General features: G+C 32.4%; 96 protein-coding genes, 1 tRNA gene and 14 pseudogenes (2 of these 111 cut by a window edge). 68 read left to right on the top strand and 43 right to left on the bottom strand.

Annotated features, from left to right (window positions below; all coding sequences use genetic code 11):
• Positions 1 to 46: the start of a hypothetical protein gene (locus AC0L5U_RS10840; RefSeq protein ID WP_473416434.1), read on the bottom strand. It extends 122 nt beyond the left edge of the window; the window shows 46 of its 168 coding nt (coding positions 1-46); its start codon is at positions 44 to 46; its stop codon lies beyond the left edge, outside the window.
• 14 nt (positions 47 to 60) lie between these two features.
• On the bottom strand, positions 61 to 1,092 hold the full coding sequence (locus AC0L5U_RS10835) for a phage integrase SAM-like domain-containing protein (protein ID WP_473416433.1): 1,032 nt from the start codon (positions 1,090 to 1,092) through the stop codon (positions 61 to 63).
• A 753-nt stretch (positions 1,093 to 1,845) separates the two neighbouring features.
• On the opposite strand from AC0L5U_RS10835, the gene AC0L5U_RS10830 reads away from it, so the two are divergent.
• The 3 genes and pseudogenes from AC0L5U_RS10830 to AC0L5U_RS10820 all read left to right on the top strand — a co-directional run bounded on the left by AC0L5U_RS10830 (position 1,846) and on the right by AC0L5U_RS10820 (position 6,020).
• Positions 1,846 to 3,618, top strand: a complete 1,773-nt coding sequence (locus AC0L5U_RS10830; protein ID WP_473416432.1) for a ligand-binding sensor domain-containing protein — start codon at positions 1,846 to 1,848, stop codon at positions 3,616 to 3,618.
• A pseudogene (locus AC0L5U_RS10825) lies at positions 3,603 to 3,674 on the top strand (hypothetical protein); the annotation flags it as partial. The gene AC0L5U_RS10830 and the pseudogene AC0L5U_RS10825, both read left to right, overlap by 16 nt.
• Before the next feature lie 60 nt (positions 3,675 to 3,734).
• Positions 3,735 to 6,020, top strand: coding sequence for a hybrid sensor histidine kinase/response regulator transcription factor (locus tag AC0L5U_RS10820; RefSeq protein ID WP_473416431.1), 2,286 nt, complete (start codon positions 3,735 to 3,737; stop codon positions 6,018 to 6,020).
• 197 nt (positions 6,021 to 6,217) lie between these two features.
• Here AC0L5U_RS10820 and AC0L5U_RS10815 read toward each other — a convergent pair whose 3' ends face one another.
• On the bottom strand, positions 6,218 to 7,054 hold the full coding sequence (locus AC0L5U_RS10815) for a T9SS type A sorting domain-containing protein (protein ID WP_473416430.1): 837 nt from the start codon (positions 7,052 to 7,054) through the stop codon (positions 6,218 to 6,220).
• A gap of 307 nt (positions 7,055 to 7,361) precedes the next feature.
• Between AC0L5U_RS10815 and AC0L5U_RS10810 the strand changes: the two genes are divergently transcribed.
• Entirely contained in the window at positions 7,362 to 9,515 is a 2,154-nt protein-coding gene (locus AC0L5U_RS10810; RefSeq protein WP_473416429.1) for a T9SS type A sorting domain-containing protein, read from the top strand.
• A 375-nt stretch (positions 9,516 to 9,890) separates the two neighbouring features.
• The gene (locus tag AC0L5U_RS10805; protein WP_473416428.1) at positions 9,891 to 12,263 is read left to right on the top strand and encodes a GAF domain-containing protein; all 2,373 of its coding nucleotides are present in this window, start codon (positions 9,891 to 9,893) and stop codon (positions 12,261 to 12,263) included.
• On the opposite strand, the gene AC0L5U_RS10800 is transcribed toward AC0L5U_RS10805, so the two are convergent.
• A complete protein-coding gene (locus AC0L5U_RS10800; protein WP_473416427.1) occupies positions 12,260 to 13,462 on the bottom strand; it encodes a Pycsar system effector family protein in 1,203 nt (400 codons plus the stop codon). The two genes, AC0L5U_RS10805 and AC0L5U_RS10800, sit on opposite strands and share 4 nt — an antisense overlap.
• Positions 13,463 to 13,665: 203 nt before the next feature.
• Here AC0L5U_RS10800 and msrB point away from each other — a divergent pair, with 203 nt between their 5' ends.
• From msrB to trxA, 11 genes and pseudogenes are all read left to right on the top strand, one after another.
• Positions 13,666 to 14,112: a peptide-methionine (R)-S-oxide reductase MsrB gene (gene msrB / locus AC0L5U_RS10795; protein WP_473416426.1), complete on the top strand. Its 447-nt coding sequence runs from the start codon at positions 13,666 to 13,668 to the stop codon at positions 14,110 to 14,112.
• Positions 14,113 to 14,152: 40 nt separating this feature from the next.
• On the top strand, positions 14,153 to 14,641 hold the full coding sequence (locus AC0L5U_RS10790) for a peroxiredoxin family protein (RefSeq protein WP_473416425.1): 489 nt from the start codon (positions 14,153 to 14,155) through the stop codon (positions 14,639 to 14,641).
• Positions 14,642 to 14,645: 4 nt separating this feature from the next.
• The gene (locus AC0L5U_RS10785) at positions 14,646 to 14,894 is read left to right on the top strand and encodes a glutaredoxin family protein (RefSeq protein ID WP_473416424.1); all 249 of its coding nucleotides are present in this window, start codon (positions 14,646 to 14,648) and stop codon (positions 14,892 to 14,894) included.
• Positions 14,891 to 16,453 (top strand): annotated as a pseudogene (locus tag AC0L5U_RS10780) (protein adenylyltransferase SelO). Before AC0L5U_RS10785 ends, AC0L5U_RS10780 begins: the two are co-directional and overlap by 4 nt.
• A 24-nt stretch (positions 16,454 to 16,477) precedes the next feature.
• A pseudogene (gene msrA / locus AC0L5U_RS10775) lies at positions 16,478 to 16,970 on the top strand (peptide-methionine (S)-S-oxide reductase MsrA).
• Between the two features lie 30 nt (positions 16,971 to 17,000).
• A complete protein-coding gene (locus AC0L5U_RS10770) occupies positions 17,001 to 17,543 on the top strand; it encodes a peptide-methionine (S)-S-oxide reductase (protein WP_473416423.1) in 543 nt (180 codons plus the stop codon).
• A complete protein-coding gene (locus AC0L5U_RS10765; RefSeq protein WP_473416422.1) occupies positions 17,512 to 18,732 on the top strand; it encodes a bifunctional alpha/beta hydrolase/OsmC family protein in 1,221 nt (406 codons plus the stop codon). Before AC0L5U_RS10770 ends, AC0L5U_RS10765 begins: the two co-directional genes overlap by 32 nt.
• Before the next feature lie 25 nt (positions 18,733 to 18,757).
• Positions 18,758 to 19,693 carry an aldo/keto reductase gene (locus AC0L5U_RS10760; protein WP_473416421.1) on the top strand — a complete coding sequence of 312 codons (936 nt, stop codon included), beginning with the start codon at positions 18,758 to 18,760 and terminating at the stop codon, positions 19,691 to 19,693.
• Between the two features lie 37 nt (positions 19,694 to 19,730).
• Positions 19,731 to 22,730, top strand: a complete 3,000-nt coding sequence (locus AC0L5U_RS10755) for a metallophosphoesterase family protein (RefSeq protein ID WP_473416420.1) — start codon at positions 19,731 to 19,733, stop codon at positions 22,728 to 22,730.
• On the top strand, positions 22,715 to 23,422 hold the full coding sequence (locus AC0L5U_RS10750; protein ID WP_473416419.1) for a ShlB/FhaC/HecB family hemolysin secretion/activation protein: 708 nt from the start codon (positions 22,715 to 22,717) through the stop codon (positions 23,420 to 23,422). Before AC0L5U_RS10755 ends, AC0L5U_RS10750 begins: the two co-directional genes overlap by 16 nt.
• A 95-nt stretch (positions 23,423 to 23,517) precedes the next feature.
• A pseudogene (gene trxA / locus AC0L5U_RS10745) lies at positions 23,518 to 23,828 on the top strand (thioredoxin).
• On the opposite strand, the gene AC0L5U_RS10740 reads toward trxA, so the two are convergent.
• The gene (locus tag AC0L5U_RS10740; RefSeq protein WP_473416418.1) at positions 23,825 to 24,619 is read right to left on the bottom strand and encodes a hypothetical protein; all 795 of its coding nucleotides are present in this window, start codon (positions 24,617 to 24,619) and stop codon (positions 23,825 to 23,827) included. The pseudogene trxA and the gene AC0L5U_RS10740 sit on opposite strands and share 4 nt — an antisense overlap.
• A 118-nt stretch (positions 24,620 to 24,737) precedes the next feature.
• On the opposite strand from AC0L5U_RS10740, the gene AC0L5U_RS10735 reads away from it, so the two are divergent.
• The 13 genes from AC0L5U_RS10735 to AC0L5U_RS10675 all read left to right on the top strand — a co-directional run bounded on the left by AC0L5U_RS10735 (position 24,738) and on the right by AC0L5U_RS10675 (position 34,312).
• Positions 24,738 to 25,199: an acyl-CoA thioesterase gene (locus AC0L5U_RS10735; protein ID WP_473416417.1), complete on the top strand. Its 462-nt coding sequence runs from the start codon at positions 24,738 to 24,740 to the stop codon at positions 25,197 to 25,199.
• Positions 25,133 to 25,600, top strand: coding sequence for a hypothetical protein (locus AC0L5U_RS10730; RefSeq protein WP_473416416.1), 468 nt, complete (start codon positions 25,133 to 25,135; stop codon positions 25,598 to 25,600). The genes AC0L5U_RS10735 and AC0L5U_RS10730 overlap by 67 nt, the downstream gene beginning before the upstream one ends.
• A gap of 6 nt (positions 25,601 to 25,606) precedes the next feature.
• The gene (locus AC0L5U_RS10725; RefSeq protein WP_473416415.1) at positions 25,607 to 26,290 is read left to right on the top strand and encodes a glycerophosphodiester phosphodiesterase; all 684 of its coding nucleotides are present in this window, start codon (positions 25,607 to 25,609) and stop codon (positions 26,288 to 26,290) included.
• Complete coding sequence (locus AC0L5U_RS10720; protein WP_473416414.1) at positions 26,287 to 27,498, top strand: BaiN/RdsA family NAD(P)/FAD-dependent oxidoreductase; 1,212 nt, start codon at positions 26,287 to 26,289, stop codon at positions 27,496 to 27,498. Before AC0L5U_RS10725 ends, AC0L5U_RS10720 begins: the two co-directional genes overlap by 4 nt.
• A complete protein-coding gene (locus AC0L5U_RS10715) occupies positions 27,499 to 28,032 on the top strand; it encodes a DUF1697 domain-containing protein (protein WP_473416413.1) in 534 nt (177 codons plus the stop codon).
• A gap of 5 nt (positions 28,033 to 28,037) precedes the next feature.
• A complete protein-coding gene (gene mvaD / locus AC0L5U_RS10710) occupies positions 28,038 to 29,117 on the top strand; it encodes a diphosphomevalonate decarboxylase (protein WP_473416412.1) in 1,080 nt (359 codons plus the stop codon).
• A 28-nt stretch (positions 29,118 to 29,145) separates the two neighbouring features.
• Entirely contained in the window at positions 29,146 to 30,075 is a 930-nt protein-coding gene (locus tag AC0L5U_RS10705; protein WP_473416411.1) for a mevalonate kinase family protein, read from the top strand.
• Between the two features lie 54 nt (positions 30,076 to 30,129).
• Entirely contained in the window at positions 30,130 to 31,032 is a 903-nt protein-coding gene (locus tag AC0L5U_RS10700) for a geranylgeranylglycerol-phosphate geranylgeranyltransferase (RefSeq protein WP_473416410.1), read from the top strand.
• Positions 31,033 to 31,983 (top strand): carbon-nitrogen hydrolase family protein, encoded by a 951-nt coding sequence (locus AC0L5U_RS10695; RefSeq protein ID WP_473416409.1) that lies wholly within the window; start codon positions 31,033 to 31,035, stop codon positions 31,981 to 31,983.
• A gap of 51 nt (positions 31,984 to 32,034) precedes the next feature.
• Positions 32,035 to 32,877 carry a pseudouridine synthase gene (locus AC0L5U_RS10690; RefSeq protein ID WP_473416408.1) on the top strand — a complete coding sequence of 281 codons (843 nt, stop codon included), beginning with the start codon at positions 32,035 to 32,037 and terminating at the stop codon, positions 32,875 to 32,877.
• A 386-nt stretch (positions 32,878 to 33,263) separates the two neighbouring features.
• Positions 33,264 to 33,566 (top strand): hypothetical protein, encoded by a 303-nt coding sequence (locus tag AC0L5U_RS10685; RefSeq protein ID WP_473416407.1) that lies wholly within the window; start codon positions 33,264 to 33,266, stop codon positions 33,564 to 33,566.
• Between the two features lie 17 nt (positions 33,567 to 33,583).
• Complete coding sequence (locus AC0L5U_RS10680) at positions 33,584 to 33,805, top strand: hypothetical protein (RefSeq protein ID WP_473416406.1); 222 nt, start codon at positions 33,584 to 33,586, stop codon at positions 33,803 to 33,805.
• 150 nt (positions 33,806 to 33,955) lie between these two features.
• Positions 33,956 to 34,312, top strand: a complete 357-nt coding sequence (locus tag AC0L5U_RS10675) for a hypothetical protein (RefSeq protein WP_473416405.1) — start codon at positions 33,956 to 33,958, stop codon at positions 34,310 to 34,312.
• A 27-nt stretch (positions 34,313 to 34,339) separates the two neighbouring features.
• On the opposite strand, the gene AC0L5U_RS10670 is transcribed toward AC0L5U_RS10675, so the two are convergent.
• Complete coding sequence (locus tag AC0L5U_RS10670) at positions 34,340 to 35,734, bottom strand: MptA/MptB family glycosyltransferase (protein ID WP_473418269.1); 1,395 nt, start codon at positions 35,732 to 35,734, stop codon at positions 34,340 to 34,342.
• Positions 35,735 to 35,851: 117 nt separating this feature from the next.
• Between AC0L5U_RS10670 and AC0L5U_RS10665 the strand changes: the two genes are divergently transcribed.
• Positions 35,852 to 36,991, top strand: a complete 1,140-nt coding sequence (locus tag AC0L5U_RS10665) for a putative porin (protein ID WP_473416404.1) — start codon at positions 35,852 to 35,854, stop codon at positions 36,989 to 36,991.
• Between the two features lie 140 nt (positions 36,992 to 37,131).
• Here the strand turns inward: AC0L5U_RS10665 and AC0L5U_RS10660 are convergent, their stop codons facing one another.
• The 5 genes from AC0L5U_RS10660 to AC0L5U_RS10640 are packed head-to-tail and all read right to left on the bottom strand — an operon-like array spanning position 37,132 to position 42,802.
• Complete coding sequence (locus AC0L5U_RS10660; RefSeq protein WP_473416403.1) at positions 37,132 to 38,622, bottom strand: cellulose synthase family protein; 1,491 nt, start codon at positions 38,620 to 38,622, stop codon at positions 37,132 to 37,134.
• Entirely contained in the window at positions 38,622 to 39,311 is a 690-nt protein-coding gene (locus tag AC0L5U_RS10655; RefSeq protein ID WP_473416402.1) for a glycosyltransferase family 2 protein, read from the bottom strand. Before AC0L5U_RS10655 ends, AC0L5U_RS10660 begins: the two co-directional genes overlap by 1 nt.
• The gene (locus AC0L5U_RS10650) at positions 39,308 to 39,784 is read right to left on the bottom strand and encodes a toxin-antitoxin system YwqK family antitoxin (RefSeq protein ID WP_473416401.1); all 477 of its coding nucleotides are present in this window, start codon (positions 39,782 to 39,784) and stop codon (positions 39,308 to 39,310) included. Before AC0L5U_RS10650 ends, AC0L5U_RS10655 begins: the two co-directional genes overlap by 4 nt.
• Before the next feature lie 44 nt (positions 39,785 to 39,828).
• On the bottom strand, positions 39,829 to 41,451 hold the full coding sequence (locus AC0L5U_RS10645) for a 4Fe-4S binding protein (protein ID WP_473416400.1): 1,623 nt from the start codon (positions 41,449 to 41,451) through the stop codon (positions 39,829 to 39,831).
• A 10-nt stretch (positions 41,452 to 41,461) separates the two neighbouring features.
• Complete coding sequence (locus AC0L5U_RS10640) at positions 41,462 to 42,802, bottom strand: NAD(P)/FAD-dependent oxidoreductase (protein ID WP_473416399.1); 1,341 nt, start codon at positions 42,800 to 42,802, stop codon at positions 41,462 to 41,464.
• Between the two features lie 203 nt (positions 42,803 to 43,005).
• On the opposite strand from AC0L5U_RS10640, the gene AC0L5U_RS10635 reads away from it, so the two are divergent.
• The 7 genes from AC0L5U_RS10635 (at position 43,006) to AC0L5U_RS10605 (ending at position 48,498) form a co-directional block, all read left to right on the top strand.
• Positions 43,006 to 43,719: a DUF547 domain-containing protein gene (locus tag AC0L5U_RS10635; protein WP_473416398.1), complete on the top strand. Its 714-nt coding sequence runs from the start codon at positions 43,006 to 43,008 to the stop codon at positions 43,717 to 43,719.
• A 38-nt stretch (positions 43,720 to 43,757) separates the two neighbouring features.
• Positions 43,758 to 44,663 (top strand): hypothetical protein, encoded by a 906-nt coding sequence (locus AC0L5U_RS10630; RefSeq protein WP_473416397.1) that lies wholly within the window; start codon positions 43,758 to 43,760, stop codon positions 44,661 to 44,663.
• 80 nt (positions 44,664 to 44,743) lie between these two features.
• On the top strand, positions 44,744 to 45,724 hold the full coding sequence (locus AC0L5U_RS10625; RefSeq protein WP_473416396.1) for a glycoside hydrolase family 113: 981 nt from the start codon (positions 44,744 to 44,746) through the stop codon (positions 45,722 to 45,724).
• Positions 45,717 to 46,445: a hypothetical protein gene (locus AC0L5U_RS10620; RefSeq protein ID WP_473416395.1), complete on the top strand. Its 729-nt coding sequence runs from the start codon at positions 45,717 to 45,719 to the stop codon at positions 46,443 to 46,445. The genes AC0L5U_RS10625 and AC0L5U_RS10620 overlap by 8 nt, the downstream gene beginning before the upstream one ends.
• Positions 46,442 to 46,873 carry a POTRA domain-containing protein gene (locus AC0L5U_RS10615; protein WP_473416394.1) on the top strand — a complete coding sequence of 144 codons (432 nt, stop codon included), beginning with the start codon at positions 46,442 to 46,444 and terminating at the stop codon, positions 46,871 to 46,873. Before AC0L5U_RS10620 ends, AC0L5U_RS10615 begins: the two co-directional genes overlap by 4 nt.
• A 17-nt stretch (positions 46,874 to 46,890) precedes the next feature.
• Positions 46,891 to 47,700, top strand: coding sequence for a hypothetical protein (locus AC0L5U_RS10610; protein WP_473416393.1), 810 nt, complete (start codon positions 46,891 to 46,893; stop codon positions 47,698 to 47,700).
• 66 nt (positions 47,701 to 47,766) lie between these two features.
• A complete protein-coding gene (locus tag AC0L5U_RS10605) occupies positions 47,767 to 48,498 on the top strand; it encodes a metallophosphoesterase family protein (protein WP_473416392.1) in 732 nt (243 codons plus the stop codon).
• On the opposite strand, the gene AC0L5U_RS10600 is transcribed toward AC0L5U_RS10605, so the two are convergent.
• From AC0L5U_RS10600 to AC0L5U_RS10555, 10 genes and pseudogenes are all read right to left on the bottom strand, one after another.
• Positions 48,495 to 49,193 carry a TIGR04283 family arsenosugar biosynthesis glycosyltransferase gene (locus AC0L5U_RS10600; RefSeq protein ID WP_473416391.1) on the bottom strand — a complete coding sequence of 233 codons (699 nt, stop codon included), beginning with the start codon at positions 49,191 to 49,193 and terminating at the stop codon, positions 48,495 to 48,497. The genes AC0L5U_RS10605 and AC0L5U_RS10600 overlap by 4 nt on opposite strands.
• The gene (locus AC0L5U_RS10595) at positions 49,186 to 49,521 is read right to left on the bottom strand and encodes a DUF547 domain-containing protein (protein ID WP_473418268.1); all 336 of its coding nucleotides are present in this window, start codon (positions 49,519 to 49,521) and stop codon (positions 49,186 to 49,188) included. The genes AC0L5U_RS10600 and AC0L5U_RS10595 overlap by 8 nt, the downstream gene beginning before the upstream one ends.
• Positions 49,522 to 49,531: 10 nt before the next feature.
• Entirely contained in the window at positions 49,532 to 50,137 is a 606-nt protein-coding gene (locus AC0L5U_RS10590; RefSeq protein ID WP_473416390.1) for a hypothetical protein, read from the bottom strand.
• A 27-nt stretch (positions 50,138 to 50,164) separates the two neighbouring features.
• Positions 50,165 to 51,136 carry an arsenosugar biosynthesis arsenite methyltransferase ArsM gene (arsM, locus tag AC0L5U_RS10585; RefSeq protein WP_473416389.1) on the bottom strand — a complete coding sequence of 324 codons (972 nt, stop codon included), beginning with the start codon at positions 51,134 to 51,136 and terminating at the stop codon, positions 50,165 to 50,167.
• A gap of 17 nt (positions 51,137 to 51,153) precedes the next feature.
• Positions 51,154 to 51,965: pseudogene (locus AC0L5U_RS10580) on the bottom strand (purine-nucleoside phosphorylase).
• Positions 51,966 to 51,970: 5 nt separating this feature from the next.
• Entirely contained in the window at positions 51,971 to 52,705 is a 735-nt protein-coding gene (locus AC0L5U_RS10575) for a T9SS type A sorting domain-containing protein (RefSeq protein WP_473416388.1), read from the bottom strand.
• 58 nt (positions 52,706 to 52,763) lie between these two features.
• Positions 52,764 to 53,393 (bottom strand): TIGR04282 family arsenosugar biosynthesis glycosyltransferase, encoded by a 630-nt coding sequence (locus AC0L5U_RS10570; protein ID WP_473416387.1) that lies wholly within the window; start codon positions 53,391 to 53,393, stop codon positions 52,764 to 52,766.
• Positions 53,386 to 53,808, bottom strand: coding sequence for a rhodanese-like domain-containing protein (locus AC0L5U_RS10565; protein WP_473416386.1), 423 nt, complete (start codon positions 53,806 to 53,808; stop codon positions 53,386 to 53,388). Before AC0L5U_RS10565 ends, AC0L5U_RS10570 begins: the two co-directional genes overlap by 8 nt.
• 81 nt (positions 53,809 to 53,889) lie before the next feature.
• Entirely contained in the window at positions 53,890 to 54,954 is a 1,065-nt protein-coding gene (gene arsS / locus AC0L5U_RS10560; RefSeq protein ID WP_473416385.1) for an arsenosugar biosynthesis radical SAM (seleno)protein ArsS, read from the bottom strand.
• A 128-nt stretch (positions 54,955 to 55,082) separates the two neighbouring features.
• Complete coding sequence (locus AC0L5U_RS10555) at positions 55,083 to 55,418, bottom strand: arsenosugar biosynthesis-associated peroxidase-like protein (protein WP_473416384.1); 336 nt, start codon at positions 55,416 to 55,418, stop codon at positions 55,083 to 55,085.
• Between the two features lie 191 nt (positions 55,419 to 55,609).
• On the opposite strand from AC0L5U_RS10555, the gene AC0L5U_RS10550 reads away from it, so the two are divergent.
• The 8 genes and pseudogenes from AC0L5U_RS10550 to AC0L5U_RS10515 all read left to right on the top strand — a co-directional run bounded on the left by AC0L5U_RS10550 (position 55,610) and on the right by AC0L5U_RS10515 (position 68,555).
• Positions 55,610 to 57,091: a xylulokinase gene (locus tag AC0L5U_RS10550; RefSeq protein WP_473416383.1), complete on the top strand. Its 1,482-nt coding sequence runs from the start codon at positions 55,610 to 55,612 to the stop codon at positions 57,089 to 57,091.
• Positions 57,092 to 57,240: 149 nt separating this feature from the next.
• Positions 57,241 to 58,565 (top strand): annotated as a pseudogene (gene xylA / locus AC0L5U_RS10545) (xylose isomerase).
• 3 nt (positions 58,566 to 58,568) lie between these two features.
• Positions 58,569 to 59,951, top strand: coding sequence for a D-xylose transporter XylE (gene xylE / locus AC0L5U_RS10540; protein WP_473416382.1), 1,383 nt, complete (start codon positions 58,569 to 58,571; stop codon positions 59,949 to 59,951).
• A 320-nt stretch (positions 59,952 to 60,271) separates the two neighbouring features.
• On the top strand, positions 60,272 to 63,874 hold the full coding sequence (locus tag AC0L5U_RS10535; protein WP_473416381.1) for a DUF1592 domain-containing protein: 3,603 nt from the start codon (positions 60,272 to 60,274) through the stop codon (positions 63,872 to 63,874).
• Positions 63,874 to 65,220, top strand: a complete 1,347-nt coding sequence (locus tag AC0L5U_RS10530; protein WP_473416380.1) for a DUF1552 domain-containing protein — start codon at positions 63,874 to 63,876, stop codon at positions 65,218 to 65,220. Before AC0L5U_RS10535 ends, AC0L5U_RS10530 begins: the two co-directional genes overlap by 1 nt.
• Positions 65,221 to 65,329: 109 nt before the next feature.
• Positions 65,330 to 66,634 carry an L-fucose:H+ symporter permease gene (gene fucP, locus AC0L5U_RS10525; RefSeq protein ID WP_473418267.1) on the top strand — a complete coding sequence of 435 codons (1,305 nt, stop codon included), beginning with the start codon at positions 65,330 to 65,332 and terminating at the stop codon, positions 66,632 to 66,634.
• Between the two features lie 11 nt (positions 66,635 to 66,645).
• The gene (locus AC0L5U_RS10520; protein ID WP_473416379.1) at positions 66,646 to 66,918 is read left to right on the top strand and encodes a hypothetical protein; all 273 of its coding nucleotides are present in this window, start codon (positions 66,646 to 66,648) and stop codon (positions 66,916 to 66,918) included.
• Positions 66,852 to 68,555, top strand: a complete 1,704-nt coding sequence (locus AC0L5U_RS10515; protein ID WP_473416378.1) for an outer membrane protein assembly factor BamB family protein — start codon at positions 66,852 to 66,854, stop codon at positions 68,553 to 68,555. The genes AC0L5U_RS10520 and AC0L5U_RS10515 overlap by 67 nt, the downstream gene beginning before the upstream one ends.
• 42 nt (positions 68,556 to 68,597) lie before the next feature.
• On the opposite strand, the gene AC0L5U_RS10510 is transcribed toward AC0L5U_RS10515, so the two are convergent.
• The 10 genes and pseudogenes from AC0L5U_RS10510 to AC0L5U_RS10465 form a co-directional block, all read right to left on the bottom strand.
• Positions 68,598 to 69,116, bottom strand: a complete 519-nt coding sequence (locus AC0L5U_RS10510) for a porin family protein (RefSeq protein WP_473416377.1) — start codon at positions 69,114 to 69,116, stop codon at positions 68,598 to 68,600.
• Positions 69,117 to 69,166: 50 nt separating this feature from the next.
• Positions 69,167 to 69,832, bottom strand: a complete 666-nt coding sequence (locus AC0L5U_RS10505; protein WP_473416376.1) for a hypothetical protein — start codon at positions 69,830 to 69,832, stop codon at positions 69,167 to 69,169.
• A 121-nt stretch (positions 69,833 to 69,953) separates the two neighbouring features.
• Complete coding sequence (locus AC0L5U_RS10500) at positions 69,954 to 70,976, bottom strand: LacI family DNA-binding transcriptional regulator (protein ID WP_473416375.1); 1,023 nt, start codon at positions 70,974 to 70,976, stop codon at positions 69,954 to 69,956.
• Positions 70,977 to 70,989: 13 nt separating this feature from the next.
• The gene (locus AC0L5U_RS10495) at positions 70,990 to 72,264 is read right to left on the bottom strand and encodes a TRAP transporter large permease (protein WP_473416374.1); all 1,275 of its coding nucleotides are present in this window, start codon (positions 72,262 to 72,264) and stop codon (positions 70,990 to 70,992) included.
• Positions 72,261 to 72,650: a TRAP transporter small permease gene (locus tag AC0L5U_RS10490; protein ID WP_473418266.1), complete on the bottom strand. Its 390-nt coding sequence runs from the start codon at positions 72,648 to 72,650 to the stop codon at positions 72,261 to 72,263. The genes AC0L5U_RS10495 and AC0L5U_RS10490 overlap by 4 nt, the downstream gene beginning before the upstream one ends.
• A 77-nt stretch (positions 72,651 to 72,727) precedes the next feature.
• A pseudogene (locus tag AC0L5U_RS10485) lies at positions 72,728 to 73,644 on the bottom strand (TRAP transporter substrate-binding protein).
• Positions 73,645 to 73,744: 100 nt separating this feature from the next.
• Complete coding sequence (locus AC0L5U_RS10480; RefSeq protein ID WP_473418265.1) at positions 73,745 to 74,158, bottom strand: c-type cytochrome; 414 nt, start codon at positions 74,156 to 74,158, stop codon at positions 73,745 to 73,747.
• Positions 74,125 to 74,529: a hypothetical protein gene (locus tag AC0L5U_RS10475; protein WP_473416372.1), complete on the bottom strand. Its 405-nt coding sequence runs from the start codon at positions 74,527 to 74,529 to the stop codon at positions 74,125 to 74,127. Before AC0L5U_RS10475 ends, AC0L5U_RS10480 begins: the two co-directional genes overlap by 34 nt.
• A gap of 92 nt (positions 74,530 to 74,621) precedes the next feature.
• Positions 74,622 to 77,150, bottom strand: coding sequence for a HEAT repeat domain-containing protein (locus tag AC0L5U_RS10470; RefSeq protein WP_473416369.1), 2,529 nt, complete (start codon positions 77,148 to 77,150; stop codon positions 74,622 to 74,624).
• Between the two features lie 216 nt (positions 77,151 to 77,366).
• A tRNA-Phe gene (locus AC0L5U_RS10465) sits at positions 77,367 to 77,439 on the bottom strand.
• Positions 77,440 to 77,587: 148 nt separating this feature from the next.
• Between AC0L5U_RS10465 and AC0L5U_RS10460 the strand changes: the two genes are divergently transcribed.
• The 7 genes from AC0L5U_RS10460 to AC0L5U_RS10430 all read left to right on the top strand — a co-directional run bounded on the left by AC0L5U_RS10460 (position 77,588) and on the right by AC0L5U_RS10430 (position 85,460).
• Positions 77,588 to 78,316: a type III pantothenate kinase gene (locus AC0L5U_RS10460; protein ID WP_473416364.1), complete on the top strand. Its 729-nt coding sequence runs from the start codon at positions 77,588 to 77,590 to the stop codon at positions 78,314 to 78,316.
• Complete coding sequence (locus tag AC0L5U_RS10455; RefSeq protein ID WP_473416361.1) at positions 78,316 to 79,617, top strand: outer membrane protein transport protein; 1,302 nt, start codon at positions 78,316 to 78,318, stop codon at positions 79,615 to 79,617. Before AC0L5U_RS10460 ends, AC0L5U_RS10455 begins: the two co-directional genes overlap by 1 nt.
• Positions 79,618 to 79,635: 18 nt before the next feature.
• Complete coding sequence (locus tag AC0L5U_RS10450) at positions 79,636 to 80,022, top strand: hypothetical protein (protein ID WP_473416360.1); 387 nt, start codon at positions 79,636 to 79,638, stop codon at positions 80,020 to 80,022.
• 101 nt (positions 80,023 to 80,123) lie between these two features.
• On the top strand, positions 80,124 to 81,581 hold the full coding sequence (gene lptC / locus AC0L5U_RS10445) for an LPS export ABC transporter periplasmic protein LptC (protein WP_473416357.1): 1,458 nt from the start codon (positions 80,124 to 80,126) through the stop codon (positions 81,579 to 81,581).
• Between the two features lie 70 nt (positions 81,582 to 81,651).
• On the top strand, positions 81,652 to 81,840 hold the full coding sequence (locus tag AC0L5U_RS10440) for a hypothetical protein (RefSeq protein ID WP_473416355.1): 189 nt from the start codon (positions 81,652 to 81,654) through the stop codon (positions 81,838 to 81,840).
• Positions 81,841 to 83,130 carry a hemolysin family protein gene (locus AC0L5U_RS10435; protein ID WP_473416354.1) on the top strand — a complete coding sequence of 430 codons (1,290 nt, stop codon included), beginning with the start codon at positions 81,841 to 81,843 and terminating at the stop codon, positions 83,128 to 83,130.
• Between the two features lie 194 nt (positions 83,131 to 83,324).
• A complete protein-coding gene (locus AC0L5U_RS10430) occupies positions 83,325 to 85,460 on the top strand; it encodes a peptidylprolyl isomerase (protein ID WP_473416352.1) in 2,136 nt (711 codons plus the stop codon).
• A gap of 49 nt (positions 85,461 to 85,509) precedes the next feature.
• Here the strand turns inward: AC0L5U_RS10430 and AC0L5U_RS10425 are convergent, their stop codons facing one another.
• Both AC0L5U_RS10425 and AC0L5U_RS10420 read right to left on the bottom strand, forming a co-directional pair.
• Complete coding sequence (locus tag AC0L5U_RS10425) at positions 85,510 to 86,418, bottom strand: GYDIA family GHMP kinase (RefSeq protein ID WP_473416351.1); 909 nt, start codon at positions 86,416 to 86,418, stop codon at positions 85,510 to 85,512.
• Between the two features lie 59 nt (positions 86,419 to 86,477).
• The gene (locus AC0L5U_RS10420; protein ID WP_473416349.1) at positions 86,478 to 87,794 is read right to left on the bottom strand and encodes a hydroxymethylglutaryl-CoA reductase, degradative; all 1,317 of its coding nucleotides are present in this window, start codon (positions 87,792 to 87,794) and stop codon (positions 86,478 to 86,480) included.
• Positions 87,795 to 88,033: 239 nt separating this feature from the next.
• Between AC0L5U_RS10420 and AC0L5U_RS10415 the strand changes: the two are divergent.
• From AC0L5U_RS10415 to AC0L5U_RS10400, 4 pseudogenes are all read left to right on the top strand, one after another.
• Positions 88,034 to 90,264: pseudogene (locus AC0L5U_RS10415) on the top strand (S9 family peptidase).
• Positions 90,265 to 90,284: 20 nt separating this feature from the next.
• A pseudogene (locus AC0L5U_RS10410) lies at positions 90,285 to 91,671 on the top strand (peptide MFS transporter).
• Positions 91,672 to 91,738: 67 nt separating this feature from the next.
• Positions 91,739 to 93,512 (top strand): annotated as a pseudogene (locus tag AC0L5U_RS10405) (peptide MFS transporter).
• 87 nt (positions 93,513 to 93,599) lie between these two features.
• A pseudogene (locus AC0L5U_RS10400) lies at positions 93,600 to 94,146 on the top strand (thioredoxin family protein).
• 2 nt (positions 94,147 to 94,148) lie between these two features.
• Here the strand turns inward: AC0L5U_RS10400 and AC0L5U_RS10395 are convergent.
• The 6 genes from AC0L5U_RS10395 to surE all read right to left on the bottom strand — a co-directional run bounded on the left by AC0L5U_RS10395 (position 94,149) and on the right by surE (position 99,368).
• Positions 94,149 to 94,700, bottom strand: coding sequence for a hypothetical protein (locus AC0L5U_RS10395; RefSeq protein WP_473416348.1), 552 nt, complete (start codon positions 94,698 to 94,700; stop codon positions 94,149 to 94,151).
• Between the two features lie 5 nt (positions 94,701 to 94,705).
• Positions 94,706 to 96,187 (bottom strand): ComEC/Rec2 family competence protein, encoded by a 1,482-nt coding sequence (locus tag AC0L5U_RS10390; protein ID WP_473416346.1) that lies wholly within the window; start codon positions 96,185 to 96,187, stop codon positions 94,706 to 94,708.
• A gap of 22 nt (positions 96,188 to 96,209) precedes the next feature.
• Positions 96,210 to 96,755: a C40 family peptidase gene (locus AC0L5U_RS10385; protein WP_473416345.1), complete on the bottom strand. Its 546-nt coding sequence runs from the start codon at positions 96,753 to 96,755 to the stop codon at positions 96,210 to 96,212.
• Between the two features lie 398 nt (positions 96,756 to 97,153).
• On the bottom strand, positions 97,154 to 98,281 hold the full coding sequence (gene lpxB / locus AC0L5U_RS10380) for a lipid-A-disaccharide synthase (RefSeq protein ID WP_473416344.1): 1,128 nt from the start codon (positions 98,279 to 98,281) through the stop codon (positions 97,154 to 97,156).
• 97 nt (positions 98,282 to 98,378) lie between these two features.
• Positions 98,379 to 98,573 carry a hypothetical protein gene (locus AC0L5U_RS10375; protein ID WP_473416343.1) on the bottom strand — a complete coding sequence of 65 codons (195 nt, stop codon included), beginning with the start codon at positions 98,571 to 98,573 and terminating at the stop codon, positions 98,379 to 98,381.
• Positions 98,574 to 99,368 carry a 5'/3'-nucleotidase SurE gene (surE, locus tag AC0L5U_RS10370; protein ID WP_473416342.1) on the bottom strand — a complete coding sequence of 265 codons (795 nt, stop codon included), beginning with the start codon at positions 99,366 to 99,368 and terminating at the stop codon, positions 98,574 to 98,576.
• A 144-nt stretch (positions 99,369 to 99,512) separates the two neighbouring features.
• Here surE and AC0L5U_RS10365 point away from each other — a divergent pair, with 144 nt between their 5' ends.
• Genes AC0L5U_RS10365 through AC0L5U_RS10355 form a run of 3 tightly spaced genes read left to right on the top strand, consistent with a single transcriptional unit; the run spans position 99,513 to position 102,806 of the window.
• Complete coding sequence (locus AC0L5U_RS10365; protein WP_473416340.1) at positions 99,513 to 101,210, top strand: S41 family peptidase; 1,698 nt, start codon at positions 99,513 to 99,515, stop codon at positions 101,208 to 101,210.
• Positions 101,174 to 101,677 (top strand): carboxy terminal-processing peptidase, encoded by a 504-nt coding sequence (locus AC0L5U_RS10360; RefSeq protein WP_473416339.1) that lies wholly within the window; start codon positions 101,174 to 101,176, stop codon positions 101,675 to 101,677. Before AC0L5U_RS10365 ends, AC0L5U_RS10360 begins: the two co-directional genes overlap by 37 nt.
• Positions 101,678 to 101,711: 34 nt before the next feature.
• The gene (locus AC0L5U_RS10355; RefSeq protein WP_473416338.1) at positions 101,712 to 102,806 is read left to right on the top strand and encodes an ABC transporter permease; all 1,095 of its coding nucleotides are present in this window, start codon (positions 101,712 to 101,714) and stop codon (positions 102,804 to 102,806) included.
• 8 nt (positions 102,807 to 102,814) lie between these two features.
• Here the strand turns inward: AC0L5U_RS10355 and AC0L5U_RS10350 are convergent, their stop codons facing one another.
• The 4 genes from AC0L5U_RS10350 to AC0L5U_RS10335 all read right to left on the bottom strand — a co-directional run bounded on the left by AC0L5U_RS10350 (position 102,815) and on the right by AC0L5U_RS10335 (position 105,599).
• A complete protein-coding gene (locus AC0L5U_RS10350; protein ID WP_473416336.1) occupies positions 102,815 to 104,044 on the bottom strand; it encodes a porin family protein in 1,230 nt (409 codons plus the stop codon).
• Between the two features lie 156 nt (positions 104,045 to 104,200).
• The gene (gene yihA / locus AC0L5U_RS10345) at positions 104,201 to 104,800 is read right to left on the bottom strand and encodes a ribosome biogenesis GTP-binding protein YihA/YsxC (RefSeq protein WP_473416334.1); all 600 of its coding nucleotides are present in this window, start codon (positions 104,798 to 104,800) and stop codon (positions 104,201 to 104,203) included.
• Positions 104,801 to 104,835: 35 nt separating this feature from the next.
• The gene (locus tag AC0L5U_RS10340; protein WP_473416333.1) at positions 104,836 to 105,006 is read right to left on the bottom strand and encodes an alpha/beta fold hydrolase; all 171 of its coding nucleotides are present in this window, start codon (positions 105,004 to 105,006) and stop codon (positions 104,836 to 104,838) included.
• Positions 104,985 to 105,599 carry an alpha/beta fold hydrolase gene (locus AC0L5U_RS10335; RefSeq protein ID WP_473416332.1) on the bottom strand — a complete coding sequence of 205 codons (615 nt, stop codon included), beginning with the start codon at positions 105,597 to 105,599 and terminating at the stop codon, positions 104,985 to 104,987. The genes AC0L5U_RS10340 and AC0L5U_RS10335 overlap by 22 nt, the downstream gene beginning before the upstream one ends.
• A gap of 302 nt (positions 105,600 to 105,901) precedes the next feature.
• Here AC0L5U_RS10335 and mraZ point away from each other — a divergent pair, with 302 nt between their 5' ends.
• The 9 genes and pseudogenes from mraZ to murG all read left to right on the top strand — a co-directional run.
• Positions 105,902 to 106,369, top strand: a complete 468-nt coding sequence (mraZ, locus tag AC0L5U_RS10330; protein ID WP_473416329.1) for a division/cell wall cluster transcriptional repressor MraZ — start codon at positions 105,902 to 105,904, stop codon at positions 106,367 to 106,369.
• Positions 106,350 to 107,252, top strand: a complete 903-nt coding sequence (rsmH, locus tag AC0L5U_RS10325) for a 16S rRNA (cytosine(1402)-N(4))-methyltransferase RsmH (protein ID WP_473418264.1) — start codon at positions 106,350 to 106,352, stop codon at positions 107,250 to 107,252. The genes mraZ and rsmH overlap by 20 nt, the downstream gene beginning before the upstream one ends.
• Before the next feature lie 17 nt (positions 107,253 to 107,269).
• On the top strand, positions 107,270 to 107,632 hold the full coding sequence (locus tag AC0L5U_RS10320; protein WP_473416328.1) for an FtsL-like putative cell division protein: 363 nt from the start codon (positions 107,270 to 107,272) through the stop codon (positions 107,630 to 107,632).
• A gap of 17 nt (positions 107,633 to 107,649) precedes the next feature.
• Positions 107,650 to 109,655: pseudogene (locus AC0L5U_RS10315) on the top strand (penicillin-binding protein).
• Positions 109,652 to 111,114 (top strand): annotated as a pseudogene (locus AC0L5U_RS10310) (UDP-N-acetylmuramoyl-L-alanyl-D-glutamate--2,6-diaminopimelate ligase). Before AC0L5U_RS10315 ends, AC0L5U_RS10310 begins: the two co-directional pseudogenes overlap by 4 nt.
• A gap of 1 nt (position 111,115) precedes the next feature.
• Positions 111,116 to 112,349 (top strand): annotated as a pseudogene (mraY, locus tag AC0L5U_RS10305) (phospho-N-acetylmuramoyl-pentapeptide-transferase).
• 1 nt (position 112,350) lies between these two features.
• Entirely contained in the window at positions 112,351 to 113,682 is a 1,332-nt protein-coding gene (gene murD / locus AC0L5U_RS10300) for a UDP-N-acetylmuramoyl-L-alanine--D-glutamate ligase (RefSeq protein ID WP_473416327.1), read from the top strand.
• 20 nt (positions 113,683 to 113,702) lie between these two features.
• On the top strand, positions 113,703 to 114,896 hold the full coding sequence (locus AC0L5U_RS10295) for an FtsW/RodA/SpoVE family cell cycle protein (RefSeq protein WP_473416326.1): 1,194 nt from the start codon (positions 113,703 to 113,705) through the stop codon (positions 114,894 to 114,896).
• Position 114,897: 1 nt separating this feature from the next.
• On the top strand, positions 114,898 to 115,343 hold the beginning of the coding sequence (gene murG, locus AC0L5U_RS10290; RefSeq protein ID WP_473416324.1) for an undecaprenyldiphospho-muramoylpentapeptide beta-N-acetylglucosaminyltransferase. It continues 658 nt past the right edge of the window; the window shows 446 of its 1,104 coding nt (coding positions 1-446); the start codon lies at positions 114,898 to 114,900; the stop codon falls past the right edge of the window.

Below are 115,343 nucleotides of genomic sequence, written 5' to 3'. Positions count from 1 at the left end.
TTTTATCTCCGGCTATATTCCCAAAAGAATGACGTGCTATGTGCATGGTGACCTTTTTCCTTATGCAGTTTTTAACTGCAATTTTTTTAGACTATCGTTAAATTTTTTAGTTGCTGTTTTTAGTTTATTAAATACGTCTTTGGCATTACTTAAGTCGGCTTTTTTCATTTCAGGGAAAACAAAGTCATTTTCATGATTTTTATCGCCTAGGTATTGTTTCAAAATTTTATCCACTTTTGAAGGTATTTTAAGGGAAAGTAGTTTTCCATTCTTGCCCATTCTATAATGTAACCTTCCATCGTAGATTTGTGACCATCTTGTAAGTAAAACGTCAGATACTCTCATGCCTGCAAAATAGAAACTATATAACCAAATATTCAATGAATGTCTTTCACGTGATGATAATTTTTTTGTGTTTTCAAGAATCATCAGTTCATGTTCTGATAGCCCTATTTTTATGGTTTCTGGAAATTTTATTTTGAATTTATCTCCTCCAAAAGGATATAGTTCCTTGCTTACAACTTTATCCTTAATAGCCCGATTGAAAAGAAGTCTTATTAGAACAAAAACATTCATAACCGTAGTTTCTGAAAGTGACTGCTTAATTTTTAAATGTGTTTTTAAGTTTTTGAGGAAGCGTTCATCTATTTCTTGGAAGGAAAGTTGTTTGGACTTACAGTATTGATGAATGTAACTAATCCATGCGCTATCCGCAGATAGTCGGTTCAATTTTTCTTCAGATTCGAGTGTTTCTAAATGTTCTTTTGCAAAGTCAAAAAAAGTTAGACTTGAAGTTGGGCTATAAATTTCCTTTTTTATTTGGTAGGCGGAGGCATCTTTATTTTTAGTTTGTAGTATAATTAATCCCTTTTTAGTTTCAGATAGCTTTGAATATAAAAGGTTGTTTAAATCTTCAGCATTAGGGTGTGATCTCTTTATTTGGCTGTTTCTTTCATCCCATTCCTCTATCTCAATGTAATGACCTATCAGTTTGTACGAGGAACGACGATTTTTGGTAATTCTTATGGCGAGTGGATACAGCCCTTTTGCATTAGGCTTTTTACGTAAAACTATATTCGCGCTTGCAGACATTATTGACCAGTTTTGGTACGAAAGTCAAATCAGGTGCAATATTTGTTTAAATCCGTTATAAAGATAAGTAATTCTTACGGTTTCTGGGTACAACATAGGTACAACAAATATTGATTTTAACTGATACTAAATGACTTCAATGAAAATCACAAAACAAATAAATCATTGAAAATGAATTGTTTTGTGTTTCTTTGGTCAAATATACGCTAGACTTAGGATCTAGTGCCGCGAGGTGTGGGAGTTCGAGTCTCCCCGCCCGCACAGTAAAGGAAAAGCCTTTTGTTTTGCAAGAGGCTTTTTTGTTTTAATACTTGTCAATCTATATCTAAATATAGTATTCTGATTCTTTACTGAATTCTAAGCGATATGTTTTAGTCAAAAGCCATTAGCTTTCTGTAATCTGATTCGTAAAGTTGAAGAGATAATGAGTTCAATCAATAATCATTGAATTAGTAATTTGTTGAAAAAATAAAATTACTATCTATAGTTTTTTAATAGAAAGTAGCTTATTTTATATATGAACACATCCTTCACGTTATGATAGCAATATTAAAATTTTTTAAAACATCAACGATTTTTAGATACATCAATATAACAAATGTCTAAAAATGAACCATAAATGATTTATTGCTAATAAATCAACTCAAGACAAGGTGGTAAGCATTTATTAAATGATATATTTGGAATAGACCATGTAGTCGATATATCATGCGGAAAACATCTTCAATTTTTAAGTTTTTTTTCTTTCTAAATTTGTTTTGTGCATTAAACAGAACAATTGCGCAGAACCCTATATATTTTCATCATTTAACAACTGATAATGGTTTGTCTCAAAATGATGTAAATGATATTTTTCAAGACAATCAAGGATTTATGTGGTTTGCCACACACGATGGGTTAAATAAATATGATGGTTATGATTTTACAATTTACAACCCAGATTCTAATAACTCTAAAAGTATAAATAGCAATTTAATTTTTACGATAACGTCTGATAATACAGGAAATTTATGGTTGGGAACCACAGGAAGCGGATTAAATTATTTCAATAAATCGTTAGAAACATTTGAAAATTTTATGCATGATGAAGCGGATTTTAAGAGCTTAAGTAATAATCATGTAAATGCACTTTTTTTAAACAAAAAAAATGAGTTATGGATTGGAACTAATGATGGGTTAAATCTATTAGATTTAAATAAATCAACCGATTCTGTTAGTTTTAAAAGTTTTAACCTCTATCAAGAAGAATTGATTTCTAGTTCTGATAAAAACACGATTTTTTCAATTTTTGAAGATAGTAAAAATCAGCTTTGGATTGGAGGGTCGGATGGTTTGTATAAATTATTTAGAGACAATAATGGCGATATTTATTTTAGAGCAGTTAATAAAGATATTGACTTGCCCGGTGCTACAGTAAGAAGTATTAATGAAGATTCCTTTGGACGTTTAATTATAGGAACTGGGTCTGGGTTGTATTTACTAGAAGTAGATGATGGTTCCTACAAAGCTCATCCTATTTCTAAAGGTTCTTTTAATGTATTAGCTATTAATGATAATGATGTTTGGGCAGGAACAGATAATGGACTTCTATATTTTAACAGTCCTAGTAAAAATACTATACCAGAATTTAAAGGTAGATATGTTTATAATCCTAAAAACCCTAATAGCTTAAGTAAAAACATTGTTGAATCCTTATTTATAGATCATACTGGAATAGTTTGGGTTGGAACAAATGGTGGAGGTGTTAATAAATTTGACCTGGAGAGAAAACGTTTCAGGCATATTAAAAAAACATTAGATCCTAAGAGTCTTAGTTACGATAAGATTAGAGCTATGTTTGAAGATAGTAATGGTGCTTTATGGATTGGGACTGAAGGTGGAGGCTTAAATATGCTTCATAATAATGGTAACAATCAAAACTATAATGGTTTTAAAACAATCAAAACTATTCCCAAACCTTTTGCTTTGGCTGAAATAGAAAAAGGGAATACAAAAAAGCTATTTATTGGGGCTGAATCTACTCCAGGCCTGTTCATGTTGGATATCTCAAACCCAAATAATATATATGAAACTAAAATTATAGAAGAAAAAGAAATCACTCATAGTGTATTTTCTATACTACAAGATAGCCATAAAAACGTATGGATTGGCACTTACAATGGTGGTGTTCATCGTTGGCTATATAAAGGAGAGAATGTTCCATATCAAAAAGATGTGCTACTATATTCTAAAAACGATTTATTAAGTATTTCAAGTAATATAATTCGTAATATTTATGAGGATAGTAAGGGTAATATTTGGTTTGCTACTGGAAACGGATTGAATAAATTGATTCCAAAAGAAATTGCTCAGGTTAAACCTAAATTTAAATCTTATTTTCATAATCCAGAAGATAATACGAGCATTAGTCATAATTATATTCTTGAACTATACGAAAGCAGTAAGGGAGACCTATGGATAGGAACTTTTGGTGGTGGATTAAATAAACTCATTCCAGCTACAAATGGGCAATCGGATTTTTCTTAGCATATAACAATACCAATGGTTTTGCTAATAATGTTATTAAGGGCATTTTAGAAGATGCTGATAATAATCTATGGATATCTTCTAACAAAGGACTTACGAAATTTAATCCAGATACAATGAATATTAAAAATTATGATGTAAACGATGGTTTACAAAGTAATGAATTTCAGGAATTGGCATGCTTAAAACGAGATAATGGCGAGTTGCTTTTTGGTGGTATTAATGGATTTAATGCATTTTACCCTGAAGAGATTTTAGATAACCTATATAAAGCTAAAACTGTAATAACTGCTTTTTCAATATATAATAAACCTGTAGCAATTGGAGAAAAAGTTAATGGGAGGGTTATTTTAAACAAGTCAATAAATGATTCGGAACAAATTAAACTAAAATACACCGAAAATAGCTTCTCTTTCGATTTTGCAGCATTACACTATGCAGCTCCATTGAAAAATAAATTTGCATATATGTTAGAAGGTTTTGATAAAGATTGGATTTTTACATCTTCAAAAAAGCGATATGCAACCTATACTAATATTAATCCAGGAGATTATATTTTAAAAGTAAAAGCATCTAATAGTGATGGTATTTGGAACTCAATTCATAGTCAGCTTAAAATTAAGGTAGTTCCACCTTTTTATAAGACTATATTAGCATATATACTTTATGGACTTACATTTTTAACAGCTTTATTGCTGTATAGAAGATACACCATAATTAAAACAACTAAAAAGCACCAGTTAGAATTAGAGCATTTAGAGAAAGAGAAAAATGAAGAGTTACAACGTGTAAAGCTTGAGTTTTTTACTAATATTTCTCATGAGTTTAGAACGCCTTTAACACTTATTAAGGGACCTATAGAGTTTTTACAAAAAAACAGTAAAAATTTAACTCAAAAGGCTTTGCAAGAACAATTTAGCCTAATGCAAAAAAATGCCAGTTATTTAATGCGTTTAGTAAATCAATTGTTAGATTTTAGAAAAATCAATCAAGGAAAAATGACATTGGTGGTTCGAAAAAGTAACATAGTTACTTTTATTAAAGAAGTTTCAGAACCATTTCAATTTCTATCTCACAAGCAACTTATAGATTTTCAAATAAAAACATCAAATCAAAATTTAAAATCATGGTTTGATCATTCAGCTTTAGAAAAAATAATAAACAATTTACTTTCTAATGCCTTTAAATTTACTCCGGAACATGGTACAATTACTATTGAGGTTTCTCAGGAGATAGATAATCATATTAGTTACGATGATGCAGTAGTCATAAAAGTTATAGATTCTGGACCTGGAATATCAGAAAATAGAATTCATAATGTATTCGAAAGATTTTATATAGAAAAAGATAAAGATGATAAAAATCCTCAAGGTGCTGGTATAGGCTTAGCATTTACCAAAAACCTTGTTGAACTTCATAGAGGAACTATTGGTGTAAGGAATAATGAAGATGGAGGTGCTCAGTTTATTGTTAAACTTCCTGTTAATAAAGATGCCTATTTAAATATTCCAGAAATAGTATGTAAAGAGGAATCCGATAATGATTTTCTAATACGATCTTCTGAGAAAGAATCTTTTGCTATTGATATTAATGATGATTTACTAGATGGAGACATAACAAAAACAAGATCAAAACTACCAATTTTATTAATTGTTGATGATAATGAGGATATAAGAAACTTTATTAGGCAGATATTTCAGATAGATTATGATGTACACGAAGCCGAAAATGGGGAAGAAGGGTTTAAGTTTGCCTGTAAAATTATACCTAATATAATAATTACAGATTTAGTGATGCCTATAATGGATGGTCTTCAATTCTGTGAAAAATTAAAAACAACTAAAACTACTAGTCATATCCCCATTATCATGCTAACTGCTAAAATTTCGCAAGAGAGTGAATTAAAAGGACTTAAAAATGGTGCTGATGATTATGTTAGAAAACCTTTTGATACCGAGTTATTAAAAGTAAAACTTAAAAATATTATAAGAGGTCGAAATCTATTAAGAAAGCGTTTTAATCGTGAAATAAATTTACAACCTAAAGAGGTTACAGTAACTTCTACCGATGAGCGATTCTTACAACAAGCTATTGAAATTGTTGAAAAACATATGATGAATACTGATTTTAACGTAGAAATGTTAGTTAAGGAAATGGGGCATAGTCGAAGTAATTTGTACTTAAAACTCAAAGAAATTACAGGACTGTCTTCAAGTGAGTTTATTAGAAATATCCGTTTGAAAAGAGCTTTACAATTATTTGAACAAAGTGATTTATCTGTAAAGGAGATTATGTATATGACAGGCTTTAATACGGCATCCTACTTTTCTAAATGTTTTAAAAATCAGTTTGGAGTTATTCCAAGTGAGTATATAAGACAAAAAAATAAGAGTAATAAATAGAGTAATGAAAAATATATAAGAATTCGTTTTTTCTTTATAATAAAAAAGAGATAAGTTTTAATTTTTTGAAACTGGAAATAGTGAAATACGCTTATGTATTTCAGTTTACATCTGAAATATTTTTGTGATTAGTCAAAAAATAAAAGCGTTTGTATTTTAAAAAACACAAACGCTTTTTTTGAGTAAAGAGTATTATACTAATTTTTCACAAACTTAGTTTTTAAACCTGTATCCGTCTTCAAGAAATATAAACCAGTAACTAAATCTGAAACGTTTAATTCTTTAGTGTTTTTGAAAGTTTTAACCGTTTTACCTAAAACATTATAAACCTCAATTGAGTTAAATGGTGCTTTGGTTTCAATAGTTATTTTATCGGTTGCTGGATTTGGGTAAACAGTAACATTAGACAAATCAAAATCTTTAGCACCTAAAGTGGCAGATGAATTAGCAACAACATCATCTATATAGTATGTTTCTCCTGCTCCGGCAGATGATCTATCAAAAAAGAATCTAGTAAAAGTATTAAACCCAGCTGGAGCATTAATATCAACATCTGGATCTGCAGGGCTTCCAACAGTTCCAGTTAAATCAATTTCAAACTCTGTCCATGTGTTCAATGCAACTGTAATATTCTTAGTTATAAGAAAATTACCTGGATCTGGGTTCCCAACTTGAATTTGTAATTCAAAGTTTGTCTTGTCCACAGAATATACTTTAAATTTTAAAAACCTATTTGTATCCAAATTATAACTGCTCATTTCAGTAGTTGCATCATATACTGCCTGTAGAGCATTCCATCCTCCACAGCCAACAGTTTTAAAATATTGAACACTATTTCCAGTTCGTGAACCATCTGGATCTGTTACTGATGTTACAGTAGGCTTGATTGGTGCGCCAGGCCCTGAGGGTGTAAGTGTAACGTCAGGTTTGGTTGCCGGAGGTGTTATTTCCATGTCAAAAATGTCAATCTGTGCATGCATTGCAACAGATGTGAACAGCAACACTAAAAATGGTTTAAGTAATTTTTTCATCATAATAAAATTTTAGGTTAATTATTGTTTCAACAAAAATATAAACCACCTAACTTTTTAATAGAGACGCATGATTTTAACATTATCACAGATGATTCTGTCTCTATAACACATGTCTTAATTGTTATAACATATGGTTTTGGATATTGAAGCCTTTAACATGTTTTTGATTTAGTTTTGAACATTTTTAACACTTATTTGCATTAATTAAAATTTAAAATTTTAACAATATGTTGCTCTAATAAAACTTTATGAGTAATTGTGTGTATAATAGTTGTCATAATTTTGTTTTAAACAAAAAACAATTAATATGAATAGAATTATACAATTTTTATGCATCATTTTTTTACCATGTTGCAATATGGTATTGGCTCAAAATATATATGTAGCCACAAATGGTAATGATTCTAATAATGGAACCATTGGTAATCCTTATAAAACATTTAGTAAAGCTATTTCTGAAATGTCGGCTGGGGACGTTTGCATTATTAGAGGTGGTATTTATGAGGAAGAGTTATTAGTAAACAAAAGTGGAAATGCCAGTAACTATTTAACCTTTAAAGCTGCAAGTGGTGAAAATGTTGAAATTAGAGCGACTTCTGTTGTTAATGGTTGGCAATTACATACTGGAAATATTTATAAAGCAAATGTAAATATGTCTTCTATTGAGAGCAGATTACGTGCAGTTTATCATAATGACGAGTATATGGATTTGGCAAGATGGCCCAATAATACAGACGATAATCGTTGGAGTGTTAATTGTATACCTGTAACTGGGGGAGATGGATCTCATTTTATAGCAAGTGGTATCCCAAATATTGACTGGACAGGAGGGTTGGTGTACTACCTTGGAGCGCATTCAGGAGCAAGTTGGACAAGAGCAATTACGAGTAGTACTACTTCAAGAATAGATCATACAGGCGTAAATATTAATAGTTGGCCATTCAACCCTCATAATCCAACAGTTTGGAGAAATTACCCTGGGAATAATAGAGGGCAACTATATTTATTCAATAAATTAGAAGCATTAGATTATGCTAGAGAATGGTATTATGACAATGGCACTCAAACACTTTATTTTCAGACTGCTAGTGGCGTTATGCCAATAGACGGAGAGGTAGAGTTTGCAACTCGCAGATTTGCAGCAGAATTGAAGGGGAACTATATCAAAGTTGAAGGCATTAATTTTTTTGGAGGAAGTATTCTAATTGACGGAACCGATAATATTTTTCTTAACAATTCTGTTAAACATGGTAATGAAGGTTACGATGATTTAACAAATACTTCAGCAAACATAGGAAATGCAGCTATAGAAATTAGGGGAGCAAATACTGTGGTTAAAGGTTGTACAATAAATCATAGTGCATCAAACGGCATAACCTTAGTAAGATGGTCTGGTGGGTCTGATAACTCCGTAATTGAAGGAAACAATATAAGTAATGTTGATTATTTAGGGATACATACTACACCTATACGTTCACTCGCCGATAATGTAAAAATTCTTAAAAATACCATTGTAAATGCGGGAAGAGATGGAATGTATGTTAGTGGTTTTAATTGTGAAGTAGCCTATAATGATGTGTCTTTTTCAGAATTAATTAATAGTGATTCAGGTGTGTTTTATACAGTAGGGAATTCCAGCCTAAAGAATATAGAAATACATCATAACTGGTTTCACGATGCTACAGCACCAGCTTATTCTCATGAAGTAGGAGGACCAGGGAAAGCAGCTGGTATCTATTTAGATAATAATAGCAAGGGGTATGTAGTTCATCATAATGTGGTTTGGAATGTGTCTTGGTCAGGTTATCAAGTAAATTGGAATAATACAGATTTGGATTTTTTCCACAACACTATTTGGAATGCTGAACGTGCTATGGATTCGTGGGTAAATGGTTATGCGCAACAAAACAACAAAGTATATAATAATTTTGCAAGTTCTGGTAGTTGGTTTACAGGAAACGGTCCTGCTGAATTTGATATACAGGATAATGTAATAAGTGTGGTCTCTCCTTTTGAAGATGTTACAAATCAGGATTTTAGACCTAAAATTGGTAGTGCTATTGTAGACCAAGCAATGATTATTTCTGGCTTTACCAAACCTTACAAAGGAGTTGCGCCAGACATAGGAGCTTATGAAAGAGGAGGTACAGTTTGGACTGCTGGAGTTAATGCTACAGAAGATACTGGAGATCCTCTTAGTATATCTGAATTTGATGTAGAAAAAAGTTTAAGAATGTATCCTATTCCAACGAGTGATTTCTTAAATGTCAGATTTTCTAATAACCAAAACATTAATTCAATATCAATATACTCTTTGGCGGGAATCCTATTGAAGTCTATTTCATCTGACGAAATAAGCGAGAGCACAAAAATTCCCGTACAGGATTTGCCTACAGGTGTTTACTTGATTAAAGTATTAGCTCAGCAAGAGGTTTATACGGATAAATTTATGAAGAAATAATCTTAGGTATATTCATTGTGAAATTTTTAGTACTCTTAATCCAGGCTACAAATGAGATTATTACTATTACAAAATAAAACACCTCTGAAATTGATTTCTAAGGTGTTTTATCTTTGATATTGTACCAACAGAAAATAATACTTCCTCTTTAGCTCTATAGAACAAAATAAAATATTTGTAACTGCAATTGGAAGTAGTTCTTGAGAAAATAAGGTTGCATTGGTTGAAATTTTAATCAGTAAGGCCAATAAGAGATTATATCTCACAGTCTCTAAATTTAACATTCTTTTTTGTAACATTTCTAGTGTTAGCAAGTCTTCAATATAACGACTAACGTAATAATTTGTAGTTTTGCAATACACGAAGATTTTTAATATGGATATTAACGATAGTATCGAATCACCAATGATGCTTAAAGTAGGATTTAATAAACTACTTGAGCATTATGAAAATTTAGCCAAAAGTGATGATGACTTTTTATCAGCTAAGGCGAAGCGTGTTTTAAAAAAAGCAGAGCCATATCCAGAATTAAGAGATGGTTTTAGTGAAACTCAAATACTAAAGGATAGAGAAAAAGAAATTAGTGTAATTCTACAAGATTCTTTTGCTCCAGTTCTTACTAATAATGAAATTAAAACAGCATCAGTACCGTTTCATAACTTAATTTTTAATTCCTCAGAGCGCTTTAAAAAAATTATTGAAATAGCTGGGGATGGATTTGAGTTGAATATCAAAAACATGCCTGATGATGACAGGTATATTATTGCTTGTACCATTATTTTGAATTTTTGTTATGGTTATAATTTAAATTTTAAACGCCCGTTTTATTATGAAATTCCTGATGCAAACGGGATTCTTCGTTATTATAAAATTCTGTATAATGCTGATTTTTGTGAAATTATTCCAACTGAAAAGGCTAAAGAAATAACCAAAGATGACTATGATGAATTACTAGACAATTTTGAAAACATAGCGCTTTGGAAAGAAAAATTTCCACCAAATAGTTACATTTTTAAAGGCTTTGTAATTTCGAATATTTTTGATGTTACTGAAGATCAATCTATTTCAAATATAAAGTCTAGTCTTATTGGAGAAGACAAACGAAAAGAAGAAGGTTTTATGGATAGTTTCCATGAAATTTTCAGATCTCTTTTAGGAATAAATGATATTAAAGTTGGTTTTTCAATTTATAATGAAGAAGATGATATTTTTGAACGAGTTTATGGTGTAGGTATGCATAGTTATCTACTTGGAGATGCAGAGAATAGTAAATGTTCAGATTCTTTGTGCCATTGGTCTTACCATAGATTACTTGAAGAAAAAAAGTTTTTCTCTGTTTCTGATGTAGATCGCGATTTTGATATTTCAAAAGGGAAAGCACCTCATATTGCAAATTTAAAAAACCAAGGTGTTAAGAGTGCTATTTTTGCACCTATAGCTAATGATGAAGGCTTAATGGGGATTATAGAAATAGTGTCTTCTACACCTCAAACTCTTAATAGTATAAATGCAAATAAGTTGGTTGATGTGATGCCATTTATTGTATCGGCTGTTGAGCGTTCTAAGAATGATGAAGAAAACTTAATTGAAGCCATTATCCAAAAAGAATGTACATCAATACACCCAAGTGTGCATTGGCGTTTTGCTAAAGAGGCAAAAGAATTTATTAAGGATGAAATGGAAGGTAGAGAAGCGTCTTTTAAAAAGATAGCTTTCAATAATATATATCCACTTTACGGACAAATTGATATAAAAGGATCTTCGGAAGCAAGAAATAAAGCCACCCGACAAGATTTAACCCTGCAATTAAAAGCGATTAAAAATGTTTTAGTAAAAGCTTCAGAGCTAGAAAATTTACCGATATATGAGCAATTTATTTATCAAATTGATACCTATCAAAAAGGCTTAAACGAAAATTTTCAAGTAGATAGCGAACAACAAATTTCTAATTTCTTCAAAGATGATATTGAACCTTTATTAAAACACCTCCATATTGTTGATGTATTAAAAGAAGAAATTCAAACTTACTACGATAGTATTGATGATAAGGTAAATGTGCTTTATAAACACCGAAAGGATTATGATGATACTATTGCTAAGATAAATGTTGAAATGGCTTCGCTGTTAGATAAAAAACAAGTTGAAGCGCAACAAATGTATCCGCATTATTTTGAGCGTTTTAAAACCGATGGTGTTGAGCATAATATGTATATAGGAGAATCGATTACCAAAGAAGATAGCTTTAATCGCATTTACTTATACAACCTGCGTTTATGGCAGTTGCAAGTTATGTGCGAAATGGAAAATGCATACTACCTGATGCAATCAGATTTTCCTGTAGCGCTAGATGTGGCTTCTATGATTTTGGTATTTAATCAGCCATTATCCATCAGTTTTAGAATGGATGAAAAGCAGTTTGATGTTGATGGAACATACAACGCACGTTACGAAATTGTAAAAAAACGTGTGGATAAAGCTTACATTAAAGGCACAACCGAGCGTGTCACCCAAAAAGGGAAAATAAGTATTGTGTATTCTCAAAAACAAGACGAGTTAGAATACTTAAGTTATATTAAATTTTTACAGTCTAAGCACTATTTAGATACCGATATTGAAATTGTAGAACTTCAGGATTTACAAGCGGTAACAGGTTTAAAAGCTATACGAGTAAGTGTGCTTTATCATAAAGATGAAAATGATAAAGAGTTTTATACTTACAATGATTTAATGAAGGAAATTAAAGCTTAAGATACGCCTCCATAAAATTGAAAAGCAATAGCAAAAGAAATAACACTTACAATAATACCTACCATAAAAACGGAATAGGTAAGTCTTAATATTTTATATTTTTTATCTAGTACTAAACCCAAAAAATATAAATCTTTTTTCATGGAAGAGTACAGGTAATCACGGTCTTGCATCATTTCGCTCATAGCCCATTCAAATTCATCAAGTTTCATTTTATGAAAATTCCCAAAGAATAAAAGGTTTACTTTTTTGTTAGCAACATCCTCTTTTGTAAATTTTCCGCTAGTAACATTTGGTCTAGTTGCAAGAATAGATAATACAATAGATATAACTGTAAACACCACAAAAATAATGGTAGGTACGATAAGATAAGCGTTAGATGCATTATCCAATTTAGAAACCAAGTTAGATAACACTAAAGACACAATAATTGCATTTACCGATAGTAAAATATTAGCTTTAGTGTCAGCAATATTACTCAATTGCATGTGGTTTTTTAAAGTTACTCTAAACACAGTTTCAATACCTCGTTCTGGTAATTCTATCTTACTCTTTTTAAAGCTTAACTCTTCTTTCTTTTGTTTGAGTTTTTTGTTTTCTACATCAAGTTTTTTTCTAGATTTTAATAATTCCGATAAGTTTTTACCTTTTCGTTTATCCCAAGCACTTGTGGCTTCCGCTGTATGAAAACGATGTTTTGTAGATAGAAAATTAATGTTTTCGTCTAGCCATTCAATTTCTGTATAGGTTTTGTTACATTTTAATTCCCATTCTTTTCTAAGTAATTCGGAAACCTCTAAATAACTTTTACTTCCAATATGTGAGCAATCGGCATCTCTAATTATTTTTTCTAATTTGTTTTTAGGCTCAAATTCCATTTTAGTTGCCAAAATCAAATCGCATATAGCATCAATATCTTTGGGTTCACATTTTTGAGAACTTAAAAAAGCTTTTGAAATTATCACACTTTCCTCTTCATGATTTTTTATGCTTACTGTATAACCAGTATCATGAAGCCATGTTGCTAATGTTAAAATATATTTATCTGAATCATTTAAGCTTGATAGTTCAGCTAATTCTTTTGCTTTTTCAACTACACGTTGAGTATGTGTTAAATTATGATATAAAAAAGAAGTGTCTAATTTTTCATTTAATAAATTAGTTACAAATTTTTCTGCTTCAAAAATAAGCTCTTCCATAAGATTGCTCCAGTTTATCTAGTAAAAATACTAAACTTTAATAATATATAAGTGAAGATAGTATAACGCTATAATTCGTCGTAAATTTTAGTAATCCTTTCAGAGAATTCAAAAGCACTTAGATTGTAAGTTTTTAATTGTAATTTCGACTATCTTTAGGTTGAAAAAGCATATATTAATTTAACAAAGAAAGGACAAACAATATGCTAACTTGGAAAGAAGTCATCAACTTTTCCGTAAAAGGAAACCCAACTCCTGATAAGCGAGTTGAAAAAATAGAAGCCGAATGGCAAGCTCAATTAACTCCAGAACAATTCAGAATTACAAGGCTTAAAGGTACGGAACGTCCACATAGTGGTGCACTCTGTGGTATTCACGAAGCTGGAAAATACAATTGCGTGTGTTGCGATACACCGTTGTTTGATTCTACAATAAAGTTTGAATCTGGTACAGGATGGCCTAGTTTTACACAGCCCATTAAGGAAAATGCCATTAAATACGAACGAGATACAGCTTTTGGAATGGTACGTGTTGAGGTAATGTGTAACACATGCGATGCGCATTTAGGGCACGTATTTCCTGATGGACCAGAACCTAGCGGATTGCGATATTGTATCAATTCAGAATCTATGCAATTGGAAAAAATCTAAAAATTCCATGTAAATAAAATTAAAAAGAAAGGGACAATATATGTCTAATCAATTAGAAGAGAAACAAGTATTTAAAGCTCCAGAATTTGAAGTTAAAAACTGGATTGATGCCAATGGAAATAAAACTGAACCCATAAAACTTTCAGATTTTAAAGGCAAGTTTAAGGTTGTGTATTGTTTTCAAAGTTGGTGCCCTGGATGTCATAGCAAAGGTTTGCCAGATTTAAAGAAAATGGTTGATGCCATAAAAGACAATGAAAATGTTACGTTTTTAGCAGTCCAAACAGTTTTTGAAGGACATCATGAAAATACTTTAGATAAGGTTGAAGAAACTCAAAAGCAATACGGTTTAAAAATTCCTTTTGGACATGATGCTGGGAATGATGGTCAATCTATTTCTAATATTATGAAGAACTATCAAACAGGAGGAACACCTTGGTTTTTATTTATAGATAAGCAAGATAATGTGGTATTTTCAGATTTTCATTTGAATCCTGATGTAGCTATAGAGGTGCTTAAAACCATGTAAAAATATGAAACCTGAAATTAAAATTTATGGCACCGAAAGGTGCCATAAAAGTCAGTATTATAAAAGATATTTAGATGATTTAAATTTGAATTACGAGTTTCTAGACGTTGAATTAATTGAAGCTAATGCAGAAGCATTAAGAAACTTATATGAAAACAGAAAACTTAATTTTCCAACAATAACTATTGGAGTTAAGAAATTAAGAAATCCGTCTGATACTGATTTAAAAAAATGGATTGGAAAATTAATATGAAACTAAACATAAAAGATAAATTCAATACAAAATTACCTGCAGATTCAGTTTTGGAGAATTCCAGAAGGCAAGTATATAAGGCATCTTTTTCGTATACATTACCTAAACAAACAGCAAAACCAGAGTTACTTCATGTATCTCCTGAAATGTTAGAAAATTTAGGGCTGTCAAAAGATGATGTAAAAGCAAAGCGTTTTTAAATGTGTTTTCAGGAAATAAAGTTCTAGAAAACACGAAGCCATATGCAATGTGTTATGGCGGACACCAATTTGGAAATTGGGCTGGACAATTAGGAGATGGTCGTGCCATCAATTTGTTTGAAGTAGAGCATAATAAAACCAATTGGCAAGTCCAACTTAAAGGGGCTGGAGAAACACCATATTCAAGAACTGCAGACGGCTTTAGCAGTATTGCGTTCCTCAATCCGTGAGTATTTGTGTAGTGAAGCAATGTTCCATTTAGGAGTACCAACAACTAGAGCTTTATCTTTAGCACTATCTGGCGATAAGGTGTTGCGTGATGTGATGTATGATGGAAATTCAGCTTATGAAAAGGGCGCTATTGTTTGCAGAACAGCCGAATCGTTTTTGCGTTTTGGTAGTTATCAAATATTTGCGTCAAGACAAGATAATGAGAATTTAAAACGATTAGTAGATTACACAATACATCATCATTTTTCGCATTTAGGTAAACCTTCAAAGGAAACGTATATCGCATTTTTTAAAGAAGTTTCAGAACGCACTTTAGATATGATAATTCATTGGCAACGTGTTGGTTTTGTACATGGTGTAATGAATACAGATAATATGTCAATCTTAGGTTTAACCATAGATTACGGGCCATATGGTTGGTTGGAAGGTTATGAATATGGCTGGACGCCAAATACAACCGATAGACAAAATAAGCGTTATCGTTATGGAAATCAGCCTAATATTGGTCTGTGGAATTTGCTACAATTAGCAAACGCCATTTATCCATTAGTTGATGAAGCTGAGCCTTTTGAAACCATTTTGAATCAGTACAAAGCAGATTTTGAAACGAAGCTTTTAAACATGATGCGCTCTAAATTAGGTTTGTATAATGAAGACGAAAACGATCAAAAATTTATTTTAGAATTAGAAGATATTTTACATCAAACAGAAACGGATATGACTATTTTCTTCAGAAATTTAAGTGATTTCAAAAAAGAAAATAAAGCTAAAGGTTTGAAAGTAATACACGATGCTTTTTATAAACCAGAAGAGGTTGTTGGAAATATTGAAAAACGCTGGAACGGTTGGTTTCAAAAATATGCTAAAAGGTTACAACAGGAATCGTTTTCAGATAAAGAGCGACAAGTAAAAATGAATGCCGTTAATCCTAAATACGTTCTAAGAAATTACATGGCGCAATTAGCTATTGACGATGCTAATGAAGGTAATTATAAGTTAATAGATGAGTTGTTTCAAATGCTTAAAAAACCTTATGATGAACAATCAGAGTATCAAAAATGGTTTGCTAAACGTCCAGACTGGGCGAGACATAAAGTTGGCTGTTCCATGTTGTCTTGCAGTTCGTAATCGATTAAAATTAAAAAGAAAACTATGAGTAATTATAAAAAAGCATATATAGCAGGAGGTTGCTTCTGGGGAATGGAAGATTTATTTAGAACACGCCCCGGAATTAAAGATACCGAAGTTGGTTACATAGGTGGAGAAAATGATAATCCTACATATAAAAATCATCCTGGGCATGCCGAAGGGATAGAGTTAGTTTACGACCCTAATGAAACATCATTTAGAGAAATTCTAGATTATTTCTTTAGAATTCATAATCCTACAACAATAGACAGACAAGGGAATGATAGAGGTTCAAGCTATAGGTCTGCCATATTTTTTCAGAATGAAGAAGAAAAAAGAAGCGGAAAATATTATTAAAATTGTGAATGCTTCTGGTAAATGGGAAGGAGAAGTTGTAACCACATTAGAACAATATTCAACATTTTGGAAAGCAGAACCAGAGCATCAAGATTACTTAGTGAGAATTCCTAATGGATACACTTGTCATTTTGAACGATTTGATGAGAGTTTTATCTAAAAACGTTATGCTTTAGTCAATAGAAATATTTTGAAAACTTCAAATAAAATAGCATTAGGTGGAGGTTGTCATTGGTGTACTGAAGCTGTATTTCAATCTCTACTTAGTGTTTTAAAAGTTGAACAAGGTTTTGTGGCTTCAACAGGAAATTATAATACGTTTTCAGAAGCAGTTATTGTTCATTTTGATGAAAAAGAAATTTTATTGGAAACACTTATAGAGATTCATTTGTATACTCATAAAAGCACATCCAATCATTCAATGAGAACTAAGTATCGGTCGGCTATATATGTGTTTTCTGAGGCTCAAAAAGAAAAATCAGAAAAAGTTCTAGAATTATTTCAAAATCAATTTGAAAATAAACTAATAACCAAAGTCTGTCCTTTTGATAGTTTTAAAATGTCTAGAGAGGCTATTCAGAATTACTATTATAGTAATCCTACAAAACCTTTTTGTGAAAGATTTATCAATCCGAAGTTACTGTTATTATTGAAAAAGTTTTCAAAATATGCAGATCAAAATAAATTAAAGTATTTAAAAAATGAGCAGTACAAAACTGAATATTCAAAATAAAAAAGGGCATAAATTACAGGCGTATTTAGAGTTACCGGTAGATCAAAAACCGCAACATTATGCTATTTTTGCGCATTGTTTTACCTGCAGTAGTTCCTTGGGGGCGGTACGCAATATTAGCAAATCTCTCACAAAGCATGGATTTGGAGTGGTGCGATTTGATTTTACAGGATTAGGGAGAAGTGAGGGCGAATTTGCAGAAAGCTATTTTTCGGCAAATGTTGATGATTTAATAGCGGTTAACGATTTTTTAAATGAAAACTATAGAGCGCCCAGTCTATTGGTTGGGCATTCTCTAGGAGGTGCAGCCGTTATTGTTGCAGCTTCTAAATTAGAAAATATAAAAGCAGTTGCTACTGTAGGAGCACCTGCAACAGTAAGTCATGTAACGCATTTATTTTCTCATGGCATTGATGCGGTTAAGGAAAAAGGCGAAGTTGAAATTAATATTGGAGGCAGACCATTCAAAATAAATAAAGAATTTGTTGATGATTTTAGTAAAGTAGATTTGCCTGAAATCACAAAAAACTTACGAAAACCTTTGTTAATTATGCACGCACCTTTTGATACTATTGTTGGTATTGAAAATGCTCATAAATTGTATCATGATGCTCATCATCCTAAAAGTTTTGTAAGTTTAGATAATGCAGACCATCTATTGACAAATTCGAAAGATAGTAGGTATGTTGGTAATATAATTGGTACGTGGGTACAACGTTATTTTGAACAACAAGACAATACGCTCTTAGACACTAAGGGAGAACAATTGGTGGCGTATTTAAATCTTATTGAGGATAAATTCACAACATCAATTCAAACCAAAAAGCACAATTTTATAGCAGACGAACCTGCAAGTATTGGAGGAGATGATTTTGGACCTTCACCTTATGATTTTTTAAGTGCAGGATTAGCCGCATGCACCGTTATGACTTTAAAAATGTATGCTGAACGTAAGAAATGGGATTTACAAGAAGTGTATGCCTACATAACCTATTCAAAAAAACATAGTGATGATTTGATGTTAGATTTAGATGCTCCAAAACGTATAGATCATTTACAAAAACGATTAAAGTTTATAGGTGATTTAAACGATACTCAAAAAGCGAAATTAAAAGAAATAGCATCTAAATGCCCTGTGCATAGAACGTTAATATCTGATACTGTTATAGAAACCGAAGTCATTAACTAATGAAAAAAACAATACAAAAATTGGGTTGGGTTTAGCGGCTTTAGGTCGGCCAGAATATATCAATATCAGAGATAACGATGCTATCGATAGATCTGAAAAAGCTTTTAAACAAAACACAATGTTGGTTTTAGATGAAGCTTATAAGCTAGGTGTTCGCTATTTTGATACGGCTCCTTCTTATGGGAAAGGAGAGGCGTTTTTACAAGAGTGGAATGCTTCCAGAAATTGTAATGATGCTGTTTTAGGTACAAAATGGGGTTATACTTATGTGGCAAACTGGGAATTAGGTTTTGGCGGTAAACACGAAATTAAAGAACATTCAATTAATAAGTTGCTTGAACAATGGGAAGTATCAAAACAAATGCTTCCAAATCTAAAGTATTATCAAGTACATTCAGCTACTTTTGAAAGTGAAGTTTTAGAAAATAGCGATGTTTTAAATCAGCTTTCAGAAATTAAAAGAGATACAGGATTAAAAATCGGCATTACAACAAGTGGTCCAAATCAAAAAGAAGTGATTAAAGCTGCTTTAAAAATTAAAGTAAATAATGATGCATTATTTGATAGTTTTCAAGTAACATATAATGTGTTCGAGCAATCTGCCTTTTCAATTTTAAAAGAAGTTTTAAAAGAAGGTAAAAGCGTCATTATTAAAGAAGCTCTAGCTAATGGACGTGTTTTTCAAAATGAAAAATTTAAACATTACTATGAGTCTTATAAATTGGTAGAAGGTTTGTCAAAAAAGTATAATGTTGGTGTTGATGCTATCGCTCTACGTTTTGTTATAGATAACCTAAAACCTACATTTGTTCTAAGTGGCGCTTCAAATAAAATTCAGTTAACTCAAAATTTAAAAGCTCTAGATTTTAGTTTGACTCAAGAAGAGTTACAATTGTTAAAAGCCCAAGAAATATCCCCAAATACGTATTGGAATGAGCGAAACACTTTAAACTGGAATTAAAAGAATGATTATCTTTAAAAAATTAATCCAACCCTATATGAAATTTCAAAAAATAGCATCTTTCGTTATAGTTATATTGATACTTAACGCTTGTGCAACTTATAAAACCCAGTATAATAATAGTAGTTTCCAAAATGATTATCCAGATAAAGAGATAGCGCATTCGTTTTACTTAATTGGTGATGCAGGTATTTCTGGCGAATCAGAATCTTCAGAAGGAATTGGCGCATTTAAAACTGAATTGTCTAAAGCTTCAAAAAACAGTACTGTTGTTTTTTTAGGTGATAATATTTACCCGAAAGGTTTACCAAAAAAAGGGGATGAAGGTCGTGCTTTGGCTGAAAGTCAATTAAATGCTCAAATTAATTCAGTTAAAGGTTTTAAAGGTGAAACTATTTTTATTCCAGGTAATCATGATTGGTATAGTAATGGCTTGAAAGGTTTAAAAAGACAAGAGAAATATATTGAAGATGCTTTAGGCAAGAACACGTTTTTACCAGAAAATGGATGCCCGATTGAAAAAGTTGAGATATCTGATGATATTGTTATGATTGTTATTGATTCTGAATGGTACTTAACTAATTGGGATAAGCATCCAACAATAAATGATGATTGCGAAATTAAAACGCGTTTTAAGTTTTTTGAAGAGTTAGAAGGTCTAGTCAAAAAAGCACGAGGTAAAACTACAATTATTGCAATGCATCACCCAATGTTTACTAATGGACCTCATGGAGGACAGTATTCTTTTGGAAGCCATTTAAAACCTATTCCTGTTTTAGGAACTTTAAAAAATGTTTTGCGAAAAACAAGTGGTGTATCTCCTGCTGATTTACAAAACAAAAAATATAACGCTTTTAAGAAGCGTGTTGTAACGATAGCTCAAGAAAATGATAAAGCACTTTTTGTTTCTGGGCACGAGCATAGTTTGCAGTATTTAGTTCAAGATAATTTACCACAAATTGTTAGTGGTTCTGGTTCAAAATCTACAGCAACACGAAATGTAAGTGGCACTTTTTCGTCTAGTGATTCTGGTTTTGCAAGATTAGATGTGTTTAAAGACGGATCCTCAATCGTTCGGTTTTATTCAGTAAAAGCGGATAAGGTGATTTTTCAAACTGAAATATTTTCAGAAGATAAAAAAGAAAGTCTTGAAAATTATGATGCTGCATTTTCAGACCAAAAAATGGCATCAGTTTATTCAGAAAAAGAAGTTGAGAAAAGTGGTTTTTACAAATACATTTGGGGAGAACGTTACAGAAAATATTATGGAACAAAAGTAAATGCGCCAACAGTTAATTTAGATACTTTATTTGGCGGCTTAAAGCCATATAGGAAGGGAGGTGGTCATCAATCTAAATCACTTCAATTAATAAATAAAGAAGGGAAACGTTATGTAATGCGTGCCATAAGGAAAAGTGCTACGGTGTACTTGCAAGCTATGGCTTTTAAAGACCAATATATTGAAGGACAGTTTGATGGTACAGCTACCGAAAAATTATTACAAGATTTTTACACAGGTTCTCATCCTTATGCGCCTTTTGTAACAGGAGGTCTGTCTGATGCGGTTAATCTATACCATACAAATCCTATATTATATTTTGTGCCTAAACAGAATGCTTTAGCTGCGTTTAATTCAGATTTTGGAGATGAATTGTATATGATTGAGGAGCATGTGTCTGATGGACATGGCAATCTTAAAAGTTTTGGTAATTCAAATAAAATTGAAAGTACTGATGATTTAATGAAGAAGTTACGCAAAGATGAAAAATACGTAGTGGATGAAGATATGTTCTTAAGAGCAAGATTGTTTGATATGACAATTGGAGATTGGGATAGACATACAGATCAATGGCGTTGGGCAGAGTTTAAAGAATCTGATAAAGTGATATATAGACCAATTCCGAGGGATAGAGATCAAGCTTTTTCTAATATGGGAGATGGTGCTTTAATGAATTTAGCTACTCGAATTGTACCACCATTAAAACTCATGGAAGGTTTTAATGATGATATCAGAAATGTAAAAGGCTTTAATTTTAGTCCGTTTTCGTTAGATATGATGTTGTTAAATGAAACTACTAGAAAACAATGGGAAGCGCAAGTTGCTTTTATTCAAAAAAACTTAACAGATGAAGTTATAGATAACGCATTTAAATCGTTTCCAAAAGAAGTTCAAGATGAAACAATTACTGAAATAAAACGAGTGCTTAAATCTCGACTTAAAAACTTGCCTGAAATAGCAAATAGATATTATAAAGCTCTTAATAAAACGCCGTTAGTGCGAGGAACTGATAAAGATGATTTGTTTGAAATAGAACGTATGCCAAATGGAAATACGAAGCTAACAGTATATAGAATAAAAAACGGAAAGAAAGGTATTATCATACATCAAAAAACATATGATAGAGAAGATACTAAAGAAATTTGGATGTATGGATTAGATGATGAAGATGTGTTTGAAGTTAAGGGTGAAGGCGATAATCTAATTAAGCTAAGACTAATTGGTGGTCAGAATAAAGATACTTATGCTATTGAAAACGGAAAGAAAGTTAAAATCTATGACTATAAGTCTAAGAAAAGTGAGTTTATTACTAATAAAGGCAGTAAGAACTTAACGAATGATTATGAAACGAATATTTATGATTATGCGAAGCCAAAAAATAGTGCTAACCAATTTACGCCTTTGTTGGGTGCAAATCCGGATGATGGATTTAAAATAGGTTTTGTAAATACACTTACTAATTACGGATTTGAGCGTAATCCATTTAGTTCTCAACATACTATTTCAGGAGCGTATTATTTTGCTACAAGCGGGTTTGATTTTGAATATAACGGAGAGTTTGCCAATGTAATAGGTACATGGAACTTAGGGTTGAATGCTAAATATACAAGTCCGAATTATGCGGTTAATTTCTTTGGATTTGGGAACAGTACACCTAATTTGAATGCAGATGATGAGGATAATTTTGATTTAAACTATAATCGTGTAAAATTAAGTAAGTTGAAATTTGCACCATCTTTAAATTGGAGAGGAGATTAGGAGCACATTTTAAATTAGGGTTAAGTTATGAGTCTATTGAAGTTGAAGAAACTAGTAATCGATTTATAAATGATTTTATTGGTGGAAATAATATAGAGGTTCAAAATGATTTTGTTGGAGTAGAGGCTATGTATAGTTATCAAAATAAAGATAACGAAGCATTCCCAACTTTAGGAATGCAAACCAGTTTGCAATTGGGATATACTTCTAATATTGATGAGTCAAAAGGCTTTGCCTATTTTATTCCTGAACTAGGTTTCGATTATAAGTTAGATGCTAGCGGACAATTAGTTTTTGCTACACATGCACAAGCACATTTTATTTTTGGAGATGATTTTGAGTTTTATCAAGCGGCAAATTTAGGAGCAAATAACGGATTGCGTGGTTACAGAAATGAACGCTTTTCAGGTGAAAATTCTTTTTATCAAAGTACAGATTTACGTTTAAATCTGCGTAAGGTTAAAACAGGGTTACTACCATTAAATATTGGAGTTTACGCTGGTTTTGATTATGGTCGTGTTTGGGTAGATAATGATATGGTTTCAAATAGCACCTTTAATTCAAACATATGGAATACCTCAATAGGTGGAGGTGTTTTTGCAAATGCTGCAGATATTATGACATTAAATCTATCGGCTTTTAATAGTGATGATGGTTTGCGTTTAGCGTTTAAGGTTGGTTTCGGTTTTTGATGCAAAGCGTCACCCTGAACTTGTTTCAGAGGCTCATCTTTGTAGTGTAATTTTTAATCAATTTATCCGTCTACTATAGTGTAAAATTTAATTAAATGAAAAGTAGTTTTAAAGACATAATAAATTCTGAAAAAATAGTATTAGTAGATTTTTTGGAACTTGGTGTGGGCCTTGTCAAGCGTTAATGCCAATTCTAAAAGACGTAAAAGATGAAGTTGGTGATGCAGTAAAAATAGTAAAGATAGATATAGACAAGAATAATGAGCTTGCTGTAAAATATCAAGTGAGAAGTGTACCCACAATGATTTTATTTGTAGATGGTGTACCCAAGTGGAGACAATCTGGGGTATTACAAAAAAATGATATTTTAAATGTTATTGAAGCACAAGGAGGTATTACGGTTTAATTTATTTTAAATTCATATAAATTACCCCCTTCACTTTTATTTTTTTCATCAGTAATGTAAACAGAATTAGAGTTTTTAAAACAAATCCCCTCTTTTTGAGAATTATGGTCAAACTTTAGTTGTTGGATGTTGCCTTTGAAGAAATCATCATTTTTAAAGTCGGTGATTTTCCATAGTTTGTTATGATTAAGTAAAACTACAGTTTTTCCATTATCACTAATATCAGCAGATGTAATTCTGTGATTTTTGCCATCTAAATTGAATTTTTCAATCAAAACGGCAGTATGCAATCCAACTTGGTTAGGAACTTTAAATAACATGCTCGATTTGTTTTCTTTACTAAAAATATAGAAGTTATTGTTCCAAAGAAAGAAGGCCTCAAAGTCTTTTGGTTTTATATTTTTAGGTAACATAAAATTGATGCGTTCTGCTTTTGTTTTTTTGTCCTTTAAATTAGAGACTTTATAAATTGTAAAATCGTCTCTATTTTTACTGTTATTTCCAAAATCTCCAATATATAGATTACCTTTTTTATCAGAAGTTAAATCTTCCCAATCAATATTACTAGAGTTACTGATATCAATATCTTTTACAATATTTCCTTTTAGGTCTAAACCAAAGATGTTGTTTTTATTTCCAGAATCTTCAATGGTCCAAAGTAAATCAGAATCAACTACTTTTTCTATAGCTGAAGCTTCTTTTAAACTACTTGGTAAATCTGTTAAAACACTCAATTTTTCATTGCCACAATTGAGGAAAATAAGAGAAAGGATGACTAGAAATTTATTCATTTTAGGTAGTAAGCATTTATATTGGTAAATTTACAGAGATATTTTCGTTTTAAAATTTATTATTAAAAAATCATTTTCTAAATAAACTAAATTTCTAGTAAACAACTACTGCTATTATATGACTACAGTAAACGATTTGTTAAATCTTTTAGTATTAGAAAAAATAAATGATCATACATTTAATGGTGTAAGTAAAACAGTAGGGAGTCCTATTGTTTTTGGCGGTCAGGTTTTGGCGCAAGCTATAAATGCAGCGAGTAGAACTATAAAGAATAATAGGGTATTACATTCCATGCATTCCTATTTTTTGGAAGCAGGCAATTTAGATATACCTATCACGTATAATGTTAGTATTGTTAGAGATGGTGGTAGTTTTTCAGTAAGACGCGTAACTGCGCATCAAAATAACACAACAATATTTATATTATCCGCTTCATTTCATAAAAAAGAAACGGGTTATAATCATCAAACTGAAATGAAGTCAGGTTTAAAACAACCTGAAGAATTATTGAGTTGGACAGACATGTTGAAACAATATGGCGATTTTTTACCAAAAAGTTTAAAAGCTTTTTTGAAATAAAGCGTCCTATTGAATTTAAACCAACTAAATTTGTAAATCCGTTAGAAAAGAAAAATCTAGAACCCTACTATGATGTTTGGTTTAAACTTAAAGGTAATGTAGAAGATTTAAATTTAGCTACAAAACAGCAAATTTTAACTTACGTTTCCGATTATAATATTCTGGTTTCCGCGTTAAACCCTCATGCTAGTAAAGCGCATTGGGGCAATACGCAAACCGCAAGTTTAGATCATTCTATGTGGTATTTTAGAGATTTTGATTTTAACGATTGGTTACTTTTTTCTTTAGAATCTCCTAGTGCTTCAAACGCTAGAGGATTTGCTAGAGGAAACATTTTTACTAGAGAAGGACAATTAATTGCCTCTGTGGCACAAGAAGGTTTAATGCGACCTAAAAACTAAATAACGATGACGAATCCATTAAAAATAGGACATAGAGGTGCTAAAGGGCACTTTGCCGAAAACACTATAGAATCTATTAAAAAAGCAATGGAACTGGGTGTTGATGGTATTGAAATAGATGTGCATAGATGTGCTACAGGTCAGTTGGTGGTTTTTCATGATTTTACTTTAGATAGAATGACTGATGCTACTGGTGAGATTTCAAAGCAACCACTTAAAGAACTGAAAAGAGCTGTGGTTAAAGGGTATTGCCAAATTCCAACCTTATCTGAAGTTTTAGCTTTTGTGGATAATAAAATTTTAATAAATATTGAGTTAAAAGGACAAGATACTGCAAAAGAAGCGGCTAGATTAATTACTTTTTTTGTAGATAAAAAAGGCTGGGAGTACAAAAATATAATTGTCTCTAGTTTCCAGAAAAATCTACTAGAAACTGTTTACGAAATAAATGATAAAATACCTTTGGGTGTAATTACTGAAACGAATTTAGAAGAAGCAGTTGCTACAGCAGAGTCTGTAAAGGCAGTATCTATTCATTTAAATTACACGATGTTAACTGAAGAAATTGTAGAGCAATTAAAAGAAAATTATAAAGTTATTGCTTTTACTGTAAATAATTTAAATCCTATAAAGCGTATTAAATCTTACGGTGTAGACGGTATGATTACAGATTTTCCAGATAGATTATGATGCAAAAAAGCGTCATAATTATAGGTGGCGGAGCAGCAGGTTTCTTTGCGGCTATTAATATTGCAGAACAAAATCCCAATTTAAAAGTTGCTATTCTAGAGCGAGGAAAGGAAGGTTTGACTAAAGTTAAAGTTTCTGGTGGCGGACGTTGTAATGTCACACACGCCGAATTTATTCCTCAAGAATTAGTACAAAATTACCCGCGTGGAGAAAAGGAACTATTAGGGCCTTTTCATCATTTCATGACAGGCGATACTATTGAATGGTTTGAAAATCGAGGTGTCGCACTTAAAATTGAAGACGATGGCCGAATGTTTCCTGTTTCCAATTCATCACAAACCATAATTAATTGTTTTTTAAATGAAGCTGAAAAGCATCAGGTTGAGGTGTTTTATAATCATTCTGTTAAGTCCATTTCAAATGAAAATGAAGTGTTTCAAATTGAAACTTCTCAAGGTAGCTTTTCATCCGAAAAAGTATTGATAGCAACTGGTAGTAATCCTAAAATATGGAATTTGCTTCAAGATTTTGGACATTCAATTTCACAACCTGTACCATCATTATTTACATTTAATATTAATGATAATCGTATCAAAGACATTCCTGGAGTTGTAGCTCAAGATGTTGAAGTAAAAGTTTTAGAAACAAATTTATGGAGTGAAGGCCCACTTTTAATTACACATTGGGGCATGAGTGCACCTTCAATATTAAAACTGTCTGCTTTTGGAGCTTTAGAATTGGCTAAAAGAGATTATAAATTCAAAATTGAAATAAATTTTATAAAACAGTCCTTTGAAGATTGTTTAGAGCTTTTAAAAACATTAAAACAAGATTTAGCTAAAAAAACAGTTTTTAAATCTACTCAATTTGAACTTCCAAAACGACTATGGCATAAATTAGTTTTAACTTCCAATATGGATGAAGAAACACGATGGGCAGATTTGAATAAAACACAATTAGAAAATTTAGCGAGTCAATTAACACAGGCTGTTTTTAAAGTTGATGGGAAAAGTACATTTAAAGAAGAGTTTGTAACCGCAGGAGGCGTAAATCTTAAAGAAATCAATTTTAAAACCTTTGAAAGTAAGTTCGTCAAAAATCTCTATTTCGCAGGAGAAGTATTAAATGTTGATGCGGTAACAGGAGGTTTTAATTTTCAAAATGCTTGGACTGGGGCTTATATTGCATCTCAAAATATTTCAAAATAAATGAATACATACATCGCACTTTTAAGAGGCATAAACGTAAGTGGTAAAAAGAAAATTCCAATGGCTGAACTTCGAGAATTACTTTCCAAAATTGGACTCAAAAATGTGCAAACTTACATTCAAAGTGGTAATGTAATATTTCAATCTTCAGAAAACGATAAAGAAAAACAAGCATCAAAAATCCACAATGCCATAAAATCTCATTTTGGTTTTGAAGTGCCAATTTTAGTGTTATTGCCTCTGGAATTAAAACAAATTTTTGATGATAGCCCTTTCTCTGAAGAAGAAAAAATGAAAAGCTATTTTATGATGTTATATACAAAAGCTAATACTGATTTAGTAGATGAAATATCAAAGCTGTCTTATCCGAATGAATATTTTGAAATAACAGATAAGTGTGTTTATTTTTTTTGCTCAGTAGGTTACGGCAAGGCAAAATGTAGCAATAATTTCTTTGAACGAAAATTAAAAGTTACAGCCACAGCAAGAAACTATAAAACTATGGTAAAGTTGTTATCTTTGTCGGCAGAATAATTGCCATGATAGAAAATAAATTTATTCCAAAACCATATTCAAATACCATTGAAAAAGGAAGTTTTAAATGGTCGTCTCCTAGTAATATTGCTTTAGTGAAATACTGGGGAAAAAAGGAAAATCAAATTCCTGAAAACCCATCGATTAGTTTTACACTTGACAATTGTAAAACAACCACAAATTTGAGTTTTTCAAAAAAGGAAAATAATGATGAGTTTTCTTTTGAAGTGTATTTAGATGATGAAAAGAAAGACGATTTTAAACCAAAAATAGAAACCTTTTTTAAAAGGGTTGAGGCTTACTTACCTTTTTTAAAAGCATATCATTTTAAAATTGAAACCTCAAATACATTTCCGCATAGTTCTGGAATTGCATCTTCAGCTTCAGGTATGAGCGCTTTAGCCTTGTGTTTGATGAGTATTGAAAAAGCATTAAGTTCTGATGTTTCAGAAGTGGATTTCATTCAAAAAGCTTCATTCTTAGCACGTTTAGGTTCAGGAAGTGCTTGTAGAAGTTTAGAAGGTGATTTAGTAGTTTGGGGGAAGCATGAAGCCATTGAAGGAAGTTCAGACTTATTTGGTGTAAAATATCCTCATAAAGTTCATGATAATTTCAAAAACTATCAAGACACCATTTTATTAGTTGATAAAGGCGAAAAACAAGTGAGTAGTACTGTTGGTCATAATTTAATGTATGGGCATCCGTTTGCTCAAGAACGTTTTAAACAAGCTAATAAAAATCTTTCAGATATGGTTTCTATTTTGAAAGATGGTGATTTAGATAAGTTCATAGCTTTAGTTGAAAGTGAAGCATTAACACTTCATGCGATGATGATGACTAGTATGCCATATTTCATTTTAATGAAACCAAATACTTTAGAAATAATAAATAAAATATGGGCTTACAGAAAAAAAATAGGTTCTAAAGTTTGTTTTACTTTAGATGCTGGTGCAAATGTACACATGCTATATCCAGAAAATGAAGCTGAAAAAATAGGCGAATTCATTAAAAATGAATTAGTTGCATTTTGCCAAAAAGGTCACTATATTAACGATAAAATTGGTTTTGGAGCAAAACTATTGTAATTTTGCATAACCAAGTCACAAGTTGCTTATGAAAGGACCTTTGTTTTACTCAAAAATATTACTCTTCGGAGAATATGGAATTATAAAAGATTCTAAAGGCTTATCAATTCCTTACAGTTTTTATAATGGTGCTTTAAAGAAAGATGAAAACCCTTCTGAAGAGGCTATCAAGTCTAATGAAAGCTTAAAGAGATTTGCAAAACATATTCAAAATATAGACGATGCTATTGTACGTTTTGATAATGAACGTTTGCAAGAAGATGTAAATTCTGGAATGTATTTTGATTCTTCAATTCCTCAAGGTTATGGTGTTGGTAGTAGTGGCGCACTTGTAGCAGCACTCTATGATAAGTATGCGTTTGATAAAATTACAGTTCTTGAAAATTTAACTAGAGAAAAACTTTTAAAATTAAAGTCCATTTTTTCTGCAATGGAATCCTTTTTCCATGGAAAATCTTCAGGACTAGATCCTTTAAATAGTTATTTAAGCATTCCAATTCTTATCAATTCTAAAGATAATATTGAAGCTACAGGCATTCCTGCTCAACAAAGCGAAGGTAAAGGCGCTGTGTTTTTATTAGATAGTGGTATAATTGGTGAAACCGCACCAATGGTAAGTTTGTTCATGGAAAACATGAAGCAAGAAGGTTTCCGTAGCATGCTTAAAAATCAATTTATAAAACATACAGATGCTTGTGTAGATGATTTCTTAAAAGGCGATGTAAAGTCTTTATTTAGAAACACAAAACAGCTTTCAAAAATTGTTTTAAATAACTTTAAACCAATGATCCCTAAGCAATTTCATGAGCTTTGGAAAAAGGGATTAGATACTAACGATTATTACCTAAAACTTTGTGGTTCTGGTGGAGGTGGTTATATACTTGGTTTTACAGAAGATATTCAAAAAGCAAAACAATCCTTATCAGATTATAAATTAGAGGTCGTTTACAACTTCTAAACCCATTTACTGTCATCCTGAACTTTGTTTCAGGATCTCATCAAACTTTTTCAGATGTTATCTAGAAGACAGAAACATATACTACTCAAATTTTTCAGTATGTTTTCTGTAGTTCGTGGTTATAATATTCTCATTGTAGTTATCGCGCAATACCTAACGGCAGTTTATATTTTAGCATATAACAAACCAGTAAAACAGGTGGTGTTTGATTTAAACTTGTTCATGATAGTGCTTGCATCTGCAGCAACCATAGCAGGTGGTTATATTATAAATAGTTTTTACGATTCAGAGAAAGATTTGATAAATCGTCCAATAAAATCTCGGTTAGATAGGTTGGTAAGCCAAAATACCAAACTCTCATTTTATTTTACACTCAACTTTTTGGCGGTAATTATGGCAAGTTATGTGTCATTTAAAGCCGTAATATTCTTTTCTATTTACATATTTGGAATTTGGTTTTATTCACACAAGCTTAAAAAGTTATCTTTTATTGGCAATTTAACTTCGGCAATTCTTACTATTACTCCATTTTTTGCCATTTTCATGTATTACAAAAATTTTGAAACAGTCATTTTTGTACATGCCATATTTTTGTTTTTAATGATTTCCATGCGGGAACTCACAAAAGATTTAGAAAACATAAAAGGAGATATTGCTCAGGGTTATACTACAATTCCGGTAATATATGGCGAGAAAACCTCCAAAATAATGTTAACTACTTTGGCTGTTTTCACATTAATACCTTCTTATTTACTATTGTTTTATTTCGAGGTTGGTTACATGTACCTTTTCTTTTACTTAAGTATGTTTTTATTAGTAGTCTTTTTGATATTATTATGGAAATCTTCGACTAAAGTGCAATATTTAATATTACATAATATTTTAAAATTTATAATTCTTGCAGGTGTTTTTAGTATTTTATTGATAGACGTGAGTGTTATTTTAAACCGAATTTAAATGCAAAACTTATTAAAAGTAGCCTTGGCTCAAATTTCGCCAGTATGGTTAAATAAAACTGAAACTCTAAAAAAAGTAGAAGAATCTATAATTGATGCTTCCAAAGAAGGTTGCGAATTGATAGTTTTTGGGGAAGGCTTAGTACCAGGGTATCCATTTTGGTTGGCTTTAACCGGTGGTGCTGAATGGAACACAAATATAAATAAAGAAATACATGCGCATTATGTAAAAAATGCGATTACTATTGAAGATGATGATTTAGAAAATATTTGCAAATTAGCAAAAACACATAATATTGCTATTTATTTAGGCGTTATAGAACGCCCGTTAGATAGAGGAGGACATAGTATTTATGCGTCTTTAATTTATGTAAATCAAGAAGGAGAAATAAAGTCCGTACACCGAAAACTACAACCAACTTATGATGAGCGTTTAACTTGGGCGCCAGGAGATGGCAACGGCTTGCAAGTGCACCCATTAAAAGATTTTACTGTTGGTGGTTTGAATTGTTGGGAAAATTGGATGCCATTACCTAGAGCGGCATTGTATGGTTTGGGAGAAAATTTACATATTGCTGTATGGCCAGGGAGTGACCATAACACAAAAGATATTACTCGTTTTATTGCCAGAGAATCACGAAGTTTTGTTATTTCTGTGAGTAGTTTGATGACTAAAAAAGACTTTCCTAAAGGTACACCACATTTAGATAAAATATTAGAAAAAGCCCCAGATGTTTTGGCTAATGGCGGAAGTTGTATAGCGGGGCCAGATGGTGAGTGGGTAGTAGCACCTGTATTACATAAATCAGGGTTAATTATTGAAACTATTGATTTTAATAGTATTTATGAAGAACGCCAAAATTTTGATCCTGTAGGGCATTATTCAAGACCAGATGTTACCAAATTGACTGTAAATACTGAGAGGCAATCTACAGTTAAGTTTAATAAGTAAATAAACGTAAATAGTAGATTTTAAATCTATCTTTGCAAAAAATTAAAAGTAATGAACAGACAACAAGGCGGTAAAGGAAAAGGAAAACTAAAAGGGCGCGAAAACAGAGATAATCGTTCTAAGGGTTACGCAAAAGGAAATCCGCCAGTTAAGAAAATAAATACTCAAAAGAATACTCCAAGTAATTCTGATGAAATACGTTTGAATAAATATGTAGCAAATTCTGGAATGTGCTCACGTCGAGAGGCCGATGTTCATATTGCTACAGGATTAGTAGCTGTAAACGGAAAAATAATTACTGAAATGGGCTTTAAAGTTAAGCCCGGAGATGAGGTACGTTATGATGGTGCTAGAATAAGCCCTGAAAAGAAAGCTTACGTTTTACTTAACAAACCAAAAGGTTTCGCAACTACAACAAGCGAGGGTAAAGGTAGAACGGTTATGGATTTGGTATCAAACGCTTCAAATTCTAAAATAAAACCAATTGGACGTTTAGGACGAAACTCTAAAGGATTGTTGCTGTTTACCAATGATGATGCTATAGCAAAAAAGTTTACTAACTCAAAAAATGGCGTAGCTCGTTTGTTTCATATAGAACTAGATAAAAACTTAAAACTAGAAGATTTAAAAAAGATTCAAGGTGGTTTTAAAGTTGAAGGAAAACTTATTGAAGTTGAAGAAATAAGCTATATAGATGGTACCTCAAAAAAAGAAATAGGTTTAAAAATCAAGAACACAGGTAACACAATTATCCGAACCATTTTTGAATATTTTAAGTATGATATTTTGAGTTTAGATTGTGTTGCTATTGGACACTTAACAAAAAAAGATATTCCACGTGGAAGTTGGAAACATTTAACTGAACAGGAGTTAAATACTTTGAGGATGCTATAAGACCTATTTTTTTAATCGGTTATATTGAATTTCTTCTATTTTAAAAATGAAGTTTCTAAATTGCTTTGTAGTTTGTAAAACCTATTAGTTATTAGGTTTGCCCGCGTTAGGGATAGTAGTGGTTGGCCCAAAGCTTTTGCGTCTTTGTGCATAAGTGAGGACTTGTAACCGATAGCCCGACCCTTATGGTAACGCCCAAATAATTTCAACTATTTTTTGTATTTAATAGCGTTTGTTTTTTCTTTGTGTAACATAAAGTTAACCTTCGGTTTTTAGTTTTATGCCCTCGGAATTTGCATATGAATTTTGTAGAAGTGTTGTTGCGTTTTTATTTTTTATGTATCTTTTGAGTACTTAAATTAACCAAATCAAATAAAATACCAACCATGAAAAGTAGAAATAATAATTTAAAACGGGTTATCGTAGACTTTAAGAAGTTAACCCCAGAAATTTTAGCCTTACTAGTAAATAAGTATCCTGATGGTTATGATGATGATCATATTGTAACTTTTAAAAATCAACATAACGAACTTATTGAGGCCGTTGAAGTGATTACGGAAGACACGAAATATTTAGTAAAAGTAAGTGCTAAACTTGTTGTGACTATGGAGAATTATGATGTAGATGATTATGATGCTTTTGAAAATGACGACCCTGAAGCAATACAGCCACCAATAATGGATGAATAATAAATATTTTTAGTACTATGAGAACAGCCGCTTTTAAGTCTTACAGGAACGGTTATTACAATTTTTGGTTTGAAAATGGAGAGGAGTTAGCCTTTGAAGAAGTGCATCCGCGTGTTTTAAAGCAATTTGATTTGAAGAATGATGAAAACCTAATTGATAAAGATTTTAGAATTACGTTTATTGAAGATGGTACTGATGATGAGCCTATTTATAGAGTCGAGAGTTTGAAACTGCTTTAATTTAATAGTAATATTTTTTCTGATTAATGTTACTTCATTACTTTTGAATAAATAACGTATATTTAATAAGCAAATTAGGGTTTGATATTTAACTCTTTTTTAGTGGCATGTTTTTTGAACACTACTTATTCTAAAATAAAACTTAATAAAATGAAGACTAAAAAAATTATTGTTTTAAGTGGTTTGGTTTTAAGCCTATTATCACTTTCAAGTTTTAAATCTATTGAATATTCTGATGAAATTGTTTCTGTAGAAATAGTTCAGGAAGGTTTTATAGTTTACGCAACTTTTGATGGAAAAAAGGATAATGTTTATACTTTTAAGGTAAAGGATAAAAATGGCAAAGGGCAAATACTTACATTCCAAAATGTTGAGCATAAAGTATTGAAAAAAATCGATTTGAATTCTAACAGCTTGGTGGGTACTATGTATAAAATCACCTTTAGTAGAGATTTAGAATCTGCTAATGGGGAAACAAAAACTATTACAAAGTTGGAGAAGTTGTAAAAGACTTGTAATAAAATCAAAAATATTTTAGGCTTCCAATTTGGGAGCCTTTTTTATGAAAACTTCCCATATAAATACGCCATAAACAACTATATACTCTAAAGCAATTACCCAAAGGTTTTCCGATTTATCTGCTTTGTTTAGGTTGATGTAAGCCAGATAACTAAGTATGATTACAAAACTCCAAACAAGCGGAAATTTATATTTGGTAAATACTGAAAGTATCAAAAGTGTAGCTATATACCATGGGTGTACCGTTGTAGTTGTAAAATAGTAAAATGATAAAACCAATAGCATCGCAGTTATAAGTTGAATTGGTGTTTTATTTCTTCTGAAAAAAGTTAAAATTAATACAAAAGAACCACAATAATTGGAGTTGCTCTTTCCAATTATAGCAATTTCATTGTAGCCTCTAAATGTGTAACCAATAGCTCTGGCTATATAGTATACACTCGCGTTAAACTCAAAATTCTGAAACCAAAGTGCGACAGTTTGCGAATAGTTAGTTATAAATTCTGTGGAATAAAAGGGTAGAAAAAGGAGGAGAGTTGTAATACCTATTATTGAGTAGAATCCAGTTAAATTTATCAGTTTAAGCATAGTCGAAACCTCATTTTTATTCTTTTTAGATATTACAAACCATTGAAAAAATAAAGGCAAAAATATTAAAGGAATTAACTTTACAGAAATTGAAAGTGCTAAAGCAAGCCCAGCCCAATACCATTTACCAGTATACAATAAATACAAGCTCCAAATTAAAAAGAAAATCATTACACCTTCAAAATGAAGGTTTCCTGTAAGTTCAATTATTATAAAAGGGTTTAAAATATACCAGTAGATATTGTACGTAGGAATATTTAGTTTTTCTAAAAGTCTTTTTCCAAAGTGAAGTGTTCCAAAATCTGCAGCAATAATGAGTAGTCGCATTACAAATACTGAACCTAAAATACTTTTACCAGCAAATAATCCTGCAATTACAAAACACAATTGATTTATTGGTGGGTAATTTGTAAAATGGCTCGCATTTAAATCGCCCATACCTGTTCTAAGTTCCTGTGCTTGTGCTATTGGGAACTCGCCTTGACTTATAAAGGATTCTACGGTGTATAAATAGGGATTTAATCCTTCTAAAATCATCCGTCCGTCCCAAATAAAGCGGTAGAAATCTTGTGATAAATTTGGTATGGCTAATATGAAAATAGCTCTAAATACGAAGGACAAATAAGTTAATAGTTTAGGGCTGCTTTTAAATTTTTCAAGAAGTTTATAAAACAAAAAGAACAAGGTTACATAAAGTGTGATGAGTTTTATGTAATCAGTTCTTACTAAATCGTATGCAAATACCCAATAGAATAAGATGCTAAATAACGCCATTAATAATGGCATTTTATAGAGTTTAAGAAAAGTTGGGTTTAGTAGCATCAATCAAATATAGGATTAAAAATTTTTTAAATTATGAATATTGTAAGTATGATGCATGTTAGTTTTTTTATGTGAGTTTTTTTATTTTCGCATTCTAACTAAACAAATTTACTTGTAATGAACTTTAGAAGTTTAGTCGTTATTTTAGGATTCTTTTTACAATACATCAACCTAAACGCTCAAAACGAAAAATTGTCTAATGTTACATTTGAAGGTGATTTTAGATTTCGAGTAGAAGAAGATTGGAATTCCAGAAAATCAGATGGTACTTATAGAACAGACCGGACAAGATTACGCTATCGAGCTAGAGTTGGTGCCAATTATAAATTTAAAAATTGGGCAAACGTGGGTTTGAGAATCCGTACAGGAAACCCCATAAAACAACAAGATCCTCAAATTACTCTAGGGGATGTTTCAAAAGAGTTTGGCACATTGCCTATTGGTTTTGAGAAAATCTTTTTTCAAGCAAAGCATAAAAATTTTTCTGGATGGCTAGGTAAAAATACTTTTCCTTTTGAAAAAAATAACGAACAATTTTGGAGTGATAATGTATTTCCAGAAGGCGTATTTTTAAAAGCAGCTTTTCCTTTAAAGTCTAAAATTTTAAATGAAGTGAGTTTTGGTGGTGGACATTTTATAGTTGTTGCTTCTGGAGAATCTTTGGGAAATGATGGTTATTTTGAAGGTTTTCAGACAAATTTTAAGCTCTTTGATAATAAACTAAAACTATTTCCATCGTTATACATTTTTAAAAATATGCCTGATATTCCGGATGGTGCAGCAACATTTGTATTTGATTATACCATTTTTAGTATTGGTGGAAAACTAAAATTATTAGATAAACCGTTGATACATATTGATGCTGATTATTATACTAACCTTGAAGATTATCAAAACAACCCTAACATCCCCAATAGTTTAAAAAATGAAAATCAAGGTTTTGTAAGTGGTGTAAGCTACGGTCAACTAAAAACAAAAGGCGATTGGTTTTTGAAATTCACATACAATCATTTAGAACGCTATGTCGCAGTAGATTTTTTAACGCAAAACGATTGGGCTAGATGGGATTATTCATCGTTTGATTCTCCAGATGGTAGACTAACGAACTACAAAGGTATTGAGTTTGTAACTGCTTATAAACTCAATAAAAGCATGAATTTAGTTATGAAATATTATTTGGTTGAGCAATTAGTATCTTATGGTAGTGCTTTGGAAAATGGTAGTAGAATTCGGTTTGATATTGATATAAAGTTTTGAACAAGTACCGAAGTTGTTATCTAAAAATGATTTTGGCTGATAGACCCGCGTTAGGGATTGAGCGGCATGTTTGAAATCCCCGACGAAGGAGGGATTGAGTAGTGAAATCCCGACCCTTTTGGGTAACGCCCAAAATAATATTACACTTTAGAAGCCATAGACTTAAAAAACACATAGCCAAAGCCTAAAAACAGCATCAAGTGAAAAGGAAATAATCCAAAATCGCCACCTTGATCTCCAACTATAAATGCACTATACATCCCGAAAGCAAAATATACCATTAAAATACCTTCAAAGATAACGTGTGCTGAGATTGTGCGCTTGATGTATTTATTGTTTTTCCAATTGTCTTTGTATTTGCTTAAGTTGAATTTTGGAGTGCGAACAAACTCGGATTTTTTACCTAGATGCCCTTCTAAAACTGCTATAGAATTGTGTAGAGAAAAGCCCATAGCTATTGAGAAAAATACAAAAAACATACCTATATAATTCATAAAGCCTTTTATACCACCTCCATAAATATTTTTATACATAAACCAATAACAAATAAAGAAAATAAGTGTACTTAACACAAAGAAACTCATTACAATAAAGTATGGTTTTAAATGTAAGTACTCATTCTTGATATAAAGCATCGGGATGCTTAAAATAGCTACGATGAGGATGTTTAAAAACATGGTGCTATTAAGTAAATGAAGTAAACCGTGTACTTTTGTTTTTGATGAAATAGTATCGTTTTTTAATACCCGCCACATCATTTTTTTGAAGTTTTCGGCACCTCCTTTATTCCATCTGAATTGTTGTGAACGTGCTGCACTTATTACTATTGGTAATTCGGCTGGAGTTTCAACGTCTTCTAAATATTTAAATTTCCAATTTTTGAGTTGTGCACGGTAGCTTAAATCTAAATCTTCCGTTAGTGTATCGCCTTCCCAATTGCCAGCATCAATAATGCATTGTTTACGCCAGACACCTGCTGTTCCATTAAAATTAATAAAATGCCCTTTGCTATTTCGCCCTACTTGTTCTAAAGTAAAATGAGCATCGAGCGCAAAGGCTTGAATTTTTGTGAGTAAGGAATAATTTCGGTTTATATGTCCCCAACGGGTTTGTACTACACCGATTTCTTCATTCTTAAAATAAGGAATGGTACGTTTTAACCAATCCTTTTGAGGTAAAAAATCAGAATCAAAAATTGCTATAAATTCGCCTTTAGCATTAACTAAACCTTCTTTAAGCGCACCTGCTTTAAATCCATTCCTGATAGTTCTGGTGACATGTTTTATATCTAAACCTGAGGTAGCTAATTTTTCTATGTGTTGTTTTGTGCTTTCAACAGTTTCGTCGGTAGAATCGTCTAAAACTTGAATTTCTAATTTGTTTTTTGGGTAATCTATTTCTGCAATATTATCTAATAAACGTTCCATAACATACATCTCATTATAGACAGGGAGCTGTATAGTTACATATGGGATTTCTTCAGGGTTTGATAAATCGAATTTTGGACAATTAACAGATTTCTTTTTTGAACTTAAATAATTAAAAAGCAGATTTAATTGCGCTAATGCATACATGAAAATAAGCAAAATTGCTATGGTGTAAATAACTATTATAATAGCATCTATAATCATTATTTAAAACTGTATTTAAAAATCCAACTTAGTATTTTTATGCCTGCAAATATAGCACCTTTTACAGTTCCTGAAACTTTTGAGACACCTATTCTATTTCTGTAATTTACGGGAACTTCGGTATAGCTTAGTTTTTGTTTTAAGGCTTTTAATTGCATTTCTACTGTCCAGCCATAGGTTTTGTCTTCCATATTGAGTGTTAATAGCTTATCGTATTTTATAGCTCTAAAAGGTCCTAAGTCTGAAAATTTTGCACCAAAAAACAATTTCATTAAAAATGTTGCTAGCCAATTTCCGAAAATTTGAGGAACCGTCATTGATCCTTCTTCACGTAGTCGTTTTACTCTAGCGCCAATTACAAAATCTGTGTTGTTTTCGATAATTGGGGTTACTATCTTAGTGAGTTCTTCAGGGTAATCGCTATAATCGCCATCTAAAAAAACAATGATATCTGGGGTATTGACTTTTTTTGCCACATAATCCATCCCTTTTAAACAGGCGTACCCATAGCCTTTGTTACTTTCGGTTAAAACAGTTGCACCCGCCTTTTTTGCATTTGTTTCGGTAGCATCGTTAGAATTATTGCTTACTACAATAATTTCTTCTACGGTATCTGGAATATCTTTTATAACACTCGCAATAGAATCGGCTTCGTTGTAGGCTGGAATGATGACGTTTATTTTGGTCATTTTAAATCTTTAAGATTGTTTTCTTTTTTGAAAGACCTAAAACTGGTCCATTCCTTTATTTGCTTTCCAGCTTTGTAACGTCTTGCTGCTATTAGTTTTTCATTTTTGTACATTAAACAATATCCGTTTTTTACATTGTCTTTTAGCTGACATTTGTGGTTTACTTTTTCCATGTCATCGTAGAACAGCCACCATTCATTTTTTTTACCATTGGTAAAATGGCCTTCACTTTCTTTAGTGCCGTTTTCGCGGTAAAAGTACCAATATTTTACAGGTTCTCCCTTTTCATAATGCCCTTCTTTTTTAATTTTTCCGTTGGAATAATAAAACGTCCAATAGTTTATTTTGATATTGTTTTCTATCCAACCTTCAGCTTTAATAGTTCCATTTTCGTAGAATTCTCTTTGGTATTTTTTTCCCGCGGAAGCGTTAAAACTGATGAGTAAAACTATTATAAAAGTTAAGTTTTTCATTTAAAATATTTGATTTCCTGCTTTAGGGATTATTCAACTGAAAACTATTTCTGATTCACTAAATCCATCAAATCTACATCATTCCCCAATAAAACATCGGTTGGATTTATACGTCCTTTTTCTGGTCCGTTCTCTAACTTTAAAACGCCTCTTGGGCAAACTGCCGAACAAATGCCGCAACCAACACAACTAGAACGTACAATATTTTCGCCTTTTTGAGCATAAGCGCGAACGTCAATTCCTTGTTCGCAATACGTTGAACAATTGCCACAGGAAATACATTGTCCGCCATTGGTTGTAATTCTAAATCTGGATTTAAAACGTTGTACCAATCCTAAGTATGCTGCAAGCGGACATCCAAAACGACACCACACACGATTCCCGAAAATAGGATAAAAACCTGTTCCTATAACACCTGCAAACCAAGCACCAATTAAAAAGCTATACGTGTCCTTTATCCATTGGGATTTAATGCCTAAAAACGATTGCGCTCCACTAAAATAACAATAAAGTGTAACTAAAGTCATCACTAATGAAAATACCAGTACAGCGTGAATTAACCAGCGTTCCAGTTTCCAAGCATTCAAACTTTTGTTAGAATTTTGTCTGTACGGGTCGCCTAACGTTTCGGCTAAACCACCACAACCACACACCCAAGAACAGTACCATCTCTTTCCGAAGAAATATACCATTACAGGTACAATAACTAAGGTTAACACAATGCCCCAAACTAATATGAAAAGTCCGATGGCACCACTATCACGAAGGCTATCTATATTCCAATCAAAAAAGAAATCATAATCCAATGGGAAAGCATTTTTAAAATCGTATCCAGGCATGTTTAAGCTGGTCATAATTTCTGGAATTAAAAACGCAAATACAATTTGAAAAAACAATACTGATGTAGTACGAATAACTTGATATTTATTATGGCGGTATTTGATATACATACGCACAGCCATAACTAGCATAACCACACAATATAAAAACCCATATACAAACCATTGACTTGCAGAACCACCGTTTAGAAATTCGCTAATAGGATCTAGAATGTACGTCCAATTCACAACATAATCTGCCATGAAATACAGGGTAAGGTAAAATGTAACTAAGTAAACCAATACCAACCAAGCAATCCATCCGCGATTGGTGCTCGCTTCATGGTAAACACCATTGTTTTTAATTCCTGGTTTTCCTAATAAAATCAGATTAGGTAGTATAAACAATAAAGCACCAATAATAGCTAAGCCAAATGTAAGCCACCACATGAGTCCTGCGTTTTCTTTTACAAAGCCAGAACCTGCTTTTTTAGCAACTTCATAACTTAGAGTATGTGGTTTTCCAAAAATTTTATATTGGTATTGTTCGCCCTTTTTATCCCAGTTTTTTTCAGCATCGTACTTTGCAATTAACTCATCGTAATGATTGTTTGAGATTTTAAAAGCTTCTCGAACTCTACTAGAAAACTGAAAAATATTTAAATCTTCTTCTGTAACTGTTGCCTTTTTAAGTTCGGTTTTAATGAGTTCGTTTTTATAGCCTTTTGAATCTACAAAGGCATTTAACTCACTTTCTGTTAAGCTGAAGTTGCCCATAAATAGACTTCCAGTAAAAATGCTTAAACCAATAAGGAATAATCCTAATCCTATATATTTTATTACTTTCATGTTTATCTTTTTATGATGCGAATATGCGTTTCCAACTTTTCTTTTTAAGTTGAATGTTAGTGTTGTTTTCTTGATTGAATTTTGAAACAATGGCTGCCTCATGAAGTTTATAAAACTCGGGATCGAAATTAGCATCTGCCAAATGTTCTAAAACGTAGTCTACAGATTGTTTTTCGGTTAGAATTTTATCAAAAAACTCATGGCGCATGCGTATTCCAAAAGTGTTGATGCCAATAAATTCGCGCGTATTTTTATCATAATTAAGATGAATACATTTTTTACCATCAGCATGTTCCCAATAAAAACGAGCTTCGTTTTCTTTAGGTTGTGCCCAAACCCAACCGTAAGTTTGGTATTCTATATCAATAAATTTTGCAGAATTAAACCAATGTCCTGGTTTGTATTGTATACGATTACCACAAATGGTTTGCGCTAAGGTTTCTCCCATCATTCTACCCGTGTACCAAACCGCTTCAATGGGTCTACGTTGGTCAATGCTTTCATGTTGTTCTGCACAATCGCCAATAGCAAAAACATCTTTTATGTTGGTTTCTAAATAACGATTTACTTTTACACCGCGACCTGTTTCAATATCAGAATCTTTAATAAAATCAATATTTGGCGATACGCCTGCCGTTAAACCAACCACATTACAAGGAATTTCTTCGCCTGTTTCTTGAATAATTACTGATTTTACTTGTCCGTTTTCATCAGAAACTATTTCTTTTAAATTTGTAGATAAGCGCAAATCTATACCAACACTAAGAATTTCCCGGTTAATCATTGCGCTTTCGCCTTTTGGTAAAACACCATTCCAAAAACTAGATTCTCTTACCAAAAACGTAACAGGAATATGTCTAGAATGTAGCATTTCTGCCAATTCAATACCAATTAAACCACCACCAACAATCACAGCACGTTTACACACTTTGTTATTTGGTGCATATATTTCAAGGTTTTCTAAATCCTGTTTGTGGTACATGCCCATAACACCTTTTAAGTCTTGCCCTGGCCAACCAAATTTATTGGGTTTACTTCCAGTCGCAATAATCAATTTGTCATATTGCAATGCATCTCCTTCTGTAAAATGAAGTGTTTTAGACTTGGTTTCAATCTGTTTTACAAAGCCTTTTTTGAGTTCAATTCTGTTTTTCTTCCAGAACCAATTTTCGTAAGGTTGGGTATGCTCAAACTTCATATGTCCCATGTATACATACATTAATGCGGTACGTGAGAAGAAATAATCAGTTTCTGCAGATATGATGGTAATTCTTTTATCGGAAAGCTTTCTAATATGTCTGGCTGCAGTTACGCCAGAAATTCCGTTACCTATAATAACAATATGTTCCATATGTTTTGGTTGTTGAAGATGTTAGGTCGAAGTTAAAGATAAGAACTTAAGTTTTGCTATTTAATTTAGAATTAGTTTAAATTGAATATCTTATGTAAGGATTTTTAACAAAGTAAGACGGCAAAAACTTTTGATTTTTTTTGAAAGTTTATGGAAATTAAGCAGACTTAGGGTTCAGTAATTTGAAATTTAAATTAATTAAAATGAAAAAAATCATAGTAATAATAACTGTTTTTTTAGGAAGCTTTTTTACTCAAGCACAAGATCTGGATACGTTTTTTAATAAGGCGGATGCTTTTTTTAAAGCGAATGTATCAAACGGAAAAGTTGCATATTCTAAAATACATGAAAACCAAAATGGATTGAATGAAATTTTAAAAATAGCCGAAGGTATTTCAGTATCTAAAGATGATGCAAATAATTACCAAGCCTTTTGGATAAATGCTTATAATTTATCTGTTATAAAAGGACTCATAGATAAATATCCAACTAAATCGCCATTAGATAATGCAGGTTTTTTTGATAAAACAAAACATAGTCTAGGAGGGAAGCAAATCACTTTAAATGATATTGAACATAAACTATTAAGAGGGCAGTTTAATGATGCACGCTTTCATTTTGTTTTAGTTTGTGGTGCAGTTGGATGTCCGCCTTTAATTGCTCAAGCCTATTTGCCAAACACCTTGAATAACCAGTTAGAAACCCAAGCTAAAAAAGCAATTAATGGAAGTTTTATAAGAGTTAATACTAAAAAAAATCGAGTTCAAGTATCTCAAATCATGGAGTGGTATAAAGGCGATTTTAAAATGAAAGGGATGGATGAAATCGATTTTATAAACAAGTACAGAACAGAAAAATTAGAAGGAAAATGGAAGTTGAGTTACTTTCCTTACGACTGGACAATAAATAAACAATAACAAAAAATAAAAGTAAATATCAAACCAAAATCAAAATAATGAAAAAGATAATAGCATTAGTAGTATTAGTAGCGATATCATTTAACGGATTTTCGCAAGAAGAAGATCAAGAGCCACAGGGAAGTAATATTCAAACCTACACACCATCTAAATTGTTAAATAAAGGACAATGGGATATAAAATGGTTTAATAACTTATATACAGAAACTAAAGATTTATTTGGAAACCAAGAAGGAACACAAAAAAGAGATATACCCAGAAACTCATTTTTCACGTCATCAGTAGATATATTTACAGGTGTATCTGATAGTAATACATTTAATGTTGGATTATTATTTGAGATTCGTTCTAATGCGATTGGAGGAAGAAAAGCTCTCGATGTGTTTTCTTTTGATGGAGAAAGAGGTACTGCACGTTCTGGTTTCACTTCCTTTGCTCCAGCAGTAAAGTTTAATCCAATTAAAAGTGTTGGTAATTTTACCATTCAAACGGCATTTCATATTCCTTTAGTGGATAACGAAAGTGAAGAAGGTGTGTTTTTGGATCAAGATGGTTTTATATTTCAAAATAGGTTTTTCTACGACCACAGTTTTGCTGGCGGAGATTGGCAAATATTTACAGAATTAAATACGGAGTATAATTTTGGAGAACAAGCAAGTTTTGCATATAACAGTTTACGTTTAACGCCTGGTGCTTTTTTAAGTTATTTTCCAAGTTCAAAATTTACGGTGTTAGGTTTAGTTCAACATATTCAACTAATTTCTTTTGGAGGAAATGATCTAGGGGAGAACGATTTTAACCAAAATGCAACAATACTTGGTGGTGGCGCAAAATACCAACTAACAAATGAATTAAACATTGAGTTTTTATATTCAAACTTTTTTAGAGGTAAAGCAACTGGATTAGGGCAAACCTTTAATATTGGCTTAAGAGCATTGTTTTAGTAGAATTATCAGATTAAATAGTAAATTAGGAGTTTAAAAGCTAAATCAATGAAGCTCTTTAAGCTCCTTTTTTTATTCTATTGCTCAATTTTCAGTCTTGTAATACACAAACTGAAAAAATTAATGGAATTAGTTTTGTAGCTTCAAGAGAGGCCGTTTCAGATAAACATATACATCCAGTTATAAACGTTAACGCTAATTATGCAGCCATTATGCCTTTTGGATTTATTAAGGACTTAAAATATCCTAATATAGTTCACAATACTGAAAGACAATGGTTTGGAGAAACCGTTAAAGGCGCAAAGCAATATATAGGAGAACTTAGAAAAAAGAACATCAAGATTATGCTTAAACCTCAAATTTGGGTATGGCATGGAGAGTTCACAGGCTATATAGAAATGGCAAATGAAGAAGATTGGAAAGCTTTAGAAGATTCGTATTCAAAATTCATTTTAGAATATGCCGAATTAGCTCAGGAACTAAAAGTTGAAATTTTTTGCATTGGTACGGAATTAGAGAAATTTATTAGCAACAGACCAGAATATTGGCAGAACTTAATCTCTAAAATAAAAAGTATGTATAAAGGCAAATTAACTTATGCAGCAAACTGGGACGAATTTAAACGTACTCCATTCTGGAATCATTTAGATTTTATTGGAGTAGATGCCTATTTTCCTGTTAGTGCTAGTAAAACACCAACAGTTCAAGAATGTTTAAAAGGTTGGGAAACCCACAAAAGTGTAATTAAAAATGTATCAGAAACCCACAATAAGCCAATATTATTTACAGAATTTGGTTATAGAAGTGTAGATTACACAGGAAAAGAACCATGGGTAAGTGATAGAAGTATGAACCAAGTAAACCTTGAAGCACAAACCAATACAACTCAAGCTTTGTTTGAAACATTTTGGAAAGAAGAATGGTTTGCTGGCGGGTTTATATGGAAATGGTTTATCAAACATGATGAAGTAGGAGGAGAAAAGAATCATATGTTTACACCCCAAAACAAACCAGTTGAAGCTTTATTACGTAAACACTATAGAACTACATCAAATGAATAAATTGAAATGCATATTATGCTGCACATTGATACTATTGTCTTGTACTGACAATGATGATAATCTTGTGATAACCCTAGCAAATTATACTGAAACTAAAACTATAGAAACAGGTGCAGTAATAGCCTGCGCTGCTAGTGATAAAGATACTGGACATCTATTGACGTTTTATTACCCAGAAGAGGGCGCTACGAATATTAGGTTTTATGAAACGGTAAATTCCGAAGTTAATCACGAAGAGTATGTAAATTACAAACAAGTGTTTTTACAAAGTGAACCTTTTTTTAATGGACATTTAGGAAAATTTACTCAAACTTCAACTCATGAAAAATGGATAATCATCACTTTTGAATTAGATGGAGAAATAAAAATTTCGAACCCAATTCGTTCTAAACAGATTTCAAAACCAACAGTTTGGACAGATGTGGTTGCAATAGATCAATCTACTTCTGGAATGCCAAATTTTACTTGGGAAAATAATGCTACAGGCGATAATGCAATTTATTTTCAAGTCATTTCAGATGCTCAAGACAATCTGCTATCTGGCACGTATACTTATGAGAACCATTTTCAATATTACAACACTAGTAATGTTGTTTTAAATGTAACAACCAAAACACCACCAGCATTAATTCAAGGCGCAGATTATAATTTCACTTTAATGGATGTAAGTCTAGATAATTGGGTAAATTGGGTTGTTTTAAAATCTTTTGAGGCACAATGATAAAAAGATATTTAGTTTGCATTTTAGTTGTCCTATTTTGTTCGGTACTATTTTCTCAAGAAAATAGAGTAGCCGATGTGAAAATACAAGGTAATAAAAAGCTAAAATCGTCTTTTGTTAGAAAAATAGCATCGCTAAAACCAGGCGATATTTTGGATTCTTTATTAATTGAAGAAGACATGAAATTGCTTAAAAGATTACCTTCTGTTTCACATGCATCCTACCAAGTTTTTCCCGCAGAAGGCAATCGATATAATATCTTTTATAACATCGAAGAAAATTTCACACTAATTCCTTCAGTAAACTTTTATACCACCGATGATGATGAATTTGCCTATCGTTTAGGATTGTACGAATTCAATTCATTTGGAAGAAATATCATTTTTGGAGGCTTCTACCAAAAGATATTTACGATTCTTACGCTATAAACTTCAGAGCCCCATTTTTGTTTTCGCGTCAGTTAGGGTTAGCTATAAATTATCAAGATTTAACCACTCAAGAACCTGTTTTTTTTGACGATGAAACTGCCAACTATAAATACAATAACGAGTCCATTGAAATTTTAGGTTTATACCGTTTAAATTTCAATAACCGTTTTGAGCTTGGTGCAAATTATTTTGTGGAAGATTACCGTTTTAAAGGCGAAAATATAAATAACAGACCAGAATTAAACGTTCATAAATGGTTGGCAAAAGGAATTTATGAATTTAACAATCTCGATTATTCATATCAATATATATCGGGTTTCCGAAGTATTTTTAACTTCCAATATGTAACCTCCACAAACGATATGCTTCCTGATTTTTTAATTGGTTGGAACGATTTTTTCTATTTCAGACGCATTGGCGAAAAAGGGAATTGGGCATCTAGACTCAGGATGGGCTTATCTACCAACGATGAAACACCATTTGCTCCCTTTTCTGTAGACAACAATTTAAATGTCCGCGGTGTTGGTAATACTATTGATAGAGGTACTGGTGTTGTCGTTCTAAATACCGAATACCGCCACACACTCTATGAAAAAAATTGGTTCGTGTTACAAGGTAATGCATTTGTAGATGCAGGCACATGGCGAAATCCAGGAGGGGATTTTGGCGATTTCAGCAAAAAAGACAACGTAAAAATCTACCCAGGTGTGGGCTTACGCTTTATCCATAAAAAAATATACAACGCCATTTTCAGAATAGATTACGGCTATGGTATTACCGAAAATTCTACAAAAGGTTTGGTTTTCGGAATTGGACAATATTTTTAATGTTTATTAAATTTAGATAGCTTTTTTTAATTTGAAAATTCTAGTTTTGCCAAAAACTAATCAAATATGCGCACCTTTGCAATAGGAGATATTCATGGCGGGTTAAAAGCCTTAATTCAATTATTAAATAAATTAGAAGTCAAAGATGATGATAGGCTTATTTTCATGGGCGATTATGTTGATGGTTGGAGCGAATCAGCACAAGTCATACAATTGCTTATTGAGCTTTCTGAAAGTATAAATTGTATCTTCATAAAGGGGAATCATGATGTTTGGTGTGAAGACTGGCTGAGAGATGGATCCGTAAACCCAACGTGGTACATGCACGGAGGTAAAGAAACTATGGAAAGTTATGAAGGTGTTTCATCTGAAGAAAAACAAAAACATTTAGAGTTTTTCGAAAACCTTAAAATGTATCATATAGATACAGAAAACCGCTTGTTTTTACACGCTGGTTTTACATCAATGCATGGTGTTGAAAAAGAAGTGTTTCAAACTACACTATATTTTGATAGAACACTTTGGGAAATGGCTTTAACTATGGATAAACGCATTGAGAAAAACTCAGAATTATATCCTAAACGCTTAACGCATTACAACGAAATTTACATTGGGCATACACCTACAACCAATTTTGGTGTTGCTACCCCAATGCAAGCAATTAATGTTTGGAATATAGATACAGGTGCTGCTTTTAAAGGTAAATTGTCTGCAGTTAATTTAAACTCAAAAGAAGTGTTTCAAAGCGATAATTTACCTGATTTGTATCCAAATGAAATGGGACGGAATAAATCTTAGGTTTTTATGAGGTTATTTTTGTAATAAGATTTAAGTTCTACTGGGGATGCACCCAGTCTGCTTTTTAAGTGAATACGCCAAAAATAATACTGAGTTCTCCAAACACCATGTTTCTCGTAGCGTCTCGCTGAGGTTGTAAGCCATTTTTGAATTACTACAAATTGCTTTCTAGCATATAGTTTTTTTATTAAATCATTGTCTTCATAAATTGAAAACCGCTCATTATACCCTCCAATTTCTTTGAAAAGTGATTTGGTAATAAACTGACTTTGGTCTCCACCTCTGCAAGATTTCAATGGGAGCATTGTTAACCATCCAGCCAATTTTAGCCACCAATGATTACTATTAAACTTCATTCTAAAACAACCTGCTTCGTTTCCTTTTGTGATTTCCGAAATAATTAATTCATCAAAGTTTTTGGGCGGAAAAGAATCGGCATGCAGAAAATAGAGAATATTTCCTTTAGCATATTTTGCGCCATAATTCATTTGTTTTGCACGTCCTTTTTCAGACTTTAAAAGCGTAATGTTTTTTATTTGTGAAACCAACTCTTGAGTGTCGTCATTACTGCCGCCATCAACAACTATAATGTCTTTAATGTTTTCTTTTGAAGAATTTTCTATAAGATGTTTGAGCAGACTAGAAATAGTTTCTGCTTCATTTAACGTAGGTATTATAATTGAAATCTTATTCATTCAAGTCCCAATTGTAATCTTTAAAACGCTTTTTTGCGTTTTTTGATATTTTCACTTCAGAATATATGTTCAAAAAATCAATAAGAGAACCATCTTGTTTAAAATCTTTGGCAAACCATTGGAATATTTTAGAGAGTTCTAAATTATTTTGAGAAATAGAATTTCTTTTAGTGTCACTTAAAAAGACCTTTGTAGCATTAGTTAATTGTTCCTCTAAATTGGATGCTGTAAACGCTTCATTTTGCAATTTCGGACAAGAATAAGAAGCGCAAACAATGGCAAAATGAATTCTAGGCTCATTCATATTGCGAAGAATTTCATGTTCTATTTCATTTAAATTATACCATTTTTCGTCTAATTCCCAATGGCGTTGATCCCAAAGGGTTTTTAATGTCTTTAATACTTTTTATAGGGTAATTGCGCAGAATTAAATCTATTGTTAAGGCATTGTATGCATTTATCCAATAGGCTAATCTCTTAGATTTTGAAGATGATTTTTTAGGAATATTTTCGTCAAGAGCTCTAATGTACTTTTGGAGTTTCCAATTATCTTTTTTGAACCCCTCATAATTTACATTGCCATTTTCTGAAACATATTTTTTCAAAAGTTCATTCCAAAGTTTATGAATTTCTATTTCTTTTATATTTTTAGTTTGAGTAATCTCTTTAGCGTTTGTTTTTTCAGTCTCAGGGATTAAAACAACAATGGAATCTTCAGCTTTATCTTTAAAGCTATCTTCTATAATTTCAATATTGCTTTCATCCTGGGGCACATAAAGAGAGTCCGTAATTTTGATGATTTCGCCAGTACGAACTTTTTTCTTCACTAAATCTTCTTTTTGAGGTTCAGATTGAGTTTTTTTATCAGTATTCTCCACGGCCTTTTTTGTGCCAGAGCAAGACATCAAAATGCTGATAAAAAAAATAAGGTTAAGCCGCTTCATGGTTTGGGTTTTTTTATAATTTAATGTTTAGCAACAACCACCGCCATCGTAGTGATATGTAGATTCACTAATGAAAATATCATGCCGCTTTAAATTAGCTAGCGCTCCCGCAGTTTTATCGCAAATAGCTAAAGGCTGATTTTTTAATAAAACATGTCCTTTTTTGTCATCAAAATAATCGTTTTCTCCATAATAGATGGCTGCTTTTCCAGTAAAAATACATGGGCCATCTTCTGGCATTGGGTCTTTTATAGCAGCTACCTCAATGGATTCAATATAGATTAATTCATCAGTTGGGTAGTGTTTAGAGTCTAATATTCTATAAGGTTTTCTTGCTCTAATTTCAATGGTTCCAAAACCAGCATCGGTTAATGCTTTGACGTATTCCGCAATTGGTAAACTACCACTTAAACATAAAGCACGCAAACGCTCATCGTTACGAAGTGTGTCATTCATTGGTTGCTCGCATGTAGGGTCGCTCATTACTAGTTTACCATGAGGTTTTAAAACACGATACATTTCAGCAATTGCCTTTTTTAAATCTTCAGCTTTAAATATATTGAACAGACAATTTTGAGCAGCTACATCAATAGAATCATCTTCAACAGGTAAATGTAGAGCGTCTCCCTTTTTGAGATCTACGAATTCACTTTTAAACCAATCATTCTGTGCTTCAGCTTCTTTAAAGTTTTTACGAGAAGCTTCTAACATTTCATCAACCACATCAATGCCAACAACACCTCCTTTTTGACGATTGAAATATGAGAATTGCAATAATTCCATACCTCCGCCAACACCAACATAGAGCATTTTAGGATTATTCGTCAAGTCACGTGCATGTACCGTAGAACCACAACCATAATTCATCTCTTGCATTATTTTTGGGATTTTTAAACCTGGTAATTCCCAAATAGGATTAGTTGTGCAGCATAAACCAACATCTGGAGTTAGGGCTGCTTCTTTATATACGTCGTGTGTTGTCTCTAAATATGTACTCATGCTATTAAGTGTTCAGTTTAAAGTGTTTTAATTAATTCTTTAAAAAGTGTTACCATATCTGGTTCTGCTTTACCTGCCATGGCTATAATTTCTGATATATCAACAGGAGCTAAGTTGTCTGGGTCGCATTCATCTGTTAAAACTGACACCGCAGCTACTTTTAAATTTAAATGGTTTGCGATAATAATTTCTGGAACGGTGCTCATACCCACAGCATCAGCACCCATAATTTTCAACATGCGGTATTCAGCACGAGTTTCTAATTGTGGTCCAACAACACTTACATATACGCCTTCATGTAATTTAATATTGTTTGCTTTAGCGATAGTTTTGAAAGACTGATTGATTTCAGCATCATAAGGTGCGCTCATATCTGTAAAACGTTCTCCTAATTGTTCAACACCTTTAAATGCTAATGGCGAACCTCCTTGAAGGTTAATATGGTCTTCAATTAACATGAGTTCTCCTTTTTGAAATTTAAATTTATTGCTCCCGAGGCATTGGAAACTAGCAAAGTTGTAATGCCTAGTTTTTCCATAACACGAACAGGGTATGTTACATCTTGCAATGTGTAACCTTCATATAAATGAAAACGCCCTTGCATCACAATTACTTTTTTACCAGCAAGTTTCCCGAAAATGAGTTTCCCTTTATGGAATTCAACGGTAGCAGTTGGGAAGTTTGGAATATGATTATAGCTTACTTCTTTTATAATTTCAACATCATTGATAAGTTGTCCTAAACCTGTTCCTAAAATGATACCAATTTTTGGGTTTTCAAAACCCTTGTTTTTAAGATAATCAACAGTTTCTTCTATAAATTTAATCATTTAATTTAATGCTTTATGAGACGATTTGTGTTTACTGCGCCATTAGACGAAGTTTGTAACAAATATACACCAGCTTTTAATGATGATAAATTTAATTCTAATTTTAAAAGTGAAGTTATTTCAGTTTTTAAAACTTCTTTTCCTAAAACATTAAAAACACGAACAGAAACAGGTAATTGTTTGTTGTTTTCAATAGTTACATTGTTTGATGTTGGATTTGGATATATTTTAAAGGCAGCTTTTATATTAGTATCATCTATACTAAGAATATCACAATTAGCATCTGTAAAAGATGTGAAACTCCCAAAATCCCAAAAAGCATCAAACTGAAAACAGTAAAAGAATACCTTGTCATAATCCCTAATATCTTGTCCATTAGGTATTGTAATGTTAAAAGTTTTAGCACCATTTGCTGGAATTACAGGCATACAACCTGTGCAGCTTACTAGACCAAATTCAATACGTGTTAAATCAGCAATTTCAGCATTTTGTAATGCAGCATCCGACATCCCGTTAGAGTTAACTAAATATACTCTTACATCTGGCCCAGCAGCTGTCATAAAATTTGAACCTAAATCTAAAGAAACAGTATTATCGGTATTTAAGGTTACAGTTACATCTCCAGTAACTTCATAAGAACCAACAGTATTGTTGCCGAAATTAGTGGCACTAGCAACACATTGAGATGAGTTAAATTGATAGGTAAATACTAAAAGAAAAGAAAGTAGAATTGTTTTCATCGTAGACTATTATTAGGTGGGTATTTAAAAGTAGTCGTGTTAATGAAGAAAAATTTCATTAATTATTCAGTTGTTTTATTTTTTCTTGAAGTTTTCGATTTGATTTGTAAAACAGGGAGGCTTCTAAATCTTCAAACGTATCAATATCATTTAGAGTTTCTAATGTCTTAAATGAAATGTTATTTTCTTTTAACTGTTGAAGTGTTTCTTGTAATAAACTAGTTTGACTCCATGGTTTGTTTTTAAAAATAAAATCATAGACTTTAGAAAGTCCGATGAGATAGTAGCCACCATCAATTGCTGGTCCAAAAACAGAATCAGAATTATGTAGTGCTTTTAAGCCATTTTCAATGTGAGTCGCATTTATATCTGGTAAATCTGAGCCAATTAAAACAATATGATCGTAACCATCTTCAAAACCTTTAGCAAAAGCATTTTTCATTCTTACTCCAAGGTCTTCTCCTTTCTGAACATATTTTTCAAATCCATTCCATTTGGTTTCTAAAATTGCATCTGAAAAGTAAATGCGTTTATCTGCTTTAACATCTGCTGTTGCTTTTTCGGTAATGTTTACTAATTCACTATAAACCTCAAAAGCACCTTGATTGCCAACAGTTTTGGCAAGTCTAGTCTTAACTTTGCCAAGTTTTATGTTTTTCACAAAAACAATAACGAGTTCTTTACTCATAAACCTTTATACCTTTATTCAACCATTTACTCCATTCTTTTGAGAAGGTATGAACGGAATCTGTTACTTTTTCTTTTGAATTTACAACTTCTAAATCGTTGTTTTTCCATTCAAAAATTCCACCATATAAGTTAAAAACATTGGTGTAGCCCGCTTTTTTAAGTTTTTCGGCAATATCCTCAGAACGAATGCCCAGGGAACAATACACTACTATTTTTGAATCTTTATTAGGTAAGTTATTCTGAATTGAATCTAAGTTGAAAAAATCATAGCCTACACAAATTGCATCTTTTAAATGACTGGTTTTAAATTCTTTTTCCTCACGAGAATCTAACAAAACAAAATTTTCTTTTTGATGTTTAAGTGAATCTACTGAGATATAAGGAATGCTTTCTGTGTTTTGGCGTTTTAACATTTTTTCGAGTTTTTTCTGTGAAAACCCCGAAATTGAAAATCCGATACATAGTAATAAAAAAAGCTGTTTCATAGTCATTCTTTAAGCAACAACACCTTGGCAACTACTTCCGGCACCAGCGGTACAGCCATAACAATGTTGTGAAATTACAATATTTCTGCCTTCTAATAGTTCTTCGTTATATTCAGAGATATGTTTTACTTTACTATTCACAGGTAGTTCTAACATTTGGTTAAAATCACAATCGTATAAATAGCCATCCCAACTTACAGAAAGCGTATTGGTACACATCACGTTTGCTACTGCTGCAGGATTGTAAGCTTCAACCAAAGCATACATATAATCTTCATAATTTTCTGAAGCTATTAAATAATCCAAGAACCTTGAAATTGGTAAATTAGTAATAGCAAATAAATTATGGAATTGAATGTTAAAATCTTCTATTAGTGCCTTTTTGAAGTCTTTTTCCATAGACATTTGGTCTCCGGGTAAAAAAGCTCCAGAGGGGTTGTAAACCAAATCTAAGCGCAAAGCGCTATCTGGCATACCATAACCCACAGCATTTAATTCTTGCAAGGCTTTTATGGACATGTCAAAAACGCCTTCGCCTCTTTGTTTGTCTGTTTTTCCACGTGTCCAATGTGGCATAGAACTTACTACATGTACATTGTGTTTTTTGAAAAAGTCTGGTAAATCGTAATATTTTTTATTAGCTCTAATAATTGTGAGGTTAGAACGGACAATGAAATCTTTAATACCTGCTTTCGCAGCTTCTTCAACAAACCAACGGAAATCTGGATTCATTTCTGGAGCTCCTCCTGTTAAATCTAAGGTGTGAGCACCTGTGTTTTTTATGACTTCTAAACATTGGTGCATGGTGTTGCGAGTCATAATTTCTTTGCGGTCTGGACCAGCATCTACATGACAATGTTCGCATACTTGGTTGCACATGTAACCTACATTTATTTGAAGAATTTCAAGTTTTTTCGCTTTTAACGGAAACTGATTAGTTTCAGCAATTTTAGTTTTAAAGGTTGGTAATTCCCCGTTTTGAAAAATTCCATTAGATAGAATTTCTAACTGCCTATTGCTGTTTGCTAAATCGCTATCGCGTTTATGTAGAGATTGTGTTTTAACTTTCGTCATACTCTTTCTTAGAGGCTATTAATCTTTATAAGTTCTGGACTTGCGTTAGGGATTGAACGGCATGTCTGAGCTCCCGACGTAGGAGGAGCGAGTAGTGAAAGCCCGACCCTTGTGGTAACGCCCAAATATTATCCGTCCAGCTTATTTACCTTATTCATCATTTGTACACCATGTACTAACGTAGCGCCACTTTTTATAGCGGCACCAACGTGAATCGCTTCCATCATTTCTTCTTTTGTAACACCACGTTGTAGCGTATCTTTTGTGTAAGCATCAATACAATAGGGGCATTGCTCGGTATGAGAAACGGCTAAGGCAATTAGCGATTTTTCACGAGCGGTTAAAGCACCTTCTTCAAAAACTTTACCATAATATTCAAAGAATTTATTGCCTAATTCCTCATCCCATTCGGTAATATTTCCAAATTTCCTAAGGTCTGACGGGTCGTAATATGTTTTTTGCATTTCAAAAAATTTATTGTAAAGATAAACAACTAGGTTATTATGTCGAGAAAAACCGAGGGACTTAACAAAAAATTGAGAGTTTAACAATTACTAAAATTTTTCGTAGAAATAGAATTGATATTTTCTAAAACAGGATAGAAAACCAATGCTGAATACCTATCTTTCATCATTCCAATTTTAAAACCGTTAGAGTGTATTATATAGGATATGATTTAGGAAGTTCGTCTGTTAAAGTTGCGATTGTGGATGCTAAAACAGGAACAAATGTAATTACATTAAATGAACCCACTAATGAAATGGAGATTGTAGCGCCCCAACAAAATTGGGCTGAGCAAGATCCAAATGTATGGTGGGATTATATTTGTATAGCCACAAAACGTGCCATGAAGGAAGGAAATATTGATGCTTCTAAAATTGCTGGAATTGGTATTTCATATCAAATGCACGGATTAGTGGTAGTGGATACTGAGGGAGAACCTTTAAGAAACTCCATTATATGGTGTGATAGTCGTGCGGTGGATATAGGGAATACTGCTTTTGAAGCGTTAGGCGAGGAGACTTGCATGACGAAATTACTAAATTCTCCTGGCAATTTTACGGCTTCTAAATTAAAATGGGTGCGCGATAATGAACCCAATATTTATGCTAAAATCCATAAATATATGCTCCCTGGAGATTTTATTGCTTTAAAATTATCGGGAACCATAAATACCACTAAAAATGGCTTATCCGAAGGGATGCTGTGGGATTATAATGAAGATAAAGTAGCCAATTGGCTGTTAGAGCATTATGATATTAATACGGCATTAACGCCAGAGGTTGTCGAGAATTTTACAGAGCAATGTAAAGTGAATTCAGCTGGAGCACAAGCTACAGGATTGCCAGAAGGTATTCCTGTTACCTATAGGGCGGGAGACCAACCAAATAACGCTTTATCTTTAAATGTGTTTAATCATGGAGAAGTAGCTGCAACTGGAGGTACTTCTGGTGTGGTTTATGCGGTTACCAATGTTTTGAAGTCTAAGGAATCTTCAAGAATTAATCATTTTGCGCATGTAAATTATGCTGCTACTAGTAAAACTTTAGGCAAATTGTTGTGTATTAATGGAGCAGGAATTCAATACCGTTGGTTAAAAGATAATTTGGCTTCAGATACTTACGAAGCCATGAATGCCAAAGCAGAGCTTGTTCCTGTAGGTTCAGAAGGCGTTTGCGTGATCCCATTCGGAAATGGTGCAGAGCGTATGTTTAACAATAAAATCATCGGGACACATTTCTCTAATTTAAATTTAAACACGCATAGCGAAGGCCATTTATGTCGTGCGGCTCTGGAAGGTATTGCCTTTTCATTTGTGTATGGAATGGATATTTTAAAAGCCGATAATGCAGAGATTAATGTTATACGAGCTGGAAATGATAATCTGTTCCGCTCAGAGATTTTTTCTAATACCGTAGCAACTTTAATAGGTCATGATATCGAGATTTATAATACCACAGGAGCGGTTGGAGCTGCGAGAGCAGTTGGCTTAACCGATGGCGATTTTAAAACATTTGGCGATAACATCACAGCAAACGATCATGTAATGACGTATAAGCCATTAGGCAACAAAGCACCATACGAAGCAGCATATCAAAATTGGAAAAAACAATTAGAAACAATTTTGAATAATTAAAATTTGGGCGTTACCACAAGGGTCGGGCTTTCACTAGTCGCTCCTCCTGCGTCGGGAGCTCCACATGCCGTTCAATCCCTAACGCGGGTAAAGAACTAGAAAACATTTTGAAGAAACAATAAACTAATTCACAAATCAATATATAGAAAATGGCAATAATAGGAAACAAAGAATACTTTAAAGGTATCAATGAAATTAAGTTTGAAGGCAAGGAGTCTGATAATCCATTAGCATTTAAATATTACAATCCAGACCAAGTGGTTGCAGGGAAAACAATGCGAGAGCATTTAAATTCTCAGTAGCGTATTGGCACACCTTCTGTGGTCAAGGTGCAGACCCTTTCGGTCCTGGAACTCAAAATTTTGAATGGGACCAATCTTCAGATCCAATTCAAGCTGCCAAAGATAAAGCCGATGCCGCTTTTGAGTTTATTACTAAAATGGGATTTGATTATTACTGTTTCCATGATTTCGATTTAATTCAAGAAGCAGCAACGTTTTCAGAATCTGAAAGTAGATTAGCCACCATTACAGATTACTTAAAAGAAAAGCAAGCAGCTTCTGGTGCTAAATTACTTTGGGGAACAGCAAACTGTTTCTCAAATCCACGTTATATGAACGGTGCTTCCACCAATCCAGAGTTTGATGTGGTAGCAAGAGCCGGCGGACAAATAAAATTGGCATTAGACGCTACCATCAAATTAGGCGGAGAAAATTATGTATTTTGGGGTGGTCGTGAAGGTTACATGTCTTTATTAAATACAGATATGGGGCGAGAGTTAGACCACATGGGACAGTTTTTGGGTATGGCAAGAGATTATGCACGCAACCAAGGATTCAAAGGAAATTTCTTTATTGAACCTAAACCAATGGAGCCATCAAAACACCAATACGATTTTGATACAGCTACGGCAATTGGTTTCTTAAAAGAGTATGGTTTAGATAAAGATTTTAAAATCAATATAGAAGTAAATCATGCTACGTTGGCACAACACACCTTTCAACACGAATTAGAAGTTGCAGCAAAGGCAGACATGCTAGGAAGTTTAGATGCTAATCGTGGAGATTATCAAAATGGATGGGATACAGATCAATTCCCAAATAATATTCAAGAAACTACCGAAGCAATGTTAGTATTCCTTAAAGCAGGTGGATTGCAAGGTGGTGGTGTTAATTTTGATGCCAAAATTAGAAGAAACTCAACAGATTTGGATGACGTATTTCACGCGCACATAGGTGGTGCAGATACTTTTGCAAGAGCATTGTTAATTGCTGATAAAATCATGAGTTCTTCTCCATATGAAAAGTTAAGACAAGAACGTTATAGTTCTTTTGATTCTGGGAATGGTAAGGCTTTTGAAGAGGGTAAATTATCAATGGAAGATTTGTATAAAATTGCTCAAGAAAATGGGGAATTGCCTCTAAAAAGTGGAAAACAAGAATTATTTGAAAACATTATTAATCAATACATTTAAAATATGGCACAAAATAAATCATTCATCTATGTAGTAACACTAGTTGCTACATTAGGAGGCTTATTATTTGGTTATGATACAGCTGTAATCTCTGGGGCGGAAAAATCTATTCAAGCATTCTTAATTGATAGTCAGGGGTTAAGTTCCTTTTTACATGGTGTTACAGTATCTTCAGCTTTAATTGGTTGTATTATCGGTGGTGCTATTTCTGGTTTTGTATCTTCAGCTTATGGTAGAAAAAATGCACTTATTATTGCAGGAGTTTTATTTTTATTATCTGCATTAGGTTCAGGAAATCCTGAGTTTTTATTTTTTGAAAAAGGCGAACCATCAATGGGGCTTTTATGGATGTTTAATTTTTATCGTATTGTTGGCGGTATAGGTGTTGGTCTAGCTTCTGCCGTGTGCCCTATGTATATTGGGGAAATTGCACCAGCAAATATTCGTGGTAAATTAGTATCGTTAAATCAGTTTGCTATCATTTTCGGAATGTTGGTTGTGTACTTTGTGAATTGGGGTATTGCAGAAGGGCAAACTATAGAGTGGATTAACGAAATAGGTTGGAGACGTATGTTTTTATCCGAAGCCATTCCTGCTTCTGTTTTCGTTATTCTTATGTTTTTCATGCCGGAATCTCCACGATATTTGGCCTTAAAGCATAAAAATGATAAAGCATTATCCATTTTATCTAAAATAAATGGTTTAGAAAAGGCAAAGCAAATTTTAACCGAAATAAAAAGTACCGTTGAAACTTCTAAAGGGAAATTATTTTCATACGGTAAAATAGTTATAGTAGTTGGTATATTATTATCTGTATTTCAGCAGTTTGTTGGAATTAACGTAGCATTATATTATGCCCCACGTATTTTCGAAAGTATGGGTGCAGCCAAAGATGCATCAATGCTGCAAACTATAATTATGGGTCTTATCAATGTAGTCTTTACGGTAATAGCAATTCTAACTGTAGATAAGTGGGGTAGAAAACCGTTGTTAATTACCGGTTCTATTGGTATGGCTGTAGGTATGATTGCTATTTCTATTTTAGCATTTCAAAATATTATAGGTATATCAACACTTGTATTTATTATCATTTATACAGCATCTTTTATGATGAGTTGGGGGCCTATTTGTTGGGTGTTAATTTCAGAAATATTTCCAAATAAAATTAGAAGCCAGGCTGTTGCTATAGCGGTCGCAGCGCAATGGGGTGCAAATTTCTTTATCTCCTCAACTTATCCGCCAATGATGGAATTCAGTAGTGGAGGTACTTATTTGTTTTATGGTGTTATGAGTATCCTTTCTGCAATATTTGTTTGGAAAATGGTGCCAGAAACAAAAGGTAAAACTTTAGAAGAAATGGAAATGATATGGAGGAAAAATAGTTAGTTAATTACTATAGTTATAGTTCTCAAGAGCTCAGTTCAATATTTCTATTGAACTGAGCTCTTGATTTTTGTTTTGGGTTTTACCAACTTAACTTTGATATGCGTTTTATTCTTTTTTAAATCAAAATGAACAGAAATGACCAATATGACCAGAATTTTATAGTAAAAACTAAAAAAAGGTTCATTTGTTATTTAAAAATAGATATTTGAAATAGTGTAACTTAGAGACTTATATTAATTTTAGTATCTAAGTAACCTTAAATTTTACTAATAAAACTAAGTCTCAAAATGGGTTTATCTAAAATTAACCTTGAAAGATTTATGAAGCAAACACTAAAAATTGTTATCCTGATTAGTTTGGTTTTATTAGCCTTGGTGCTAACACCAATAAATTTAAGTAAAGATGATAGTTTTTTGATGTTTTTAGGAAGGCTGCACCCTTTAATTTTGCATCTTCCTATTGGTGCTTTAATCGTGCTGTTTTTTATGGAAATAGCTAATAAATTTAAGCCCAAACTTAATTTGGAAACAGCCTGTAAGTTCATACTTTGGTTTTCAGTTATTAGCATTATTCCTGCCTTGTTTGCTGGATTTTTGCTTGCTTCAAGCGGAAACTATAATGAAATTACACTAAGTAATCATAAATGGCTAGGATGGTTTACAGCTTTAACTTGTGTTTGGTTAATAGTTTTAAAACAAAAAAAATCATTAAGAAAATCATATAATATTTTTTTAGTGATAACTATAATTTTGTTATCACTAACAGGGCATTTTGGAGGTTCTTTAACTCATGGCTCAAATTATCTTACTAAACATATGCCTAATGGTTTAAAAACAGTTTTGGGTATAGATGATGATTCTAAAAGCTATGTAGCTATTAATAATGGTGTTTCTGATACAACTTCTGTAGAATATGTTAAGTTTTTAAATGAGGTTAGGCCAATTATGAAAAAGTATTGTTATGAATGTCATGGTACAGACAAACAGAAAGGAGATGTACGTTTGGATGTATTGCATTGGGACATGGTTAATAGCCCTGATGCCGAAAAGTGGCATGCAGCATTAGATATGATAAATTCTGGAGAAATGCCGCCTGAAGATAAACCACAATTAAAGAAGGCTGAACGAACAGCTTTGGTAGATTGGATGACTAAAAATTTAGAGGTTGCAGCAGAAGCTAAACAAAGCGAAAATATAAAAGTAATGCGTCGCTTAACTAAAGCGCAGTACACAAATTCTTTAAAGCAGTTATTAGGAGTGTCGGTTAATTTTGGGGATGTATTACCCGATGATGGGAAGTCTAAAATGGGATTTAGTAATAATGGTAATGTATTGCAAACCTCTGCATTACATATTGATTATTATCAGAAAATAGCAAGGGAAGCTTTAGATAAAGCAATAGTAGAAGGAGGAAAACCTTTAGCTAAAAGATATAAAATCACATTTGGGTTAGATATTGATGAAAAAGAAATGGGTTCTGAATATGGTGGTTATCAAACAGCTCCTATAAAATCTAAAGATTTTACTGTTGAGGTACTAGACGCAAAAGGCTATTCTATAACAGGAAATAGCAAGCAGGAAAAAGATACTTTAAGGGCTATTAAGTCCAAAATTGGTATAGGAATGAGAGGCTCTAGCAGTAATAGGTATGCTGTTGTTGAGGAAGGGCTTTTATTAAATTCAGCATTACCTGCTCAAGAAAAAGCACCTAAATCTTGGCAAGGGCCATCCCCAAATATGAAGTTGTTGATTAAAGAAGATTTTCCTAGGGAAGGTGATTTTGTGTTTCGAGTTGAAGCATCAAAAGGGTATTATTCTCAGTCTAATGAGCGGCTTATCGATTTAAGAAAAAAGGAACCAGCTCCAAAATCAAAAGAAGCAATATATATATCGGCTAAAGATATTCCTGAGAACCCCAAATTTATCCTTAAAAATAAGCGTTGGCTATTACCAAAAAATGTTGCACAGTTTGTTCAAACTAAGTTTAGTTACATAGTGCCAAAAGCAGGTATTTATCAAGTAGATTTAATACATCCATATGTTTCTGAAGATGCAATGCCTTCTTATAGACTAAGTATTATAGGTGGGGAAAATAGAGTAAGTGAGCGCTTATATATGGATGAAAGTTTGAGAAATTCAAAACAGATAATAACGCCAGTTACCATGGTATATTTGAAAAAAGGTAAGCATACAGGAGTAATTGGAGGGAAGTTTTTTGTTGGGTTTAGTGATATTGTGCTAACACCATTGCCAGAAAACGACCAGCTTCCAAAAATATTAGAGGAAGAGGCGAAGAAAAACATTAAAAAGTACGCGTCTATAAATCCATCATTACAGGTTTTTGCAGGGACACGTACTGACGATGGAATGGATTATAAAACCTTTGAAAAACCTGTCGAAATAAACGCACCTTTAGGAGATTCTCGAATTTTTGAATTTAAAGGACGACTAGAAAATTTACCAATTCCCTTAGCTAATGGTCAAGTAAGTGGTGACTTGGCAAATATGATGACTATAGGACTTTGGAATAATTATCTTGTAAAATCTAATAGTGAAAGTGGTCCGCCTTTACTCATTAAATCTGTAGAGTTTGAAGCGCCTTACCATCCTGTATGGCCTCCCAAAAGTCATACTGAAATATTTTTTGATTCTCCTAATAAACACAATGAGGAAGTTTATACTGTTGAAGTTTTAACTAATTTTATAGAATGTGCTTTTAGAAGAAAACTGAATAAAGGCGAATTAGATAGATATCTAAATTTTTGGAAAAGTATAAAAGGAGACTACATTAGGTATGAAGATGGTGTTAAAGAGGTGTTAGTTGCTGTATTATGTTCGCCTAATTTTCTTTATTTGTTTGAACCGGAAACACCCGAAGATGAAAATGCCAAAGATGAATTTTATCTAGCGTCTCAATTATCCTATTTTTTGTGGAATGCACCTCCTGATGAAACTCTAAATCACTTAGCTTTAGAAGGAGATTTATATGATGAATTGCCTGAGCAAATTAATAGGATGGTAAATGATTCTAAAATATCACAAATGATTCAATCTTTTACTTATGAATGGTTACGATTAGATAGGCAGAAAAATATTGATACAGATATAAATGTTTACAAAGATTACACACGATTTGTTAAAGAAGATATGCGTTTAGAAACCTATAGTTTTATAGATTACGTATTAAAAAACAACTTAAGTATACTCAATTTTATTGATTCTGATTTTGCAATGTTGAATCAAAATTTAGCCGAATTTTATGGAATAGATAGTGTACAAGGAAATGCGTTTAGACCAGTAAAATTAGCCTCAACTATGAATCGTGGAGGCTTACTATCACAAGGTGCTTTTTTAAATGGGCATTCTGATGGTATTCAGGCGCATCCAATAAAACGTGCTGTTTGGTTAAAAGAAAAATTCCTTGGAGAAACTTCGCCGCCACCACCGCCAAATGTGCCAGAATTAGATCCTGAAACACCTGGTTTTGAAGATTTGACTTTAAAAGAACAATTGTTTTTACATCGTAATAAAGAATCTTGTTTAGAATGTCACCGAAAAATAGACCCATATGGCGTGGTTTTTGAAAATTATGATGCCGTAGGTAGATATCAAATAAAGGCAAAAGGGAAACCAATTGACACGAAATCAATATTACCAGATGGTACTGAGGTTGAGGGTGTGCAAGGAATCAAGGATTACATTTTGAAGATAAAAAGCGAAGAATTTACTAAAGCACTTGTAGAGCATCTTTATGCATATGCATTGGGCAGAGATATTGGTTTTGCAGATCAAAAAGAAATTGACGAAATTGTGGAAGCTGTTATAGAAGATGAGTTTCGTTTTCAAACTGTGATTGAGCAGATAGTTTTAAGCGAATCATTTTATAAGAAAGAACAAAGTTGGTTTAATAAAATATTTGGATAATGAGCAAGAAACCCTGGCATTTAGACCGCAGAACTTTTTTGAAGGGATTAGGAGTGGCATGTATGTTGCCATATATGGAAGGTATGGCGATGAATAGTGTTTCAAAGTTTCTTGAAACAAAACCTGCAAAGCGACTTTGTTTTTTATATTTCCCTAATGGTGTTGGCTTACCACCAAAGGAAAGCATATATCATAACGATTGGAATTGGTTTCCTAAAGGCGAAGGTGTCAATTATAAGTTTACAAAATCTTTAGCTCCATTAGAATCTTACAGAAACGATATTTCTATCATGGGAGGGTTAAGTCATCCATACAGTCGTCAAGTATTAGGGCATATTGCAGGAGACACTTGGTTAACGGGAGGCGATTTACGTGGCGAATACAAAAATAGTATTTCAGTAGATCAAGTTGCAGCTCAAAAATTAAGACATTATACACGTTTTCCTTCTCTATCATTATCAACTGATGGAGGTGTAGGCTATAAATCAAGAGTGTCTACGTTATCATTCAATGCTTCAGGAAGACCTATTCCTTCAGAGTCACGTCAAAGAGAAATTTTTGAACGTTACTTTTCGCCTTCTAGGGGAGGAACTTCTAATGACCGAAGAAAAACACTAGCTCAAGGAAAAAAAATTGTAGATTTAATATTAGAGGATAGTAAAAATCTTCAAAGCCGTTTAGGTGCAAATGATAAAGAAAAGCTTGATGAGTATTTAACATCATTAAATCAGGTTGAAGAACAGGTAAAACGAAATGAAAAATGGTTAGATATTCCTATGAAGGAATTTGATGTCAGTTTATTAAATTTAGATGTTGAAGCCACAGCTGATCCTCAATCTTATGTGCGTTCTATGATGGATTTAATGGTTTTAGGTTTTCAGACTGATGCCACAAGAGTCATAAGTTATATGATGGCACGTGAAGATGGAATGGGCTTTGGAGATAACTTTCCAAGGCTGGCTTTAGGTTTAAAACCACATCATGGTATGTCTCATGATAAAAGTCGAGGCCATTGGAAAGACTGGGGGCGTTACGACCAATGGTTGTCAAAACAATTCGCATATTTTATTGATAAAATGAAAAATACAAGAGATGAACATGGTTCACTTTTAGATAATACGCTTATTCTTTATGGTAGTGCATGTAGTTCAACACATAATGCTAGAAACTGTCCGCTTATATTAGCTGGTGGTTCTAAATTAGGAGCAGAGCATGGTACATATACTAAGTTTAATGAGAAGGAAGTACCACTATCTAATTTGTTTGTAAACATGTTAAATGCTGTTGATATTAAAACAGAAAGTTTTTCAGATAGTACAGGTAAATTGCCCGCAATATTATCATAAAAGATTATTAAATATTAATTAAACTATTGTATTTAGTAGAATACAGTATGAATTAAAACTAAACCAAACTATCTAAATAAACACGTATGAGTAATCAAAAAAAGCCCCAATTGTAAGTAAGGAATTATTAATTCCATTTATAGTTATAACCTCTTTATTTGCCCTTTGGGGGTTTGCCAATGATGTTACCAATCCTATGGTTACAGCGTTTAAAACAGTAATGCCAGAATTAAGTTGGTTTCAGGCATATTTGGTGCAATTTGCGTTTTATTTTGGATATGGGTGTATGGCTATTCCTGCTGCATTATTTATAAGAAAATATAGTTATAAGTCTGGAATTATATTAGGATTGGTGTTATACGCTGCTGGTGCTTTTTTGTTTTACCCAGCATCAAACTTTGAGAATTTCAACTTCTTTTTACTATCACTTTATGTGATTACTTGCGGATTATCATTATTAGAAACTACTGCTAATCCTTTGATTTTATCATTGGGTGCTAAAGAAACTGCAACGCAACGTTTAAATTTAGCTCAAGCTTTTAATCCAATAGGATCGTTAACAGGAATGTTAGTTGCACAATTTGTAGTTTTAAGTGCATTACAATCTGATGACAAAAATGCAGAAGGAACGCTTCTTTTCGATTCGCTTTCAGATACTGCAAAAGCAACTATTAGAACATCAGATTTAGAAATAATTAGTTTACCATATCTTGGAATTGGTGTTGTAGTTTTAGTAGTACTAGCAATTGTTGTTGCTACAAAAATACCAAAAATTCAGGATGAAGTTAAAATTACGTTTGGCGAATCAATTTCTAAAATATTTGCAAAAAAAGCATTCTTTCCTGGAGTGTTAACCCAAATGACTTATGTTGGAGCTCAAATTATGTGTTGGACTGCAATTTATCAGTACGTGTCTTTTTTGAATGAATCTAGACCAGTTGGAGATCAATTAAATGCTACCTATTGGAACATGACGGCAATGATAATTTTCTTAGCAGGTCGTTTTGTTGGTACTGCGTTAATGACAAAATTAAAAGCACCAAAACTGTTGTTCTTTTATGGAATTATGTCTGTATTATGTTGTGCAGGTGCTATTTTAATGCCAGGGATTCCTGGGTTAGTTTCTCTAGTCTGTATTTCATTATTCATGTCTATTAACTTTCCAACAATTTATGGTATTGCATTAAAAGATATGGATGGAGAAGCCAAAGTAGGGTCAGCATTTTTAGTAATGGCTATTGTAGGAGGCGCTATTTTTCCACCAATTCAAGGACTTATTATTGATATAGGCGGACCAGATTTGGCGGATACATTAATTATGGGAATTCCAGAGGTTAAATTCTCTTTTATTATGCCAATGATTTGTTTGATTCCAGTTATTTATTATGGTTATACGAATTCAAGGTCTGCTTAGATTTAAAATATATGAAGCTTCATTTTAATCTATTGATAGGTTATGCCTTATTGTTTCTCATTTTTACGTCATGTAATAATGACAAAAATTCTATTACAATGGTTTCAGATAGCCAAAACCAATGGCCAATGTCTGGAGGACCAGATGGAAGTTGGAAAGTAGATACTGATTTATCAGTTCCAACAAAATGGTCGGTAAGAACAGGAGAACACATCAAATGGAAAAAGAGTTGCCCGAAGGTGGTCAAAGTGGCATCGCGGTTTGGGGAAATAAGTTGTTTTTAACGATAAACCCTCCAAATGATAACCCTAAGCATTCTGAAGTTTTGAAGCAATACTATGTAACAAAAACTAATTATGACAAAGCGTTTTATTCTGAAGAACAACGATTAAATCAAAAGAATAATACAGAATACGTAAAACTTAAGAAGGCTTTAAAAGTACATGAAGAAGAGTGGCAAGATCTGTTAGCGAAGAACAATTATTATCAAAAGGCTTCAGAATTAGAAAGGCCTAATATTACTAAAAACCTGATGCGAAAGGATGAATTTGGTAAAATATATAGCAAAACACTAAATGAATTCAAAAGCTATGTACATGAGAATTCAGAATGGTTAAGTAAGTTGAATAAGGAATTAATTACTTTAGAAAAAGCTAAAAGCGGAGGCGCTACTAGCAAGGATATTGTAATAATTTGTCTAAATTCTGATACTGGAGAAACGCTCTGGAAACAAACCGTAAAAGGTACTATTTCTAGCCAATATAATTATGGCTTTAGTGATGCTACAACTCCATGTCCAATAACTGATGGTAAAAATGTTTGGGCAATTAATGCTAGTGGTGGAATGGCGTGTTTTACTATGGAAGGAAATTTGGTTTGGGAGCGTACTTGGATGCCTAGTACTGCTGGAAAACCATTCAATAAACAATTTGATTCGGTGCTTTATGACGACTTAATTTTAAATACTGAACCGCCAGTTGAAGGCGATACAAAACGACATCAAGATTGGAATTATCTTCATGCATTTAATAAAAGCACAGGAAAACGTAAATGGGTTACAGAAGAAGCTTTAACTCATTATAATACACCGGTTTTGGGTAAAACATTTGAAGGTAAACCAGCAATGCTAATTGGTCGCGGCGGCCCTCATGAAGTTCCAGAACGTCCAGTTGGATTGAGTTTAATCAGTTTAGAACAAGAACATCATGGTAAATCTATTTGGAATTGGGAGCCAAAAGAAGCAAATAAAATTTCTGGTTGGGGAGCATTAAGTACGCAACATTGGGATACAGAAAAAGCGTCTTGGTTTTATAAAGGCGATGAGCATCTAATTATAGATACTAAAACAGGAACTCTGATTTCTAAACAAAAATTAAATACTGTAGAACAATATAATTTTAATGTTGATACCAATTCATATGTGTTGAGCTCTGAGGTAGAATTGAAACACCACCAAAATCAACGACATTGTAATATGTCTTCGGGCGATTATTTGTTTTATATGGTACGTTATAAGCCATATATAGCAAGGCATAATATAAAAACTGGAAAGAACGAACACTTAGAAATACCAACTGAAATAGACAAAAATGGTAATTATCTATGGAAAACGAAAGAGCATAACGATGGTTTAAATTCTCAAGGTCAATTAAATGCTTTTGATGCTAGGACTAGGGGAGACGGATTTCAAAAGTGCTTCTTAGGTTCTCCTACTATGGTAAATAATTACATATATTTTACAAACGCTTTAGGGCTTGTTTACGTTATTGATGCTAACGTAGATAAGTTTGATGAATCAGTATTAATAGCAGTTAACGATTTGGGGGAACGAGGACAAACTTGGAGTGTAAATTCATTAAGTTATGCGAATGGAAAAATTTACCATCGTACAATGAAAGAACTTATTTGTATTGGAGATTAAGTATGAGTTTAGAATAAATTTTATTGTTAAGCTCTAGTATCTTTAAAAAATAGAATACCCAAACATTAAGGTTAGAGAGTTGTATTTAGAGTCGAAAACTGCATTCTCATCAATTAAATCTCTTGGAGTTTGATAATTTAATTCTAAACTGAATTTATCTCGAAACTTGTAACCAAGTCCAATACCAAAATTTGTTGATGTAGATATTGTTGCCTCATCAGGTTGGATTTCTATTGAGGAATTAACAGTTTTGTTTAATACTATTGCAGCATTGAAGAAAAATTTAGAATTTCCTTTAAAAGAAAAGTAATATCTCGCTCCTATGGGAATCTCTAATGAAGAATAGTTAATTCTGTATGTTCTTAACCCTTCGTCTATAACAACTTGACCATTAATAAAATCCGCTGCTCGAATCTCTTTACTTGTTTCAAATTCTGATGACTGATAAAGTACTTTTAAAAAACAGGCTAATCTATTTTGTGTTGATAAGATGATGAATTCTGATTCAATAGCAAACTTTACATTAGTATCATTAAAATCTAAATCACCATACCTTTTCATTGAATTAGGGTGTACAAATGATGACGCGAAATTTAAACCTGCCTGTAAACTTAGATTAAAAAAATCTCCTTTTGATTTTTTTCTAAAAGAGAAAAATCTTCATTTCTAGATGTGTTGTATTTTAAAAATAAATTGGTTAATTCTTTTTTGTCATAATCAACATTAGATATGACATTTTTAGTTGTTGAATCAGAGGTCAAATCATTAATCAATTGTTGTTTGTAATCTGAGTTGGTTGCTATTTTTTCATCTTTGTTGAGATATGTTTTGTAAACTAGTGGTTTAATTTCGATATTATTTATAGAATAAAAAAACAGCTTAGTATTTGAATTTTGATATGAGTATAGACTAGCTTTACCTAAAATTAAAATTTTTAAGAATACTTGTTTTTCTTCAAATAATGGAGAGCGAGAATCACTTAATCTATCTATTTTATTGCTTGAAACATCAATTTTGACTGTTTTTCTTATATAAGAACCTTGCCCGTTGCTAAGACTAAACTCCTTTACTTGGTTTATGGATTTTATTGAAATTTTTGAATCTTCAGACAATTTTATTTCAAAACTCTCAGGGTTGTTACCCCAATCATAATTCTTAATTAAACAATTAATTTTTTTATTGGAGTTATTGATATAATAGCCTTTTTCGAATAAAACTTGACCTGAGGAGTTCAATCCTAATACAATTAATACTATAAATAGTAGTTTTGTTTTCATTTTAAATTATTTTAGGAAATATACTACTTATTTATTATTAGACAAGAGAGTTGATTTCTTATTTAAAGAAATACAGAAGTTAATTTTTGTTGAAACTGATGATAATTTATAATCTAATCGATTAAAATTGTTTAGTGCTTTCACGTTCAATCAAACTTGTCTTCACAACCTTAGTCCTAAAAGGCTTGTTTTGATCTTCATTTTCAATACGATTAATGAGTATGCTGGCGGCAGTTTCTCCAATATGTTTTCCATGTTGGCTAATGGCTGTAATAGAAGGTGTTATGTGTTGCAACATTTTGCCGTTGGTAAAACATGCAATGGACATTTCTTCTGGAATTTTATACTGCATATGTTTTACAATCTGTAAAGCGTTAACAGCTGAACTTTCTTCTAAACATAGTAAACCATCAATGGTTTTGTCAGCAAGTACTATTTTTAAAGCGGTATCAAAGTCTTCATACTTGCCAATGCGAACAATTAGTTTTTCTTCAATGGGAATATTGTTTTCTTGTAAGGCTTTCTTATAGCCTTCTACGCGTAATTTACCAACACTTAAATTATCAATTACTGAAATTAGTGCTATACGTTTGCATCCTGTTTTTATGAGATGATTTGTAGTTTGAAATGCACCTTCTAAATCATTTACAATTACCTTATCGCAGTCAATCTCATCAGAAACACGGTCAAACATTACAACAGGCAAACCCTCGTTAATGGTATTTTTCAAATGTGCGTAGTTTTGTTTTATTTGAGTTTCTTCAGCTAATGAAATAATAATACCATCTAAAGTGTCGCTTTTTAAAAGCTCTAAGGTCTTTACTTCTTTTTCATAAGATTCATTAGATATACAAGAAATTAAATGATAGCCTTGTTGCGTAGCTTTTGCTTCAATACCAACAAATACTTTTGCGAAAAAACTATTCATAATATTTGGAATAATTACGCCAATAGTTTTTTTCTTTTTGTGTAATAAACTAAGATCTATACTCTTAGATTTATAATTGTTTTCTCTGGCGTAGGCTACAATTTTCTCTTTAGTGGATGTGCTAATTTCATAACTATCACTAAGCGCTTTTGATACGGTGGCAATGGAAACTCCAAAGGTATTGGCGATATGTTTCAATGTGATGCGTTTAGCCATGCGTAAGTGTTAGTTAATCTATAATCCAACTTGGTAATGCTAATGAAATGCTTGGAAATAAAGTTACCAAGGCGAGTACAACAAAACTAACGATTAAAAACGGAAATCCTGCTTTACTCACTTTAGCAATGGATACTTTACCGATACTAGACGAAATAAATAAACATACACCAACCGGTGGTGTGGTTAATCCAATAATTAAATTCAAAACAGCTATTACAGCAAAATGAATAGGATCTATATCTACTGAAATGGCTAATTTTAGAAGAATTGGGAATAGGATAAGTAATGCTGCAATAGTTTCCATAAATGTACCCACAAAAATTAGCAGGATGTTTATCATAAGAAGCACCATGTATTTGTTTGTAGATATACCTAATATTTCTGATGAAATGAGTTGTGGTACTTGTTCGGTAATTAAAATCCAACCAAAAAGATTTGCAAACCCAACCAATAACATTAAAGATGCTGAGGTTTTCATAGAATCTAAAACAATAATTTGAACTTTTTTAAAGTTTAGTTTTTTATAAACGAATGCACCAATTAATAATGCATAAATCACAGCTATAATAGAAGCTTCGGTTGGTGTAAAAACACCGCCAATAATTCCGAATAAGATAATAAAGGTCATCAATAACGACCAAAATGTATCTTTAAAACTGTATAAAACTTGTTTAATTGAACTTTTTGGATGTTTTGGATATTTTTTTCGTTTTGAAATAAAGTATGCAGTTGCCATTAATCCACCACCCAATAATAATCCAGGAAATGCACCAGCGAGGAATAACCTTCCAACAGATAAACCACTTAAAGTTGCTGCAATAATCATGGGGATACTTGGAGGAATAATAGGTCCCATTGTAGATGACGCAGCAGTAACCGCACACGAAAAATCGGCATCATAACCTTCTTTTTTCATGGCTGGGATCATGATAGAGCCCATACTTGCCGTATCGGAAACTGCAGTTCCGGAAATACCTGCAAATAACATCGATGCTCCAATATTTACCAATGATAAACCACCTGTGATATGTCCCATTAAATGATTACAAAAATTGACTATTTTTTCCGTAAGTCCCCCATAATTCATCAAATTACCAGCCATGATAAACCCTGGAATGCTCAGCAATACAAATACATCAATGCCTGAATACAGTTTCATAGGAATCACAATCAATGGAATTCCATTTAAAATAATATACACAAAACAGGATAACCCCAAAGAGAAAGCAATTGGAAATCGCAATACCAAACACACTATAAATACAATAAACAGGACGAGTATCATGGTTTTGGGTTTTTAAGTTGTTTGATGAGTTTCAAGCCAATAAAATAGCACATTGTAAGCCCTAAAATAAGCATGCTAGAAAATGCAATACCCATTTTTATGCCCATACTTGGCGAATTTTCACTAAATCCCATAACAACAAATTTGATGGAAGCAAATGCTAGAATAAAAAATAGAATAAAAACGCAGATTAATATTAATGTACTTATTTTTCTCTTCCAAATGTTGTTGAACATATTGTAAAACACATCTAAATGGATGTAGTAATTCGATTTTAAAGCCAGAGGACAGGCAAAAGCGACTGAGAAAATAAAGCATAATCGAGAGACTTCCTCAGTCCAAGAGGGTGCTTGTGCTAAAAAAAACGAGCAAAAATTTGAAGCAATACCGAGCCAATCAATAAGAATACGCTCCAGATTGTTCCTAGTTTCAAGATTTTTTCAATGTGCTTTTTCAACATAATTTATTCGTTTTTCAATGTTTTATAAACCGCTTTCATATCAGGCGATAAACTGCTGTAAATAGCATCTTCACTCTTTTTAATAAAAGCTTCTTTATCAACTTCAATGAATTCCATGCCTTTTGCCGAAAGTTCATCTTTTATGTTTTTTTCATTTTCCATAAAAAGACGACGTTCATAGGCCTGCATGTCTTTTGCTGCTTCTAAAAATATTACTTTTAAATCATCGGGTAATTTTTGAAATTGTTTTTCGCCTATCACAGGATAGCCCCAACTAATTACATGTTCAGTAAGGTTGATGTATTTCTGAACTTCATAAAATCCCGCATTTTTAATCAAATCAAACGGATTTTCCTGTGCTTCAATTGTGCCTTGTTGTAAAGATGTAAACACTTCTGAGAACGCCATTGGTGTGGGTTTAGCGCCCAATGCACTCCACGCCGTAACAAATGAGGGCACATTCGGAACGCGTACAATAAGTCCTTGTAAATCATCTGGGTGTTTAATTGGTCGGTTAGTCGTTAAATGTCTTGGGCCTCTTTGAAAATAACCTACAGGGCGTAATCCCGTAACTTCAATCATTTGGCGTTCCATTTCTTTTCCAACTTTTCCATGGATAAAATTTCTAGCTTCAACGGTATCTTTAAAGAAAAAAGGAGCTCACAAAAAGCAGCCAATTCAAACCAGTTGTTGAGCATAGAACCTGTAACGGTCATGTCAATTACTTCAGCTTGAATTAACCTGATGGCTTCAATTTCTTTAGCTAATTGTTCAGAAGGGTAGACCTGAACCTTCATTCTACCATCTGAACGTTCCTCTAAAATTTCTCCAAAATATTCGAATGCCTTAAACCACGTATGGTTTTCGGTAACAATTAAGCTTGCTCGAAATAGATAAGTGTTTTTTTCTTTGTTTTGCAATTGGTAAGCACTAAAAAACAGAGTACAACGACTAGGTATCCCAATGCACGATTTTTTAAAAGCGGTCTTGTTTTTAATATTTTGTTCATTTATTTAATTATCAATGCGTTGAAGCTATGTTTTCCTTCTTTAAAGACGATAAATAGGTAATTAAATCCCGGATGGCTCTTTTACCCAACAGTTCTCCCATAGGTGGCATTGAAGATATTACATTTTCACGATTTTTAATTCTCGAAACAGGAACAATTAAAGGTTCGGCATCAGATGTTCTAAGGGTTAATTCTGTTTTGGATTCTTTTTCTAAAATACCAACTACGGTTTGTTCATTATCGAGTGTTAAAATAACGTTGCCGTAACCAGGTGCTAATCTTGCACTTGGGGCTACTAAAGCTTCTAAAAGTTGTTCCCTAGATAACTCGTTGGCAATATTATCAAGTGGTGGACCTACATCTCCACCAGCGCCATTTACGGCGTGACATCTTACGCATTGGGCTGTAGCATTGTAATTAAAAATATTGAAACCATTTCTTCTTTTCCACCGTAGAGTGCTTCCTTATAGGAATTTAAAATACTAGTGGTATCTCTAATTTTATTTAATTCTGAAATTAATGTTTCAGATTTTGAAGATGTAACAGTTTCATATAAATCTAAAATCACACTTTTTGATAACCTGTTATTTTTTGCTTGATTTAATAAATGTTTTAATATGGGTTCAGTATTTTCTTTTGGTAAATTTCTTAGTGTTTTTAAAATACTTTGCTGGTCTCCAACAGATCCATATTTGAAAATAGGCGTAACGATACTTGGTAAGTTTTCTTTTGAAATTTGTAAACGTTGTAAAGAAGTAATGGCTACGGATCTTACGTCTTGAGCCTTGTCTTTCATGCCAATTTTAATTACAGTTTCAATGTTGTCAAAATTTAATGCTGCTAAAGCATCAAGTGCCGATTGACGTGCTTTTGAAGATTTATGCGTTTTTAAGATGTTGAATAATGAAGCATTATGCGACTCAATTTTAAGGCTTTTAAAACATCTGAAATACCAATTAGGATATCTGGATTACTATCTTTTAAGAAAATTGAAATTTCATTTTCAATTTTCTGTTTTACAATATTAATATCTCTAGTTATAGTTCCGCGAAAGCGACCATCAACTCGATCTAAAGGCGAAGGATTGTGCCATGTGGCTATAGTTGCCAAAGCTTCTCCTCTTAAAACATTTGAGGCATCTTGTCTTTTTGCAAATGTGATGAGGTCGTCTAAAGCTTCTTGAGTTCCAACTCTTAATGCAGCATTAATGCAGCGTCTTAAAAGTGGCTCGTTATCTGTGTATTTTTCTGAAAGTAACAATTTTGCTAAATCTGGGAGTGATGCCTCGATAGACCAATCGTCATTTATAGCCCTAGCTGCATTGGTTACGATATCTTCAGCTGTATCATTTAAAAACAGACTAATTTTTGGACTTTGCATTTGCCTTAAAACTAATACTGCGGCAAGTCTTAAGCTTGTATTATCATTATTAAAAAGAAGTGCAATTGGGTCTGCTTCTCCAATTCTAGATAAGGCCAAAACTCCAGCGTGTCTTAAATAAACATCTTCATCATTATTTTTAGCAAGCATATCCATTAAAGGTTGAATGGAAGCTTTGTATTTGAGTCGCCCTAAAGATTGGGCTGCGAAAAATTGGATTCTCGCATTTTGATGTTGTAATAAAGGGATTAATTTATCTGGAGCTTCGTTGTATTTTACATCTCCAATAATTTTTGCAGCTTGGGCGATAATTTCAGGATCACCATCGGATAATAAATCGATTAAAGGTGCAGCTTTTTTAGGGTTTTTATCAGCAAGTTGTCCAATTCCCCAAATAGCATGGATTCTTGCAAACTGATTTTTGTTTTCTATTGAAACCTTTTGAAGTATTTTATATTCTGAACGATCTACCAATTCAAATTGGGCTTTCTTACGAATGCGCATATCTTGATAACTTAGAAGTTCTACTAATTTCTCCTTTGAAGCCTCATTGTAATTAAAAGTCATTAAACGCTCTGTTTCTTGTCTTTCCTGGGCTAAATCATTTCTATCACTTTCTACATCCAACTTCCAAACTCTTCCGTAGTTTTTGGTGTTCCATCCGCTAATCCAATCGGTCATGTATAGTGCGCCATCGGGTCCAAACCTTAAACCTGTTGGTAGTACGCCATTCAAAATAGAAGTATCTGTATTTAATTCAAAACTTGCGCCTTTAGGCTTTAAATCGAAAGCCCAAATATGTGAACGACTAGGCGTTCCTGAAAACTGAACCAAAAAGAATTTATTCAACCAATTTTTTCCCAATGCCGTTCCAGGATTAAACGCCATTCCTGTTGGGCCACCATGAAAACTTGCTAAAGGTGGAATGATGTGCGAGGCTTGACCTTTCCACCTAGGTTTATATAACTCCTCGTCCATCCAGACTTTATAAGTGTTGTTTTTTTGGTCGGTATATTTGCCAAATTGCCAATTTGTACGCCAACCAGCATCAGAACCTTCAACCACATACATTAAACGTTCAGTTTCGCCTGCATGGTCACCATCGTTATCAGAAGTAATAATATTTCCGTAAGCATCAAATACAAATTCGTGGGTGTTTCTTAAACCATGTGCAAATACTTCAAAATTGCTGCCGTCAGGATTACAACGCACAATCACGCCTTGGTTTGGGTATTCGTGATTTTTACCAGCATTGTCGGTTAAATTTGCGCCAATATCTCCAATACCCCAATAAATTTTTCCGTCAGGGCCTTCAATGGCACCAGACATACCATGTCCGCCAAATCCAATATGTACCTGAAATCCTGCGGCTAACGATTTTTTTTCGTCGAAAACACCATCATCATTTGTGTCTTCGAGTTTCCACATATTAGGAGCAATACCTATATATAAGTTTTTGTCTTTTACTAAAATAGCGCCTGCTACATCATCTACTTCATCATTAAAATCGTTTAAAACTCTTGTGGAAATATCGGCAAGTCCATCATTATTTGTGTCTTCAAGTTTCCAAACTTCTTCTTTTTCTACTGTTAAATCCCGCCAGTCGTGAATGGAATCGTTATTTAAATCCTTTAACCATGTGTTTTTTTCGCTCAATTCAGTTGCAAAGGTTTCATGCAGAAATTTGCGTCTGTCCTCAACAGTTTGCATTGTTATAGAAGGTGTCATCCAATTGCGATGGCTTCTTATATCAAACTCTGAATTTTTTTGGCGATTGGTTCGTGTTAAATAGATGTTTCCAAAATTATCGATGTCCATACTTACAGGATCTGGTGCTAAAGAATCTGAAGCCCATAAACTTAACGTTAAACCATCGGCTAATTTTGCACTTACTTTTTTTCTTGTTTTTAAGGCACGTTCTTTAACGGTTAAAGAATCTTCAGTTTTAATTAAAGGTGTTTCCTTTGGTTTTTTCGGTGTTGTTTCACAAGAAAAAATAAAAAGTACGGATAGAGCTATTACGATTTTAACTTTCATATAATGAAGATGGTAAAATAATTTTTGTCTTCTAAAGTATAAATTTCCAAGTGAGATAGAAAATTGTTTTAAGAAGTTGTTCTTAAAAAGAACTTATATGGCTAAGTTTTGACTATTTGTTGCGACTGTTAATATATTATAAAGTGATTTTGGAGTCATAGTAACAATCGAAATAATATAAAAAAATCCCGTAAACATAAGTTTCGGGATTTTTTGTGGTACCTCCAGGAATCGAACCAGGGACACAAGGATTTTCAGTCCTTTGCTCTACCAACTGAGCTAAGGTACCTCGCCAAAGCGGATGCAAATATATATTCATTTTTGTTATTGCCAAAATAAAATCAGAAAAAAGAATAGATTAATTTCAATTCAATTATTATAAAATATTTAAGATTTTAATTCTCATGGTTTTGTAGATTTACATTTTTGCAATTAGGATGAATTTAATAATAGATGTCGGTAATACATTTGTAAAACTTGCAGGTTTTGAAAATGATAATTTAGTTTTCAAAAATACTGCGAAACTTCAGTATTTTATTGAAGAGGTGAACCAATTGAAAAAAAAATACCCGAATATAAAACGAGCCATAGTTTCTTCCGTGGGTAAGCTGAAAAAAAATGATATTAAATATTTAGAAAAGAAGTTTAATGTATTAGTATTGACACATGAAACTAAAGTTCCTTACGTAAATAACTATAAAACCCCTAAAACATTAGGTATTGATAGAATTGCTTTAGTGTGTGCTTCTGTGTACCATCATCCAGATAATAATGTTCTAATTATTGATGCAGGAACTTGTATAACTTATGATTTCATAACTAATAAGAATGTATATTTAGGAGGAGCTATTTCACCAGGTATTAGAATGCGCTATAAATCTCTGAATAATTTAACGGCAAATTTACCGTTGTTAGATACAGATAAGCCAAAGGATGTTATTGGTATTTCAACAAACAGTTCCATTCATTCAGGAGTAGTTAATGGTGTTGTAAATGAAATAGATGGCTTTATTAAAGCGTATCAAGAAAAATATTCAGATTTAACAGTTATTTTAACAGGCGGAGATACTAATTTCTTGTCAGAACAATTAAAAAGTAGCATATTTGCCAACTCAAATTTTCTTTTAGAAGGTCTAAATTATATTTTGAAATTTAATTCAAACTAATGATAAAAAAACTGCTAGTAGTTTTTCTTGCTATTTTTACAATTACATGTTATGCTCAAGAGGGTACAGCATCCCCATATTCTTTCTACGGGATTGGGAGTTTAAAATTTAAGGGAACAGTTGAGAACCAAAGTATGGGTGGTTTGAGTATTTATAATGATAGTATTCATGTAAATCTTCGTAATCCTGCCTCTTTAGCTGGACAAAATCTTTTAATGTTTAATAAAGAAAGTAGACCTATTAAATACACAGTTGGTGGTAGTTATTCTAGTGCAAATTTAAAAAGTAATGCTAGCAATGGGAATGTTTCTTCAACTACGTTTGATTACTTAGCGTTGGCCCTTCCTCTAGGTAAGTTTGGGGTTGGGATAGGTATTATGCCCTACACATCCGTTGGGTATAAACTAGAAACTACAAATAGTGATGATTTTATTACAAATCGTTTTAATGGTGAAGGTGGTTTAAATAAGGTGTATTTTGGTTTAGGGTATACTGTTAATAAAAATTTGAGTATAGGTGTTGATGCTAATTACAATTTTGGTAACATACAGAATAATGCTATAGAATTTCGATTTGATAGTGATGGATTACCTCTAATAGCACAATCTAGAGAAAATAACCGTTCAGATTTAAGTGGATTGAACTTCAACTTAGGTCTTTCTTATAAAGCAATGCTAAATGAAAGTTTAGAACTAGTTTCTGGCTTAACATATACACCAGAAAGTAAGTTGACATCTCAAAATCAACGTTCTTTTTCTACCGTTACCATTGGCTCATCAGGACAGACAACTGTTAGAAGTACTGTAGATGTAGATTTAGAAAGTCAAGGATTGTTGGAAACTGATTTGGTGTTGCCTTCAAAGTTTTCATTCGGTTTAGGATTAGGTGAACGTCGTAAATGGTTTGTTGGCGCTGAATATGAATCACAAAAAATTAGTAATTTTGAGAATCCCTTGTATAATAGCTCAGCTAATTATGAAGATGGTTCTAGATTTTCGTTGGGAGGGTTTTATATTCCTGAATACAACTCGTTTTCTAGCTACTTTAAACGATTAGTTTATAGAGCAGGTATTAGAGCTGAGAAAACAGGTTTAAATATAGAAAACGAATCAATAAGTGAGTTTGGCATATCTTTTGGAGTAGGTATACCAGTTGGAGATTTTGGCTCTAACGCAAATTTAGGTTTTGAAATTGGTAAAAGAGGGACAACTAATAGTAATTTAATACAAGAGAACTTTATTAATTTTCAGATTAGTTTATCTTTGAACGATAGATGGTTTCAAAAAAGAAAATACGACTAACAGCATAACATTATTATCATGAAAACAAAAATTACATTATTATTAACATTATTCACTTTTGTATTTAGCGGAGTTAACTTGGCCAATGCGCAGGGTAATGAAGAGGATATGGCGAAATTGTCTATAATGACAGAATACGCTAGAGCAAAGAATTACGAAGCAGCTTATGAGCCTTTTATGGCGCTTAGAGCGAAGAATCCAAAGTTTAATCGTGCTATTTATGTATATGGCGAAAAGATATTAGATGATAAAATTGAAAAATCTTCAGGTGCTGAAAAAGTGAATTTCATCAAGGATTTAGCTAAACTCTGGGGGAAAGAGCAGAGTACTACCCAAGTAAAACACCAAAGGGAGAATATGCTGGAAAAGCATGTCAGTTATTATATGATAATAGAGATGCTCTAGGTAAAACTGATGAAGAATTATATGAGTGCTTTGATGCTGCTTATCAAGCAGATAAGGAAACTTTTAAAAACCCTAAGAGTTTATATACTTATTTTTCATTGATGGTTAAGTTATATGATGCGGGAAAAAAACCTGCTAAAGATTTATTCAATAAATATGATGATGTAGTTGAAAAAATTGAGGATGAAGTAAAGTTTGCTTCAGAGAAACTTAACAAATATGTAGAAAAAGAAGAGGCTGGAACTCCTTTGACAACAAAAGATAAGAAATATCAAAAATATTATGGGCAGGTTTTAGGAGCTTATGATAAAATAGGAGGAAGTGTAGACTCTCAATTAGGTGATAGAGCAAATTGTGCAAACTTAATCCCGCTTTATCAAAAAGATTATGATGCACATAGCAATGATGCTGTTTGGTTAAAACGTGCTGTAAGTAGAATGTATCATAAAGAATGTACTGAAGATCCATTGTATGAAAAATTAGTAAAGTCTTATGATGAAACTGCACCATCGGCAGATACAAAATATTTCGTAGCGACAATTTTACTTAAAAATGGTAAAACTTCTGAAGCTGAAAGTTATTTAAAACAATCTTACGATTTAGAAACTGATACTTTCAAAAAAGGAAAATTAGCCAACAGAATTGGTTTAATCCTCAAGAAAAAAGGAAGATATGGTCAAGCTAGAGGTTATTTTAGAGATGCTTTAAAATTGAACCCTGCTAGTGGTCGTCCTCACCTTTCAATTGCTGCTATGTATGCTGCAAGTGCTAAAAACTGTGGAGATACTAATTTCAATAAAAGAGCGGTATATTGGTATGCAGCTCAAGAAGCAAGAAAAGCATCTAGAGTAGATCCAACATTAAAAAAGGCAGCAGCACAGTCTGCAGCAAATTATTCAGCCAAAGCACCACAAAGGTCTGAGATATTTACAGCTGGTAATTCAGGACAAACTATCAAAATTGGTTGTTGGATTGGAGGTTCAGTAACGAGTGCCAAAAGTTTAATGCAAAACAGAATATTTAAATACTATATATTAAACATAGTCATAGCAATTGCTATGACTATGTTTTTTTCATGTAGCAATAGTTTAAAGGAAGTGAAAAAAATTGGGATTTCTGAGAATGAACCTATTGGAGTTGCTGAAAATATTAACTTGAAGTATACAGATTCAGGAAAAGTAACGGCTATATTGAAGAGTGTTAAAATGCTTGATTATTCAAATAGAATGTTTCCTTACAACGAATTCCTTGATGGCGTAAATTTGGAACTATTTGAAGATGATAAAAAAAGTGTAATTGTTTCAGATTATGCTATTATTTATAGTAAAACAGATATTATAGATTTACAAGGCAATGTGAAAATTACCACCCACAGTAACGATACACTTTATGCTGAACAACTATATTTTGATCAAGCGACTGAATGGGTATTTACAAACAAGCCTGTGAAATTTAGAACAGGTCAAGATTTAATACATGGCAATGGTTTCGATTCTAATAAAGGCTTTACCAATGCTGAAGTACTAGAAATAAATGGTATCATTACACTTGATGAATAATCTACCATTGAATTATTCTAACACAAGACTTCAATTTTAAGTATCTTTGCTATACATTTCAATTTAAATTATGCGATACACAAAGTTTTTTCAATATGCTTACTTGGTATTTGGAGCTTTATTTTTGTACAAAGTAATAGCTATTTACTTAAATGTTGGAGAAGTGCATTTAGGATATTTACTGCTTGCTGCTTTGGCTATTTTTGTGTTCTTCTTTAGAAGAAATTTTAACAAAAAATTTGAAAACAAAGACAAATAAATGACACTCTCAGTTGTTATAATTGTTGTTTCTTTAATACTTTCGGCGTTTTTTTCAGGTATGGAGATTGCTTATGTATCTTCTAACAAAATTCATATTGAAATTGAAAAAAAACAAGAAGGTGTTTTGGCAAATGTACTTAGTAAGTTAACAGCAAAACCCTCAAAATTCATTACAACAATGCTTATTGGTAACAATATAGCTTTGGTTATCTATGGGTTTTTTATGGGAGATGTTTTAGTGAGTTGGTTTCTATCCATGTTGCCTTCAAATTCAGTTTTCTTAAATTATATGTTGAGCGATTTAAGTTTACTGTCTCAAACTATAATTTCAACATTAGTGATTTTAATTACTGCAGAATTTTTACCTAAAGTATTCTTTCAAATTTATGCTAATTCGCTCATCAAATTTTTAGCAATTCCTGCATATATCTTTTATGTGCTATTCTCTTTTGTGTCAGATTTTGTGATTTGGATTTCAGATTTAGTACTCAAATATTTTTTTAAAACTGAAGGCGATAACATCCAATTAGCATTTACAAAAGTTGAATTAGGGAATTACATTAGTGAGCAAATGGAATCTGTTGAAGAACACGATGAGGTAGATTCTGAAATTCAAATATTTCAAAATGCATTAGAGTTTTCTGAAGTAAAAGCCAGAGAGGTTATGGTGCCTAGAACAGAAATTATTGCGGTTGAAATTAATGATACTATTAAATCTTTAAATGCATTATTTACCGAAACAGGCTGCTCTAAAATATTGGTGTATAAAGATTCGCTTGATGACATTTTGGGTTACGTACATTCCTTCGAGTTGTTTAAAAAGCCTAAAACCATAAAATCTATTTTACTGCCTGTAGAATTTGTTCCTGGGACGGTTTTAATTAGTGATGTCTTAAATATTTTGATTAAAAAACGAAAAAGTATCGCTGTAGTTTTAGATGAATATGGAGGGACTTCGGGCATAATGACTGTTGAAGATATTGTAGAAGAGCTTTTTGGAGAAATTGAAGATGAGCATGATACCGTAGTTTTAACTGAGCAGAAAATAGATGAAGATATTTATGAGTTTTCAGGGCGTTTGGAGGTAGATTATATCAACGAAACCTATAAGATTGATTTGCCTGAGCATGAAAATTATGAAACTTTGGGAGGTTTAATTGTAAACCATACTGAAGAAATTCCTCAAAAAGAAGAAGTTATTCAGATGGAGAAGTTTCAATTTACTATTTTGGAAGTTTCAACTACAAAAATAGATTTAGTAGAACTTAAAATTATCGATGTGGATTAACTAAAAATTATTGGATAGTTTATTCTACAAATTAAAGAGGCTTTCTATTTTCATTATTAAATAGAAAATGGTATTTTCGCGCACGATATTTTTGTCAACTTACAATGCGAAAGCCTTTTAGCAAAGTTAGGCATTAATTTTTTTGACAAATCAATTAACAAAACCATTAACGGTTTAAAATTTTTAAATAACACATGGCAGTTTTAAATAAAATCAGACAAAAAACATTTGTTCTTATAATTGTTATTGCTTTAGCATTATTCGCTTTTATATTATCAAGTCTTTTTGATAATAGAGATGCTCTTTTTAGTAAATCTCAGCATATTGTTGCTACTATTAACGATAAAGATATAACTCGTGATGACTTTTTACAAAAAGTAGAAGCTGCTCAACGTCAAATGGGGCCAGATGCAACCAATACTCAAGTAATGAACATGGTTTGGAATCGTGAGTTGAGAGAAGCTGTTTTGTCTTCTGAATATGAAAAATTAGGAATTTCTGTTGAGAAAGATCAAATGCGTGACTTGTTAAAAACAGCCTTAGCTGGTAGTCCAGAGTTTTTAAATTCTGCTGGTTTGTTTGATGAAGGAAAGTTAAATGAGTACATCGCCAACTTAAAAAACACTTCTGCTGATGCTTATGCTGGTTGGGTAAACTATGAAAAGCAAGTTGCAGCAAATGCATTACAACAAAATTATTTCAACTTAGTAAAAGCTGGTTTGGTTGGTACGCTTTCAGAAGGCGAATTAGAACATAAACTTGAAGGAAATAAAGTAGATATTAAATTTGTTCAAATTCCTTACAGTAAAATAGCCGACAGTACAATAGCGGTTAGTAAATCTGATATTTCAGCTTATATCAAAGCTCACAAGAATGATTTTGAAGTTGAAGCTTCACGTGATATTAAATACGTTGAGTTTAAAGAAGAAGCTACTGTTGCTGATGAAAATGCCCTTAAAACTATTTTAGAAGGTTTTAAAAACGGTAAAACAGAGTATAACCAATCTAGTGGTACTACAGATACTATCAAGCCTTTTGCTAAAGCAGAAAATAACGAAAGTTACGTAAATTTAATAGGAGACTCAGATTTGCCTTTTGAGGATCGTTTCGTATTTAAATCTAGCTTACCAAAAGAGTTTGCTGAAGATATTTATAACTTAAATGAAGGTGAAGTTTTTGGACCTTATAAAGATAATGGCTTTTTTAAATTATCTAAGGTTATTGAAACAAAGCGAATTCCAGATTCGGCAAAAGTAAGACACATACTAATTCCTTTTATTGGTGGTGCAAGTGCTGGTCCTGATGTAACTAGAACTGAAGATCAAGCAAAAGCGTTATCAGACAGTTTATTAAGTGTGCTTAAAAGAAACAAATCTAAGTTCCCAGAATTTGTAACTGAGTTTTCTTCAGATCAAGGGAGTGTTGCAAAAGGGGGACGCTATGATTGGCATCCTTACGGGACAATGGTTCCAGAATTCAACGATTTTGAATTTGAAGGTGAAACAGGAGATTTAGGAGTGGTTAAAACTGTCTTTGGGTTTCATATTATTGAAGTTGAAGGACAAAAGAATAAAAGTAAAGCAGTAAAAGTTGGAACCATTGCAAGAAAAATAGAGCCTTCTGAAGAAACGATTAACAAAATATTTAGAGATGCTTCTAATTTTGAGATTTCTACTGAAAATAAAGATTTTGAAGCACTTGCAAAAGAAAATAATTTTAATGTTCGTCCAGTTAACGGTGTAAAAGCATTAGATGAAAATATACCAGGAATAGGAAATCAAAGATTAATTGTACGTTGGGCTTTTGAAGATGAAGCAAAAGTAGGCGATGTAAAGCGTTTTACAATTCCTAATGGTTATGCCATTGCACAAATAGTTGCAAAACATGAAAAAGGATTAATGTCTGTAGAAGATGCATCTGCAACAGTATTACCAAAAATAAGAAAAGAGCGCAAAGCTGAATTAATTAAAGAGCGTGTTACAGCTTCAACATTAGAAGATGTTTCTGCTGCCGAAAACGAAACTGTAAGAACTGCTCCAGCAATAAATATGAAAAACCCAACAATCTCTGGTGGAGGAAGAGAACCATTAGTAGTTGGTGCTGCATTTGCTTTAAATGAAGGTGAAACTTCAAAATTAATTGCAGGAAATAATGGTGTTTATATGGTACAAGTTACGAAGGTAACACCAGCTGTTGAATTAGATAATTACCAAGCAGCAGCAAATAGAATAGAGCAACAAAAATCTGGTGTTGTAAATACTAAACTTTACGATGCTTTAAAAGAAGCATCTGAAATTGAAGATAACAGAGCAGCGTTACAAATTCAATAATAGAACAAAACTAACTCAAGTAAAAAGTCCCACTTATGCTGGGGCTTTTTTATTTTATCATGTTTTGATAAGGGATTACAGTATCAAAACCCTTGTTCTTAAAATATCCAGTAGGATCTGATTCAGAACATGCCAAAATAAAATCTCCACCCCAAGCGCCAAGACTCTTCATAGCGCCTTCAAAATCATTAAAATAAAGTGATTTTACGGTGTCTTGTCTTGTAATAGTTGATATAATGTGTTCATGAGCTTCAATCAATATTTGAAACTCTTTAAAGCTATTACTTGAAGTTATGTTTAAAGTAATCTCATTAATTTCAGAAATAACAGGTTTTAAGTCAGTTTTTAGAGATTTATAATGCGCAATACCATCACGACTATTTTGTTTTTTATTGAGATAAACAAAATATAACTGGTCTTTAAACTTAGGATTGAAATCAACAGTTTTAACTATTGGTTTTTTGTCTTTTAATTGATAAATGATCGCCTTGTTATTTTGAGCACAAGCAATATCATAACCGCTTCCTCCAAAGGTGTTTTCTAAAAGTTTATGTGCGTTTATATTAGCCCATTGCGATATATTGTTTATTAAAGTTGAAGATGTACCAAGTCCCCAGTTTTTCGGAAAGTCTAATTCAGTTGTTATTTTAAAACCAGTTTTGGATTCTAAAAAATTTGAATTAAATTTTTTTGCAGCATGTAATATTTGAATAAGCCTTTTGGAAATTTCGTCATGTTTAGCTTGTTTTAGCATCTCAATACCAGATAGCTTTAATTCGTTTTTAAACCATACATGGCCTTTCTGATCTATACTTTTCCAAATTAATTTAGAAGCATCAATTGGTTCAATAGTTAAAGATTGTCCGTATTTAGTAGGAACTGCAAAAGCCAATGCACCATCAAGCACAACATATTCTCCAGTAATTAACAATTTTCCGTTACTTCTATATTCTTTCAATGTATTCAGGGTTTGAGTAAAACTTTACGACTTAGTGCCTTTGCGGGAAATATTTTCGTCTAACTTCTTATTTTATTTAAAGCCTCAACAACTGCACTATGCGTAACAGTATTGGTTTTAAAATGTTCTGTCAGTTTTATTTTTTCAGTAGCATTAGCTCCAAACTGATTTAAAATATTCATCAAGTGCATTTTCATGTGGCCTTGTTGAATTCCAGTAGTGGTCAACGAACGTAGTGCAGCAAAATTTTGAGCTAAACCAGCAACTGCAACAATTTGCATTAATTCTTTAGCAGAAGGTTTATGTAATAATTCTAAAGCTAATTTTACCAGAGGATGTAAGCCTGTAAGCCCACCAATAGTTCCTAAAGCCAAAGGGAGTTCCATCCAAAACTTGAAAATACCGTTATTGACTTCAGCATGAGATAAACTGCTATAGGTTCCGTTTCTAGAAGCATAGGCGTGTACACCAGCTTCAACTGCTCTAAAATCATTTCCGGTAGCTAAAACAACAGCATCAATGCCGTTCATAATACCTTTATTATGAGTTACTGCGCGATGAGGTTCAACTTCAGCAATTCTAATAGCTTGAACAAATTTATTTGTGAACTCTTCTGCAGATATATCGTTATTTTCAGTTAAATCTTCAACTGGACAACTCACTTCAACTTTAACTAAACATTCTGGAACATAGTTAGAGAGAATACTCATCACTATTTCAATATGCTTTTCTTCATCTGTAAAACCTTCAAAAGTCAAAGCTTCTCGTTTAAAAGTCATGGCAAACTGCTCTAAACACGAATTTATGAAATTGGCGCCCATGGCATCTAAAGTTTCAAATGTGGCATGCAATTGGTAGTAACCTTCTAAATCTTTAGTTTTATTTCGAAGTTCAATGTCAAGAATACCTCCACCGCGCTTGTCCATATTTGCAGTTATGGATTTTGCGTCTTCAATAAGAGAGGATTTCACAGTATTAAAAAACTGTATTAAAACATCAGATTTCCCATGAAACATAAAATGTACTTGCCCCACTTTTTTAGTAGATAACACTTCAGCTTTAAAACCACCTCTATCTAACCAAAACTTAGCGGCTTTACTTGCTGCTGCAACCACCGAACTTTCCTCAATAGCCATTGGTATTGTATATGTTTTGCCATTAATTAAAAAATTTGGTGCAACACCCAACGGGAGGTAATAATTAGTAATTGTATTTTCTATAAACTCGTCGTGTAATTGTTGTAATTTTCCATCGGTATTCCAATACTGTTTTAAAACCTGTTTTGCATCAGTAGTATTTGAGAAATAAGTATTGACAATCCAATCAATTTTTTCAGATTTAGAGAGTTTAGAAAAACCAGAAATCGTTTTGCTCATAATAGCATTCTTTTGAGTTGCAAAGATACTACACTTGGTACGAAAATTGAACAACTCTAAAAAAGACGTTATTTAAGTGTTAATAATTTCGTTTAATTACATAATTTTTAGTAAACTTGACAACTCTTTATTAAATAAGTAGTGTTTTCGACAAAACGTCTCTAATTTGTAATTTTATTTCAATGAAATGCATAGAACTGGAAGTTGAAATTTGCTAGTATTAAGATAGATTTATTTGTATGAAATACTTGAAATTCTCCCTGTGTGTTTGCTTTTTTATCTCTCTTTCAATTACAGCGCAAACTAAGGATATTACTTTAGAAGATATTTGGAGCGGTGCATTTAGAACCGAAGGTATGGATGTGTTGCACTCCATGAAAGACGGTCAACGTTACTCGGTTTTTAATTTTGATAGAGCTTCACGCTCAACTTCGGTTGATATTTATGATTATAAAACCTTAAAAAAGGTTAAAACTCTTGTGAATTCTAACAACATTCCTGAGCTAAACTATTTTACAGATTACACGTTTAGTGAAGACGAACAGAAAGTGTTGTTGGCAACAGAAGAAGTTTCAATTTATAGACATTCATCTTTGGCGTATTATTATATCTATAATGTAAATAGTAAAACCGTAAGTAGGGTACATGATGAAAAAATCCAAGAACCAACGTTTTCTCCCGATGGTTTAAAAGTGGCTTTTGCTTTAAATAATAATTTGTATGTTAAAGATTTAGGTTCAAATACAATTGAACAAATTACTTCTGATGGCCAAAAAAATAAAATTATAAACGGGATTACAGATTGGGTTTACGAAGAAGAATTTGCCTTTGTAAGAGCTTTTGAATGGAATGCCGATAGTGATAAAATTGCCTTTATAAAATTTGATGAAACTAATGTTCCTGAGTTTTCTATGGATGTTTACGGACAGGGTTTGTATCAAACACAACAAGTGTTTAAGTATCCAAAGGCAGGAGAGCCAAACTCTTTAGTGTCGTTACATTTATATGATTTGAAAAAAAGAAACTAACTGATGTTAAAGTCGGTAAAGATTATAACGATTTTTACATTCCAAGGATAAAATGGACTAACAATCCAGATGTTTTGAGTGCTCATTTTATGAATCGCAAACAAAATGAATTGGATTTATGGTTTGTAAATGCAGAAGATAATAGTTCAGATAGAGTGCTTTCAGAAAAAGATAAAGCTTATATTGATATAACTGATAATTTAACGTTTTTAAAGAATAATAGTTTTATTTGGACAAGTGAAGCTGACGGATTTAATCATATTTATCATTATTCTAAAACGGGTAAATTAATTAATCAAGTTACCAAAGGAAATTGGGAAGTCACAAACTACTATGGCTATGATGAAAATAAAAACACGATTTTCTATCAATCTACCGAAAATGGTTCAATAAATAGAGATGTTTATAGCATCAAATTAAATGGAAGAAATAAAACTAGATTAACTAAAAGTGACGGGGCTAATGATGCAGAATTTAGTGCAGATTTCTCTTATTTTATAAACACATTTTCAAGTGCATCAACCCCACCAGAATATACATTGAATAGTGCTTCCTCTGGAAATTTATTAAAAAGTATTAAAGATAATGATAAGTTGTCTCAAAAGCTTTCAGAATACAAAACGTCAAAAAAAGTGTTTAATACCATTAACGTTAATGGTAATGACTTAAATATGTGGATGATAAAGCCTGCAAATTTTGATAAAACGAAGCAGTATCCCGTATTAATGTATCAATATTCTGGTCCAGGTTCTCAAAAAGTAGCAAATACATGGAATGGTACGAATGATTATTGGTTTCAAAGTTTAGCACAACAAGGCTATATTGTAGTTTGTATTGACGGAAGGGGGACAGGGTTTAAAGGCGCTGAGTTTAAAAAAGTAACACAAAACGATTTAGGTAAATACGAAGTTAAAGACCAAATTCAAGCAGCTAGACAATTAGGAACTTTATCATATATTGATGAAAGTAGAATTGGCATTTGGGGTTGGAGTTACGGTGGTTTTATGAGTAGTAATTGTTTGTTTAAAGGCAACGACGTTTTTAAGATGGCAATTGCAGTAGCACCTGTAACAAGCTGGCGTTTTTATGATTCCATATACACAGAGCGCTATTTAGGTATCCCAAAAGATAATCCTTCTGGTTATGATGAAAACTCACCAATACATCATGTTGATAAACTTAAAGGCGATTTTTTATTGGTGCATGGTTCAGCAGATGATAATGTACATGTGCAAAACACAATGCGCCTAGTAGAGGCTTTAATTCAAGCCGATAAACAATTTGATTGGGCAGTATATCCAGATAAAAATCATAGTATTTACGGTGGAAATACGAGACTACATTTGTATAAAAAAATGACAAATTTTATTAACGAAACACTTGGAGATAAAATTCTACAATCTAAAAAGGTTGAAGTGATTGAATCAAAAATAAAGGGATAACTAACTAATTAATATTAATTATGGCAAATTCTATTTCTGCTAAACAAAAAGAATTATTTGGACATCCAGTAGGCTTGTATGTTCTATTTTTTACTGAAATGTGGGAACGCTTTTCTTATTATGGAATGCGTGCGATATTAGTCTTGTATCTAGTCGCAGAAACTAAAGGAGAAAATGCCGGATTAGGTTGGTCAAATGGAGATGCGTTAGCATTGTATGGCTGGTATACTATGATGGTTTATGTTATGTCTATTCCCGGAGGTATAATCGCAGATAAAGTTTTAGGTCAGAAAAAGTCTGTTTTAGTTGGAGGGGTATTGTTGCTTTTTGGGCATAGCATTTTAGCTGTAGAAGAGATGTGGGCGTTTTACACAGGTTTGGTTTTGATAGTTTGTGGAGTTGGAATGTTGAAACCTAATATATCAACAATGGTAGGTGGTTTATATAAGAAAGGCGATATTCGGAGAGATAAAGGATTTACGATTTTTTATATTGGAATTAATGTAGGCGCTTTTCTGTCTAGTTTAATTGTTGGTTATGTAGGTGAAGTTTACGGATGGCATTATGGTTTTGGACTTGCGGGGATTGGTATGGGATTAGGTATTTTACAATATGTATTAGGGCAGAAGCATTTAGCTCATGTTGGTAATTTTCTTGGAGCTTCACAAAATGAAGAGGAGAAGGAAGCGTTAAGAAAACCATTGACTAAAATTGAAAAAGATAGAGTTGTTGTTTTGCTAATTTCATTTTTACTCGTAATTGTTTTTTGGGGAGCGTTCGAACAAGCAGGTGGCTTAATGAATATTTATACAATGGAAAAAACTAATCGTATGTTATTTGGTTGGCAAATTCCTGCTTCGTGGTTTCAATCACTCAATGCCATGTTTATTATATTTTTAGGTACAACTGTAGCAGCTTATTGGGCAAAAAGAAAACTAAAAGGGAAAGTATCAACATCATTATTTAAAATGATACTTGGGCTTATTATTATGGGAACAGGATTTTTTCATGACAGGTGCAACAGCTCAATATGAAGCAACAGGTACATCTGCAATGTATTGGTTGGTATTGGCTTATTTATTTCATACTATTGGAGAATTATGTCTTTCTCCAGTAGCATTATCTTTTATAACCAAATTAGCACCTGTAAAGTATGCTTCAATAATGATGGGGGTTTATTTTGCCATGACAGGGTTAGGAAGTAAACTAGCAGGTTTGTTAGGTGAGTGGTCTGAGAGTCTTGGGGAATACACTATTTTTACAGGAATAGCAATATTTTGTGTAATATTGGGTATGTTAGTTTTACTAGTTAGAAAAAAATTAGAAGTACTTACTCATGGCGTTGAAGATCAAGAACGAGAAATGCATTATGATGAAGCAGAAGGGTTTGAATTAGCAGATAATTAATTGAATTATAATAACAACCTCATAAAAATTTATGAGGTTTTTCTTTTTAATATTTAATACTCTTAACATGGCAGAAAAATCAACCGATCATTTTTTTGAGGATAAAGTTTTAGGGCATCCTTCAGGCTTATTTGTACTCTTTTTTACCGAAATGTGGGAGCGTTTTTCATATTATGGAATGCGTGCTATTTTGGTTATATTCTTAACAGGCTCACTAATTGGAGATAATCCCGGATGGGAATGGACATCAGAAGCAGCACTTTCACTTTTAGGAACTTATGCAATGCTCGTTTATTTAACGCCTTTGCTTGGAGGGTGGCTAGCAGATAATAAGATTGGTTATAGAATGGCTGTGGTTATTGGAGCATTATTAATGACTTTGGGTCATGCTTCTATGGCTGTTGAAACACCAACATTCTTGTATATTGGGATCGCATTTTTAATTGTGGGGAATGGTTTTTTTAAACCTAACATGACCTCTATAATATCTAAAATGTATGAGGGTCATGATGAGAAAAAAGATGGTGCCTACAATATTTTCTATATGGGTGTTAATGCAGGCGCATTTATAGGAATTATGCTTTGCGGCTGGGTAGGTGAAAAAATAGGGTGGAGTTATGGTTTTGGACTTGCCGGAATATTTATGTTATTGGGGATGCTGCAATTTCATTATGCACAAGCACTTTTTGGTGATATTGGAGCAAAGCCAAAAAACGAAGATGTCGATATTATTGATGATTTAACTAATAATTCGGAAGTAGTATCAAGTACGGGAGTAAAGTTAAATAGATTTTTAACAATAGATTATATTCTTATTCTAGTATTTATTGTTTCAGCACTTATATTTATTATTAATGATCCACTAAGTAAAATCGGTAATATTTATACTTTTAATTTTACCGTCGCAGGGATGACGGACTCCCTGTTCTTTGCTTTACTTGCGGCTATAACATTTGTTTTACTCCTAATTGTTAGAATACCAAGATATGTCCCTATTGAAAGGGATAGAATGGTAGCCTTTTCAATATTTTGCTTATTTACTATATTTTTCTGGGCTGCATTCGAGCAAGCAGCTGGTTCATTACCAATATACACACGAGATTATACTAATAGAATTTTAGAGGGCGGAGCAGCTACAACGTTTAAAATTATCGATTTAATAGTTACGGTAGTACCGCTTTGTGTTATTACCTATGTGCTTTTAAGCTTATTCAGAAAAACATTTAATAGAATTGGCTTATCAAACATTATTCTTGGTTTTAGTTTTGTTATCGTTTGGCTTATTGTCTTATACAAGTTATATATCGAATTTCAATCTACAGAAACTGAAGTGCCAATTACTTGGTTCGCAATATTAAACTCACTTTTTATTATAATGTTTGCGCCATTATTTACTAAGTGGTGGGATAGTAAATATAACCCTCCAGCTTCAGTAAAGTACTTTCTTGGGCTTGCCCTTTTAGGTGTTGGTTTTGGTTTCTTAGCCTTTGGTGCTAAAGATGTACCTCTTGGTGAGCAAACGGCTAGTTTAAGCATGGCTTGGTTAGTATTAGCTTATTTATTTCATACATTAGGAGAAATGTGTTTAAGCCCTATGGGCCTATCTTATCTAAGTAAGTTAGTTCCGGGACGGATGATAGCATTTATGTTTGGTGTGTATTATTTAGCAATAGCTATAGGTAATAAACTGGCACATTATGTAGGAGGAGATATTGAAAAGATTACTAGTGAACACGGACTTTCTTTTTCTTTTGATTTTCACCATTATACCTATAGGTTTGGGGCTAGTCTCATTATTGTTACATCCTCTACTAAAAAAACTAATGCACGGTGTCCGTTAATCGAAAAAAGCGTTAAAAAATATTCAAAAAGCACCAGTTTAGGTGCTTTTTTTGTAAGTTCGGCATATCATTTGCAACATATTAGTCATGAAAAAACTTATATTTATAGTCACAATCACATTATTAACGTCGGTTAGTGGAATAGCTCAGGAAATAAAATGGGTAACTTTAGATGAGGCAATAGCACTTCAAAAAAGAATCCAAAAAAATTATGATGGATGTATACACCAAATGGTGTGGTCCATGTAAAATGTTGGATAAAAATACATTTCATAACGCTGATGTAGTAGCATATGTAAACAAAAACTACTACGCAGTTAAGTTTAACGGCGAAGGAAATGATGTTGTGAAGTATAAGGATAAATCATTTTCTAATCCAAATTACAATGCTGCAAAAGCAAATACACGAAATAGTGCGCATGAACTAGCAAGATATCTACAAATAAGTGCATATCCTACAATTGTATTTTTTGATGAAAAAGCAGAAGTAATTGCCCCTATTAGAGGTTATCAAAAACCTAATCAGTTAGAGTTGTATCTCAAAATGTTTAAAAATGATGAACACAAAAACATAAAAACACAAGAAGATTTTAATACTTATTTTAAAGCTTTTAAATCTGAATTTAAAGGTTAAAATTAGTAATCAATAATAAAAGCTCCCTTTTTACCAGTTTGGTGGAAAGGGAGTTTTCTTTTTTTACAAATAGCGCTCCAATTTTCGATGTAAGATTTGTAATTGCTCCCATCTGCAATAATCTGTTTTGGTTGTATAGAATCAATCAATCTGTTTAGGTTTATTTTAGGAGAATGCCTTAATAACACATAATCTGGTTTCAATAGTTTTACGTTGTATAATCCTAAACTATCAACAATTAATAACTTCTTATTGTTTAAAATGTAAAAAGGTTTGATGCTATCAGTCTCTATTTTTTCAATATGATTTAAAACTTTATAATCTTTAATAATATTATTCTTAGACGCTGTAATGCTATCAAAATCATTTCCAATTGAAATAGTGTTATTTATGGTGTTACTAATTAAACTATATCTGCTTTTATGAAATACAATAAACTGCTTGTTTGGTTTAGAGTAGTTGGTGTAAATAATTGCGCATTGCACAACAAAAATAGAGGCTAAAAACCATTTTAAGTTTGCATAATTTCTTTTAAAGAATACTTTTAAAAACATAATAATTAATAAATAAAATACCAGAACATATAATAAACCAAACGGAATATCTTTAAATAAAAAGAATATTGAAGGGATATCCATCCCACAAAATCATTCATATGACCAATAATACTTCCAAAAATGGAAGCTAATATATTGGGGAGTAAATTTAAAATGGCAAGCAAAATAACAAGAATACCTAAACCAAGAATTACACCTAGTAGAGGCACAATTACTAAATTCGAAATAAAAAACAACCCAGGAAACTGATGAAAATAAAAAAGACTTATTGGGATAATTCCAAATTGAGCTGCTACTGTTATTGTAAGCGTATGCCAATATTTGTCCAATAACCAGTTTTTTGGTCGCCAAAGTTTATATAAAATAGGGTCAATGATTACAATGGCAAAAACAGCCATATAACTCATTTGAAAACCAACATCAAACAAAAACATAGGTTTAAAAAGCAATAATACCAAAATAGAAATAGCTAGAGTATTGTATATGTTGGTTGGTCTTTTAAGGTTCATACCAATAGCAACAATACTAAACATAGTTACGGCACGTGTTACAGATGCAGAAAGTCCCGCTATTATAGCAAAACTCCATAAAAAACTAACCAATACTATGGTTTTTATAAGTCTACCGTGTTTAAGTTTATCTAGTGGTTTAAAAATAAGGTTCAAGATTAGAAGAATAATTCCAACATGTAATCCTGAAACTGCTAAAATATGTACCGCTCCTGCATTGGTATAACTATTATAAACTTCTTCGCTTATGTCTTGTCGTTGTCCTAATAATAATGCATTTATTATGGCTAGTTCATCGGGTTCAAAATCATAAGGTTTTAACTTAGAGTTTATATGATCTCTTATAGTGTTGGCAATTCCGAAAATGGTTGTCTTTTTTGAATGAGTATCGAAAAAATCACTACTGTTAACATATAATTGATGGTAAATATTCTTCTTTTTTAGATAGTTTTTATAATCAAATTGCCCAGGGTTTAAAGGAGGATTTAAATTTTTAAATTCAGTCTTAACAACATAAATCTCATCAACTTTTAGTGTATGTGATTTAGTCTCTTTCTTAATGTTTAGTAAAGACTTTCCTCTAGCTTTATTGTTATCGATATTAAAAACATCAACAACATATTTATCGAAATAAATATTAGGTTTTAAAACTTCTCTAATGCGAAATGTTATGGTATGTAAGGTGTCTAATTTAAATTCAACTTGATGAGAATAATGATTGCTAAAATTCTTTTCATTATGAAGATTCACAGTTAAAACACCAATACTCGTCATAGTAAAAAAGGTGATTACTCCAAACCAAATAGATTGCGTAAACTGCTTTTTAGTAATCAAATATGAGATTAATAACGTAGATAAAAAGAGCGATGAAATTAATATGGAACTGTTTCTTGAAACATCAAAAAAATATCCAATTAAGATGCCAGAAATAAGACAAGCGGTAAGTTTTATAATGGCAAAGTTTAGTAATTTCATCAGGTGTAAGTTAGTAAATAACTTATAAAACGCGACGTACCTCGCTAAAAGCCGATAGCCAATATGTTTCATTTAGAGATGAAATAATTACACCTTTAGATGTTGTAGCATGAATAAAATAAATGGCGTTATTTTTAATTTCTACAACTAAGCCAACATGATTTATAGAATTCCTACGGCTTTTACTAGTTTTGAAAAATAATAAATCACCTTTTAAGGTTTGGCTTAGTTTAATTCTTTTACCTTTTTTAGCCATGTCTCTCGAAATTCTAGGCAAATAAACTTGATGGGCTTTAAAAGATTCATGAATTAATCCTGAGCAATCCATGCCTTTTTTTGTTGTGCCGCCCCATTTATAGCGTACACCTAAAAATTGCTTTGAGTAATTTATAACTTTAGAAGATTTTGATGTTTCTAAAGATTCTATTTTATTGCTAGAAGTTTTTGATATTTTAGTGGAGCGGTTTTTTTCGGTTTTAGGTTTTTTCGTTACAACTTTTCTATGTTTAGAAGACTTACAATTGTAGAGACAGGTAATTAGAAATAAGAAAATAATAGTTTTTTTCATTAAACAAAACGCGATTTTGCAATTAAAATTTTTTGTAACTTACAGTTTGAAAGATCAATTCTTATGTCTATGAAGCTATCTTTTTTACTTTATTCAACCATGGATGATTTAATTCTATATTGGTTTTTTTGTGTGCTTATTTTTGGATTTGTTTTAAATTGGATTCTTAAGAGAATAAAATATTTAAAAAGTCCTAGTGTTATACTTACTGAAAATGAAATGTGTAAAAGTCTTGATAACTACACTTTTAATTTTGACGAAAGCGAGTATAAATTTATAAATAATAAACTAAATCAAGTTTCATTGGCAAAAAAAATAATGTTATTTTCTTTATCATTAATGATTGTTTTTCTTCCATTGTATGAGTTTGTAGAAACATTGAGGCCTCAAGAATATTTTTATGGATGGTCTTGCTTTCCGTATATCCCTTTGTAAATCAATTCAGCCGTTTTCTCGCTAGCACCTTTGCCACCAAGTTTTTTCTCTAATTCGTAATAATCATGAAATAGTGCTTTGCGTTTCTCATCATCCAAAATCAATTCCAACTCTTTTTTAAGTCGTTTTTTATTAAAATCATTTTGTATTAATTCTGTAACTACTTCCTTGTCCATTACTAAATTCACTAGCGAAATAAATTTAAGCGTAATGATACGTTTTGCAATGTGATATGAAATTGAACTTCCTTTGTAGCACACAACTTGCGGTACTTTAAATAATGCAGTTTCTAAAGTTGCAGTACCAGAAGTTACTAAAGCTGCATAGGAGACACTCAATAAATCATAAGTCTTATTCGAAATAAAACTGATATTTTGGTTTTTTATAAACGATTTGTAAAACTCATAATCCTGGCTAGGAGCCCCAGCAATAACAAATTGATAATCCTTAAAATCGTCCACTAAGCTTAGCATCACAGAAAGCATTTTTGTTATTTCCTGTTTTCTACTTCCGGGTAATAAGGCAATAATTGGTTTATCGCTTAAGTTATGCGTTTCTCTAAATTTAAACTCTCCTACATGTTTCCGGTTTGCAATGGCATCAATTAATGGGTGGCCAACAAAAGTGACATCATAATCATAGGTTTTGTAAAACGATTTCACAAAAGGTAAAATTACGAACATGGCATCAATATCACGTTTTATAGCTTTCACTCTACTGGCTCTAGATGCCCAAACTTGCGGGGAAATATAATAATTGGTTCTGAATCCTTTTGATTTAGCCCATTTTGCAATACGTAAATTAAACCCAGAATTATCTATAAAAACAACTACATCTGGGTTGAAATCTTCAATGTCACTTTTGCAATAAGAAATTAATTTAAAGATTTTCCGAAGATTTAGAATCACTTCGCTAAACCCCATAAAAGCACGTTCTTTATAGTGTTTTACCAAATGTCCGCCGGCTTCTTGCATTAAATCTCCACCCCAAAATCTAATATCTGCTTTGCTATCAATTTTTAGTAAGGCTTTCATTAAATTAGAGCCATGTAAATCTCCAGATGCTTCTCCAGCAAGAATATAATACTTCATTTAAAAATGAATCAAAATAGTTTAATTACAAATGTAAAAACGGCAATAAAAACAGTAATTAACAGCACTCCTCTAGCACGGTAATCTTGTCGTTTTTTTATAAAAATAAAAAAGCGATAAGGTTTAATACTGCTCCTATACTTATCAGTTTTCCTAAAAAACCTTCATTATAAGCAGCTTTAACAACTGTAGTAAAATCGTCTCCATTTCCTAAAATTGTTGTAGCTATAAATAAACCGATAATGTTGGCTATTAATCCAACTAAAATTCCAATTACAAGTTCTTTTTTCATTTAAATATGCTTTGTGTCTCTATGGTTTAAATTCCAATTATTTAGTTCTTGAATAGTATGATGTGCAGTTAAATCAAATTGAACAGGAACTAACGATACATAATTATTTTCAAGTGCCCATTCATCAGTATCTTCGCCACCATCTAAATTAACAAATTTGCCAGTTAACCAATAATAATCGCGTCCTTGAGGGCTCTTGCGCTTATCAAACTCTTCAACCCAATTGGCACGTGCTTGTCTGCAAATTTTAATCCCTTTTAAGTCTTTTTCAGGGACGTCAGGTATGTTTACATTTAATACAATACCTTCTTCTAAACCATGTTTTAAAACATTTTTAGTAATGGTTTTTACATAAGTTTTACAAGCTTCAAAATTGGCACTCCATTTGTAATTTAATAATGAAAAACCAATGGCAGGAATTCCTTCGATGCCTGCTTCAATAGCAGCACTCATGGTTCCAGAATAAATAACGTTTATAGATGAATTAGAGCCATGATTAATTCCAGAAACACAAATGTCAGGTCGTCTGTCCAAAATCTCTCTTACCGCTAATTTTACACAATCGGCAGGAGTTCCAGAGCATGTATATTCTAAATGTGTTCCGTTGATAACTTCAACTTGTTCTGCGTATAAAGTAGAGTCTAAAGTAATGGCATGTCCTTTTCCGCTTTGTGGGCTATCAGGTGCTACCACAACCACATCGCCAATTGTAATCATGGCTTCAATTAAAGTTCTGATACCTGGAGCGGTAATGCCGTCATCATTTGTGACTAAAATCAATGGTTTTTTCGACATAAATTACAGCAATTTTAAGCATTGCTAAAATACATAAAATCTTGTGTAATGCCTTATTTTGTTTGGTTTAACAAAAAATTAGTAGCACATCCGTTCAATGGCACGGTTTTTTCAGTATTTTAGTGAATTAATAAACGAATTAAATTGCTTTTATTTAAGAATATGAAGGATATGATGAAAAAGAATTATAAAATTTTATCGTTAGTACTTTTGTTGGCATTTGCATCATGTAGTTTTACCTCAAAATCATTCGATAATCCAGATAAAGATAAACTTCTAATACAAGTAATAACTTATATTTTACAACAAGGACATTTTGATCCTATTCAACTCGATGATAAGTTTTCTGAAGAATTATTTAATGATTACTTAACCCGCATAGATCCCGTAAAACGTTACTTCTATAATTCAGATTTTAAGGATTTTCAGAAGTATAAGACAGATATTGACGACCAATTAAAGGCTTACGATATTACTTTTTTCAATGTTGTACATGAACGCATGTTGAAACGAATTGAAGAGGCAAAGGGGATTTATAAAGAAGTGTTATCAGAACCTTTTGATTACAATAGAGATGAAACTTTTGAAACCGATTACGATAAAAGCGATTTTGTTGCCAACAAAAAAGAAATGAAAGAACGTTGGAGAAAACAGTTAAAATTCTCCACGCTAACAAACTATGATGATATTTATGAGCAAGAGAAAATAGCTAAAGAAAAAGATGCGTCTTATGTAATGAAAACTGAAGCTCAAATAGAAAAAGAAGCCAGGGAAGCGACGTTAAAATCCATAGATATTTATTTTAATGATAGTATTGATGACTTAACTAGAGAAGAATGGTTTTCCATGTATGTGAATTCTATCGTTGAAGAGTTCGACCCACATACATACTATTTAGCACCTCGTGATAAAGAAGGTTTTGATACCCAAATGTCTGGAAAACTTGAAGGTATTGGAGCACGATTAACAAAGCGAATGGATTATATTAAAATTGTTGAGTTAATTTCAGGAGGCCCTGCATGGCGAAGTCAATTACTTGAGGTAGAGGATGTTATTCTTAAGGTAAAGCAAGAGGATGAAGAAACGCCTATAGATATTGTTGGGATGCCAATTAGTGATGCTATTAAGTATATAAAAGGTCCAAAAGGTACAAAGGTTACCTTAACTATAAAGAAAGTAGATGGTACAATAAAGGATATTGTTATTACAAGAGATGTTGTAGAGTTGGGAGAAACTTATGCAAAATCTTCGGTAGTAGAGAAAGATGATAAGAAATTCGGAATTATTAATCTGCCTCGTTTTTATGTAGATTTTGATGATTATAAAAATTTAAATGCTGCTATTGACGTTCGAAAAGAAATAGAACGTTTGAAAGAAGAGGGCATGGAAGGGCTAATTCTAGATTTACGAAATAATGGTGGCGGATCGTTGCCAGCTGTAGTAGACATGGCAGGATTATTTATCAAAGAAGGTCCGGTAGTGCAAGTGCGTTCTACGGGTTCTCCAAAACGTGTTTTAGCGGATACTGATAAATCCATTACATGGGATGGACCTTTGGTAATTTTAGTAAACGAATTATCCGCTTCTGCTTCAGAAATTATGGCAGCTGCAATGCAAGATTATAAGCGTGCTATTATCATCGGTAGCAAGCAAACCTATGGCAAAGGTACTGTACAGACAGTTTATCCTTTAAATAATATAGTTAGAAATAATACCTCAGGAGATTTAGGAGCTTTGGCGTATACCATTCAAAAATACTATAGAATAAATGGAGGTTCGGTACAACTAGAGGGGTTAAAAGTGATGTGCAAGTACCTGGGCGATTCAGTTTTATTGATGTAGGGGAAAAGGAAAAAGAAAACCCATTACCATATGATGAAATAGATCCTGCAAATTATGACGTTTGGGATAATTATTTTGATTATGATAAAACGATTAGTAAGAGTAAAGAGCGTATGAGTGATAATAATCAATTAAAGTTAATTGAGGAAAATGCGAGATGGGTAAAAAGTAAAATTGATGAAACTGAGTTTTCTTTAAATTATAATACTTACAAAAAAGAATTAGAATTAAATGAACAAGAATCCAAACGTTTTGATGCGATTTCAGATTACAAAACAAATTTAACTTTTAAACCATCTGCTTATGAAAGGCAATTGTTTGAAAGTGATACCACTAATTTGCAAGAAAAACGTGAACGTTGGTATAAAAGTTTAAGTAAAGATGTTTATGTAGAAGAGGCTGTTAATGTACTAGAGGATTTAAAAATGGCTTATAGCATAAAAAAAGTAGCTAAAGTAAAAGATTAATTAAGATTAAAAATAATAAAAAGACATAGGTTTAATGAGTAATACATCAAACTCGCTAAAACAACTGGCGCTCCAAAAGTTTAAAAAGAACTTTTGGGGCGTTTTCAGTTTCTATTTTATAGTTTTAGTAGGTTTAGTTTCCATATTTGCTTATGTGTTTGCACCTGATAATTCGCAACATGCGAATCAAATGCATTTGTCTATTCATTCTAAATCTCCTGGTTTTAAAGTAACAATGCTTACTATTCCTTCGCAAGTAAAAAACGAACAGAATTTTTTAGATAAACTATTCTTTGGTGTTAAAAATACTGATACAGAAGTGCCTATTTCAGAATATAGTATTGAAAATGGTAATTTAAACTATACTGAATATGCTGCTGATGGCTTAAAAGGTGTAGAAAAAACAATACTGTTATCGAGTTTTCCTGATAATGCAGTTAATGATTTTGTTAAAGAAAAATCGTTTACGTTTGGTACTGATAAATACGGACGCGATTTATTAAGTAGAATATTAGTAGGTGCAAGAATTTCTTTTTTTATTGGTTTTGTGGCAGTCTTTATTTCATTATTCATTGGTATAATAATGGGGAGTTTAGCAGGTTACTTTGGAGGGAAAGTAGATGCAGTTATTATGTGGATTATTAATGTAACGTGGTCTATTCCAACATTACTTTTAGTAATAGCAATAACATTAGCTTTAGGAAAAGGGTTTTGGCAAGTATTTATTGCAGTTGGCTTAACTATGTGGGTAGAGGTGGCCAGAGTAGTACGCGGACAAATAATTAGTGTCAAAGAAATGCAGTACGTAACAGCGGCTAGAGCCTTAGGTTATAACGATTTTAGAATCATCACAAAACATATTTTGCCCAATATAATGGCGCCAGTAATTGTAATTGCTGCTGCAAATTTTGCCGCTGCTATTTTAATAGAAAGCGGACTCAGTTTTCTAGGCATAGGAGCACAACCTCCAATGGCTAGTTGGGGCGCTATGATAAAAGATCATTACAATTATATTATTCTTGGGAAACCTTATTTAGCAATGATTCCTGGGCTTTGTATTATGAGTTTGGTAATGGCGTTTATGTTGATTGGGAATGCGTTGCGGGATGCTTTGGATGTGAAAGGATGATTTGTGTTTTAGAAAATGGTGTATCCTAAAAGAAGGGAAATACTGCTGTATTCAGTATACCAATAATCAATAAAATGATTATAAGTACCATTTTTACGCACTCCATTATATCTGAGTTCTAAACTGTATTTGTCTAAATGTTTATATCCAAAGCTTACTGCTATATTTGCAGATTTATCAATTTTTAAATCATCGTTAAAAACACCTCTATGAATATTCATAGTGGATTTAAAAGGAAAATCTAATACATAGTAAGCGCTTAAAAAGAGTTTAGAGTCTTTTCCAATAAACATATAGTGTTTAAAGCCAAGAGGAATCTCCATCGAGGTATATTCTACTTTTAATTTATTAACAAAAGTTGGAGAGGAGGGACCTCCTGAAATTTCAGATTGAAATGATTGATAGCTGGGTTCAATGCAGATAGCCCATTTGTTTTGATTGAAACCAAAAATATGTTCAAATTCAATTCCAAAAGTTAAGTTTGTGTTTTTGTCAAAATCTCTTACTGAATTATACCAGCTACGATTTTCTTGCGCAGTAAAAGTACTGTTTCTTAATCCTGCTTTTACAGAAATGTTTAGTTTGCTTTTATTAGGTTTGTCAACTTCCAGTAATTCATAATTGGGGTCTTTGCATTTATTATATTTTAAAATGACTTTAGTTAATCCTTTAAAATCATAGTCTAGGTGTTGAAAATCAGATTTATTCATACTGCTACATTTGAGTGCATTCATAAGTTGCATTCTAAAATCATTATTGTATGCAGCTAAGGTTTGTTCTTTCAAATAACTTTTGAAAACTAAGGGTTCAATTTTGTTATTTCCTACATTAAAAAAGTATCTTTTTAGACTCCCTGATTCATAATAGTATAAGTTGCTTTCTCCTTCAAGTATTGTTTTAAGAAAAATGGTTTGTATTTTAAACTCAGGTTTCCTTGTTCGACTCAAGTTGTTAACATTATTGCTAGACTGGTCTAATGCTACTTTTTTACGAATGTATTTTGAATCCCCATCTATACCGAATTCTTTAGCGTCAATTAAAGATAGAGTCTTAGATTTGCCTTCTCTATTTAATTTATAAGTAAATTCAGTCGGGTTGTGTTTCCAGTCAACATTTTTAATTAAACATGATTTTTTCTCATTTTCATTGTTAATGAAATAACCTTTTTCGAAATTAATTTGTGCATTAAGTAGATAAGTGAGGAAAATGAACAAACTTAGGATTATTGATTTTTTCATTTTGTAGATTGAGTTAGCGTTCTACTGCAATGTAAGGTTATATTCTTACATAACAGGTAGGAAAATAATTTTAGTAAAAAAATAGATTTTGTTTTTAAATGATTTGCAATTTTCGATTTGGGAGCACATTTATTAGAAATTAGCCTAAATAAAATTTTAAATCATATTGTCATTAAGCTCTCCAATATAACCCAAAAGCTCATCCTTTCCAACCCCACTAGAAGAGGAGGTTACAAAATAATTTGGCATTTCTTCCCAAGTTTCTAAAAGTACATTTTTATAGTCTGTAACATTATTTTCAATGGCTTTAGGGCGTAGTTTGTCTGCTTTTGTAAATATAATTGAGAATGGAATTCCGTTTTCCCCAAGCCATTGCATAAACTCTAAATCTATGGGTTGTGGTTTATGGCGAATATCTACTAAAACAAAGGCGGTTACCAATTGTTCCCTTACTGCAAAATACTGAGTAATAAATTTTTGAAATACTTTTTTAGCACTTTTAGAAACACGTGCATAGCCATACCCAGGTAAATCTACCAAGTGCCAATTTTTGTTAATTAAAAAATGATTAATTAATTGGGTTTTGCCCGGACGTCCCGAAGTTTTAGCCAAACTTTTTCGGTTGGTTAACATATTAATCAATGAGGATTTTCCAACATTACTCCTCCCAATAAAAGCATACTCAGGTAATGCACTTTTCGGACATTTTTCAACATCAGAATTACTTACTACAAATTCAGCAGATTTTATGCGCATGTTTTAGTATTTGGAATTTTATGCTTTTTGTGGTATTAAATGCTTCGTTTGGTTAACCAAGCATCCAAAATGTTATTGAATTCATCAGGGTGCTCCATCATAGCAGCATGCCCGCATTTGTCAATCCAAAACAATTCAGAATCTGGTAGTAATTCATCAAATTCTTTGGCAACTTCTGGAGGTGTTACATTGTCATTTTTCCCCAAATAATACACGTTGGGGTGTTCATTTTGGGTAGATCTTTCGCCATATTGTGCCGAATTGCACTTTTTGCAATAGCTAAGGTTTTTATCAGTTTATTACGGTCGTTTACGGTAGCATATACTTCATCTACTATGTCTTTTGTTGCAACTTTTGGGTCGTAAAATACATCTTGCGCTTTTTTCTTAATTACTTCGTAGTCACTACGTTTAGTGTAGCCACCACCCATAGCACTTTCGTAAAGTCCAGAACTTCCAGTAATTACTAAACCTTTTATTTTTTCTGGATATAATTTGGTGTGATATAAGGCAATGTGTCCGCCTAAAGAGTTTCCTAATAAAATAACCTCTTTAAAACCTTTAAATTCAATAAAATCATGCAAGTATTTTGCAAAATTTTTCACATTGGTTTTTATGAGCGACATCGTGTAAATGGGCAACTCGGGTATAACAACTTTATAGTCTTTAGCACTAAAAAAGTTCTTCACAGAATCAAAATTACTTAACCCTCCCATTAAACCGTGTAGCACGATTATAGGTGTTCCTTCTCCAACTTCTATATAACTAAAATTCTTTTCTTTTTTTAAACTATCCGCCATTAATCTGTGTTCATCCGTTTTCGTAACAAAACAAATATAGTTAAATCATTCATATTTCAAGGCTTTTAATTTTTTCCTGCTTTACAGTAGCTTATCGAAATGTTGTTAACACCTCTTGATAACATTTTACTCCACTTTTTAACTGCTTGATAATGAGGTGTAATCTAATTTTTTTCTTCTCAGAATGGCTTTAAAATTGCTGTTTATCGAAAAATTATCAACAAAAGTGGTAAGAAGTGGTAAATCGTGGTAAAATTTTCGATATATTTGATGCTTATAGTTCAAAATCAAAAAACATCGCATTGCATTCATTAATAGGAACATACAGTTGTAAAGTTGACGCCAAAGGACGTATGATGATACCTGCTGGAATGAAAAAGCAGTTGATGCCTATTCTGGAAAGTGGTTTTGTCTTGAGGCGTTCTGTGTTTCAACCTTGTTTGGAATTGTATCCAATGGCAGAATGGCAATTGTTAATGCAGAAAATGAACAAGTTAAACAGGTTTAAGAAAAAGAATAACGATTTCATACGACGATTTAGTGCTGGTGCTAGGGTTGTTGAAGTTGATGGGAATGGAAGATTGTTAATTCCTAAAGATTTAACGGTTTTCGCTAACATTTCAAAAGACATAGTAATCTCTCCATCGATAAATATTATCGAAATATGGGATAGAGAATTGTATGAACAAGCTATTGATGATGCAACTGTAGATTTTTCGGATTTAGCAGAAGAAGTAATGGGGCAAGATGATGACGGCGATGTATCATAATCCAGTATTGTTGAAAGAGACTGTTGATGGTTTAAATATAAAACCAGATGGTATTTATGTAGATGTCACTTTTGGTGGTGGTGGTCATAGTAAGGAAATTTTAAGCAGACTGGATAAAAACGGAAGGTTGTATGCTTTTGATCAGGATTTGGATGCATTAGAAAACGCCATAGATGATGATCGGTTTGTGTTGATAAATGAAAATTTCAGGTTTGTAAAGCGTTTTTTGAGATTTCATGGTGTAAAAGAAGTTGATGGTGTTTTGGCAGATTTTGGAGTGTCGTCTCATCAATTTGATGTTGCAGAACGAGGATTTTCAACACGATTTGAAGCGAATTTGGATATGCGAATGAATCAGCAAAATAAGCTGTCTGCTTATCATGTGGTAAATGATTATGAAGAAGAACAATTAAAGCAGGTTTTATTGCAATATGGGGAGTTGAGAGCAGCTCCAGCTATGGCAAGATTAATTGTTGAGCATAGATATAATGAGAAAATTATAACAAGCGAGCAGTTAAAGCAAGTGTTGAAAAAGTTTTTGTCGCCACGGCATGAAAATAAAATTTTAGCACAAATATATCAAGCCATTCGCATTGAGGTAAATCAGGAAATTGAGGCATTAAAAGAGTTTTTGTTACAAACGCCAGAGATTTTAAAGCAAAACGGACGATTGAGTTTTATCTCATACCATTCTTTAGAAGATAGATTGGTAAAACGTTTTATAAGAAACGGTTTGTTTGAAGGAGAGCCAGAGCGTGATATGTTTGGAAATTTTGAAGTGCCATTAAAAAAAGTAAATGGTTTAATAGTACCGTCAAAAGAAGAAATTAAATCAAACAATAGAGCTAGAAGTGCAAAACTTAGGATTGCAGAAAAACTATAGTTAAAAGTGAAAACCTAATGTCTTTTCTTTTTGGGAAGATGTCTCGGAGAGATAAAGGGGATGAAAAAAACATTTATAACATATTAAAAGGAACTTTTTTAGTGAGTGATGATTCGTTTAAAAACTGGCGCATCATTCTTTTTATTTCTGTTCTGGCAATTGTTATGATAGCGAGTTCTCATAGTGCAGATGGTAAAGTGCACGAAATTGCAAGATTAACCAATGAAGTGAAAGAAATGCGATCTGCATTTGTTGATGGACGTTCAAAATTAATGCGATTAAAAATGGAATCTGCAGTAGTTGCGAAAATGAAAGAAAAAGGATTGGCGCCTTCTGTAAACCCGCCACGAAAAATAAAAGTAAAGTCTAATAATAAGTAATAAATTAATTTTCAACCTTGGCAGTAAGCGAGAAAAGCATATTGAATAAATTGTATGTCGTAGCTGGATTTATGTTCATCTTCGGTATCGCTGTTATGGTTAAATTGGCGAATATTCAGTTTGTGCAAGGCGATGAATATCGTGCTAAAGCTAGTGAGCGGATTGTAAAAGATTTTATCATACCGGCAAATCGTGGTAATGTGTATTCGGTTAACGGTAATTTGTTGGCAACATCAATTCCGAAGTATGATATTCTTCTAGATGCTATTACACCTTCTGCTCAAGTATTCGAAAATAATTTAAAACCACTTTGCGATTCTTTGGCAAAATTTTCAGGTATAAAATCATCTTCATATTATCAAAAAAAATACGCAAAGCTAGAGTTAATAGAAATAGGTATTTATCACTTGCTAAAAATTTAGGGTATTCTGAATATTTAAGAATGCGAACATTTCCATTGTTAAAACTAAGCCCGTTTAAAGGTGGGTTAATCGTCGAGCAAAAAACAAAACGGGAACACCCAATGGGGGTATTGCTCAGCGTACCATTGGTTATGAACGTATTGATGATAATGGAAATGTAACACGCCCAGGAATTGATGGTGCTTTTGGTGTTCAGTATTTACGAGGTACAGATGGTAAGCACGCTAAACAGCAAATAGGAAAAAATCAATGGAAACCTATTAATGATGAAAACAAAATTGAACCGCAAGATGGGTTTGATGTGTATACAACTATTGATGTGAACATTCAAGATATTGCGCATCATGCATTGTTGAAACAATTGGAGTATTATGAAGCGGAGCATGGTTGTGTTGTAGTAATGGAAGTTAAAACTGGGGAGATTCGTGCTATTTCAAATTTAGGAAGAACTTCGAAAGGGACTTATTATGAGAAATTGAATTATGCTGTTGGAGAATCTCATGAGCCAGGATCTACATTTAAAGTGATGGCACTTATGGCGGCGTTGGAAGATAAGGTTGTTGATACTGCTACAATTGTAGATACCAAAATGGGGTCTAAGCGTTTTTATGGAAGAACGATAAGTGACTCTAGAGGTCATGGTAAAATATCCGTAGCTCGTGCTTTGGAAGTGTCTTCAAATATTGGTTTGGCAACTATAATTGATGAAAATTATTCAAGCCAACCTAAAAAATTCATCAAAACGGATTAAAGGTTGGGGGTTAAACAAAACATTAGGGATTTCATTAATAGGAGAAGGAAAACCAATTATACCGGAGCCAGGAGATAAGATTTGGAGTAAAAATGCATTGCCTTCAATGGCATACGGTTACAATTTACAAATGACGCCTTTGCAAACGCTATCTTTTTATAATGCCATAGCAAATGAAGGTGAAATGGTAAAGCCCAGATTTATTAAAGCTGTTAAGGAATTTGATAAGGAAGTTGAGGTTTTTGAGAAAGAAACTTTGAATAAAAAAATCTGTTCTAAAAAAACCTTAAGTGAAATTCAAGAAATATTGAAAAATATTGTTGTGAGAGGAACAGGGCAACGTATGTATTCGAAAAATTTCTCAATGGCAGGCAAAACTGGTACTGCAAGAACAGATTATCATAATTATGAAGAATGGCGAAAAGATAGAAAGTATGTGTCGTCTTTCGCAGGATATTTTCCAACAGATAATCCTAAATATTCTTGCATTGTAGTAATTCATAAACCAAGTACTAAAGTTGGTTATTATGGTGCAGATGTATCGGGTCCGGTATTTAAAAGTATAGCTCAAAAAATATTTACAGATACGCCTTTAATAGATGAAGTTGAATCTTTAGAAGTTAAAAACGCTGCGGTTACCGAGCAGTTTGAAAGTTATTATAATACAGCTCAAACTTATAAAACTATCATGCCAAATGTAGTTGGATTACCAGCAATGGATGCTGTGGCTTTATTAGAGAATATGGGGCTTAAAGTGAGAATTAAAGGTTCTGGAACAGTAAAAAAGCAATCTGTAACTAAAGGGCAAAAAATAAAAAGGAATCAAAAAGTAGTTTTAGAAATTTCGTGAACATATTAAAAGACATATTGTATAAAGTGAACATCAATGCTGTAGTTGGTGGTACAAACATTGTTATAAATGCTATAGATTTCGATTCTAGAAAAATAGCAGAAAAAGATGTGTTTGTGGCTGTTCGTGGAACGCTTTCAGATGGACACAATTATATAGATGTCGCTATAAAACAAGGTGCAATAGCAGTTGTATGCGAAGCTTTACCGAATACTTTAATTGATGGTATAACATATATAGAAGTTGACTACTCAAACAAAGCACTAGCAATTATGGCTTCGAATTATTTCGACTCCCCATCGGATAATTTGAAGCTTGTTGGTGTGACAGGAACCAATGGAAAAACTACTGTTACTACATTGTTATATCAGTTGTTTAAAAATGCAGGTTATAAAGTTGGTTTACTTTCAACAGTAAAGATATTGGTTGATAACAAAGAATATAAAGCAACACATACCACACCAGATTCTATAACTATAAACAAGTATTTAAAAATGATGAATGATGCTGGTGTAGAATTTTGCTTTATGGAAGTGAGTTCGCATGGTATTCATCAAAGTAGAACAGAAGGATTACGATTTGAAGGCGGCGTTTTTACAAACTTATCTCACGACCATTTAGATTATCACAACACGTTTGCAGAATACAGGGATGTTAAAAAAGCTTTTTTGATGGACTGGGCAGTCATGCTTTTGCTTTATCAAATACTGATGATAAAAATGGATTGGTAATGTTGCAAAATACGGCAGCAAAAAAATATACTTATGCGCTTAAAGGTTATGCAGATTATAAGGCACAAATATTAGAAAATGAATTCTCAGGCTTGCTGCTTTCTATTGATGGGAGTGAAGTTTGGACTCGACTAATTGGAAATTTCAATGCCTATAATGTTTTAGCAATTTATGCTACGGCTGAGTTATTAGGCCTTGAAAAAGTTGAGATTCTTCGTTTAATAAGTGAATTACAGAGTGTTAGTGGACGTTTTCAATATTTGGTTTCAGATGAAAAAATAACTGCAATTGTAGATTATGCGCATACACCTGATGCCTTAAAAAATGTATTGGAAACTATAAATAGTATTCGTACAAAAAATGAATCGTTAATCACGGTAGTTGGATGTGGTGGAGATCGTGATAAAACCAAACGCCCTAAAATGGGACACATTGCTTCAGAATTAAGTACAAAAGTGATTTTCACAAGTGATAATCCTAGAAGCGAAAAGCCCGAAACAATAATAGAAGAGATTGAAAAAGGTGTAGAACCTCAAAATTTTAAAAAGACGCTATCAATTTCGGATAGAAAACAAGCAATAAAAACGGCATGTCAATTAGCTGAAGCTAAGGATATCATTTTAATAGCAGGTAAAGGTCATGAAACCTACCAAGAAATAAAAGGGCAGCGTTTTGACTTTGATGATTTTAAAACAGTACAAGAATTTTTAAAACAATTGCAGAAGTAATATGCTATACTATTTGTTTGAATATTTAGAAAAACAATTTCAATTTCCAGGAGCAACACTTTTTGGGTTTCTATCCTTTAGAGCTGCTTTGGCAATGATTCTCTCGTTGTTAATTTCAACAATTTACGGAAAGCGTATTATTAGGTTTCTGCAAAAAAACAAATGGGAGAAACCATTAGAGATTTAGGATTAGCAGGACAAGCCGAAAAAGCAGGTACACCAACTATGGGAGGGATTATAATTATTCTTGCAACTTTAATACCTGTGTTTTTATTAGCAAAGTTAGAGAATATCTACGTTATAGTACTTATTGTGACTACTATTTGGATGGGTGTTATTGGGTTTTTAGACGACTATATTAAAAAATTTAAAAACGATAAAGAAGGTTTAAAGGGGCGTTTTAAAGTACTTGGACAAATAGGTCTTGGTGTTATTGTGGGGGCTACTTTCTTTTTCATCCTGATGTAACTATTAAAGAAGAGATTGAAAGTTCTCAACAAGAGCAAGTTATGTTTCAGAATACATTTCAAGTAAAAGAATTTGAAGCTGAAGAAAAATCAACTAAAACTACAATCCCTTTTTTGAAGGGTAATGAGTTTGACTATGCCGATTTAATTACTTGGATAAGTCCTGACTTAAAAAAATATGCTTGGGTAATTTTTATTCTAGCTGCTATTTTTATAATCACAGCTGTATCCAATGGTGCAAATCTTACAGATGGGATCGATGGATTAGCTGCAGGGACTTCAGCAATTATTGTGCTCACTTTGGGGATTTTTGCTTGGGTTTCAGGTAATATCATATTTTCAGATTACCTCAATATCATGTATATCCCTAGGGTGGAAGAAATTACAATTTATATAGCTGCCTTCGTAGGGGCTTTAATTGGGTTTTTATGGTATAATACCTATCCAGCGCAAGTATTTATGGGAGATACGGGTAGCTTGACTATTGGAGGTATTATCGCTGTTATAGCTATTGCAGTTCGAAAAGAATGGTTGATCCCTCTGTTGTGTGGTATTTTTCTGGCTGAAAATTTATCAGTAGTCATGCAAGTAAGTTGGTTTAAATACACGAGGAAAAAGTATGGGGAAGGGCGGCGAATTTTTAAAATGTCTCCACTACATCATCATTATCAAAAGTTAGGATATCACGAAAGTAAAATAGTAACCCGTTTTTGGATTGTAGGTATTCTATTAGCTATCATTTCAATAGTAACATTGAAAATTAGATAGTATGAAAAGGCTCGTGATATTGGGCGGTGGAGAAAGCGGAGTTGGTACTGCGCTTTTAGGAAAAGCAAAGGGTTTTGATGTTTTTGTTTCTGATAAAGGAAAGATAAAAGCATCATATAAAGAAGTTCTTATACATAATGAGATTGAATGGGAGGAGAGTCAGCATACCGAAGTTAAAATTTTAAATGCAGATTTAGTAATGAAAAGCCCAGGGATTCCTGATAAAGTGCCTTTAGTAAAAGAAATAAAGGCAAATGGAATTTTGATTGTTTCTGAAATTGAATTTGCAGCAAAATTTACTTCAGCAACACTTATTGGAATTACTGGGAGCAATGGTAAAACAACAACTGCTACACTAACACATCATTTATTAAAAAATGAACTGAACGTAGGTTTAGCTGGAAACATTGGGGACAGTTTTGCAAAACAAATTCTTGAAGAAGACTTTGAAAACTATGTGTTAGAAATAAGCAGTTTTCAGTTAGATGATGTTGTTGATTTTAATCCAAAAATAGCAGTATTGCTAAATATTACTCCAGACCATTTAGATAGATATGATTATCAATTCGAAAATTATATCAATTCTAAATTTAGAATAGTGATGAATCAAACTAAGGATGATTATTTGATTTATGATGCAGATGATACAGTAATTACAAATCATTTAAAAACCAACCCAGTTCAATCTACATTATTGCCATTTTCATTAGAAAAAAAGATTGAAAATGGCGCATATTTTGAAAATAACAAACTAATAATAACGATAGATAATAAACAAATAATTATGCCAACAACTAATTTAGCCTTAGAAGGGAAACACAACATTAAAAATGCAATGGCTGCCTCGACAGTAGCGCATTTATTGAAAATTCGCAAGCAGACCATTCGTGAGAGTTTAGAGAACTTTCAAGGCGTAGAACATAGGCTTGAGCAAGTACTTAAAATTAATAAAGTACAGTACATAAACGATTCTAAAGCTACAAACGTAAATGCTACCTATTATGCTCTTGAAAGTATGGATGCACCTACGGTTTGGATTGTTGGAGGTGTAGATAAAGGGAATGATTATAGAGAGTTGTTTCCTTTTATAAATGAAAAAGTAAAAGCCATCATTTGCTTAGGGGTTGATAACGAAAAGTTAATGAGCGAATTTGGTAATATGGTGGATATCATCATTGAAACACAATTTATGAGCGAAGCTGTAAAAATAGCTTATAAAGTTGCTGAAGCTGGCGATAATGTATTGTTATCTCCTGCGTGTGCAAGTTTTGATTTGTTTGAAAACTATGAAGACAGAGGGCGTCAGTTTAAAAATGCAGTAAGAAATTTGTAATTAATTATAGTAAAAAAAGAGTGCAGCAAATATTTAAAAACATAAAAGGAGACCGGTTAATTTGGGCAATAGTGGCACTATTGGCTATTCTATCGTTTTTACCGGTTTATAGTGCTGCAAGTAATTTAGCTTACAAAGGTGGTGGAAGCAATACGTTTACTTTTTTTATAAAGCATTTTGTGCATTTAGTATTAGGGTTTTCAATTATGTATGGTGTACATAAAATACCTTACCGCTATTTTAGAGGATTGTCTTTAGTGATGGTTCCAATCGTTCTAGTATTGTTAACTATTACTATACTGCAAGGTACTACGGTTGAAGGAGCAAGCGCAAGTAGATGGATCCAAATTCCGTTTGTAAACATGTCGTTCCAAACGTCAACTTTTGCGGCAGTAGTATTAATGGTTTATGTGGCAAGGTACTTATCCAAAATGCAGGATAAGGTAATTACATTTAAGTCGTCTATAATTCCATTATGGATGCCTGTATTTCTGGTTTTAGCATTGATTTTACCTTCAAACTTTTCTACAACTGCCATTATATTTACAATGGTTTTGGTTTTGGTGTTTTTAGGGGGTTATCCTATAAAATATCTAGCAATAATATTAGGATCTGGATTAGTGGCATTGACATTTTTTGTTTTGGTTGCTAAAATGACGGACGGGCCTTTAAAAGTAAAAGTGAATACTTGGGAAAATAGAATTAAAAATTATGCAAACGGAGAAGATACCAAAGAAGATTATCAAATAGAAAAAGCCAAAATAGCAATTGCATCTGGCAGAATAAGGGGAGTGGGTCCTGGTAAAAGCATTCAAAAGAACTTTTTGCCACAATCTTCTTCGGATTTCATTTTTGCGATAATTATAGAAGAATACGGCTTGTTAGGAGGATTTCTTATCATGTTGTTGTATTTGTGGTTGCTGTTTAGAGTGGTTATCGTAGCGCAAAAATCCGATTCTATTTTTGGAAAATTATTGGTGCTTGGTGTTGGTCTGCCTATTGTGTTTCAAGCATTAATAAATATGGCGGTTGCTGTAGAATTATTTCCAGTAACAGGGCAAACTCTGCCACTTATAAGTAGTGGAGGTACATCTATTTGGATGACTTGTTTAGCGCTAGGCATCATATTAAGTGTAAGCGCTAGAAGAGAAGAAATAAAAGAACAAGAAATAAATGATGATAATCCTTTAGAAATCCTATCGGAAGCAATATAAAATGACAGATAAAACACAATATAATATCATTTTATCGGGAGGGGGCACAGGTGGTCATATCTACCCTGCAATTGCTATTGCAAATGCGTTAAAATCGAAATATCCTAAAGCTAAGTTTTTATTCGTTGGTGCAAAGGATAGAATGGAAATGGAGAAAGTGCCACAAGCTGGATATGAGATAAAAGGGTTGTGGATTTCTGGAATTCAAAGGCGGATAACATTTAAAAACTTAATGTTTCCGTTCAAACTTATAAGTAGTCTCTGGAAAGCACACAGAATTGTAAGGAAGTTTAAACCAGATTTAGCTATTGGAACAGGTGGTTTTGCTAGTGGACCATTATTGTATGCGGCGGCTTCAAAAAAAATTCCAACATTAATACAAGAGCAAAATTCGTATCCAGGAATTACAAATAAATTACTATCTAAAAAAGCACATAAAATCTGTGT

The sequence above is a fragment of the Jejuia sp. G7-7 genome (assembly GCF_055808955.1).
The sequence above is the reverse complement of the archived record's forward strand: the minus strand, read 5'-3'. Positions and strand labels throughout refer to the sequence as shown.

Excerpts from the sequence above, each read along its gene's own strand:
- AC0L5U_RS10835 (WP_473416433.1), bottom strand. The coding sequence starts at position 1,092 with ATGTCTGCAAGCGCGAATATAGTTTTACGTAAAAAGCCTAATGCAAAA.
- AC0L5U_RS10820 (WP_473416431.1), top strand. The coding sequence starts at position 3,735 with ATGAATATTAAAAATTATGATGTAAACGATGGTTTACAAAGTAATGAA.
- AC0L5U_RS10815 (WP_473416430.1), bottom strand. The coding sequence starts at position 7,054 with ATGATGAAAAAATTACTTAAACCATTTTTAGTGTTGCTGTTCACATCT.
- AC0L5U_RS10810 (WP_473416429.1), top strand. The coding sequence starts at position 7,362 with ATGAATAGAATTATACAATTTTTATGCATCATTTTTTTACCATGTTGC.
- AC0L5U_RS10805 (WP_473416428.1), top strand. The coding sequence starts at position 9,891 with ATGGATATTAACGATAGTATCGAATCACCAATGATGCTTAAAGTAGGA.
- AC0L5U_RS10800 (WP_473416427.1), bottom strand. The coding sequence starts at position 13,462 with ATGGAAGAGCTTATTTTTGAAGCAGAAAAATTTGTAACTAATTTATTA.
- msrB (WP_473416426.1), top strand. The coding sequence starts at position 13,666 with ATGCTAACTTGGAAAGAAGTCATCAACTTTTCCGTAAAAGGAAACCCA.
- AC0L5U_RS10790 (WP_473416425.1), top strand. The coding sequence starts at position 14,153 with ATGTCTAATCAATTAGAAGAGAAACAAGTATTTAAAGCTCCAGAATTT.
- AC0L5U_RS10785 (WP_473416424.1), top strand. The coding sequence starts at position 14,646 with ATGAAACCTGAAATTAAAATTTATGGCACCGAAAGGTGCCATAAAAGT.
- AC0L5U_RS10765 (WP_473416422.1), top strand. The coding sequence starts at position 17,512 with ATGAGCAGTACAAAACTGAATATTCAAAATAAAAAAGGGCATAAATTA.
- AC0L5U_RS10755 (WP_473416420.1), top strand. The coding sequence starts at position 19,731 with ATGAAATTTCAAAAAATAGCATCTTTCGTTATAGTTATATTGATACTT.
- AC0L5U_RS10740 (WP_473416418.1), bottom strand. The coding sequence starts at position 24,619 with ATGAATAAATTTCTAGTCATCCTTTCTCTTATTTTCCTCAATTGTGGC.
- AC0L5U_RS10735 (WP_473416417.1), top strand. The coding sequence starts at position 24,738 with ATGACTACAGTAAACGATTTGTTAAATCTTTTAGTATTAGAAAAAATA.
- AC0L5U_RS10725 (WP_473416415.1), top strand. The coding sequence starts at position 25,607 with ATGACGAATCCATTAAAAATAGGACATAGAGGTGCTAAAGGGCACTTT.
- AC0L5U_RS10720 (WP_473416414.1), top strand. The coding sequence starts at position 26,287 with ATGATGCAAAAAAGCGTCATAATTATAGGTGGCGGAGCAGCAGGTTTC.
- AC0L5U_RS10715 (WP_473416413.1), top strand. The coding sequence starts at position 27,499 with ATGAATACATACATCGCACTTTTAAGAGGCATAAACGTAAGTGGTAAA.
- mvaD (WP_473416412.1), top strand. The coding sequence starts at position 28,038 with ATGATAGAAAATAAATTTATTCCAAAACCATATTCAAATACCATTGAA.
- AC0L5U_RS10705 (WP_473416411.1), top strand. The coding sequence starts at position 29,146 with ATGAAAGGACCTTTGTTTTACTCAAAAATATTACTCTTCGGAGAATAT.
- AC0L5U_RS10700 (WP_473416410.1), top strand. The coding sequence starts at position 30,130 with ATGTTATCTAGAAGACAGAAACATATACTACTCAAATTTTTCAGTATG.
- AC0L5U_RS10695 (WP_473416409.1), top strand. The coding sequence starts at position 31,033 with ATGCAAAACTTATTAAAAGTAGCCTTGGCTCAAATTTCGCCAGTATGG.
- AC0L5U_RS10690 (WP_473416408.1), top strand. The coding sequence starts at position 32,035 with ATGAACAGACAACAAGGCGGTAAAGGAAAAGGAAAACTAAAAGGGCGC.
- AC0L5U_RS10685 (WP_473416407.1), top strand. The coding sequence starts at position 33,264 with ATGAAAAGTAGAAATAATAATTTAAAACGGGTTATCGTAGACTTTAAG.
- AC0L5U_RS10680 (WP_473416406.1), top strand. The coding sequence starts at position 33,584 with ATGAGAACAGCCGCTTTTAAGTCTTACAGGAACGGTTATTACAATTTT.
- AC0L5U_RS10675 (WP_473416405.1), top strand. The coding sequence starts at position 33,956 with ATGAAGACTAAAAAAATTATTGTTTTAAGTGGTTTGGTTTTAAGCCTA.
- AC0L5U_RS10670 (WP_473418269.1), bottom strand. The coding sequence starts at position 35,734 with ATGCTACTAAACCCAACTTTTCTTAAACTCTATAAAATGCCATTATTA.
- AC0L5U_RS10665 (WP_473416404.1), top strand. The coding sequence starts at position 35,852 with ATGAACTTTAGAAGTTTAGTCGTTATTTTAGGATTCTTTTTACAATAC.
- AC0L5U_RS10660 (WP_473416403.1), bottom strand. The coding sequence starts at position 38,622 with ATGATTATAGATGCTATTATAATAGTTATTTACACCATAGCAATTTTG.
- AC0L5U_RS10655 (WP_473416402.1), bottom strand. The coding sequence starts at position 39,311 with ATGACCAAAATAAACGTCATCATTCCAGCCTACAACGAAGCCGATTCT.
- AC0L5U_RS10650 (WP_473416401.1), bottom strand. The coding sequence starts at position 39,784 with ATGAAAAACTTAACTTTTATAATAGTTTTACTCATCAGTTTTAACGCT.
- AC0L5U_RS10645 (WP_473416400.1), bottom strand. The coding sequence starts at position 41,451 with ATGAAAGTAATAAAATATATAGGATTAGGATTATTCCTTATTGGTTTA.
- AC0L5U_RS10640 (WP_473416399.1), bottom strand. The coding sequence starts at position 42,802 with ATGGAACATATTGTTATTATAGGTAACGGAATTTCTGGCGTAACTGCA.
- AC0L5U_RS10635 (WP_473416398.1), top strand. The coding sequence starts at position 43,006 with ATGAAAAAAATCATAGTAATAATAACTGTTTTTTTAGGAAGCTTTTTT.
- AC0L5U_RS10630 (WP_473416397.1), top strand. The coding sequence starts at position 43,758 with ATGAAAAAGATAATAGCATTAGTAGTATTAGTAGCGATATCATTTAAC.
- AC0L5U_RS10620 (WP_473416395.1), top strand. The coding sequence starts at position 45,717 with ATGAATAAATTGAAATGCATATTATGCTGCACATTGATACTATTGTCT.
- AC0L5U_RS10615 (WP_473416394.1), top strand. The coding sequence starts at position 46,442 with ATGATAAAAAGATATTTAGTTTGCATTTTAGTTGTCCTATTTTGTTCG.
- AC0L5U_RS10605 (WP_473416392.1), top strand. The coding sequence starts at position 47,767 with ATGCGCACCTTTGCAATAGGAGATATTCATGGCGGGTTAAAAGCCTTA.
- AC0L5U_RS10600 (WP_473416391.1), bottom strand. The coding sequence starts at position 49,193 with ATGAATAAGATTTCAATTATAATACCTACGTTAAATGAAGCAGAAACT.
- AC0L5U_RS10590 (WP_473416390.1), bottom strand. The coding sequence starts at position 50,137 with ATGAAGCGGCTTAACCTTATTTTTTTTATCAGCATTTTGATGTCTTGC.
- arsM (WP_473416389.1), bottom strand. The coding sequence starts at position 51,136 with ATGAGTACATATTTAGAGACAACACACGACGTATATAAAGAAGCAGCC.
- AC0L5U_RS10575 (WP_473416388.1), bottom strand. The coding sequence starts at position 52,705 with ATGAAAACAATTCTACTTTCTTTTCTTTTAGTATTTACCTATCAATTT.
- AC0L5U_RS10570 (WP_473416387.1), bottom strand. The coding sequence starts at position 53,393 with ATGAGTAAAGAACTCGTTATTGTTTTTGTGAAAAACATAAAACTTGGC.
- AC0L5U_RS10565 (WP_473416386.1), bottom strand. The coding sequence starts at position 53,808 with ATGTTAAAACGCCAAAACACAGAAAGCATTCCTTATATCTCAGTAGAT.
- arsS (WP_473416385.1), bottom strand. The coding sequence starts at position 54,954 with ATGACGAAAGTTAAAACACAATCTCTACATAAACGCGATAGCGATTTA.
- AC0L5U_RS10555 (WP_473416384.1), bottom strand. The coding sequence starts at position 55,418 with ATGCAAAAAACATATTACGACCCGTCAGACCTTAGGAAATTTGGAAAT.
- xylE (WP_473416382.1), top strand. The coding sequence starts at position 58,569 with ATGGCACAAAATAAATCATTCATCTATGTAGTAACACTAGTTGCTACA.
- AC0L5U_RS10535 (WP_473416381.1), top strand. The coding sequence starts at position 60,272 with ATGAAGCAAACACTAAAAATTGTTATCCTGATTAGTTTGGTTTTATTA.
- AC0L5U_RS10530 (WP_473416380.1), top strand. The coding sequence starts at position 63,874 with ATGAGCAAGAAACCCTGGCATTTAGACCGCAGAACTTTTTTGAAGGGA.
- AC0L5U_RS10520 (WP_473416379.1), top strand. The coding sequence starts at position 66,646 with ATGAAGCTTCATTTTAATCTATTGATAGGTTATGCCTTATTGTTTCTC.
- AC0L5U_RS10515 (WP_473416378.1), top strand. The coding sequence starts at position 66,852 with ATGGAAAAAGAGTTGCCCGAAGGTGGTCAAAGTGGCATCGCGGTTTGG.
- AC0L5U_RS10510 (WP_473416377.1), bottom strand. The coding sequence starts at position 69,116 with ATGAAAAGGTATGGTGATTTAGATTTTAATGATACTAATGTAAAGTTT.
- AC0L5U_RS10505 (WP_473416376.1), bottom strand. The coding sequence starts at position 69,832 with ATGAAAACAAAACTACTATTTATAGTATTAATTGTATTAGGATTGAAC.
- AC0L5U_RS10500 (WP_473416375.1), bottom strand. The coding sequence starts at position 70,976 with ATGGCTAAACGCATCACATTGAAACATATCGCCAATACCTTTGGAGTT.
- AC0L5U_RS10495 (WP_473416374.1), bottom strand. The coding sequence starts at position 72,264 with ATGATACTCGTCCTGTTTATTGTATTTATAGTGTGTTTGGTATTGCGA.
- AC0L5U_RS10475 (WP_473416372.1), bottom strand. The coding sequence starts at position 74,529 with ATGAAAGACAAGGCTCAAGACGTAAGATCCGTAGCCATTACTTCTTTA.
- AC0L5U_RS10470 (WP_473416369.1), bottom strand. The coding sequence starts at position 77,150 with ATGAAAGTTAAAATCGTAATAGCTCTATCCGTACTTTTTATTTTTTCT.
- AC0L5U_RS10460 (WP_473416364.1), top strand. The coding sequence starts at position 77,588 with ATGAATTTAATAATAGATGTCGGTAATACATTTGTAAAACTTGCAGGT.
- AC0L5U_RS10455 (WP_473416361.1), top strand. The coding sequence starts at position 78,316 with ATGATAAAAAAACTGCTAGTAGTTTTTCTTGCTATTTTTACAATTACA.
- AC0L5U_RS10450 (WP_473416360.1), top strand. The coding sequence starts at position 79,636 with ATGAAAACAAAAATTACATTATTATTAACATTATTCACTTTTGTATTT.
- lptC (WP_473416357.1), top strand. The coding sequence starts at position 80,124 with ATGGTTAAGTTATATGATGCGGGAAAAAAACCTGCTAAAGATTTATTC.
- AC0L5U_RS10440 (WP_473416355.1), top strand. The coding sequence starts at position 81,652 with ATGCGATACACAAAGTTTTTTCAATATGCTTACTTGGTATTTGGAGCT.
- AC0L5U_RS10435 (WP_473416354.1), top strand. The coding sequence starts at position 81,841 with ATGACACTCTCAGTTGTTATAATTGTTGTTTCTTTAATACTTTCGGCG.
- AC0L5U_RS10430 (WP_473416352.1), top strand. The coding sequence starts at position 83,325 with ATGGCAGTTTTAAATAAAATCAGACAAAAAACATTTGTTCTTATAATT.
- AC0L5U_RS10420 (WP_473416349.1), bottom strand. The coding sequence starts at position 87,794 with ATGAGCAAAACGATTTCTGGTTTTTCTAAACTCTCTAAATCTGAAAAA.
- AC0L5U_RS10395 (WP_473416348.1), bottom strand. The coding sequence starts at position 94,700 with ATGTTTTTAAAAGTATTCTTTAAAAGAAATTATGCAAACTTAAAATGG.
- AC0L5U_RS10390 (WP_473416346.1), bottom strand. The coding sequence starts at position 96,187 with ATGAAATTACTAAACTTTGCCATTATAAAACTTACCGCTTGTCTTATT.
- AC0L5U_RS10385 (WP_473416345.1), bottom strand. The coding sequence starts at position 96,755 with ATGAAAAAAACTATTATTTTCTTATTTCTAATTACCTGTCTCTACAAT.
- lpxB (WP_473416344.1), bottom strand. The coding sequence starts at position 98,281 with ATGAAGTATTATATTCTTGCTGGAGAAGCATCTGGAGATTTACATGGC.
- AC0L5U_RS10375 (WP_473416343.1), bottom strand. The coding sequence starts at position 98,573 with ATGAAAAAAGAACTTGTAATTGGAATTTTAGTTGGATTAATAGCCAAC.
- surE (WP_473416342.1), bottom strand. The coding sequence starts at position 99,368 with ATGTCGAAAAAACCATTGATTTTAGTCACAAATGATGACGGCATTACC.
- AC0L5U_RS10355 (WP_473416338.1), top strand. The coding sequence starts at position 101,712 with ATGAGTAATACATCAAACTCGCTAAAACAACTGGCGCTCCAAAAGTTT.
- AC0L5U_RS10350 (WP_473416336.1), bottom strand. The coding sequence starts at position 104,044 with ATGAAAAAATCAATAATCCTAAGTTTGTTCATTTTCCTCACTTATCTA.
- yihA (WP_473416334.1), bottom strand. The coding sequence starts at position 104,800 with ATGCGCATAAAATCTGCTGAATTTGTAGTAAGTAATTCTGATGTTGAA.
- AC0L5U_RS10335 (WP_473416332.1), bottom strand. The coding sequence starts at position 105,599 with ATGGCGGATAGTTTAAAAAAAGAAAAGAATTTTAGTTATATAGAAGTT.
- rsmH (WP_473418264.1), top strand. The coding sequence starts at position 106,350 with ATGACGGCGATGTATCATAATCCAGTATTGTTGAAAGAGACTGTTGAT.
- AC0L5U_RS10320 (WP_473416328.1), top strand. The coding sequence starts at position 107,270 with ATGTCTTTTCTTTTTGGGAAGATGTCTCGGAGAGATAAAGGGGATGAA.
- murD (WP_473416327.1), top strand. The coding sequence starts at position 112,351 with ATGAAAAGGCTCGTGATATTGGGCGGTGGAGAAAGCGGAGTTGGTACT.